Below are 114362 nucleotides of genomic sequence, written 5' to 3' on the forward strand. Positions count from 1 at the left end.
CGCCCGGTTACATTCCGAACCCGGAAGCTAAGCCTTTCAGCGCCGATGGTACTGCAGGGGGGACCCTGTGGGAGAGTAGGACGCCGCCGAACAATATTTCAGGACCCCTGGTCCCAGCGTTCACGCTGGACCAGGGGTCCTTTTGTTTTTCGCTTGATTTTCCCGATGCGCGGCTGAGTGCCGGCTGCGCGAGAATGACTGCAGTACCCGAAGACAGGAGTCACCCACATGTCCACCAACTCTCCCGACGGCCGTCCGGAGCGCGAGCCGCGTCGCAACGACGGCGGCGGTGGCGACCGGGGCGGCTTCCGCGGGCCGCGCCGTGACGACAACCGGGGCGGCGGCGGTGGCGGCTTCCGTCGCGACGACCGACCCTCCCACCAGCGCGATGACCGTCGTGGCGACCGCCGTGACGACAACCGTGGTGGCGGTACCGGTGGTGGCTTCCGTCGCGATGACCGTCGGGACGACAACCGTGGCGGTGGCTCTGGCGGCGGTTTCCGTCGCGATGACAACCGTGGCGGTGGCACCGGTGGTGGCTTCCGCCGTGATGACAACCGTGGCGGTGGCACCGGTGGTGGCTTCCGCCGGGATGACAACCGTGGTGGTGGCGGTACCGGTGGCGGGTTCCGCCGTGACGACAACCGTGGTGGTGGCGGTACCGGTGGCGGGTTCCGCCGTGACGACAACCGCGGTGGTGGCTCTGGCGGCGGTTTCCGTCGCGATGACAACCGCGGTGGTGGCACCGGTGGTGGGTTCCGCCGTGACGACAACCGTGGCGGTGGCACCGGTGGTGGGTTCCGTCGCGATGACAACCGCGGTGGTGGCACCGGTGGTGGGTTCCGCCGTGACGACAACCGCGGTGGTGGCTCTGGCGGTGGGTTCCGTCGCGATGACAGCCGTGGTGGCGGTTCCGGTGGTGGCTTCCGTCGCGATGACAACCGTGGCGAGCGTCCTCCCTTCCGTCGGGACGACAACCGTGGTGGCAGCACCGGTGGTGGGTTCCGTCGTGACGAGCGGCCTTCCTTCCAGCGTGACGACCGTCGCGATGACAACCGCGGTGGCGGTTCCGGTGGTGGGTTCCGTCGGGATGACAGCCGTGGCGAGCGTCCTCCCTTCCGCCGCGATGACAACCGTGGCGGCGGTACCGGCGGTGGCTTCCGTCGTGACGACAGCCGTGGTGGCGGTTCCGGTGGTGGCTTCCGTCGTGACGACAGCCGTGGCGAGCGTCCTCCCTTCCGTCGGGACGACAACCGTGGTGGCAGCACCGGTGGTGGGTTCCGTCGTGACGAGCGGCCTTCCTTCCAGCGTGACGACCGCCGTGACGACAACCGCGGTGGCGGTTCCGGTGGTGGGTTCCGTCGCGACGACCGTCGTGACGAGCGTCCCTCCTTCCGCCGCGACGACAACCGTGGCGGTGGCACCGGTGGTGGTTTCCGCCGCGACGACAACCGTGGCGGTGGCACCGGTGGTGGTTTCCGCCGCGATGACAACCGTGGCGAGCGTCCTCCCTTCCGTCGGGACGACCGTCGCGATGACAACCGCGGTGGCGGTACCGGCGGTGGCTTCCGTCGTGACGACAACCGTGGCGAGCGGCCTTCCTACCAGCGTGACGACCGTCGGGACGACAACCGCGGTGGCGGTACCGGTGGTGGCTTCCGTCGGGATGACAGCCGTGGCGAGCGTCCTGCCTTCCGTCGCGACGAGCGTCGGGACGAGCGGACTCCCTTCCGTCGTGACGACCGTCGGGACGACAGCCGTGGCGGCGGTTTCCGCCGCGACGACCGGGGTGACGGCGACCGCGGTGGGTTCCGCGGGCGCGACGACCGGGGTGGCTACGGGGCGCGTGACGACCGTGACCGGGACCGTGGCGACCGTGCGCCGATCAAGCGGCTGCCGATCCCGCCGGAGGTCACCGGTGAAGAGATCGACCCGGACGTGCGCCAGGAGCTGATGAGCCTGCCCAAGGGTCTGGCCGAGGAGGTCGCCCGTAACCTCGTCATGGTCGCCCAGCTGATCGACGAGGAGCCGGACAAGGCGTACGAGTACTCCCGTATCGCCCTGCGGCTCGCGTCGCGTGTCGCGGCCGTGCGCGAGGCGGCCGGCTTCGCCGCGTACGCCACGCAGAAGTACTCCGAGGCGCTGGCCGAGTTCCGCGCCGCGCGTCGCATGAGCGGTGGCGTCGAGCTGTGGCCCGTCATGGCCGACTGCGAGCGCGGCATGGGCCGTCCCGAGCGTGCGCTGGCCATGGCCGGCGAGCCCGAGGTGCAGAAGCTGGACAAGGCCGGGCAGGTCGAGATGCGGCTCGTGGCCGCCGGCGCCCGTCGTGACATGGACCAGCTGGACGCCGCCATCGTGACGCTGCAGAGCCCCGAGCTCGCGTCCGGCGCCGTTCACCCGTGGACCGCGCGCCTGCGGTACGCCTACGCCGACGCGCTGCTCGCCGCCGGGCGTGAGAGCGAGGCGCGGGACTGGTTCGCCAAGGCGCTGGAGGCCGACAAGGACGGTGTCACTGACGCCTCCGACCGGCTCGCCGAGCTGGACGGCGTCGAGTTCGTGGACGCCTTCGACGACTCCGACGACGAACTCGTCGAGGGTGCCGTCGACGATGTCGAGGATGACGTCGACGGTGACGTCGATGTCCGTGACGGCGACATCGGCGACGAGATCGATGAGATCGACGAGATCGACGAGATGGATGAGGTCGACGGCGGCGACGCTCGTTGATCCGGTGGTGATGTGAGAAGGGCGGTACCCCTTGGGGTGCCGCCCTTCTTCGTTTTCCCGGCCGATTCAGTCCAGCGCGAGGCTTCTCAGGACCAGGCCGGTCGCGGGCTTCGGGCCGAACGAGGTCGACTTGCGGGGCATCGTCACGCCCTGCCGCGCGAGGTCCCGTACGACCTCTTCCCGTACCGGATGCATGAGCACCGCCGTACCGTCGCGGCGTTCCGCCTGGGCGACCGCGGCCTCCGTGTCGTGGATGTAGGCGATGTCCTCGGGCGCGTCCGGGATGTGCCAGACGTGCTCCAGGAGGGTGGAGTGCAGGACGGTCGCGTCCAGGGTGCGCCAGGCCTCGGGGCGGTCCGTGCGGATCGTGCGGTCGAGGAGGGCGGGGTCCGGGGAGTCGAGGAGATGGAACGCGCCGTCACCCGCGAGGAGGAACGCGTTGCCTTCGGCCGCGGCGGTCGCCAGGGCCTCCAGGGCCGTCGGCAGGGGGCGCTCGATCCGGCGTACCCGGAAGGAGTCGCCGAGGGCCGCCAGGGCGTCGGAGACCGGCAGGCGGTTGAGGAGCCGGTGGATGGCGCGGACCCGCAGGGGATAGCGGGCGGTGTCGATGAGGAGGACCAGGCCGTAGTTCCAGGGGCCGGGAGCGGCGTGCTCCTCGCGCAGGCGCAGGTAGGTCGCCCAGCGGTGGTGGCCGTCGGCGATGAGGGCCTGGTGGCGGCGGAGGTCGGCGGCGACGGTCGCCTGTTCGGCGGGGTCGGTGACCGCCCAGAGGCGGTGGTGGAAGCCGTCCTCCGTGGTGGTGGAGAGCAGCGGCTCGCGGTGGACCGCGCGCTCGATGACGGCGTCGGCGCCGCCGTCCGCCTCTCCGACGTAGGTGAGGAGGAGGGGCTCCAGATTGGCGGCCGTCGTCCGCATCAGGGCGGCGCGGTCCTCGACCACGTGCGGCATGACGTCCTCGTGGGGGAGGACCACGCCCTCGTCCGGGGTGGAGAGCTCCAGGGCGCCGATGATGCCCCGCTGGAGGATGCCGTCGCCGTTCTGCTCGTACACGTAGAGCGCGGGCTCCGGGTCCGGGGCGAGGACGCCGTCGGCGAGCCAGCGGTCGAGGGTGACGGCGGCCTTGCGGTGGCGGGTGCCGGCGGTGATCGCCTGGGGGAGGATCAGCCGGACGATGTTGTGCGGGTCGGCCGATTCGAGATGGAGAAGTCCGTCAGGTCGTACGACGACGTCGTAGGGCGGAGACGTCACGGCGGCGAGGCTGCCGACCCGTTCGGGGACGTATCGGAGTCCGCGGAACGGGGCCAGACGCAGCCCAGCGGTGTCGTCGCGGACAGCGTCGGCCGCGTGACCTGAGGTGTTCATCTCGACATCGTATGTGTGCGCGGGCATGAGCGATGATCGGGGGAGCGGGGGAATTCCACCCGGCGAGGCGAGGAGAGTGTGCGGTGACGGTGCGGATCGGGCACGAGCGGCAGGGCGAGGGCGGCAGGACGCTTCCGGGGAGCAGCGCGGTGCCGTTGAGCGCGGCGTACGACACGGCTCTCCTCGACCTGGACGGTGTCGTCTACGCGGGCGGGGAGGCCATCCCGCACGCCGTCGAGGCGCTCGGGGTCGCGCGGGGCGGCGGCATGCACCTCGCGTACGTCACCAACAACGCGCTGCGGACGCCGGAGGAGGTCGCGACGCACCTCACCGAGCTGGGGGTGCCGGCGGTTGCCGGGGACGTGGTCACCTCGGCGCAGGCGGTCGCGCGGCTGATCGCCGACGAAGTGCCGCCGGGGTCGCGGGTGTTGGTCATCGGCGGCGAAGGGCTGCGGGTGGCGCTGCGCGAGCGGGGCCTCGTGCCGGTGGAGTCGGCGGACTTCGAGCCGGCGGCGGTCGTCCAGGGGTACGGAGGGCCGGACCTGCCGTGGGGGCGGTTCGCGGAGGCGGCGTACGCGGTGCAGCGGGGAGTGCCGTGGTACGCCTCGAACACCGACCTGACGATTCCGGGGGTGCGGGGGATCGGGCCCGGGAACGGGGCGGCGGTGGAGGTCGTACGGATCGCGGCGGGGGGTCGTGCGGAGCCGAAGGTCGCGGGGAAGCCGCTGCCGCCGATGCACCGGGAGACGGTGCTGCGGACGGGGGCCGAGCGGCCGCTGGTGGTGGGGGACCGGCTGGACACGGACATCGAGGGCGCGTTCAACGGCGGGGTGGACTCGCTGCTCGTCTTCACCGGGGTGACGGATGTGGCGCAGCTGCTCGTGGCGCCGCCGGAGCATCGGCCGACGTATGTGGCGGCGGATCTGCGGGGGCTGCTGGTCGGGCAGCCCGAGGTCGTCGCGGAGGCCGGGGGAGCCGTGCTGTGCGGGGGGTGGCGGGCGTCGGTGAGCGGGGGCGAGTTGGTGCTTGAGGTGGTTGAGGGGGCGGATGTGATGGACGGGGTGCGGGCGTTGTGCGGGGCCGCGTGGTCGGCCGCGGGGGACGGGGTGTGTGAGGCGGACGCGGGGAAGGCGTTGGCGTTGTTGGGGTGGTGAGGATTCCCCTCCCCGTCCTCCGGTGGGGCGTGTGGGGAGTGAGGTCGTCGACGCTCGGGCGCGGGTAAGAAAATTGGGTAGGCTAACCTAACTCCGTGTTGGTTGAGAGTCCTTCCCGAGCGAGCGCGGAGCCGACGTCCGCCGCCCAGCCTCCGAAGCGCCGCAACTCCGTGCGCGCCGTCGGGTTGGTGGTGGCCGTCGCGGTCCTGCTGCTGGTCTGTGTCCTGAGCATCATGATCGGCGCCAAGCCGGTGCCGCTCGGGGACGTGTGGCACGGCCTGTTCCGGAACAGCGGTGTCGGCAACGACGTCGTCATTCACGACGTACGTGTCCCCCGCACCCTCCTCGGGCTGCTCGTCGGGCTCGCGCTCGGGCTCTCCGGGGCCGTGATGCAGGGGCTGACCCGTAATCCGCTCGCCGAGCCCGGACTGCTCGGCGTCAACGCGGGGGCCGCGGCCGCCGTCGTCTCGGCCATCGCGTTCCTCGGGGTGTCCGACGTCAAGGACTACGTCTGGTTCGCCTTCGTGGGAGCCGCCGTCGTCGCCGTGGCCGTCTATCTGCTCGGCGGCAGCCGCAGCGCCACCCCCGTGCGCCTGGCGCTCGCCGGGACCGCCGCCACCGCCGCGCTCTACGGGTACGTCAACGCCGTCCAGTTGCTGAACTCCGCCGCCCTCGACCGGCTGCGGTTCTGGACCGTCGGGTCGCTGGCCTCCGCCGACATGGCGACCATCCGGCAGGTCGCCCCCTTCATCCTGGGGGGCGCCGTCCTCGCGCTGCTCATCGCGCGGCCCCTGAACGCCATGGAGATGGGCGACGACACCGCCCGGGCGCTCGGCGCGAACATCAACCGGACCCGGGTCGTCGCCATGGTCTCCGTCACCCTGATGTGCGGGGCCGCCACCGCGGCCTGCGGGCCCATCGTGTTCCTCGGGCTGATGGTCCCCTACATGGTGCGGGCGATCACCGGGCCCGACATGCGCTGGATCCTGCCGTACGCGGCCGTCCTCGCGCCGGTCCTGCTGCTCGGCTCCGACATCGTCGGGCGGCTCGTGGCCCGGCCCTCCGAACTCCAGGTCGGCATCGTGACCGCCCTCATCGGCGGGCCCGTCTTCATCCGACTCGTACGCCGCAAGAGGATGGCCCAGCTGTGACCACCAAGACCCTGCGGGCCGGCGGCGGGCTCTCCGTACGGTACGAGCCGCGGGCCGCGCTCTCCGTCCTCGGCCTACTCGTGCTGACCGTCGCCGTCGCCGTCGTCCTCATCGGCACCGGGGACTTCCCCATGTCACCCGGCGAGGTCGTCGACACGCTCCTCGGCAAGGGCACCGCCGTCCAGGAGTTCGCCGTCATGGACCTGCGGCTGCCGCGGATCCTCGTCGCCGTCCTCGTCGGCGCCGCGCTCGCCGTCGGCGGAGCCGTCTTCCAGTCGGTGTCCCGCAACCCCCTCGGCAGCCCCGACGTCATCGGCTTCGGCCAGGGCGCCACCGTCGGCGCGCTCGCCGTCATCGTCCTCTTCCAGGGCAGCGCCGCCGCCGCGGCCGGCGGGGCCGTCGTCGGCGGGCTCGTCACCGGGGTGACGATCTACCTGCTGGCGTGGAAGAAGGGCGTGCACGGCTACCGGCTCGTCCTCGTCGGCATCGGCGCCGCCGCCATGCTCACCTCCGTCATCCACTACCTGATCACCAAGGCCAACCTGGCGGACGCCACCCGCGCCACCGTGTGGATGACCGGCTCCCTCGACGGGCGCGACTGGTCCCAGTTCTGGCCGCTGCTCGCCGTCTGCTGCGTCCTGCTGCCGCTCGTCCTCGGCCACGGCCGCGCCCTGCGCATGCTGGAGATGGGCGACGACGCCGCGTACGCCCTCGGGGTGAAGGTCGAGCGGACCCGGATCGTCCTCATGGCCTCCGCGGTGCTGCTCGTCGCCGTCGCCACATCGGCCGCCGGGCCGATCGTCTTCGTGTCGCTGAGCGCGCCGCAGCTGGCCCGCCGGCTGACGCGGGCGCCCGGCCCCAACCTCGCCGCCTCCGCCCTCATGGGCTCGGCGCTGCTGCTCAGCGCCGACTGGATCGCCACCAACGCCTTCGGCGAGCGGCAGCTCCCGGTCGGCGTCGTCACCGGCATCCTCGGTGGCTGCTATCTGCTCTGGCTGCTCGTCACCGAACGCAAGGCGGGCCGGATATGACCACCGCGAACAAGGACAACAGGAGTACGGGTATGACCGGTCGGCAGAAGCAGCGTCTGAGCGCGGAATCGGTCACCCTCGCGTACGAGCAGCGGGTCATCGCCCGCGACCTGTCCGTCGAGATCCCAGACAACTCCTTCACCGTCATCGTCGGACCCAACGCCTGCGGCAAGTCGACCCTGCTGCGCGCCCTCTCCCGGATGCTGAAGCCCTCCGAGGGGCGGGTCCTGCTCGACGGGGCGTCGATCCACTCCCTGCCCGCCAAGAAGGTCGCCAAGACCCTCGGCCTGCTGCCCCAGTCCTCCATCGCCCCCGACGGCATCACCGTCGCCGACCTCGTCGCCCGCGGCCGGTACCCGCACCAGGGACTGCTGCGCCAGTGGTCGCCGGAGGACGAGCGGATCGTCCAGGAGTCGATGGCCTCGACCGGCGTCGCCGAACTGGCCGAACGGTACGTCGACGAGCTGTCCGGCGGGCAGCGGCAGCGCGTCTGGATCGCCATGGCGCTCGCCCAGCAGACGCCGCTGCTGCTCCTCGACGAGCCGACGACCTTCCTCGACATCCAGCACCAGATCGACGTCCTCGACCTCTGCGCCGAGCTGCACGAGACGCAGGGCCGCACGCTCGTCGCCGTCCTGCACGACCTCAACCACGCGGCCCGGTACGCGACCCACCTCATCGCCGTCCGCGACGGCGAGGTCGTCGCCGAGGGCCCACCGGCCGAGGTCGTCACGGCCGAGCTCGTCGAGCGGGTCTTCGGGCTGCGATGCCAGATCATCGAGGACCCGGAGACCGGCACGCCGCTGGTCGTACCGGCCGGGCGCAAGGCCCGCACGAAGCAGCGGGCCGAGCAGGTGCCCGTCCTACTGAAGTAGGGCCTTCGGAGCGGCGCTACAGGAGTGTGCGCAGCTTCAGCAGGTCGCGGAAGCCGGCCTCCAGCCTGACCCGGCCGGAGGCCCAGGCCTTCGCGAAGTTCAGCTCGCCGCCCACCATCGCCACCAGGTCGTCGCCGGTCATCGCGAGCCGGATCTGCGCCTTCGCCGGCGGCGGGCCCGGCACCGTGTCCACGACCTCGATCCGGCCGTCGGCGAGACGGCCCGTGAAGGTGGTGTCGAGGTCCGTGACGTGGCAGCTCAGGGTGCGGTCGAGCGCGGTCGCACCCCGCACGTCGCCGTCGGCCCGCGAGAGATTGTCCGAAAGTCTGTCCAGTGCGCCACGGCACTCAGTGATCGTCGCCATCGCGGTCGACCGTACCCCAGGGCTTCGCGATAGCGTCGGGGGATGAGCGATACGACGACCGGGCCGGGCCCCTTCGAGGGCGATGTGACGGGGGCCGCGGAGGACCACGAGCCCGCCGCGCCCGCGCCGCTCGGCGTCGACCGGGAGCTCACCGGCCACGCCGCCGTCGACGCCCACCTGGCGCGTCTCGCCGAAGTGGACCACCTCCCGGCGGACGGACACCTGGAGGTGTACGAGGATGTACACCGTGGACTGCGCGCCGAGCTGACCTCGCTCGACGCACACCCCGCACCCCGTCCGCACGACAACAGGAGCTGAACCGAACGTGGCAGGAGTGGCACGCCGCCGTCTCGACGCCGAGCTGGTACGGCGCAAGCTCGCGCGCTCGCGCGAGCACGCCAGCCAGCTGATCGCCGCGGGCCGGGTGACCGTCGGCAAGACCGTCGCCACCAAGCCCGCCACCCAGGTCGAGACCGCCGCGGCCATCGTCGTCGTCCAGGACGACTCCGACCCCGACTACGTCTCGCGCGGCGGCCACAAGCTCGCCGGGGCCTTCGAGGCCTTCGTACCGCAGGGCCTGCTCGTCGAGGGCCGGCGCGCCCTGGACGCCGGGGCCTCCACCGGCGGCTTCACCGATGTGCTGCTGCGCACCGGCGCCGCCCATGTCGTCGCCGTCGACGTCGGCTACGGGCAGCTCGCCTGGTCGCTCCAGAGCGACGAGCGCGTCACCGTGAAGGACCGGACGAACGTACGCGAGTTGACGCTCGACGCGATCGACGGCGTCCCGGTCGACCTCGTCGTCGGCGACCTGTCCTTCATCCCGCTCGGCCTCGTCCTGCCCGCCTTGGTGGCGTGCACGGCACCCGACGCCGACCTCGTCCTGATGGTGAAGCCGCAGTTCGAGGTGGGCAAGGAGCGGCTCGGTACGGGCGGGGTCGTGCGGAGCACCGAACTCCGGGCCGACGCCGTGAAGAACGTGGCCCGGCGGGCCGCCGAGCTCGGACTCGGTGTCCTCGGCGTCACCGCCAGCCCGCTGCCCGGCCCCTCGGGAAACGTCGAGTACTTTCTGTGGCTGCGGGCAGGCGCACCCGCGCTCGATCCGGCGGACGTCGACCGCGCCGTGGCGGAGGGACCTCGTTGAGCTCAACGGCAGCAGCACCATCGGGAACATCACGCACCGTCTTCCTGCTCGCGCACACCGGCAGGCCCGCCGCCGTGCGCAGCGCCGAACTCGTCGTCCTGGGGCTGCTGCGCTGCGGCATCGGCGTCCGCGTCCTGGAGGCCGAGGCCTCCGACCTGCCGCTGCCGCCGTCCGTCGAGAAGGTGCCGGAGGCCTGCTCCGACGCCCTCGACGGCTGTGAACTCCTCGTCGTCCTCGGCGGGGACGGCACGCTCCTGCGCGGCGCCGAGTTCTCCCGGGCCTCCGGGGTGCCGATGCTCGGGGTCAACCTGGGCCGGGTCGGCTTCCTCGCGGAGGCCGAGCGGGACGACCTCGACAAGGTCGTCGACCGGGTCGTGACGAAGGCGTACGAGGTCGAGGAGCGCATGACGCTCGACGTCGTCGTGTACGAGAACGGCGACGTCCTGCACCGCGACTGGGCCCTCAACGAGGCGGCCGTCCAGAAGGTGTCGCCGGAGCGGATGCTGGAGGTCGTCCTCGCGATCGACGGCCGCCCGGTGACCGGCTTCGGCTGCGACGGGGTGATCTGCGCGACACCCACGGGCTCCACCGCGTACGCCTTCTCGGCGGGCGGACCGGTCGTCTGGCCGGAGGTCGAGGCGCTGCTGATGGTCCCCATCGGGGCGCACGCGCTGTTCGCGAAGCCGCTCATCACCACCCCCGAGTCGGTGCTCGCCGTCGAGGTCGAGCCGCACACCCCGCACGGCGTGCTGTGGTGCGACGGGCGGCGGACCGTGGAGCTTCCGGCGGGCGCGCGGGTCGAGGTGCGGCGGGGTGCCGTGCCCGTCCGGCTGGCCCGGCTGCACCACGCCTCCTTCACGGACCGGCTGGTCGCCAAGTTCGCCCTGCCGGTGTCCGGGTGGCGGGGCGCTCCGCACTGACGTGCGCCGTTCCCCCGTTCCCCTCATCGAGGCGCTCGAACGATCGGCGCGCCGGAGAGTTACGCCCGGGGCGATGTCGCATCGGACCAGGGAAACCTCGTATGGTCTGGGGCGTGCTGGAGGAGATGCGGATACGGTCGCTCGGGGTCATCGACGACGCGGTGGTCGAGCTGTCGCCCGGCTTCACCGCGGTGACCGGTGAGACCGGTGCGGGCAAGACCATGGTCGTGACCAGTCTGGGCTTGCTGCTCGGTGGACGGGCCGACCCGGCCCTGGTGCGGATCGGCGCGGCCTCGGCCGTCGTCGAAGGACGGATCAGCGTGCCCGCGGGCGGGCCCGCCGCCGTCCGCGCGGAGGAGGCGGGGGCGGAGCTCGACGAGGGCGTGCTCCTCGTCAGTCGCACCATCTCGGCCGAGGGGCGCTCGCGGGCCCACCTCGGCGGGCGCTCCGTGCCCGTCGGGCTGCTCGCCGAGCTCGCCGACGAGCTCGTCGCCGTCCACGGCCAGACCGATCAGCAGGGCCTCCTCAAGCCCGCCCGGCAGCGCGGCGCGCTCGACCGGTACGCGGGCGAGGCCGTCGCCGTCCCGCTCGCCGCCTACAGCGAGGCCTACAAGCGGCTCCGTGCCGTCACGGGCGAGCTGGAGGAGATCACCACCCGGGCCCGGGAACGGGCCCAGGAGGCCGATCTGCTGCGCTTCGGGCTCACCGAGATCGAGGCCGTCGCCCCGCGCGCCGGGGAGGACGTCGAGCTGGCCGCCGAGGCGGAGCGGCTCGGGCACGCCGAGGCACTCGCCTCCGCCGCCGCGCTCGCGCACGGCGCGCTGGCCGGCAATCCCGAGGACCCCGAGGCCGTCGACGCGACGACCCTCGTCGCGGGCGCGGGCCGGGCCCTGGAGGCCGTACGGTCCCACGACGCGGCGCTCGCCTCGCTCGCCGACCGGATGGGGGAGATCTCCATCCTGCTCGGCGACGTGGCCGGGGAGCTCGCCGGATACGCCGACGACCTGGACGCCGACCCGCTGCGGCTCGCCGCCGTCGAGGAGCGGCGCGCGGCCCTCACCCAGCTCACCCGGAAGTACGGCCAGGACATCGCCGCCGTCCTCGCCTGGGCGGAGGAGAGCGCGGCCCGGCTCGGCGAGCTGGACGGCGACGACGACCGCGTCGAGGAGCTGACCACCGAGCGGGACCGGCTGCGCGACGAACTGTCCGTCCTCGCCCAGGGGCTCACCGACGCCCGCACGGAGACGGCCGACCGGTTCGCCGGGGCGGTCACCGCCGAGCTCGCCTCACTCGCCATGCCGCACGCCCGCGTGTCGTTCGCGATCAGCCAGACCGAGGACCCGGAAGGCGTCGAGGTCGGCGGCCGGCGGGTCGCGTACGGACCGTCCGGGGCCGACGAGGTCGAGCTGCTGCTCGCCCCGCACCCCGGCGCGCCGCCGCGGCCGATCGCCAAGGGCGCGTCCGGTGGTGAGCTGTCGCGGGTGATGCTCGCGGTGGAGGTCGTCTTCGCGGGGACCGACCCCGTGCCGACGTACCTCTTCGACGAGGTCGACGCGGGTGTCGGCGGCAAGGCGGCCGTGGAGATCGGGCGGCGGCTCGCCAAGCTCGCCAAGACCGCGCAGGTCGTGGTCGTCACCCACCTTCCGCAGGTCGCCGCCTTCGCCGACCGGCAGCTGCTCGTCGAGAAGACCAACGACGGCTCAGTGACCCGGTCCGGCGTCACCGTCCTGGAGGGCGAGGAGCGGGTGCGGGAGCTGTCCCGGATGCTCGCCGGCCAGGAGGACTCCGAGACGGCAAGGGCGCACGCAGAGGAACTGCTCGCTACGGCTCGGGCGGACGCGTGAGGGTCGCCTGGGGCGTGGGTTGGGGCGTGGCTTGGGGTGGGTGGGCGCGTGAGGCGTGACCTTGGGTGGGACCTGGGGCGGGTGGGCGCGTGAGGCGTGAGCTGGGGTGCGATCCGGGGTCGGTGGGCGCGTGAGGCGTGAGCTGGGGCGGGTCGGTACGTTCGCCGCTGCTTTCGGTGCGACCCGGCTCGCCTACGGGCAGCTGAGGCGGCGACCGCCGGGGAACCCGGGCAGCTGGGAGCGGGTCAACCACGCGGGCCGGCCCGTCACCCTCCACGCCGGTGCCGCCGCCGCGTTCGGCTCGGCGGTCGCTGCGGCGCCCCTCGCGCCGGGCGCCGCCCTGGCCGTCGCCGCCTCGGCCGTCTGCGGGCGGTACGACGACCTGCGCGGGGACCACCGGCGCGGCTTCCGGGCGCATCTGACGGCGCTTCGGGACGGCGAGGTGACCAGCGGGGCCGTCAAGCTCATCGGCATCGGCGCGGCCTCGCTCGTGGCCGGGGCGATGCTCAAGGAACGGCCCGTCGACAAGGTCCTGGCCGGGGTCGTCATCGCCGGCAGCGCCCACCTGGTGAACCTCGTGGACGTACGGCCGGGCCGGGCGGGCCTGACCGTGCTCGCCCTCGGCGCGCCCGGGCTGCTGCGCGGCTCGCTCGCCGCCGCCCCGATGGGGGCAGCGGCGGCGGTCCTCGGCGAGGACCTCGGGGAGCGCACGATGCTCGGCGACATGGGGGCGCACGCGCTCGGCGCGGCCGTCGGCGGCGCGATCGCCGCGGGGAACGGGCGGTTTGGGCTCGTCGCGCACGCGGTGGGTCTTGCGGCCGCCGCGGCGTGGGGGGAGCGCGGCGCCGCCTCGTGCGCTCACCCGGGTGGGTGAACCCTGGGGCGGGCCGGGACGGTGGACGCCCTCCGTGCAAGGGAACGACGCCGTTTCGGTGCCGGAACGTGCGTACGGTCGGCGGCACGGGCTGGCATCCTTGGGCGCGTGACACAGCTCCGTACGGTCCAAGTGCTGGGCGGCGGCAGCGCGGGCAGCAGCTCCCACGTCCGATCACTCGCCTCGGGGCTGGTGGCGAGGGGCGTGCGGGTGACCGTGTGCGCCCCGGCAGAACTCGACCGTCTCTACGACTACCTCGGCGCGGGCGCGCACTTCGTGCCCCTGCCGCGCCTCGGCGACCCCGCGACCGTCACCGCGCTCCGTAACGCCTGCATCGGTGCGGACGTGGTCCACGCGCACGGGCTCCAGGCCTCCGTGCGGGCGGCGCTCGCGCTGTCGGTGCCGTGCGGTGGAGGGTCCTTCGGTGAGGGCTCGTCCGGTGGGGGCGCCTCCGGTGGGGGTGCCTTCGGTCGGGGGCCCTCCGGTGGGGGGCGCACGCCGCTCGTCACCACCTGGCACAGCCGGAACCACCTGGACGGGGCGCGGGGCGGGGTGCAGCGGCTCCTGGAGCGGCGGACCGTGCGGGCCGCGTCCGTCGTCCTCGGCACGTCGTCCGAACTCGTCGACCGGGCGCGGCGGCGCGGGGCGCGGGACGCCCGGCTCGCCCCCGTCACCGTGCCGGCCGCGCGAGGGCCCGTCTGCCTGCACGACGGCAAGGCCCGTGCCGAACTGGGCGCGGTCGACCGGCCGCTGCTGATGGCGGTCGGGGCGCTCGAACGGGGGCGGGGGTACGGGACCCTGCTCGACGCGGCACGGCTGTGGCGGGACCTCGACCCGCAGCCGCTGCTCGTCATCGCGGGCGAAGGGCGCGAACGGGCCGCGCTCCAGCGGCGGATCACCGCGGAGGGGCTCGCGGTGCGGCTGATCGGGCGGCGCGACGACGTCGCGGAGCTGCTGGCGGCGGCGGACGTCGCGGTCCTCCCGTCGCGCCGGGAGGCCCGCTCCCTGCTCGCGCAGGAGGCGCTGCGGCTCGGCGTGCCGCTGGTCGCGACGGCGGTCGGCGGGGTGCCGGAACTGGTCGGGGACGCGGCGGAGCTGGTGCCGTACGGGGACGCGGCGGCCCTCGCGGGGGCGGTGCGGGGGCTGTTGGAGGACGCCGAACGGCGGATGGACCTGGCGGCGGCGGGGCGGGTGCAGGCGGGGACGTGGCCGACGGAGGACGAGACGGTGGCGCACGTGCTGAGCGTGTACGACGAGTTGGCGGGGCGCTGACGCGGTGCCGGTTCGGGGCGGGGTTGTTTCCCCCACCCCGCCCCTTCCCGAAACTCTGACGAGACCGGGGGCTCCGCCCCCGAACCCCCCAGGCGGCAGCTTCGCGCCGCGGGGCGGGTGGCGGGGGCGCCGGCCCCTTGCCCGTGCGGCAGCTTCGCGCCGCCGGGCGAGACCCGGGACCTCGCCGCCCCGCGGTGCCTTCCGGCAGCAGTCGAGGCCCGGGTCGTGCCCCCCGCGGTGCCTTCGCGCCGGCAGCAGTCAAGGCCCGGGGCGTGCCCCCCCCACGTGCCTTCGGCTCGGCAGGCGAGCTCAGGGGGCCCTCCGGGGTGCTACGTCGTGTGGCGGCGGGCTCTCAGGGCCAGGGAGAGGGCCAGGACCGTTTGGGGGTCGTCCAGGTCCGTGCCGAGGAGTTCGGAGATGCGGGCCAGGCGGTTGTAGAGGGTCTGGCGGTTGAGGTGGAGTTCTCGGGCCGTTTCCGCCTTGCGGCCCGCGTGGGCCAGGTACGTCTCCAGGGTGGGGAGCAGCGGCGGGCGGGAGGTGCGGTCGTGGTCGCGGAGGGGGCCGATCGCGCGGTCCACGAAGGCCGCCAGGTCGGGGTGGTCCCGTAGGCGCCACAGGAGGAGGTCGATGTCCAGGCGGCGGGCGTCGTACCAGGGGAGGTCCGAGAGGCCCTGCGCGGCCGTCGCCGTCTCCGCCGCGTGCCGCAGGCCTGCGGAGGCCGCGGCCCAGCTTCCGGCGACGCCCACGACGACCACCGGCGGGTGGACGCCCGCGCGCTCCAGGCCGGCCCGCTCCACGCCCGCGCGGAGCGCCGCCGCGACCCGGTCCGCGACGGCCGTGCGCTCCGACTCCGAGCGCAGGCCCAGGAGGAGGGGGACCCGGCCTTCGACCGGGCGGACGCCGAGGAGTACGGGGACGCCGACCGAGGAGAGTTCTTCCAGGACCGCCCGGGCGAGGAGGGCCCAGTTGCCCGACGGGGAGAGTTCCGAGGCCAGGCGCATGACCACCGGGAGGAGGGGGCCGTCGCCGGGCTTGAAGCCGAGGACGCGGGCCTGGGCGGGCGCGGCCTCCGCGGTGATCCGGCCCTCCGCCAGGTCCGTCAGGAAGTCGCCCCGGCCGCGTGCGGCCAGCTCCTCCTCCTGGCGGGCCTGCATGAGGACGACCGCGAGGATGCCCGCCGCCCGCTCGGCGGCCATCCGGTGGACGGGGGAGAGGGCGCCGGAGACCGAGAGGAGGACCAGGCGGGCCCGCACCGAGCCCGTACCGGGGCCGCCGCCCGGCACGTCGACGAGGACCGTGCCGGTGGGCGGGCCCGACTCGCGGGCCGCCCGCTGGCCGCGCAGCCCGTCCCAGACCTGGAGCGGGTCGGCGGGCCCGGACTCGGTGCCCGCCGCGTACAGCAGCTGGCCGTCGGGGGTCTCCAGGAAGACCGGGTTCGCGGCGAAGTCGGAGAGGATGCGCAGGACCTGCGGGATCCCACCGCCGCCGAGCAGCGCCTCCGTGCACTGCCGGTGGACCTCCTCGGCCTGCCGGAGGAGCGCGTAGTGGCCGTTGACGATCTCGGTGTGGATCTCCTCCGTGACGGCCACGAAGGGCACCTCGCGGTGGAGCTGGACGAGGGGCAGGCCGGCCGCCCGGGCGGTCTCCACTATCGTCGCGGGCAGCCGGGCGAAGCGCGGACCCAGTTCGACGACGAGCGCGGCGATGCCCCGGTCGGCGAGGCGGCGGACGAAGGCCCGTTGTTCGGCCGGGCGGGTGCCCAGGCCGAGACCCGTCGTGAGGAGCAGCTCGCCGCCCTTGAGCAGCGACGCGATGTTCGGCACCTCGCCCGCGTGCACCCAGCGCACCGTGCGGTGCAGCCGGTCCGCGCCGGCGACGACCTCCGGGAGCCCGCTGCGCAGCCCCGGGAGTTCGAGTGCCCGCTGCACGGTGATCCCGCCCTGATTGTCCATGGGGCCGGACGCTACCCGCGTCCGTGTTCCGGTGACATCACCCCACGGTTACGGGACCGGACACTTCGTCCATCGGGGCGACAACTCGTCGCCCTCTGGCGGGAATTGTGCGACCGCATGTCGATTGTGGCCTGCGTCACACGCGAGGATGCTCTCGCGCCATGGCAAAGAACTCCACCCCAGAGGTCCACCGGCTGAAGGCGAACTCCGTCGGTCTGGTCGGTGTCGTCTTCATGGCCGTGGCCACCGCGGCCCCGATCACGGCGATGACCGGCAACCTCCCCATCGCCGTCGGCTTCGGCAACGGCACCGGCGCACCCGCCGGATATCTCTTCGCGACCCTCGTCCTGACCGTCTTCTCCGTCGGCTATGTCGCCATGGCCAAGCGGATCACGGCCGCGGGCGCCTTCTACGGCTACATCTCGCACGGCCTCGGCCGGATCGCCGGCATGGCCTCCGGCATGCTCGCGGTCCTCGCGTACATCGTCTTCGAGGCCTCGATCGTCGGCGTCTTCGCGTACTTCGCCCGGACGACGGTCGCCGATCAGCTCGGCGTCGACATTCCGTGGATCCTGTACGCGGCGGTCATGCTGGCCGTGACGGCCCTCCTCTCGTACTTCGACATCAACCTGACCGCCAAGGCGCTCGGCGTGATGCTCATCGCCGAGATCGCGGTCCTCTTCGCGGTCGCCACCGCCGTGCTCATCGCCGGCGGCGGCCCCGACGGCATCCCGGTCGAGCCGATCAACCCCATGAACGCCTTCACCGGCACCTCCGCGGGGCTCGGCCTCTTCTTCGCCTTCTGGTCCTGGGTCGGCTTCGAGTCGACCGCGATGTACGGGGAGGAGTCGCGCAACCCGAAGAAGGTCATCCCGCGCGCCACCCTGATATCCGTCATCGGCGTCGGCCTCTTCTACATCTACGTCTCCTGGATGACGATCGCCGGAAACGGCCTCACCGAGTCCGTGAAGCTGTCGGCCTCCTCCAGCCCGCTCGACCTGTTCTTCGCCCCCACCCAGTCCTTCATCGGCGCCTGGGCCGTCGACGCCTTCCAGTGGCTGCTGCTGACCGGCTCCTTCGCCTGCGGCATGGCCTTCCACCAGTGCGCCTCGCGCTACCTGTACGCCATCGGCCGCGAGGGCTTCCTCCACCCGGCGCTCGGCCGCACCCACGCGCGGCACGGCTCGCCGTACATCGCCTCCTACGTGCAGAGCGCGATCGCCGTCGGTCTCGTCCTCGCCTTCTGGCTCACCGGCCAGGACCCCTACATCCACCTCTACACGCTGCTCGCGATCCTCGGCACGATGGCGATCCTCATCGTCCAGACCCTCTGCTCCTTCGCCGTCATCGGCTACTTCCGCAAGAACCACCCCGAGGACCGGCACTGGTTCAAGACCCTCGTCGCCCCGCTCCTCGGCGGCCTCGGCATGATCGCCGTCGTCGTCCTGCTGGTCGTCAACATGGAGACCGCGGCCGGTCTCGCCGCCGACTCCCTCTTCTTCAAGGCGATCCCCTGGATCGTCGGCGCGGTCTTCTTCGGCGGCCTCGGCCTCGGCTTCTACCTCAAGGCCAAGCGGCCCGAGCGGTACGAGATCATCGGCCGGATCGTCCTGGAGGACGCGGCCGAGCGGCCCGCCGCGGAGGCCCCCGCCCCCGCTGCCGTACCTCAGGGCTGACCCTCGCTGCCATACCCCAGGGCTGCCCCCGCTGCTGTACCTCAGAGCTGCCCCCCATCGCCGTACCTCAGAGCTGATTCCCCCTTCTTCCAGGAGCGCTCCATGGCACGCACCAACCCGATGCACCTCCTGAAGCGTCTCGCCGCCGAGCACGCCGACGCCCGACGGCTGGACATCCCCGTCGACGAGCTCAGAGGCATGCGAGCCGACGCCCTCGGGCGCCGCTCCCTGCTCACGTACGCCGCCGCTGCCGGTGTCGCCGTCGGCGTCGGCGCCGCCGGTCTGGGCGGGGCCGTCCCCGCCCGCGCCGCCACCCCGTCCCCGCCCGTCAAGAGCACCGCCAGGATCGCCGTCGTCGGGGCCGGGATATCCGGCCTCACCGCCGCACTCACCCTCCAGGACGCCGGCCTGAGCCCCGTGCTCTACGAGGCCAACCCCTCCCGGGTCGGCGGCCGCATGTGGACCCAGCGCGCCCACTGGGCGTACGGCCAGACCTCCGAGATCGGAGGCGAGCTGATCGACACCAGCCACAAGAAGATCCTGGAGCTCTGCCGCCGCTTCGACCTCGCCGTCGAGGACTTCCTCGGCGGCGGGCCCAACGGGGCCGAGGAGGTCCTCTGGTTCGGCGGCGCCTACTACCCGCGCCACCAGGCCGACGAGGACTTCAACGCGGTCTACCAGGCGCTGCGCCGCGACATCTCCGAGGCGGGCGAGGTCCGCTGGAACCAGACCACGCCCACCGGCACCGCCCTCGACAACATGTCCGTGTACGAGTGGATCGAGAGCCGGATCCCCGGCGGTCACTCCTCACCGCTCGGCAAGTTCATCGACGTCGCCTACAACGTCGAGTACGGCGCCGACACCACCGAACAGTCCTCGCTCGCCCTCGTCCTCCTCATGGGCTACCAGACCAATCCGGGCAACTTCAACGTCTGGGGCCTGTCCAACGAGCGGTACCACATCGTCGGCGGCAACGATCAGCTCCCGAACGCCGTCGCCGGGGCCCTCACCGCCGGCACCCTGCGCCAGGGCTGGTCCCTGACCGCCGTACGGGCCAACGCCGACGGCACCCAGACGCTGACCTTCAGCGAGGCCGGCGCGACCCGGACCGTCACCGCCGACCACACGATCCTCTGTCTCCCGCTGCCGATCCTCCAGCAGCTGGACCTCTCCCAGGCCGGCTTCGACCCGCTCATGCGGAACCTCCTGCGGGACGCCCGCATGGGTTACTGCACCAAGCTCAACATGCAGTTCGGCACCCGTCCCTGGCGCGGCACCGGCCCCTGGCCCGGGGTCTCCGCCGGCGACTGCTTCACCGACGGCGAGGTCCAGCAGACCTGGGACACCACCAAGATCCAGGGCGGCACCGGCGGCATCCTCCTCCAGTACGGCGGCGGCAGCCTGGCCAGGAACCTGAACCCGGCCGGGCCGTTCTCCACCGAGTCCGACCCGTACGTGCGCGGCCTCGTCACCCGCTACCTCGCGGGCATCGACGCCTTCTTCCCCGGCACGTCCAGGGCGTACACCGGCCGTGCCCAGCTCTCCGCCTGGCACAAGAACCCGTACGCGCTCGGCGCGTACTCCTGCTGGCCCGTGGGCTACCTCCACCAGTACGCGGGGTACGAGGGCAAGGCCCAGGGCAACGTCCACATCGGCGGCGAGCACTGCAGCTACGACTTCCAGGGCTTCATGGAGGGCGGGGCCACGGAGGGCGAGCGCGCCGCCAAGGAGGTGATCGACGCGCTGCGCTGAGCCGGCTCAGCCGGCCGGCGCGATGTTCTGGTTGAAGCGGAACACGTTGTCGGGGTCGTACGCGTTCTTCACGGCGGCGAGCCGGCGGTAGTTGTCCTCACCGTAGGAGGAGACGATCCGCTGCTCGCCCTCGGCCCCGATGAAGTTCAGGTACGTCGCCTCCAGGGCCCACGGCCGCGCGTCGGCCCGCACGTCGTGGACCCACTGCTTCGCCTGCTCGTCGTACGCGGGGTCCTCCCAGGTCGCGAACGGGTGCACCGCCCAGGGCGCGGTGCGCCACGGCTGCGGGTATCCGGAGGGCCCCGCGGCCACGGCCCCGCCCATCAGGAACAGCACGTGCTGGGTGGCGGTCGAGGCCGGGATCCGCGCGCCGCGGTCGCAGAAGACGTCCACGGCCTCGTCGGGGAGTTCTCGCAGGTACTCGGCCGACCAGTAGTTCCGCAGCCCCGGCGGGTCGTCCAGCATCGTCTGGAGGTCCACGTACGGGATGTCCGTGACGACTTCGACCACGGGCTTCAGCGCGAACAGCGGCGCCGCGAACTCGCGGAGCTCGGCGACCGGACCGGTGTACGTGAACAGTGCCCCGCAGACCAGCTTGCCGACCAGGTCCTCGGGCACGAACGGCTCCGGGGGCGCGGGCATGTAGATGGCGCCGCCGCCCATCTCGTCCGGCGCGCGGGCGCCGAGATCGCGGAAGGTGCGCACCACCTCGGGCGCGTCGGCGGGCAGGAACAGCAGCATCGCGACGCTCATCTCGGGCAGCGGGTGCAGCCGCATCGTCAGCGAGGTCGCCACCCCGAAGTTGCCGCCGCCGCCGTGCAGCGCCCAGAACAGCTCCGGGTTCTCCTCCGCGTCCGTGTGGACGTGCTTGCCCTCGGCGGTGATCAGGTCGGCGGCGAGCAGATTGTCGCTGGCGAGACCGAACTTCCGCTCCAGCCAGCCGGAGCCGCCGCCCAGCGTGAAGCCGCCGACGCCCGTGGTGGACACCCGCCCGCCGGTGGTCGCCACCTGGAACGGCTGGCAGGCGTGGTCCAGGTGGGACATCGTCGCCCCGCCCTCGACCCTGACCGTCATGTCCTCCGGGTCCACGACGACGCCGTGCATCCTGCGGAGGTCGACGACCAGCGCGCCGTCGATCATGGAACTCCCGGCGACGCTGTGGCCGCCGCCGCGCACCGCGATCGGCAGCTCGGTCCGGCGGCCGAACAGGATCGCGTTGGACACGTCGGCCTGGCCGGCGCACTGGGCGATCACCGAAGGGCGCCGGTCGATCATGCCGTTGTGCAGGGCGCGTGCCTCGTCGTAGCCCGGATCGCCGGGGGTGATCACCTCACCGGCCAGGTCCTCGACCAGTCCGGCCAGAGCGCTTTCGGAGACATGGGGAGCCATGGGGAGCCCCCCTTTCGTGCGGGGGGACGGGACCTTCTCATCGTAGGTCCGGGCGCCGTCCCCCGCGCGGGCCGCCCAGGCCTTGTCCGGCGTATCAGGGCCGGACAAGCCCTGGTGACAGTCCCTAGCCGCCGTACGCCCCGCTGGCCGTCAGGCGCAGGGCGGTGTCGATCAGCGGGACGTGGCTGAACGCCTGCGGGAAGTTCCCCACCTGGCGCTGGAGCCGCGGGTCCCACTCCTCGGCGAGCAGCCCGAGGTCGTTGCGGAGCGAGAGCAGCTTCTCGAAGAGGGTGCGGGCCTCGTCCACGCGGCCGATCATCGCCAGGTCGTCGGCGAGCCAGAAGGAGCAGGCGAGGAACGCGCCCTCGTCGCCCTCCAGGCCGTCGACACCGGCCTCCTCGCCGGCCGTCGGGTAGCGCAGCACGAAGCCGTCCTCCGTGGACAGCTCCCGCTGGATCGCCTCGATCGTGCCGATGACCCGCTTGTCGTCCGGCGGGAGGAAACCCATCTGCGGGATCAGCAGCAGCGAGGCGTCCAGCTCCTTGGAGCCGTACGACTGCGTGAACGTGTTCCGCTCCGGGTCGTAGCCCTTCTCGCAGACGTCCCGGTGGATCTCGTCGCGGAGGTCGCGCCAGCGCTCCAGAGGGCCGTCGGCGTCCCCGGACTCGATGAGCTTGATCGTGCGGTCGACGGCCACCCAGGCCATCACCTTGGAGTGGGTGAAGTGGCGGCGCGGGCCGCGGACCTCCCAGATGCCCTCGTCGGGCTGGTCCCAGTGGGTCTCCAGGTACTTGATCAGCCTCAGCTGGAGGGTCGAGGCGTAGTCGTTGCGGGAGAGCCCCGTCATGTGCGCGAGGTGGAGGGCCTCGGTGACCTCGCCGTAGACGTCGAGCTGGAGCTGGTTCGCGGCGCCGTTGCCGACCCGGACCGGGCCGGAGTTCTCGTACCCCGGGAGCCAGTCGAGCTCGGCCTCGCCGAGCTCCCGCTCGCCCGCGATGCCGTACATGATCTGGAGGTTCTCCGGGTCGCCCGCGACCGCGCGGAGCAGCCAGTCCCGCCAGGCGCGGGCCTCCTCGCGGTAGCCGGTGCGCAGCATCGAGGAGAGGGTGATCGCCGCGTCCCGCAGCCACGTGTAGCGGTAGTCCCAGTTGCGGACGCCGCCGATCTCCTCGGGCAGCGAGGTGGTCGGCGCGGCCACGATCCCGCCGGTCGGCGCGTACGTCAGCGCCTTCAGCGTGATCAGGGAGCGGACCACCGCCTCCCGGTAGGGGCCGTGGTACGTGCAGTGCGCGACCCACTCGCGCCAGAAGTCGGCGGTCGCCTCCAGCGAGCCCTCCGGGTCCGGGAGGGCGGGCGGCTCCTTGTGGGAGGGCTGCCAGGAGAGCGTGAAGGTGATCCGGTCACCGGGGGAGACGGTGAACTCGGAGTACGTGGTGAGGTCCTCGCCGTGCGTCTCCGCGTCCGTGTCCAGCCACACCGAGTCGGGCCCGGCGACGGCGACGGTGCGGTCGCCGACCTTGTGGACCCAGGGCACGATCCGGCCGTAGCTGAAGCGCATCCGCAGCGCGGAACTCATCGGCACCCGGCCGGAGACGCCCTCCACGATCCGGATGATCTGCGGGGCGCCGTCGCGCGGCGGCATGAAGTCCGTCACCCGGACCGTGCCGCGCGGGGTGTCCCACTCGGATTCCAGGATCAGCGAGTCGCCCTGATAGCGGCGCCGGTCCGCCGGGGGCGGTTCGGCGTCCTCGGACACGGCGGGTCCCACCCGCCAGAATCCGTGTTCCTCGGTGCCGAGCAGCCCCGCGAAGACGGCGTGCGAGTCGAAGCGGGGGAGACACAGCCAGTCCACGCTGCCGTCCCGGCAGACCAGGGCGGCGGTCTGCATGTCTCCGATGAGTGCGTAATCCTCGATGCGCCCGGCCACGTGCTTCACTCCAGTCGAACGGCCATGTCCGCCCCGCGGGGCGCTTGCTCCAGATGCGCCGGCTGGGTGTCAGCCGGGTCTGTGTGTGTCAGCGGTCAAGGGATCGTCGACGAGCTTCGGTCCGGTTGTGCTGGCGGGGTGGTGCCGCTGGCCGGCCTGCTCGGCGGGCTATGTCCGAGCAGAATACGTCGCACCCTAGTGACCCGGTGATCACGCGGGTAACGTCGCTGCTCCGATCGGGTGAACACGTCCGTGACCTCGCCGATCACCCCGCCGGACGGATCCCGCCCCACCCCTTTCGTAGCCGTCCGTGTACACCCGACTGCCGCGTGTGGCCGGAAGCGGTCTCCCGATGTCGCTGATACCCTGGTACCCCGTGGACCGGTGGGAAACGGCGACAGCCGAGGACCCCGAAACCGCAGCGACGGCACCCCCCGATTCTTCCGGAGGGGACGCCGGTACGCACCTCCAGAACGCGACCACGGGAGCCCCCTCTTGGCGATGCCGCCCAACACCACGACGACCAAGCACATCTTCGTCACCGGGGGTGTCGCCTCCAGCCTCGGCAAGGGCCTGACCGCCTCCAGCCTGGGTGCGCTCCTCAAGGCCCGGGGCCTGCGGGTCACGATGCAGAAGCTCGACCCGTACCTCAACGTCGACCCGGGCACGATGAACCCCTTCCAGCACGGTGAGGTGTTCGTCACCAACGACGGCGCCGAGACCGACCTGGACATCGGCCACTACGAGCGCTTCCTCGACGTCGACCTCGACGGCTCGGCCAACGTCACCACCGGCCAGGTCTACTCGCAGGTCATCGCCAAGGAGCGGCGCGGCGAGTACCTCGGCGACACCGTGCAGGTCATCCCGCACATCACGAACGAGATCAAGTCCCGGATCCGCCGCATGGCGACGGACGACGTGGACGTCGTCATCACCGAGGTCGGCGGCACCGTCGGCGACATCGAGTCCCTGCCGTTCCTGGAGACCGTCCGCCAGGTCCGCCACGAGGTCGGCCGCGACAACGTCTTCGTCGTGCACATCTCGCTGCTGCCCTACATTGGCCCCTCCGGCGAGCTGAAGACCAAGCCGACCCAGCACTCGGTCGCCGCCCTGCGCAACATCGGTATCCAGCCGGACGCGATCGTCCTGCGCGCCGACCGCGAGGTCCCGACCGCCATCAAGCGCAAGATCTCGCTGATGTGCGACGTCGACGAGGCCGCGGTCGTCGCCGCGATCGACGCCAAGTCGATCTACGACATCCCGAAGGTCCTGCACACCGAGGGCCTGGACGCCTACGTCGTCCGCAAGCTCGACCTGCCCTTCCGCGACGTGGACTGGTCCACCTGGGACGACCTGCTGGACCGCGTCCACAACCCCGACCACGAGGTCACGGTCGCGCTCGTCGGCAAGTACATCGACCTGCCCGACGCCTACCTCTCGATCACCGAGGCCATGCGCGCCGGCGGCTTCGCCAACAAGGCGCGGGTCAAGGTCAAGTGGGTCACCTCCGACGAGTGCAAGACGCCGGCCGGCGCCAAGAAGCAGCTCGGCGACGTCGACGCGATCCTCATCCCCGGCGGCTTCGGCGACCGCGGTGTGAACGGCAAGATCGGCGCGATCCAGTACGCCCGTGAGAACAAGGTGCCGCTGCTCGGCATCTGCCTCGGCCTGCAGTGCATCGTCATCGAGGCCGCGCGGAACCTGGCGGACATCCCGGACGCCAACTCCACCGAGTTCGACCCGGCCACCGCGCACCCCGTCGTCTCCACGATGGAGGAGCAGCTCGCGTACGTCGAGGGCGCCGGCGACCTGGGCGGAACGATGCGCCTGGGCCTGTACCCGGCGAAGCTCGCCGAGGGCTCGATCGTCCGCGAGGTCTACGGCGACCAGCCGTACGTGGACGAGCGCCACCGTCACCGCTACGAGGTGAACAACTCCTACCGCGCGGAGCTGGAGAAGAAGGCCGGCCTGGTCTTCTCCGGCACCTCCCCGGACAACAAGCTCGTCGAGTACGTCGAGTACCCGCGCGAGATCCACCCGTACCTGGTCGCCACCCAGGCGCACCCGGAGCTCCGCTCCCGCCCGACCCGCCCGCACCCGCTCTTCGCGGGCCTGGTCAAGGCGGCGGTCGAGCGCAAGACGGGCAAGCCGGCCAAGTAACCGCCGGGCGTTAACGTTGCCGGGGTACGGGTCCTCACGGACGCGTACCCCGGCTTTCGTGTGTGCGCGTACGTGGGAGGACCCAGATGGAGCTGCAGGACACCCCGGAGGAGTGGCGGGTCGTCGCGACGACGACCCCCTTCCAGGGAAAGAAGACCAGTGTCCGCACGGACGAGGTGGTCATGCCGGACGGCACGGTCGTGAGCCGCGACTACCAGGTCCACCCCGGCTCGGTGGCCGTCCTGGCCCTGGACGAGCAGGACCGGGTCCTGCTGCTCAAGCAGTACCGGCACCCGGTGCGGCAGAAGCTCTGGGAGATCCCGGCGGGGCTCCTCGACGTACCCGGTGAGAACCCGCTGCACGCCGCCCAGCGCGAGCTGTACGAGGAGGCCCACGTCAAGGCGGGCGACTGGCGGGTCCTGACCGACGTCTACACGACCCCCGGCGGCTGCGACGAGGCCGTACGGATCTTCCTCGCCCAGGACCTCGCGGAGGCGGAGGGCGAGCGCTACGAGGTCTCCGACGAGGAGGCCGACATGGAGCTGGCGCGGGTGCCGCTCGCGGAGCTCGTGAAGGGGGTCCTCGCGGGCGAGCTGCACAACAACTGCCTGGTCGTGGGCGTCCTGTCGCTGGCCGCCGCGCGCGCCGGCGAAGGGGTGGAGGCGCTGCGCCCGGCGGAGGCGCCCTGGCCGGCCCGCCCGTTCGACGCGTAACGGGCCCGCGTCGCGGCCCGTAGCGGGACGTCGCGGTCCGCCGCGGTCCGGACGTGCGTTGCCGCATTGGGCGCCCGCTCACGACCCGGCGGTGTGACCATCGGCTGATCCGATCGGGGGATGTGTCCGCCGCGCTCCACCGGGTCCGTGCCGCGCCCTGAACTACGCTCGGAATCACCCGTGCGGAGACCCCCGCGGGATCGGCTCGTGCGCAGGTGGACGGGAGCGTGGCCCGTGACGGATCAGGCGGTGGCGGCGGCCGTGGGCCGGCGGTTCTTCGGCCGGCAGCGGGAGTTGAAGGCCCTGCGCGCCGACATCGAACGGACCGGCCTCGACACCCTCACGGGCCGCAAGGCACCCCGCGCCCGGGTCCTGCTCGTCGCCGGCAAGCCGGGCTCCGGGCGTACCGCCCTCGCCGAGGAGCTGGCCGGCGGGCTCGCCGACCGCTACCCCGACGGGGTGTTCCGCGCCCGGCTCACCGAGCCCGGCGGCGACCCCGTCCCCACCGCCCGCGTCGCCCAGGAACTCCTGGCCGCGCTCGGCGTGGCCGAGCCGCCCGGCGCCGGCGAGGACGAGCTGACCGAACTGGTCCGGCACGCCCTCGCCGGGCGCCGGGCCGTCCTGATCCTCGACGACGCCGTCGACGCCGAGCAGGCCGACCCGCTGATCCCCGACAACCCCGACACCCTGGTCGTCGGCGTCTCGCGCGGACCGCTCACCGGCATCCCCGACGTACGGCCCTGCACCCTCGGCGGGCTCGACCCCAAGTCGGCCATCGAGCTGCTCACGGCCTTCACCGGCTCCGTGCGCATCACCGTCGACCCGCAGGCCGCCGAGACCCTCGTCGAGACGTGCGGGGGGATGCCCGCCGCCGTCGTCCTCGCCGGGGGCTGGCTCGCCACCCGCCCCAAGGCCTCCGTCGCCGACCTCGCGAAGCAGCTGCGCGGGCTGAGCGGCGACCCGCTCACCCGGACCTTCCTGCTCGCCCACGAGGCGCTGCCCGCGACCGCCGCCCGGATACTGCGATTCCTCTCCCTGGCCCCGCTCGGCCGGGCCGACGCCCACACCGCCTCCGCCCTGGCCGGCTGCTCGGTCTCCGCGGCCGACACCACCCTCGCCGACTTCGCCGCCCTGGGGCTCGTCTCCGGCGGCGACGACGGCCAGTACGAGGTCCCCGCCCATCTCGTCCCCCTCCTTCGCGCTCAGCTGGAGGAGCGCGACCGGCCCGCCGAGGTGCAGCTCGCCCGGGCCCGGATGCTGGAGCGGACCGTACGGCTCCTCCAGTCGTGCCGTGCGGTCACCGAACCCGAGGGCTCGCCCGCCCGGCGGAAACTGGCCGGTCTGCCGCGCGCCCTGCGGTTCCCGACCCGGGAGGCCGGGGCCGACTGGCTCCGCTCCCGGCAGCCCGTCCTGCTGGCCTCCGCCCGCCTCGCCGTCGCCGACGGGGAGCTCGACACCCTGGCCCGCCGCCTGATCGCCTCCCTGGTCAGGGCGCTGGCCGCGCACCGCGGCGCCGAGGCCGCGGCGCCCCAGCTGTACGGCCTCCACCAGCTCGTCCTGGACGTGGCCGAGCGGCGCGGACTGCACCGCGAGCGGGCGGCGGCCCTGCTGAACCTGGCCGATCTCGATGCCAGGACCGGACGCACGAAAGACGCACTGCTGCGATATCGGTTGGCATTGGATGCCGGAAGGGCAGCAAATGATCCGTACGCCACCGGTCGCGCAATGGAATCCGTAGGTGGCTCGTATCAGGAGCTGGGTGACTGGCAGCGGGCCGGCGACTGGTACGGGCGGGCGCTCGCCCAGCGCCTCGCCCGCGACGAGCGCCCCGACCAGGCCCGGCTGTACGGCCGCCTCGGCGCCGTACAGACCTATGCCGGACGGTACGGCGAGGCCCTGCGGAACTGGCGGGCCGCCGCGGCCGGCTACCGCAGGCTCGCCGATCTCCCGGGCCACGCACGGGCGTTGAGCGAGGCGGCCCGCGTCCAGGAGTACGCGGGACGGCCCGAGGAGTCGCTGCGGACCTGCGAGGAGGCGGTGGAGTGGGCCCGGCGGGCGCAGGACACCCGGCTCCAGGCGGCGCTCCAGCTGCGGCTCGCCGACACCCTCGACCGGCTCGGTGACCCGGCTGCCGCCAGGCTCCACAGGGCCGCAGCCGAGCGATTGCTGGAAACGGATCCCCCAGCCTACGAAATCCGCAGTGGGTTCGAGAAAGATTAGTACTTTGAAAGGCTAGACACCGGGAACTCCTTCATTAGACTGGGTCCGCCGCGTTCGAACGTGGTCTGCCCCGGTGCGCCGCAGTGCATCCGGGTATGTATCGCAGTGCCCCAGTTGTCCCCCCAGATTCAAGGACCGTGATCGACGATGAAGGTCGGCATCCCCCGCGAGGTCAAGAACAACGAGTTCCGCGTGGCCATCACCCCTGCGGGTGTCCACGAGCTCGTCCGCAACGGCCACCAGGTCTTCGTCGAGCAGAACGCCGGTGTCGGCTCCTCGATCACGGACGAGGAGTACGTCGGCGCCGGCGCCGAGATCCTCGCGACGGCCGACGAGGTCTGGGCCACCGCCGACCTGCTGCTCAAGGTCAAGGAGCCCATCGCGGAGGAGTACCACCGCCTCCGCAAGGACCAGACCCTCTTCACGTACCTCCACCTCGCCGCCTCCCGCGAGTGCACGGACGCGCTGCTGGAGTCCGGCACCACGGCCATCGCCTACGAGACCGTCGAGACCGCGAACCGCGCCCTGCCGCTGCTCGCCCCGATGTCCGAGGTCGCGGGCCGTCTGGCCCCGCAGGTCGGCGCCTACCACCTGATGCGCTCGGTCGGCGGCCGCGGCGTCCTCCCCGGCGGCGTCCCCGGCACCCACGCCGGCGAGTGCGTCGTCATCGGCGGCGGCGTCTCCGGCTGGAACGCCACGCAGATCGCCGTCGGCATGGGCTTCCACGTGACCCTGCTCGACCGCGACATCAACAAGCTCCGCGAGGCCGACAAGATCTTCGGCACCAAGGTGAAGACGATCGTCTCCAACGCCTACGAGCTGGAGAAGGCCGTCGTCGAGGCCGACCTCGTCATCGGCGCCGTCCTCATCCCGGGCGCCAAGGCCCCGAAGCTGGTCACCAACGAGCTCGTCGCCAAGATGAAGCCCGGAAGTGTCCTTGTCGACATTGCGATCGACCAGGGCGGCTGCTTCGAGGACTCCCACGCGACCACCCACGCCGAGCCGACCTTCCAGGTCCACAACTCGGTCTTCTACTGCGTCGCCAACATGCCGGGCGCGGTCCCGAACACCTCCACCTACGCGCTCACCAACGCCACGCTGCCCTACATCGTGTCGCTGGCGAACAACGGCTGGGCCGAGGCCCTGCGCCGCGACTCCGCGCTCGCCCTGGGTCTCAACACCCATGACGGCAAGGTGGTTTACAAGGAGGTCGCGGAGGCGCACGGTCTCGACCACGTCGAGCTGAGCGCCCTCCTGGGCTGACCCCCGAGGCATCGCCGTCAACGCGTGCCGTCAATGCCACACACCCGGCCGGACCTTGTTCGACAAGGTCCGGCCGGCTGTGTGTCCGGCCACGTCCGGGGCCCGCGCAACTCGCCTCGAACGTAACCCTTTAACCGTTTCGCGCACCCCTGAAACGTGTGGATGCATGCCTGCGCACCCTTGACAGAGACGTGTTCGGTTGCCGACACATCGGGCCGGGTCCGGCGGATTGTGTTGCTGCGGAGCGGTGACACGCCATAGAGTCGCCAACCGTCGGCATGGTGCCACGCTGACCTATCGATAAATGTTCCTGGTGACATCCAAGGAGGTAAGACGACTTGTGAATGAGTCGACAATTACTCCCGGGAGCGGTGCGCCAGGTGCCCCGATCGGCTCCGTCGCGGTGCGGACCTTCGCGACGCACCAGCCCATGACGACAGCCCACACGATGAAGACGATGGACGGCCTACACGTGAACGCCACGGCCGGCAACGAGATGGGCCGAGAGTCCACCCACTTCGCCGCCTTTGACGAGGTGCCCGAGGGGCACTTCTACGACCCCGACGCCGAGTACGAGCCCGACCCGGAGTACGCGGCCACCCTCGCACCCGACGCTGCCCGTCAGCGCCGCGAGCGGATCGGCCCCACCGGACGGCCCCTGCCGTACTTCCCGATCCCGGGTCCCCTGACCGACCACGGACCCGCGAAGATCATCGCGATGTGCAACCAGAAGGGCGGCGTCGGCAAGACCACGTCGACCATCAACCTGGGTGCCGCGCTCGCCGAGTACGGCCGACGGGTGCTGCTCGTCGACTTCGACCCGCAGGGAGCCCTGTCGGTCGGCCTCGGCGTGAACCCGATGGAGCTCGACCTCACCGTCTACAACCTGCTCATGGAGCGGGGCATGTCGGCGGACGAGGTCCTCCTGAAGACCGCCGTTCCCAACATGGACCTGCTGCCGAGCAACATCGACCTCTCGGCCGCCGAAGTCCAGTTGGTCAGCGAGGTCGCGCGCGAGTCCACGCTCCAGCGCGCCCTGAAGCCGCTGATGAACGACTACGACTACATCGTGATCGACTGTCAGCCCTCGCTCGGCCTGCTGACCGTGAACGCCCTGACGGCGGCTCACAAGGTCATCGTGCCGCTGGAATGCGAGTTCTTCGCCCTGCGCGGAGTGGCGCTGCTGACCGAGACGATCGAGAAGGTCCAGGAGCGGCTCAACCCCGACCTGGAGCTCGACGGCATCCTCGCCACGATGTACGACTCGCGGACCGTGCACAGCCGTGAGGTCCTCGCGCGCGTCGTCGAGGCCTTCGACGACCACGTCTACCACACGGTCATCGGGCGGACGGTGCGCTTCCCGGAGACCACGGTCGCCGGCGAGCCCATCACCACCTACGCCTCCAACTCCGTGGGCGCCGCCGCCTACCGTCAGCTCGCCAGGGAGGTGCTCGCCCGGTGTCACGCCGAGTGAGTCTGCCCGGCGCCGACGAACTCTTCCGTACGACCGGGGGGACGGCGCTCCAGTCGTCCTCACCCCGCCGGGCCGTCCCGGCTCCGGCGGGCGAGAGCGACACGACGGCGGCCGAGCGCTCCGCGGAGCATACGGCGGCGGACTCCGAGGCGGCCGAACCGCGCGCCCGGACGGCGGAGCCCGAGAGCGCCGCTCCAAAGTCCGCGCCCTCCGCCGCGGTGCCCGCCCCGGCGGCGGCACGGCGGCGCGGCGGCCGGGCCCCGAACCGGCGGCCCAGCGGCCGGGAGCGCCACGACGAGAAGATCACGGTCTACGTCTCCGCCGAGGAGCTCATGGACCTGGAGCACGCCCGGCTCGTCCTCAGGGGCGAGCACGGTCTCGCCGTCGACCGGGGCAGGATCGTCCGTGAGGCGGTCGCCGTCGTCCTGGCGGACCTGGAGTCCCGCGGCGACGCGAGCATCCTCGTACGCCGCCTGCGCGGCCGCTGACGGTAGCCTGCGGGCTGCCGAGCTCCCCGTTCCCCCTGGACCCCCATGCGCCACGCCTCTGACGAAACGTCCCGCCCGCCGGGCCGCCGCCCCCTGGGCCGCGGCCCGGGCGAGACGCAGGGGCCGGCGCCGGCGGAGCCTTTGGAGGTCGTGGCTGCGGAGGCCGGCGAGGCCGCCGGGGTGGTCGAGCCCGTCGAGCACGGCGAGCCCGCCAAGGTCGTCGAGCCGGCCGAGGCCACCGAGCCGGCCGAGTCCGGCGATGCCGTCGAGCCCGCCAAGGCCACCGAGGTGGTCGAGCCCGCCAAGGTCGCCAAGGTCGCCAAGGCCGCCAAGGTCACCGAGGTCGTCGAGCCCGGCGAGGTCGGCGACGGGCGGTTCACCGTGCGGCTCGCGAACTTCGAGGGGCCCTTCGACCTCCTCCTCCAGCTGATCACCAAGCACAAGCTGGACGTCACCGAGGTCGCCCTCTCCCAGGTCACCGACGAGTTCATGGCGCACCTGCGCGCCCTGGGCCCCGACGGCGACCTCGACCAGACCACCGAGTTCCTCGTCGTCGCCGCCACCCTCCTCGACCTCAAGGCCGCCCGGCTCCTCCCCGCGGCCGAGGTGGAGGACGAGGCCGACCTCGCCCTCCTGGAGGCCCGCGACCTGCTCTTCGCCCGCCTCCTCCAGTACCGCGCGTACAAACGGATCGCGGAGATCTTCCAGGACCGCTGGGAGGCCGAGGGTCGCCGCCACCCCCGTACCGTCGGGCTCGAACCGCACCACGCCGAGCTGCTTCCCGAGGTCGTCATCTCCATCGGGGCCGAGGGCTTCGCCAGGCTGGCGGTCAAGGCCATGCAGCCCAAGGCCGAGCCCCAGGTGTACGTCGACCACATCCACGCCCCGCTCGTCAGCGTCCGCGAGCAGGCCGCCGTGGTCGTCGCGCTGCTGCGCGAGCGCGGGACGGCGGCCTTCCGCGAGCTGATCGAGGACGCCGGGGACACCCTCACCGTCGTCGCCCGCTTCCTCGCCCTCCTCGAGCTCTACCGGGAGAAGGCCGTCGGCCTCGACCAGGAGACGGCTCTGGGGGAGCTCACCGTCACCTGGGCGGGCGGAGACGGCGAGACCCGCGTCACCGACGAGTTCGACCGGGAACCCGACCCGGACCGGGACTCCGACCCGGACCCGGACCCAGACCAGGAATCCGCCCCAGAAACGGAGGCCCAGGAGTGAGCGACCTCAAGCCCTCCCTCGAAGCCGTCCTGATGGTCGTCGACGAGCCCGCCACCGAGCAGCACCTCGCCAAGGTCCTGGACCGCGCCCCCCGCGAGGTGGCCGACGCCCTGCACGAGCTGGCCGACGAGTACACCGCCCAGGGCCGCGGCTTCGAGCTGCGGCGGGTGGCCGGCGGCTGGCGCTACTACACCCGCGCCGCCCATGCCGCGGCCGTCGAGGCCTTCGTGCTCGACGGGCAGCAGGCCCGGCTCACCCAGGCGGCCCTGGAGACCCTCGCGGTCGTCGCGTACCGCCAGCCGGTCAGCCGTTCCCGGGTCTCCGCGGTCCGCGGGGTCAACTGCGACGGGGTCATGAGGACCCTCCTCCAGCGCGGTCTGGTGGAGGAGGCGGGCGCGGAACCCGAAACAAGTGCGATCCTGTACAGGACGACGAACTACTTTCTGGAGCGGATGGGCCTGCGCGGCCTGGACGAACTCCCCGAGCTCGCGCCCTTCCTCCCCGAGGCGGAGGCGGTCGAGCCGGATTCACTGGAAGGCGTCCCGTCGTTCGATCCGGACGCAGACGTAGACGACAAGACGGAAATTTGATGCGAAGCAGCAGCGGCAGGAACAGCAGCGGAAACAACGGCGGGAGCCGTGGTGGCAACAGCGGCGGCCGCGGCGGCAGCGGCGGTGGCCGCGGCGGCAGCAGCAGCGGTGGCGGTGGCTACCGCGGCGGCAGCAGCGGCGGCGGCGCCGGTCGTGGTGGCAGCGGCGGCGGTGGCGGTGGCGCCGGTCGCGGCGGCAGCAGCGGCGGTGGCGGCGGTTACCGCGGCGCCGGCGGCGGCCGCGACGACAGGCAGGGCGGCGGCAGCAGCAGCAGGCCGCGCAACCCGCGTCCCGAAGAGCGCCAGTACGACGTACCCGGCCTCGGCGGCTCCGCCGGCGGCCCCAAGAGCGGCCGCGGCGCGTCCGCACGCGGTGGCGCCAAGGGTGGCCCCCGGCAGTCCCCGCAGCGCGGTGGCGGCCGTACCGAGCCGTCCCGCTCGCGCGAGTACGACGCCCGTACGGAGGAGCGCAACCGGGAGCGGTACGCCGGCAAGCCGGAGATCAAGACCCCGAAGACCTTCCCCGGCGCCGAGCAGGAGGGCGAGCGTCTGCAGAAGGTCCTCGCCCGTGCCGGCATGGGCTCGCGGCGTGCCTGCGAGGAGCTCATCGAGCAGTCCCGCGTCGAGGTCAACGGCCAGATCGTGATCGAGCAGGGCATGCGCGTCGACCCGGAGAAGGACGAGATCAAGGTGGACGGCCTGACCGTCGCCACCCAGTCCCACCTCTTCTTCGCGCTGAACAAGCCCGCCGGCGTCGTCTCCACCATGGAGGACCCGGAAGGCCGCCAGTGCCTCGGCGACTACGTCAACAACCGTGAGACCCGGCTCTTCCACGTCGGCCGGCTCGACACGGAGACCGAGGGCATCATCCTGCTCACCAACCACGGCGAGCTGGCCCACCGCCTCACGCACCCGAAGTACGGCGTGAAGAAGACCTACCTCGCCGCCATCACCGGCCCGCTGCCCCGCGAGGTCGGCCGGATGCTCAAGGACGGCATCGAGCTGGAGGACGGGTACGCCCGCGCCGACCACTTCCGTGTCGTCGAGCAGACCGGCAAGAACTACCTCGTCGAGGTCACGCTGCACGAGGGCCGCAAGCACATCGTGCGCCGGATGCTGGCCGAGGCCGGCTTCCCCGTCGACAAGCTGGTCCGTACGGCCTTCGGCCCGATCTCGCTGGGCGACCAGAAGTCGGGCTGGCTGCGCCGTCTGACCAACACCGAGGTCGGCATGCTGATGAAGGAAGTCGGGATGTAATCCCCCCTCCTCGCCGTGAGAGGCCCGTGACCGCCGGTCGGTCACGGGCCTTTCCCGTGCCCGCTCGTGCTTGTGGCAGAAGCACCCCTCCATTTATAGTCAGAGTGACTCTTAAGGAGGGAGGCGGCATGCGGCGCCACGACCACGACCACGATCACGGCCGCGACTACGGCCACGGCCTCGTCATTGGCGGCTTCTCCCCGCCGCACGCCGGCCACCACCACCTCGTCCGCACCGCGCGCGAGCGGTGCGAGCGCCTCACGGTGCTCGTCCGCGCCTCCACGGACGAGAGCCTGCCCCTGGCGGACCGCGTCGCCTGGATGCGCGAGATCCACCCCGAGGCCTTTGTCGTCGGAGCCGCCGACGGCAGCCCCGACGGCCTGCTGGCCGCCGTGCCCGAGCGCGTCGACGCCGTCTTCACCTCGGAGCCGTACGGGGAGCCGGCGGACGCGGAGCCGTACGCGGAGTCGTACGGGCAGGAGCTCGGCCGACTCTTCGGGGCGGAGGCCGTACGCGTCGACCTCGGTCCCGACCCCGACCGCACCCGCTTCCCCGTCTCCGACGCCGCCGTCCGCGCCGACCTCGCCGGCTGCTGGGACTTCCTGGAGCCGCCGGTACGCTCCGCGCTCACCCGCCGCGTCGTCGTCCTCGGCGCCGAGTCCACCGGCACCACCACCATGGCCCTCGCCCTCGCCGACCACTACCGGCGGCGCGGCGGCGTCTGGGCCCGCACGCGGTGCGTACCGGCGTACGGGCGCGAGTTCGGCGCACTCAAGCTCGCCGAGCTCCGCGCCGACCGCCCCGGCGCCACCCGGGCCGACGTCACCTTCCGCTCCTCCGACTTCCCCGTCGTCGCGCAGCGCCAGGCCGAACGGGAGGAGGAGGCGGCCCGGGACGGCTCGCCCGTGCTCTTCTGCGACACCGACGCCTTCGCCACCACCATCTGGCACGAGCGGTACCTGGGCATCGCGAGCGCCGAGACCGGGGAGATCGCCGCCCGCGGCCGGCAGCACCTGTGGCTGCTCACCGACCACCGGGGCGTCCCCTTCACGGACGACGGGCCGGGCGACGGGGAGCGCCTGCGGCCCTGGATGACCGCGCGCTTCCTCACCCAGCTCGCCCACTCCGGCCGCCGGACGGCCGTCCTCAGCGGCCCGCACGAGGAGCGGCTCGCGGCGGCCGTCGCCGCCGTCGACGCGCTCCTCGCCGAGGGCACGCGCCCCGCCGATTCCCACCCGGAGCACCGATGAGCACCCCACGGGCGCCCGAGGGCTACGACCCGCACGCCTTCGAGCCCTTCGCCGTCACCGTCGACCTCGCCGTCCTCACCGTCCGCGAGGACCGCCTGCACGTCCTCCTCGTCCAGCGCGGCCAGGAGCCGTACGCGGGGGAGTGGGCGCTGCCCGGCGGCTTCGTCCTGCCCCGCGAGTCCGCCGAGACGGCCGCCCGCCGCGAACTCGCCGAGGAGACCGGACTGCCCGAGGCCACCGTCGCGGGACTCCACCTCGAACAGCTCCGCACCTACAGCGACCCGGACCGGGACCCCCGGATGCGGATCGTCTCCGTCGCCTTCACCGCGCTCGTCCCCGGCCTGCCCGAGCCGCGCGGCGGCGGCGACGCGGCCGAGGCCCGGTGGCTGCCCTACGGCTCGTACGGGCCCCTGGCCTTCGACCACGACCGGATCCTCGCCGACGCCCGCGAGCGCGTCGGCGCCAAGCTCGAGTACACCTGCCTCGCCACCGCCTTCTGCCCGCCCGATTTCACGCTCGGCGAGCTGCGGCAGGTGTACGAGACGGTCTGGGGCGTCGAACTCGACCGCCCCAACTTCCGGCGCAAGGTCCTCACCACGCCCGGCTTCGTCCGGGCCGTGGAAGGACCGCCGCGCCGCACCGGCGGACGGGGGAAACCGGCCGCTCTCTACCGGGCGGGCGAGGCCACGGCCCTCCACCCGCCCCTCCTGCGACCGGAAGGACGACCCTCATGACCCCGAACCCGACCCGTACCGCGGTGAAGCAGGCCGCGACCGGCTCCCTCGTCGGCCTCGCGCTCGGCGACGCACTGGGCTTCCCGACCGAGTTCAAGGACGTGCCGGCGATCCTCGCCGCGTTCGGCCCCTGGCGGGAGCTGCCGCTCCCGCTCGCCCGGGGGACGGCGTACGTCACCGACGACACGCAGATGACCCTCGCCCTCGCCAGGGGCGTCCGCACGGCCATGGACCGGGGCGTCCTCGCCCCGCTGCGCCTCGTCCGGCCGGTCCGGGACGAGTTCGTCGACTGGTACCACTCCCCGGAGAACAACCGGGCCCCCGGCAACACCTGCCTGCGCGCCTGCCAGCTCCTCGACGGCGACCGGCCCTGGCAGGACGCCAGCCAGCTCGGCTCCAAGGGCTGCGGCGCCAACATGCGGGTCGCGCCGATCGGCCTCGTCCCCGGGCTGAGCGAGGAGCAGCGCGCGGGCGCCGCCCAGCTCCAGGCGGCCCTCACCCACGGCCACCCCACGGCGCTCGCCGCCTCCGACCTCACCGCCCGTGCCGTGTACCTCCTCGCCCAGGGCGTGGACCCGGCCGGCCTGGTCGGACAGCTGCGCTCGTACGCGTACGAGAACCGCGACCGCTACCACGAGCACTGGCTCGGCGACCTCTGGACCCGCTCCCAGGACCCCTCCGCGCTCTCCTTCGTCCGGCGCGGCTGGGACGAGTGCCTGGCCGTCCTGGAGCGCCTGGACGCCGTCCAGCGCACGGCCGACCCCGAGCTCGACCCCTGCGAGTACACCGGCGACGGCTGGATCGCCGAGGAGGCCTTCGCGACCGGCCTGCTCTGCTTCCTCCTCTTCCCCGACGAGCCCCTCACCGCCCTGCGCAGGGCGGCCTGCACCCGCGGCGACTCCGACTCGATCGCCGCCCTCGCGGGCGCCTTCGCCGGCGCGCACCTGGGCGCGGACGCCTGGCCGAAGGAGTGGGCGGAGCGCGTCGAGTACCGGAGCGACCTGCTGACCTTCGGGGCGCTCTGGGACGTCTGAGCCGGGCGCCCGGCGGAGTGACGAGCCGGGAGCGGCGTCAGAGCGACGCGCGGCGGGCGCGGATCAGGAAGTCCTCGACGCGGGCGTGGTCCGGGGCCGCGGGGAGCGGGCTCGTGCCGTGAGCCTGGTCAGCCTCGTCCTGGAGGCGGTTCATCCAGGACTCGACCTCCTGCCACGGCACCTCGCCCCGCTTGACCGCGAGGAGGCGGTCGCGCTCCTCGCCGACGTCGACGCGGAGCTCGCCCGTGCGCAGCAGGTCGCGGCAGCTCGTCAGCAGCCGCAGCAGGTGCATGGCGTGCTTCCAGCGCGGGTGCCCGTACTGGCGGACGTCCGCGTCGAGCTTGCGGCGCTGGCCGGCGGCGTAGCGGACGAAGGTCTGGTGGGCCTGCCGGGAGAGGAAGGCCCCGCGCAGCGAGAGGAGTTCGCGGCCCAGGTCGTCGACGTGCTCGACGACGGGGGAGTGCAGGCACTCCAGGACGTTCGGGTTGTTGCGCAGGGCCAGCTCGCAGAAGCGCTCCAGCTCCCAGCTGAACTGGTCCTCGCCCGGGCCCTCCACATGGGCCGGGGGCTTGTCGAAGCGCCAGAACAGCGGCGCCGGGGCGAGATAGACGCCCCGCACGTCGGTGTCGCTGTCCTCGGTCGCCAGACCGAAGGCGCGCGAGCCCATGACGCAGGAGTAGATCGTGTGATCGCGCACCAGCGCTTCCGGGGTCATGCGGGTGAGGTTACGCGAGGGTGATCGATTCCCCCGAGACATTGATCTGCTCGGCCGGGAGGGGGCGGGGAGCCGGTCCCGCCGCCACCGAGCCGTCGGCGATGCGGTACTTGGAGCCGTGGCAGGGGCAGTCGATGGTGCCGTCCGCGACCTTGTTCACCAGGCAGCCCTGGTGGGTGCAGATCGCGGAGAAGGCCTTGAACTCCCCGGCAGTGGGCTGGGTGACGACCACCTTCTGCTCGGTGAAGACCGTGCCGCCGCCGACCGGGACATCGGTCGTCTTCGCCAGGGGAGCGGCACCGCTCGGGGCGGGCGACGCCGCGGACCCCGTGGGGGTGCCCGCCGTGGCCGACCCGTCGGCGTTGACCGGGGCGCTGGAGGTGGCCGTACCGCCGTCACCCCCGCCGTCCGAGCCGCAGCCCGTCGTCAGGGCCGCGGCGGCGAACAGGACGGCCCGGCGGTTCGTGGCGCGTGAAGTCATGGCGCCAGCTTGGCCGGGCCCCGGCCCGAGGTCCCGCAACACGCCTACGGGCGGGGCGTCAGCTCCCTCGCACGGCCGTCCGCGTCCCGGCGGACCTCCAGGACCGCCGTCACCGCGGCGCGCTCGATCGCTCCGTACACGTGCGGGAAGAGCCGGCCCTCCGAGCCCTCCCAGCGGACCTCGCCGCTCAGCCGGGACTCGTCGATCACGAGGACGAGGAGCGGGCCGGCCACGGACCGGTAGGGGCCGTCGGCGATCGCCAGGGCCGCCGGCCCGTCGGGCGAGCAGTGGACGAAGCCCTCGGCGGCGAGCGACGCCGGGGCGTAGGGGGCGGCGGGATCGGCGGGGTCTTCGGACCAGTCGGCCAGCGGTACGACGTGCAGCAGCATGCCGACAGTTCTACCGGGTCCGGTGTGTACGCCGAGTGGCGGAGCGTACCGGTATGGGTGAGATTGGGCCTGTTCCGTACCGGACGAAAGGCAGAACGATGGCGGGAAACGACCTCGGCAGTCTCCTCGGAAGCCTCCTCGGAGGCGGCGGCCAGGGCGGTAGCGGCGGCGCCGGCGGCATCCTCGGCTCCCTGCTCGGCGCCCTCGCGGGCGGCAAGAGCGCCGGCGGCGGCGGCGCCGACGGCGCGAACCCGCTCGGCGGACTCCTCGACATGCTCACGAAGTCGGGGCTCGTCGACCAGGCCCAGTCCTGGGTCGGCACCGGCGACAACCAGCCCGTCAGCGGCGCCCAGATCGCCGAAGCCCTCCCGGACGACACCCTCCAGAAGGTCGCCGCCGACGCCGGCGTCAGCCCGCAGGAGGCCGCCGACCAGATCGCCCGGTCCCTGCCGCAGGCCGTCGACAAGCTGACCCCGAACGGCTCGGTGCCCCAGGGCTCACTGGAGGACCTCATCCGCGAGCAGCGGCTGTAGGCGGTGCCCCAGGGCCTGTCCGGCCGTGGGGCCGGCCGGGCCCCCGGCGCCCGTCCTCCGTCTCGGAAGGCGGGCGCCGCGACGCGCCGCCCCCACCGCTGACTAGGCTGAACGGAGCACTTGACGCAGGCGAAGGAGCACGACGTGGCGGTACGAGCGGTCCGAGGAGCCGTCCAGCTGGAGCGGGACGAGGCCGGACACATGCGCGAGCAGGTCCAGGAGCTGCTCACCGCCGTCCTCGCGCGCAACGACCTCACCGCCGACGACCTGATCAGCATCTGGTTCACGGCCACGCCCGACCTGCACAGCGACTTCCCCGCCGCCGCGGCCCGGGGGATCGGCATCGGCATCGACGACGTGCCCCTCATCTGCGCCCAGGAGCTCGACATAGAGGGCGCGATGCCGAGGGTCGTCCGGCTCCTCGCCCACGTCGAGACCGATCTGCCCAAGTCCCGGATCGCGCACGTCTACCTCGGTGCCGCGGCCGCCCTGCGCAAGGACATCGCCCAGTGAGAACAGCGCTCGTCATCGGCACCGGACTGATCGGCACCTCCGCCGCGATCGCCCTCGCGGGCCGGGGCGTCACCGTCCACCTCCGCGACCACGACCCAGTGCGCGCCCGGACGGCCGCCGCGCTCGGCGCGGGCACCGACGAGGCGCCCGAGGGGCGCGTGGACCTCGCGATCGTCGCCGTACCCCCGGCGCACGTCGCCGCGACCCTCGCCGAGGCGATGTCGGCCGGTCTCGCGCGCGGCTACCTGGACGTGGCGAGCGTCAAGGGCGGGCCGAAGCGCGAGCTGGAGGCGCTGGGCCTCGACCTCACCTCGTACATCGGTTCGCACCCGATGTCCGGCAAGGAGCGCTCGGGCCCCCTCGCGGCGACCGCGGACCTCTTCGAGGGGCGGCCGTGGGTCCTCACGCCGACCCGGGACACCGACACCGAGGTCCTGAACCTCGCCCTGGAGCTCGTCGCCCTCTGCCGGGCCGTCCCCGTCGTCATGGACGCCGACGCCCACGACCGGGCCGTCGCCCTCGTCTCCCACACCCCGCAGCTGGTGTCGTCGATGGTCGCCGCCCGCCTGGAGGAGGCCGACGAGTCGGCCGTACGCCTCTGCGGCCAGGGCATCCGCGACGTCACCCGGATCGCCGCCTCCGACCCGCGCATGTGGGTCGAGATCCTCTCCGCCAACCCGGGCCCCGTCGCCGACGTCCTCTCCGGCGTCGCCGCCGACCTCGACGAGACGGTCCGCGCCCTGCGCTCCCTGCAGTCCGCCGACGCGGACAAGCGCCGGTACGGCGCCGCGGGCGTCGAGGACGTCCTGCGCCGCGGGAACGCCGGCCGCGCCCGCGTCCCCGGCAAGCACGGCGCCGCCCCCACGGCCTACGAGACCGTCGCCGTCCTCATCAGCGACCAGCCGGGCGAGCTGGCCCGGATCTTCGCCGACGCGGGCCGCGCGGGCGTCAACATCGAGGACGTCCGCATCGAGCACGCGACCGGCCAGCAGGCGGGCCTGGTCCAGCTCATGGTCGACCCCGCGGCCGCCCCGGCCCTCGGCACGGCCCTCCAGGAACGCGGCTGGGCCCTGCGGACGAGCTGACGGGCGGGCCCGCACGACCCACCTCCTGCGGGGCCTCATCGGGGCCCCGCAGGAGGGCCGGACAGCGGCCGGACAAGCGGCCGGACAGCGGCCGGACGGCGGCCGGACGTGGGCTGGGCCGAACGGGTGCGTGGGACTCGGTAACCTTGTGGAGGCCCCCTGCATCTCCGCCGAGGCCCTAGAGCTCCCCCAGGAAGGTGTTCCCACCGTGGAATCCGTGATCGTCGCCATCGACGGGCCGTCCGGCACGGGCAAGTCGAGCACCTCGAAGGCGGTCGCCGCCAAGCTGGGGCTGAGCTACCTCGACACCGGCGCCCAGTACCGGGCGATCACCTGGTGGATGATCAGCAACGGCATCGACGTGACCGACGCCGAGGCCGTCGCCAACGCCGCCTCCAAGCCGGTCATCGTCTCCGGCACGGACCCCGGCCGCCCCACGATCACCGTCGACGGTGCCGACGCGGCCGGTCCCATCCGTACCGAAGAGGTCACCTCCAAGGTCAGCGCCGTCAGCGCCGTCCCCGAGGTGCGGGCGCTCATCACCGAGCTCCAGCGGTCCATCGCGAAGGGCGCCGAGCACGGCATCGTCGTCGAGGGCCGGGACATCGGCACCACCGTCCTGCCGGACGCCGACCTGAAGATCTTCCTCACCGCCTCGCCCGAGGCCCGTGCCGCCCGCCGCTCCGGCGAGCTCAAGGGCGCCGACGTGCACGCGACGAAGGAAGCCCTGATCAAGCGGGACGCGGCCGACTCCAGCCGCAAGACCTCCCCGCTCGCGAAGGCCGGCGACGCCGTCGAGGTCGACACCACCGACCTCACCCTGGACCAGGTCATCGAGTGCGTCGTCACCCTGGTGGACGAGAAGCGGACGGCCGCCAAGTGACCCTGCCCTCCGCGAAGGGCGCCGTCGTCGGCCGACGCATCGGCATCGGCCTGATGTACGGCTTCTGGAAGCCGCGCGTCCTCGGCGCCTGGCGGGTGCCGGCCTCCGGCCCCGTCATCCTCGCCGTCAACCACGCGCACAACATCGACGGCCCCATGCTCATGGGCACCGCACCGCGCCCCGTGCACTTCCTCATCAAGAAGGAAGCCTTCGTCGGGCCCCTCGGGCCCTTCCTGGAGGGCATCGGGCAGGTCAAGGTCGACCGCGACAGCACCGACCGGAACGCGATAGGCAACGCCCTGGGCGTCCTGGAGCAGGGCGGCGTCCTCGGGATCTTCCCCGAGGGCACCCGCGGCGAGGGCGACTTCGCCTCGCTGCGCGCCGGCCTCGCCTACTTCGCCGTTCGCAGCGGCGCGCCGATCGTCCCCGTCGCCGTCCTGGGAAGCACCGAGCGCCGCGGACGGTTGGTCAAGGCACTGCCTCCGCTGCGCGGCCGGGTCGACGTCGTCTTCGGCGACGCCTTCGCGGCGGGCGACGGCTCCGGCCGCCGTACCCGCAAGGCGCTCGACGAGGCCACCGTACGGATCCAGGGACAGCTCACCGCTCACCTGGAAAACGCCAGGCGCCTCACCGGGCGCTGAGCGAGACTTTCAGTAGTGGGCCCCGCGGCTCGGGGACCCACCGACCACGAATGATCAAGGAACGGACTTCATGAACGACCAGCACGACCACGGGGCACTTGGCGACGCCGAGTACGCGGAGTTCATGGAGCTCGCCTCGGAAGAAGGTTTCGAAGCCGAAGAGATCGAGGGCGCGATCGAGGAGGCCGGGCACGGCCCCCTCCCCGTCCTCGCCGTCGTCGGCCGTCCGAACGTCGGCAAGTCGACCCTGGTGAACCGCATCATCGGCCGCCGCGAGGCCGTCGTCGAGGACAAGCCGGGCGTCACCCGCGACCGCGTCACCTACGAGGCCGAATGGGCCGGGCGCCGCTTCAAGGTCGTCGACACCGGCGGCTGGGAGCAGGACGTCCTCGGCATCGACGCCTCCGTCGCCGCCCAGGCCGAGTTCGCCATCGAGGCCGCCGACGCCTGTCTCTTCGTCGTGGACGCCACCGTCGGCGCCACCGACACCGACGAGGCCGTCGTCAAGCTGCTCCGCCGCGCCGGCAAGCCGGTCGTCCTCGCCGCCAACAAGGTCGACGGCCAGTCCGGCGAGGCCGATGCCACCACGCTCTGGTCCCTGGGCCTCGGCGAGCCGTTCCCCGTCTCCTCGCTGCACGGCCGCGGCACCGGCGACCTCCTCGACGAGGTCCTGAAGAAGCTGCCCGAGGCCCCCGAGCAGCGCTTCGGCAACGCCGTCGGCGGCCCGCGCCGCATCGCCCTCATCGGCCGCCCGAACGTCGGCAAGTCCTCGCTGCTCAACAAGGTGGCGAACGAGGAGCGGGTCGTCGTCAACGAGCTGGCCGGCACCACCCGCGACCCGGTCGACGAGCTCATCGAGCTCGGCGGCGTGACGTGGAAGTTCGTCGACACGGCGGGCATCCGCAAGAAGGTCCACCTCCAGTCGGGCGCGGACTACTACGCCTCCCTGCGGACCGCCGCCGCCATCGAGAAGGCGGAGGTGGCCGTCATCCTCATCGACACCACCGACAAGATCTCGGTCCAGGACCAGCGCATCATCACGATGGCGGTCGAGTCGGGCCGCGCCATCGTCATCGCCTACAACAAGTGGGACGAGCTCGACGAGGAGCGCCGCTACTACCTCGAGCGCGAGATCGAGACCGAGATGCAGCAGGTCGTCTGGGCGCCCCGGGTCAACGTCTCCGCCAAGACCGGCCGCCACATGGAGAAGCTGGTCCCGGCCATCGAGACCGCCCTCGCCGGCTGGGAGACCCGTGTCCCCACCGGCCGGCTGAACGCCTTCCTCGGCGAGATCGTCGCGGCCAACCCGCACCCGATCCGCGGCGGCAAGCAGCCCCGCATCCTCTTCGGCACGCAGGCGGGCACCAAGCCGCCGCGGTTCGTCCTCTTCGCCTCGGGCTTCCTGGAGGCCGGCTACCGGCGCTTCATCGAGCGCCGTCTGCGCGAGGAGTTCGGCTTCGAGGGCACCCCGATCCACATCTCGGTGCGCGTGCGCGAGAAGCGCGGCCGCAAGAAGTAGTCGGCGGCGCGGTACGACACGGCTGAGGGCCGGGGCGACGAGCCCCGGCCCTCAGCCGTGTCACAGGTGTCCGCCGCGGTGTCCGCCGTCGTCAGAAGCCCCGGCGGGGACCCGGCGGGAGTGCCGCCGGGGTGTGGTGCTGCTGCGCGGTCCACACCGGGGGATACGCGGCGGCGTGCCGCTGCCCGCTGCCGTATCCCTGCCCGGTTCCGTACCCCTGCCCGGTGCCGTAGAGACCTGTGCTCGCGGTCGTGCCGAAGGCCCGGAAGGTCACCTCCTCCTCGCCGCTGCGGTCACCCGGCAGCGTGCGGAACGACCGGCGGTACTCCGAGAACAGGGCGTCGTAGATCGGCGTGGCCGACTGGCCCGCCGTGACGTCCTGCGCCGGGCGCATGGAGGGGATCTGGCTCGGATACGGCTGGAGGAAAGGGTCGTATGGGTGCACGTATGTGCCAACGACCCCGCCGCCGGTCGGATGCGGGCGGCTCTCCGAAAGAGACGCCCGCCGGGGGCGCGGCACGGTCGGAGCCCCCGGCACCGCCGAGCCGCCCGCGGCCCGCGCGGCGGCCGCCCCCGCAGAGGCGCCCGCCGGCACCGGTCCGACGGACGCCGCTGGTGCGACGGATGACGCCGGTCCGACGGATGTCGCTGGTGCGACGGATGACGCCGGTCCAGCGGAGGCCGCCGGTCCGACGTGTCCTGCCGGTCCGCTCGGCCTGCCCGGCTCTCCCAGCCCTGCGGGAGCCGGCGGTCCCGCCCGCCCCCCTGGGAACCGCGCGGGCCCTATGCCGGGCCGGCCGTCGTCCATCAGGTGCCGGCCAGCGGCATCGCGGCCGCCACCAGGCGTCCGTTCACCGCGGCCTTCTCCAGGGCGTCCCGCAGCAGGTCCTCGCGCGGCTGCTGGCCGATGGAGCCCACCGGCGCGGCGAAGACCAGCACCGTGTGCGACTTGTTGGCCGCCGCACGCCAGCCCTCGGTGACCTGGAGCGGCTGGTGCGCCTGCCACCAGGCGGCCTGACCGGCGCCGCTCGGCCCCGGCTGGAGGACGGAGTGCAGCTGGCCCATGGCGACCAGGACCGACCAGCCCGGCAGCACCGCCGGCTTCTCGTTGAGGTCGACGACGGGCCGGAAGCCCTGCTCCGCGAGGAGCGGCAGGAACTCGTCGACGAGGCCGTCCGTGCCCGGGCGGGCCACGGGGGCGGTCGGCTCCACGACCAGCGCCGGGTGCAGCTCGCCCTCGATCAGGACGAGACCGCTGGTGACGCCGAGCACGGCCTGCTCGGGGTGGGCGGCGGACAGCGCGTCGGCGGCGTCCGACGCCGTGATCGAGGCGACGGCGCCCTGGAGCTGCGCCTCCGCGACCTTGACGACCTGCGACGGGATGCAGCTGGCGTGGGCGAACGCGAGGACCGCGGTCTCCTCACCGACGAACAGCACCGTGCTGGTGCGCTCCTGCTCGGAGTCCCCCGGCGTGCGGCAGGAGGTGCAGTCGTAGCTGCCCGGGGCGTTGTCGCCGGCAAGCAGCCGGTCGGCTTCTTCGTCGCCGATCTCGGCGCGTACGTCCTCGCTGACGTCGAGCATGCGCGGCACGGGGGGCTCCCTGGACTCGGTACGGGGGGACGCCGGGCCGATCCCGGGCGTCTCATGCCGAGTTCAACGGGTCAGGATCGGCCGGGGTCACGCGTGGAAGCGAGGCAACTTGCCGGTGGCGTGTGCGGCGGGGCCCGTGACTCCGACCGGGTGGGGTGTGAACAGTGTTCCGCGCGGCACGGGCCGGGGGTGCCGCGCGGCTGCCTAGCCTGCCCCGATGTCGAAGATCCGATTTTGGACGGCCGGCTCCGTGGCGGCCGCGGCGGCGCTGATCACCCTGACGCCCGTGTCCGCACAGGCCCGGGACGCGGCCGAGGGACCGTGGGACACCGCCGTCGCGCCGGCGGCGGCCGGGGCGGTTCCAGGGGCGGCTTCAGAGGTGGTCTCGGGGGCGGTCTCAGGCGCGGCTTCCGGGGCTGTCTCCGGGGCGCTCTCGGCCTCCGCCGACGCCCTGCGCGCGGCGGCCGCGGTACCCGGCTACGCCTGTGCCGCCGACCAGTGGCCGTGGGGATGCGTCGCCGAGTGCGAGAGCAGCGGCCGCTGGCACATCAACACCGGCAACGGTTTCTACGGCGGGCTCCAGTTCTGGCAGCCGACCTGGGTCGAGCACGGCGGACCGAAATACGCCCCGCGCGCGGACCTCGCCACCCGCCCGCAGCAGATCAGGATCGCGGAGGAGGTCCTCCGCACCCAGGGCTGGGGAGCCTGGCCCGTCTGCTCCAAGCGGTACGGGCTGAGCGGCCGTGTCCACACCGTCCAGGCGGGGGACTCGCTCGGCTCGATCGCCCGCCGCTTCGCCGTCAAGGGCGGCTGGCAGGCGCTCTACGCGGCGAACCGGAGCCTCATCGGGCCCGACCCGAACCGGATCGTCGTCGGCACGATGCTGCGGATCGCGCCGCTCTGACCTCACTCCACGGGGCCCGGGGCGAACTCGGACGGCTCCCCGCTGGACGCGCGGGAGCCGCGCCGCAGCTCGTGGACGAGCGAGCCGCGCGGCAGCCCCTCCGGTACGCGCTGCTCGGCGAGGACCACCGCCGCCCCGCGCTCCACGGCGAGCGCCGCGAGGAGCCCGTACGTACGGGCCGCGACCGGCGGGGCCAGGCCGAGCGACGGCTCGTCGACCAGCACCACCCGCGCGGGCCTCAGCAGGGCGCGGGACAGGGCCAGCATCCGGCGCTCCCCGCCGGAGAGGGTCCCGGCGGCCCGGGACAGCAGGGGGACGAGCTCGGGGTACGGGGCGGGGGCGTCCGGGGCGGGGGCGTCCGGCGCGGTGAGCGCGAGGTTCTCGGCGACGGTCAGCCCCTCGTACACCGCCCGCAGATCCGGTACGAAGCACAGGCCGCGGCGGGCCCGCTCGTGCGGCGGCAGCCGGGTCACGTCGGCGCCGCGCCACAGCACCCGGCCGGAGGAGAGCCGTACGGTGCCGGCGAGGGCCCGCAGGGCCGTGGTGCGGCCCGCGCCGTTCCGCCCCAGGAGCACGGTGACGGTGCCGGCGGGCACGGGCAGGTCGAGGCCGTGCAGGGCCTCCAGTGGGCCGTAGCGGACCCGGGCCGCGCGCAGCTCGATCTCGACGCTCATGACAGGATCCGGCCGCCCTCCATGGTGTGCACGGTGTGGGCGATCCCGGCGACGAGGTCCGGGTCGTGCTCGACGACGAGCACCGTCAGGCCGTCGGCGGCGAGCGCGGCGAGGATCCGGGCGAGGGCGGCGGTCTCGCCGGCGTCGAGGCCGGCGGCGGGTTCGTCGAGGAGCAGTGTGTGCGGCTGCCCCGCGAGCGCGCGGGCCAGCTCGACGCGGCGGAGCGTCCCGGTGGGGAGGTCGGCGGCGGCGCGGTGGCGTACGGGGCCGTCGAGGCCGAGCAGCCGCAGGCTCCGCTCGACGGCGGCGGGGTCTCCTCGGACACGGCCCCGCTCCGCGCCGAGGCGGACGTTCTCCTCGACGGAGAGCGACGGGAAGACGGCGAGCCGCTGGAAGGTCCGGGCGATCCCGAGCCGCGTCCGGGCGTGCGCCGTGCGGGAGGTGATGTCGACGCCGTCGAGCGTGATCAGGCCCTGGTGGCGCCGGGGGCGGAGGGTCCCGGCGAGACAGTCGAAGAGGGTGCTCTTGCCGGCGCCGTTGGGGCCGACGAGGGCGGTGACGCGGGAAGGGGCGAGGGTGAGGGTGACGTGGGAGAGGGCGGTGATCCCTCCGGGGTAGGTGAGGGTGAGGTCGAGCGCGCGGAGTTCCGGGGCGGGGGCGGCGGGGGCGTTGGTGGGTGCGGGTGCGGGTGCGTGGCCCGGTGCGGGCCGGTGGGGGTGCGCCCGACCTGCGGTCGGGCTGGGGTTCCCACCCGCACCGCCCGTGCGGGTCGTCGACTGAGGTGCGGGTCTTCCCGTGGGGGGTGGGGCGGCGTCGGCGGCCGGCGGGTCGTGGGGGTGCGTTCGGCCTTCGGCCGTACCTGGGTTCCTGCCTCCACCGACCGTGCGGGTGGCGGTGGCCTTGGGGTGGAGCAGGGTCGTCAGTGGCGGGAGGCGGCCTGTTTGGGTGGCCAGGAGGCCTATGAGGGCTGCTGCCGCGCCCGCTTGGGGGCCCGCGTCCAGGGTGACCAGGAGCGCGGCCGCCGCCAGGGGCGTGAGGAGGCTGTCGGCGCCCAGGACCAGGACGGCCGCGAACCAGAGCAGGCCGCGTACCGGGTCGTACGCCTCCGGGTCGAAGGCGCGCAGGCCCATGCCCAGGAGGCCGCCGCCGAGGGCCGCCAGGGCCGCGCCAAGGACGAAGGCGAGGAGCTTGAGGGCGGGGACCGGGACGCCCGCCGCCTCCGCGCCCGGTTCGTGGTCCCGCAGCGCGGCCAGCGCGCGGCCCGTGCGGCCCCGGCGCAGCGCCGCCACCAGGGCCAGACAGCCGGCCAGGAGCAGCAGTTCCAGGGCGTAGAAGGCGCGGTCGTCGGCGAAGCCCGCCGGGCGGCCGAGCGAGAGGCCGGCCGTCGCGTACGGCTGGACGAAGACGAAGCGGCTCACCGCCACCCCGGTCGCCAGCGTGACGAGGGCGAGCGCCAGGCCGTGGCGTCGGATCGCCGGCCAGGCCGTCGCCAGGCCCACCACGGCCACCATCGGCACCGCGAGCCCCAGCGCCAGGAGGGCGGGAACGCCCGCCGTCGACAGGAGGGCCGTCAGGAGGGCGCCCAGGCCCGCGTACGCCGCCTGGCCCAGGGCGATCTGGCCTCCCCGGCCCGCCACCACGACCAGGGACAGGAGGATCACGGCGAGCGCCGGGACCTGCACGGCGGTGTGCAGGTCGGAGCCCGCGAAGCCGAGGGGGAGGAGGAGCAGGATGCCGACGGCCGGCCAGACGGGGGCGGGGACCTGCGGGGTGCGGGCCGGTGGGGGCAGGGCGTCCCGGCCCTTGCCGCCCACGCCCGGCAGGACCAGCGCCGCCACCAGGAGCGCCACCACGAACAGGTTCGTGCCGAGGGCCTGGACCAGCGGCCCCGCCCACCCCTCCGGGTGCAGCCGCGTCATCTGCGCCTGCGCCACCCCGATCGCGACCGCGGACGCCACCGCGACCGGCAGCGAGCGCATCCGGGCGATCACCGCGACCGCGATCACCTCCATGACGAGCAGCGGCATCCCGTACGGGTCGAGCCGGACGTACGGGGCGAGGAGCACACCCGTCAGCCCGGCGGTGAACGAACCGAACGCCCACCCCGCCGACGCCACCCGGTCCGCGTCCACCCCCGACAGGACGGCCAGCGGACGGTTGTCCACCACCGCCCTCAGCTCCCGGCCGAAGCGGGTCCAGCGGGTCACCGCCGCCACCAGGCAGGCCAGCGCCACCACCGCCGCCAGCTGCGCCCACGGGTCGTCACCGAGCAGCACCGGCGCGTCGTCCCGCGCCCCGCCGCCCCACAGCAGCGCCGCCCCGCCGACGAGCAGCACGAAGACGCCGATGGAGGCCACCAGGGTCTGCGCCGGGTTCGAGCCGAGGAGGGCGAGCGGGCGGAACACGCCGCGGTCGAGGACCAGACCGATGCCGGGGGCCACCACCAGGAGCGTGACCAGGGCGCCCAGCGGCAGCGGCCAGCCCCACACGACGACCAGCTGGCGCAGCACGTACGCGCAGATCATGGCGACGGCGCCGTGCGCCAGGTTCAGCACCCCCGTCGCCCGGTAGGTGACGACCAGGCCGATCCCGGTGAGCGCGGCGGCGCTGCCGACCGCGAGGCCGGCGAGCGTCAGCTCGTACGTCAGGGAGGCCATGGTTCACATACCGGGCAGGGGTCCAGGGCCGCGTCGCCCACCTCCGTCGCCTCCGCCTTCCCCGCGACCAGCGGGCAGTCCGGGCGGTGGGCCAGGGTCCCGCCGGGGACCCGGAGGCGCGGGCCGTCCGAGGACGGCGGGGGCGTCTCCTCCCGCTCCGGCGGGTGCGGCTCCGGAGGGCGTACGGGCAGCAGCAGCGCCGCCGCGACGAGCACCGCGCCCGCCACGATCAGCGCCGCCCCCGGCACCGTGCACGAGGCCAGATAGGGCAGTTGCCGCTCGGCGAAGCGCTCGCCGGAGATCCCGTACCAGCCGAGGACGCACAGCACCGCGCCCGCGGCGGCCGCCGTGACACCGCCCCACAGCAGGATCCGGGATCTCGGCACCGGGCCTCCCTCGTCGTCTTGCTCTCGTCCCTTCCCTTGCTCCACCTCTTTCCTTTCCTTGCACTATGCCCCGGTTCGCCCCACCCTGGAAGCAGCAGACCGTACGGTCCGGAGAGACACCCGGTGGTGAGGCAGATGGCCCTCGCACGACTCGGCGGACGCCCCCGGCTCGCGGCCCTCGCGGCCGTCGCCGTCCTGGCCCTCGCCCCCGCCATGGCGGGCTGCTCCGACGACGGGAGCGGCAGCACGGGAAGCGACAGCGCGTCGCCGTCCGCGACGGCCGGCGAGCCCGCCGACCCCGCCGCCGCCGAGGCGGAGATCACCGAGAACTGGACGGCGTTCTTCGACCCGAACACCACCGCGGCCGAGAAGGTGAAGCTCCTGGAGAACGGCGCCGCGATGGAGCCGGTCCTCGCCGCCTTCGCCGGCAACGAGAACGCCGCCACGACCGCGGCGAAGGTCACCGGCGTCGAGTTCACCTCGGCCGAGGAGGCCAACGTCACCTACGACCTGCTCGTCGGCGGGGCACCCGCCCTGCCCGACTCCCAGGGCACCTCGATCCTCCAGGACGGCACCTGGAAGGTCTCCGTGAAGACCCTCTGCGGCCTGGTCGAGCTGAGCGGTGTCACCGTTCCGGGCTGCTGAACCGGGCGCGGCGCTGCTCCTCGCCGTGCTGCTCGCGCTTCTGGCCGTGCTCACGGCCTGCGGCAGCCGGCTCCCGGAGCGCGCCTTCGAGACGCGGCCCACCGCCACCCCCTCCGGCGGTGAGCCGCTCCGCGTCGGGATCATCACCAGCGCCACGAGCCCGGTCGGCGGGAAGGCCTTCACCGGACCGCGCGACGGCGCCCGCGCCTACTTCGACGCCCTCAACGCCCGCGGCGGCCTCGACGGGCGCAGGATCGAGGTCGAGACCTGCGACGACGGCGGCAGCGGCGTCGGCAACAACGCGTGCGTGCACCGGCTGATCGACGAGCGCCACGTCTTCGCGCTCGTCGCGACCACCGCCCTGAACTACGCGGGCGCGCCCCTCGTCGCCAAGGCCGGTGTCCCCGACATCGGCGGCCAGCCCCTCACCCCCGCCTACGACACCTATCCGCACCTCTACGGCATCTACGGCAGCTCCGCCCCGCGCACCGGCGGCAAGCCCGGCTGGAACGGGACGCTGTACGGCGGGACCGAGGTCTACCGCTGGTTCGCGCGGGAGAAGGGGGCGCGGACCGCCGCCGTCGTCTCGTACAACCAGGCCGCGTCCGCCGCGTACGCCCGGCTGGTCTCCGACGGGCTGCGCGCCGAGGGCTACCGGGTCGTCGACGAGCAGGTCGACTTCGCCCTGCCCAACTTCCGCGCGGTCGCGGCCGATCTGCGGGACCAGGGCGTCGACCTCCTCTTCGACGCGATGGACACCCACGGGAACGTGCGGCTGTGCGAGGCGATGGAGGCGCTCGGGGTCCGCGTCGACGCCAAGGTCACCAACGTGCAGAACTGGTCCTCGTCCGTCGCCCGCGACTACGCCCGTGCTCCCGGCTGCCTGAGCTCCCTGTGGGTGACCGGAGCCAGCCGCAACCACCAGGACACCGGCGATCCCGCCGTCCGGGAGTTCCGGGCGGCCATGGGGCAACGGGAGCTTTCCCAATGGCAGTTGGAGGGATGGGCGGCGGCGATGTGGTTCACCGACGCGGCCCGCTCCTGCCTGGCGGGGGGCGGGACCGGGGCCGGGGACGGAGCCGGGTCCGGGTCCGCGGACGGAGCCGGGGACGCGACCGGAGACGGAGCCGGGGCCGGGCTCACCCGTGGGTGCGTCGAGGAGTTCCTGAACCGTCCGGAGCCGTACACCGCGCGCGGACTGCTGCTGCCCGTCCGCTTCGAGCACCTCGCGCGACCGCCCGAGACCCGTCACACCTGTCTGTCCGTGGCCCGCTGGGAGGACGGCCGGGGCTGGGTGAGCCAGGGCGACATGACGGAGAACTGCGCGACCGTGCCCCAACTCGGCTATCGCCCGTGACCGTCACCCGCCCGACCTCACCCGCGAACCGTCGCCCGTGCGGCCCCGCCCGTGTGACTTCGCCCGTGAAACGGGGGTTCGTCCCGGCAGTACAGTCGGCCCGACCGACCGACAGCCTGACTGACCGGGGGGAACCGGCAGCCCGATGCGCATCTCCTTTCTGCTTCACGACGGTTACGGCCACGGCGGCACGATCCGGACCACGTTCACCCTCGCCGAGGAGCTGGCCAGGCGCCACGAGGTCGAGATCGTCTCGGTGTTCCGCCACCGCGACCGGCCGGCCCTCGGACTCCCCTCGGACGTGACGCTGCGTCATCTCGTCGACCTGCGCGAGGACAGCCCCGGGTACGACGGTGACCACCCCGACTTCCACCGGTCCGCCGAGGTCTTCCCACGCGGCGACGACCGCTGGAAGCAGTACAGCGCGCTCACCGACGCCCGGATCGGCGCGTACCTGCGGGGCGTCGAGGCCGACGTCCTCGTCGCCACCCGCCCGGGGCTCACCGTGCACCTCGCCCGGCAGGCCCGGCGGGGGCCGGTCCTCGTCGGCCAGGAGCACCTGGCCCCCGCCGGTCACGGCATCCGGCTCCGCCGGGACATCGGCCACGAGTACCGGCTCCTCGACGCCGTGACGACGGCCACCGAGGCAGACGCCCGCGCCTACCGCAGGATGGGGCTGCCCGGCGTACGGATCGAGGCCGTGCCCGACGGCGCGCCCGTGCCCGCCCGGCTCGCCGCCCGCCACGAGGCGCTCTGGACGGAACTCGTCGACCGGGGCGCGAGCCGGCGCGTCCACGCGGCGGGGCGCGCGAGGCGGCACCACGAGATCGGCCGGGCCGTCGACGCGGTCTACGCCCTGACGGCGAGGGCCGCCCGGCTGGTCCGGGGCCGTCCGCTCCGCTGAATCCGCCGGGTTCCCGCGGTCGCATCGAGGACCGTAGGTGTCCGCGACGGCTGGCAGACTCGGGGCATGTTGGAGACCTCCGCACGGCTGCTGCGCCTGCTCTCGCTGCTCCAGGCCCACCGGGAGTGGTCCGGTGCCGATCTCGCCGACCGGCTCGGGGTGACCTCGCGCACGGTACGGCGCGACGTCGACCGGCTGCGCGAGCTCGGCTATCCCGTGCACGCCAGCCCCGGCACCGGCGGCGGCTATCAGCTCGGGGCCGGGGCCGAGCTGCCGCCGCTGCTCCTCGACGACGAGGAGGCCGTGGCGGTCGCGGTCGGCCTGCGCACGGCGGCGGGTCAGGGTGTCGAGGGCATCGGCGAGACGTCCGTACGCGCCCTCGCCAAGCTGGAGCAGGTGCTGCCGGCGCGGCTGCGGCGGCGGGTCGGCGCGCTCACCGAGTTCACCGTGCCCATGCTCCGTACGCCTCGGGACATGGTGGATCCGGGGGTGCTCACGGAGCTGGCCAACGCCTGCCGGGACAGCGAGCGGCTCCGCTTCGCCTACCGCGACCACGGCGGCAACGCCACCCGCAGGACCGTCGAACCGCACCGGCTGGTCTGCACCGAGCGGCGCTGGTACCTGGTGGCCTGGGACGTGGACCGCGGCGACTGGCGGACGTTCCGGGCCGACCGCATCGAGCCCAGGCCGCCGCACGGGCCGCGCTTCCCGCCCCGCGAACCGCCCGCCGAGGACCTCGCCGCGTACGTGTCGAAGGGCGTGTCCGGTGCGGCGTACGCGACGGAGGTCACCGTCCGGCTGTTCGTCCCGCTCGCCGAGGCCGCCGCGATCGTCGGCCCGATGGACGGGGTCCTGGAGCCCGAGGGCGAAGGGAGCTGTCTGCTGCGGGCGGGGGCGCACAACCTCCACGTCGCGGTGGTGCACGTGGTGCTCATGGGGCTCGAGTTCGAGGTGGTCGACCCGCCGGAGCTGACGGAACGGGTCCGCGACCTCAGGGACCGGCTGTCCCGCGCTCTCGACCGGGCGGAGGGGGAGAGTCCGGGGGCGAGGACGAGGGCGTAGACGGGGGAGAGGTCGGGGGAGACACCGGGGGAGACGCCGGCGGGCTCGTGATCCGCATGCGTTCGTAGGCCGCGAACTCCGGGTGGTGCAGGTCGAAGGCGGGCGCCTCGGAGCGGATCCGCGGCACGGCGTCGAAGTTGTGCCGGGGCGGCGGGCACGTCGTCGCCCACTCCAGCGAGCGTCCGAAGCCCCAGGGGTCGTCCACGTCGACCTTCGCGCCGTACCGGTGGGTCCACCACACGTTGTAGAGGAACGGCAGGGTCGACGCGCCGAGCAGGAAGGCGCCGATCGTCGACACCGTGTTGAGGGCGGTGAAGCCGTCCGCGGCCAGGTAGTCGGCGTACCGCCGTGGCATGCCCTCCGCGCCGAGCCAGTGCTGCACCAGGAAGGTCAGGTGGAAGCCGACGAACAGCGTCCAGAAGTGGGCCTTCCCGAGCCGCTCGTCGAGCATCCGGCCGGTGAACTTGGGCCACCAGAAGTAGAAGCCGGCGAAGGTCGCGAAGACGACCGTGCCGAAGACCGTGTAGTGGAAGTGGGCCACGACGAAGTACGAGTCGGTGACCTGGAAGTCCATCGGCGGCGAGGCGAGGATCACCCCGGTGAGCCCGCCGAAGAGGAACGACACGAGGAAGCCGACCGACCACAGCATGGGCGTCTCGAAGGAGAGCGAGCCCCGCAGCATCGTCCCGGTCCAGTTGAAGAACTTCACCCCGGTCGGCACCGCGATCAGGAACGACAGGAGCGAGAAGAACGGGAGCAGCACCGCGCCCGTCGCGAACATGTGGTGGGCCCAGACCACCACCGACAGGCCGGTGATCGTCATGGTGGCCCCGACGAGCGTCGCGTAGCCGAAGATCGGCTTGCGGGCGAAGACCGGGATGATCTCGCTGACGATCCCGAAGAACGGCAGCGCGATGATGTAGACCTCGGGGTGGCCGAAGAACCAGAAGAGGTGCTGCCACAGCAGCGCCCCGCCGTTCTCGGGCTGGAAGACCACGGAGCCGAGGCGCCGGTCCGCCTCCAGGACGAGCAGCGCCGCCGCGAGGACGGGGAAGGCGACGATCACCAGGACCGCGGTGAAGAGGATGTTCCAGGTGAAGATCGGCATCCGGAACATGGTCATGCCGGGGGCCCGCATCCCGATGATGGTGGCGAGGAAGTTCACCGAGGTGAGGATCGTGCCGAAGCCCGAGAGCGCGAGTCCCATGATCCACAGGTCGACGCCCACGCTCGGCGACCGCTCCAGGCTGTTGAGCGGGGCGTAGGCGGTCCAGCCGAAGGCGGCGGGGCCGCTCGGGGTGAGCAGCGAGGCGATCACCATCAGGCCGCCGAAGAGGAACAGCCAGTACGAGAACATGTTCAGCCGCGGGAAGGCGACGTCGGGGGCGCCGATCTGCAGCGGCACCAGTTCGTTGGCGAAGCCGGCGAAGGTGGGCGTCGCGAAGAGCAGCAGCATGATCGTGCCGTGCAGCGTGAAGGCCTGGTTGAACTCCATGTTCGACACGAGCTGGAGCCCCGGGCGGGCCAGCTCGGCGCGCATGAGCATGGCCATGAGCCCGGCCAGCAGGAAGAAGACGAACGAGGTGACCAGGTAGAGGTGGCCGATCTTCTTGTGGTCGGTCGTGGTGGCCCAGTCGATCAGGACGCGGCCCTGTCGCTGCCGGGCCGATTCGACGGTCGCGGTCGCCGTCTCGGTGTCCATCGCTGCGCCCCCTAGTGCCGGTCCGCCGGGGCGTGTCCTGCTCGCCGGGCGTCCGGACATGATGCGCGCGGCGGGTCGGCGGGCGAGGGAGGCGGAGGGGGCGGCTGCTCCGGTCGGCCGACACCTCCTCCGCCGAGCCGGCCGCCGCGTACGCGTAAGCATTGTGTAAGGGAAGCGTGAGGGCGCCGCGTGTGCGAACGGGGTAATTCGGCGTGTGACGTGCGGAGAAGAGGGAATTCCCCGGGACTTGTCGATGCGGGGAGTCTCTTCGTGCGAACTGCTGGAAGCTCTTCGGAATTGCTGGAGAATCGACCCGAAACTGTCCCATCGGGTGACGGGCGGCGTGTCAAACATATGTCGAGAACTTGTGACACAAGCGTGACCGCAAAGAGGCTAACGTGAGGCCCATGTCACCCACATCGCGCACTCCCGAACCGCCCCGCGACGCTCCCGAGTCCTATGTGGGACTCGACGGGGACGGCGCCGAGCGGCTTGCCAGGGCACGGGGCTGGAAGGTCGTCAGATCTCTGCCGCCGGGCTCGATCATCACCATGGAATACCTGTCGGGACGCATCAACTTCGAGGTCGAGGACGGCACCGTCAGCCGCTGCTGGCTCGGCTGACGGCGTACGCGCCCGCATGCGGAAGGGCCCCGGCCGGGGACGGCCGGGGCCCTTCCGTGACGCGGGGTGCGGTCAGCCGCGTGTCGCGGGGGCGCGGCCGCGGGCCACTCCCACCGTCTCGCGGACGGGCTCCTCGGCGCCGGCCGGACGCTGCGGGAAGAATCCCGGGCGCGGTCCGCCAGAGGCCACGGGCAGGGAGGGCACCAGCCGGCGGCGGTCGCGCAGCCGGTCCCGGAGCCGGTCGCGTGCCGCGAGGATCCAGGACTCCGCCACCGCGAGGACCGGCTCGCACCAGGGCAGGGCGAGCAGGACCAGGAGCCCGGCGGCCCAGCCGAGCAGGACGTCGCTCAGCCAGTGCGTGCCCAGATAGACGGTGGTGAGGCCGACGCCGAGCGCGACCACTGCCGAGAGGGCCGACAGATAGCGCCTGGCCCGCGGGGTGGTCGCCAGATAGGCGAGGATGCCCCAGGTCACGACCGCGTTGGCGGTGTGTCCCGACGGAAATATATCGCCGCCCCCGAAGAGCTCGGCGGAGCCGACCTGCGTCGCGTAGTGGGGGCCGAGACGGCCGAGCCCGAGCTTGACCGCGCCGACCGAGACGTTGAGCAGCAGCAGCGCCGCGCCGAGGCACAGGAGCGGCCGCAGGGTGTGCTGTCGCCAGGAGCGCCAGCCCAGCCACGCGGCCACCATGACGGCCGTGGGGCCGCGCTGGCCGAGGACGACGTAGTAGTCGAGGAAGCCGTGGATCTCCGGCCACTGCTGATAGGGCCGGAACAGCATGATCTTCCAGTCGAGGGTCACCAGCCAGCTCGACAGGAGGACCGCGACGACAATGGCCAGATAGAACGCCGACGTCCCGCCGAAGAGCGCGAGACGCGTGCGGGTCATCCCCGGGACCTCTATCTTCGGCGGTTCCGGCTCCCGGTCCAGCCGGGCAAAGATGTCGGTACGCACCCAATCGACGTTACAGGGAGTGAGAAGCCGTCCCGGTCGATCCGGTGTCTTCGTGATGACCATGTGATGTGGAGTAGGTCTCAGCCGCCGGATCATTCCCGACGTCCGTCGGTAAATCCGATGACCTTCTGCCCTATTGCCGGCGTGGCGCTTTCCGGAAGAGTGTTTGAACGCAAGGGAATTGCTTCAAACAGATATACGTACGGAATTCCATGCGACGCGCGGGCCCCGCCGAGTGGCGTACGCCACACGCGGAGGCCCGCCGGGGTGAGAGCTGCACCACGCGCTCGGGGCTTGAACTCGCGTACGCTGACGGCTCACTCGCCCGTCGATGTCGGGCCGCCCCAGGGGCATACGCCCTGGTCGGCGCCTGCCGAGCGCGAGAGCTTCACTGGGAGGTACGTACATGTCGCGGACGATCACGGCCCGAGCACGAGAGCGTGCCGCCGACGGCGGAGCCAACCGCTGGGTCGTCCTGGTCGTCCTCTGCGTCAGCCTTCTCCTGGTCGCCCTCGACGCGACCATCCTCCACGTCGCCGTCCCCTCGCTCACCGAGGATCTGCGCCCCAGCTCCACCGCGCTGCTCTGGATCGTCGACGCCTACCCGCTGATCTGTGCCTCGCTGCTGATCCTCTTCGGCACCCTCGGGGACCGGGTCGGCAGACGGCGGGTCCTCCTCCTCGGCTACGCGCTGTTCGGCGTCGCCTCGGCGATCGCCGCCCTCGCCACCGAGCCGGGGGTCCTCATCGCGGCCCGCGCGCTGCTCGGCGTCGGCGGCGCCATGATCATGCCCGCGACGCTCTCCATCCTCCGGGCGGTCTTCCCCGACCGCCGGGAACGCGCCACCGCCATCGGCATCTGGACCGCGGTCGCCGCGGTCGGGGCCGCCACCGGACCGGTGCTCGGCGGCTTCCTCGTCGAGAACTACTGGTGGGGCTCCGTCTTCCTCATCAACATCCCGCTGATGGCGCTGATACTGCCGCTGGGCCGCCGTCTCCTCCCCGAGTCCCGGGGAGACTCCGACGGCCCCTGGGACGTCCTCGGCGCCCTCATGGCCGCCGCCGGAGTCCTCGGCTGCGTCCTCGGGGTCAAGCGCGCCGGGGCCGGCGAACCGCTGCTCGCCCTGCCGACCGCGGGACCGCTGCTCGTCGGCGCCGCGCTCCTCGTCCTCTTCGTCCGCCGGCAGAAGCGGCGCCCGCACCCGCTGATCGACATGCGGCTCTTCTCCCGGGCGGCCTTCACCACCTCGGTCGGCTGCATCGTCCTCGCCATGCTGGCCCTGGTCGGCCTGGAGCTCATCGCCGTCCAGTACCTCCAGCTCGTCCTCGGACTGAGCCCCCTGGAGACCGGGCTCCGGCTCCTCCCGCTCACCTTCGCCGCCATGGCGGCCGGCGCCACCGGCTCGTACACCCTGCGCAGGATCGGCCCGCGCCGGATGGTCGGCTGGGGCTTCGTGCTCACCGCCGCCGCGGTTCTCCTGCTGACCTTCATGGGGCAGGACGACCGGCCGCTGCTGCTCACGGTGGGCTTCGTGCTGCTCGGCTTCGGCCTGCAGACCACGCTCTTCTCGGCGTACGAGTCGATGCTCAGCGAGGCGCCGCAGCGGAGCGCGGGCGGCGCCGCCGCGATCGGCGAGACCTCGTACCAGCTCGGCGCCGGCATGGGCATCGCACTGCTCGGCAGCGTGATGAACGCCGCGTACGCCCCCGGGCTCGCCTCGGTCCCCGGAGTGCCGGCGGAGGCGAGCAGCGCCGCGTCGAACTCCCTCGGTGAGGCCTACCAGGTCGCCGACCAGCTCGGCGGCGCGGCGGGCACGGCCCTGCACCAGGCGGCCCGGCACGCCTTCGTGGACGGTCTGCACATCACGCTCTGCGTGAGCGCCGTCCTGCTGCTCGCCGGCGCGGTGATGGCCCGGCGACTGCCCCGGGTCATGGAGTGCCCGGCGGAACCGGACGCGTCCTGCGAGCCGGCCGAGTCGTGTACGTCGGCCGAGTCGTGTGAGTCGCTCGCGGGGTGCGAGCCGGTCGAGCCGGTCGGGCGGGGTGAGTCGGTTGTGACGGGTGAGCCCGTCGAGGCGCGAGAGCCGGCCGAGCCGCGGGTGCCCGCGACCCGGGAAGCGATCGAGCCCGCCGGCTCGGGACGTCCGGTGCACTGACCCGATCCCTCGGGTGGTGCCCGGTCGGGCCGGCGGACCCGCTCAGCTCTGGTTGAAGAAACCGTCCTGCGGACGCCGACGGGACTCGCCGCCGACGATCTGGGTGTCGGCGGGAGTGAGCAGGAAGACCCGCGTCGCCACGCGCTCGATCGAGCCGCGCAGACCGAAGGCGAGGCCGGCGGCGAAGTCGACCACGCGCTTGGCGTCGTGCGGCTCCATCCCGGTCAGGTTCACGATCACCGGAACACCGTCCCGGAAGAGCTCTCCGATGCCCCGGGCGTCCCGGAAGCCGTCGGGGGAGACGGTGGCGATCCGGCGGCCCTGATCCTGGGCGGTGTCCGTGGCCACCCGGACCCGGGGGTCCGTCACCCAGGCGTCGCCGTTCTCGGCACCGTCGGCGTACTCGTCGTCGTAGTAACGCTCGTCGTTGTCCTCGACGAGTCCCAGCCAGGCACTTGCCTTGCGCACCGATCCCATGGACGCCTCCTTTCAGCGCGGTCACTTGTGGTTCCGCAATCCCTATCGTCGTCCATGATGCGGATCGCGCGCCAAGTGGATACACGGCGCGCAGGGGATTCGTGACGGTACTGGTGCAGAACGTGAGCGTCGATTTCTGGCGATACGTCAGGAAACTTGCGGTATGCGGGGCCTGACGGAGGGGCGCGCAACTTAAAATATGAAAGTCGGGCCAGAAGGGTGACGGTGGGCGCGTACGGGTGAACGACCCGGCTCGCTACGATGCCGCGATGCCGCTCGACGGCACTTCGCACGGCTCACGGGGGCACCTCATGTTCGGAATCGTCAGACCCTGCACGCACCGGCTCACCGACGGACTCAAAGTCGACTGGATGGCCCACCTCTGCGGCCTCTGCCTGGCACTTCGCGCGGACCACGGACAGTTCGCGCGGGTCGTCACCAACTACGACGGGCTCATCGTCTCGGTCCTGACGGAGGCTCAGACCGGCACGATGGCGAGCGGGCGGCGCACCGCCGGGCCCTGCCCGCTGCGCGGGATGCGCACCGCGCCCGTGGCCCAGGGGGAGGGCGCGCGCCTCGCCGCCGCCGTCTCGCTCGTCCTCGCCTCGGCGAAGGTACGGGACCACGTCGCCGACCGGGACGGCCTGTTGGCGCGCAAGCCCGTCGCCGCCGCGGCCCGCCGGGTCGCCCGCTCCTGGGACCGGGCCGGCGCCAGGACCGGCCGCGCCCTCGGCTTCGACACCGCCGTCCTCGTCGACGCCGTCGACCGGCAGACCGGGCTCGAAACCCTCGCCGGCCTCGGGACGCCGCTGCTCGCCGTCACCGAGCCGACCGAGACCGCGACCGCGGCCGCCTTCGCGCACACCGCCGTCCTCGCCGGGCGCCCGGACAACGCCGCGCCGCTCGCCGAGGCGGGCCGGCTCTTCGGCCGCCTCGCCCACCTCCTCGACGCCGTCGAGGACCAGCAGGCCGACGCGGCGGCGGGCGCGTGGAACCCGCTCACCGCGACCGGCACCTCCCGTGAGGAGGCCCGCCGGCTCGCCGACGACGCCCTGCACGGCATCCGCCTCGCCCTGAAGGACGCCGAGTTCGCCGACGGCAAGCTCGTCCACGTCCTCCTCGCCCATGAGCTCCGGACATCGGTGGACCGGGCCTTCGGTACGACGAGCTGCTCGCACGGGACGCCGGGGGCGGGGCCGGTGCACGGACAGGGCCCGGTGCCGGGGAACCCGTACGCGCCCCAGGGGCCCGGACCCGTCCCCGGCAACCCGTACGCCCCCGGCCCGGGGGGCCCCGGCGGGCCCTACAGCCCCGGTCCCGGTGGCCCCGGAGGCCCCGGCGGGCCGTTCCCGCCCGGGCCGCCGAACCGGCGCGGCCTGATAGCAGGGTGCGCCCTCTGGGTCGGTCTGGCCTGCACCTGCCAGATGTGCTGCGGGACCTTCGAGGACCCCTGGAGCCGGCAGCGTCGCGAGGGGCTCTGCCAGCAGTGTGACCCCGGCAGTTGCTGCGACTGCTGTGACTGCTGCAGCAACTGCTCCTCCTGCTGCGAGGGAGACGGCTGCTGCGGGGACTGCAGCTGCGGCTGCGACTGCTGACACCCCGTCTGCCACCGCCCCGCCGGAGGCACCCCGCCGGGCGGGTGGCACCCCGCCGGGCGGGTGGCACCCCGCCGGGCCGACGGCTCCGCTACTTCGTCGGCGCCGGGATCTCCGGCGGGGTGATCTGCGACTGCTCGATCCCCGACCCCGCCACCCCCCACTTCTTCACGATCCGGTCGTACGTCCCGTCGGCCTTCAGGCCGTTCACCGCCGCCTGGAAGGCCGGTGCGAGCGGGGTGCCCTTCTTGAAGGCGAAGCCGACGTCGAGCCGCCGGTACTCGTTGAGGAACTTCACGTTCTTCTGCTGCGTCACCGCGTACCGCACGCCGTTGATCGTGTTCATCACGACATCGCTGCGGCCCTGCTGGAGCGACATCCAGACCGCGCCCGTCTCGTTGAAGACGTTCACCTCGTACGCCGGCTTCCCGGCCTCCGCGCACCGGCCCTTGTTCTTCTCCAGGGTCTGCTCGAAGGTGGTGCCCGCGCCCGTCGCGACCTTCAGGCCGCACAGCTGCGTGAGGTCGGTGACCGCCTTCAGCGGGCTGTCGGACCGGGTGGCGAAGCCCTGGCCGTCGTTGATGTAGGTGACGAAGTCGATGGTCTTGCGCCGCTCCTCGGTCACCCCGAAGTTCCCGGTGCCGACGTCGTACTTGCCGCTGGTCAGCGCCGGCAGGATCGCCTCGAAGCCGACGGCCTCGCGCTTCAGCTCCAGGCCGAGGGCCTTCGCCACGGCGTCCGCGAAGTCGGCGTCCACCCCGACCACGGTCCTGCCGTCGGGCAGGTAGGCCGAGCTGGGCGGGGTCCCGACCGAGGCGGCGACCGTGAAGCTGCCCCGCTGCCGGACGTCGGCGGGAAGCAGCTTCGCCGCGGCCTCGTTCTTCTTCACCGCCGACACCACGTCCTCGCTGGGGAGCGTGCCCTTCGCGGCGCCCGGTGCTCCCGAGGCCCCGGCCGGCGCCGTCGTGGGTTCGCCTCCGGAGCAGGCGGTGAGGGTGAGTGCGGCGGCGGTGATCAGCGCGAAGCCGAGGGTCGTGCGGGCAGTGCCGGAACTCGTACGCGTGCTCATGGTTTCGGGTTCTCCAGGAGTTTCTCGAACGGCAGGGGGCCGAGCGACTCAAGATCGGCGGACACGTCGAAGAGCGGCCGGTAGCCGGTCGCCAGGTAGAGGCCCCTGGCCTCCGGCTGGCGCGGCCCGGTCGTCAGGTAGATGCGGGTGTAGCCGCGGGCGGCGGCGTCGCGTTCGAGCACGGTGAGGACGCGGCGGGCGAGCCCGCGCCTGCGGTGCGCCGAGTGGGTCCAGATCCGCTTCAGCTCGGCGGTGTGGTCGTCGTAGCGGCGGTACGCGCCTCCGGCCACGGGCCGGCCGTGCTCCATGAGGAGCAGGAAGGCGCCGTGGGGAGGAGCGAACTCGGTGGCCGGATAGAGGCTCAGATCGTGCGCGGAGCCGTACCGGGTCGTGTACTCGTAGGCCAGCTCGTCGAGGAGCGGGCGCGCCAAGGGGTCGGTGGTCGTGGTCCGGTACACGGACAACGCGAAGGGCATGACGGTCCTTCAGGGCGAAGGAGGACAGCGAGGCGGAGCGAGGGGAGGGGAGGGCTCAGGCACTCACGAGGGGCCTGTGTGTGAAGGCGCCGCGGAAAACAGCACGCGGGCGGGGCACAGCAGAGGGTCAGCTCAACAGGAAGAGGACCACACGCGACCGAAGTCGATGTGGGAGCGCGTGACCAGCTGCTGCGGATGCATGGCCCCAGTTGAACAGGCATCCGTTTCCGCGTCAACCATGATGAGACGCACAGCTCACCCTGTGGACACCCTTGACAGCAGGGCATGTTGACCGCATAGCCTCGAAGGGCGGATCGGGCTGAGGGGCCCATGTCCGTGCTCTCCGCGTGTGAAGGCGCACCCCCGTGTTCGATCCGCCCTCTGGCATCCACGGAGCCTTCGCATGTCCGCGACCCTCGTCAAGACTCCCTCCACGGCCCCGCCGGCCGAGCCGCCTCCCCGCGTCGTTCCCGCCCGCCGGGCCGGCCAGTGGGCCGCCGCGGCCGCCGTCCTCGTCCTCCTCGCCCTCGGACTGCTCTCGGTCATCCGCAACAAGGCCTTCCAGTGGGACGTCGTCGCCGAGTACTTCACCTCCGCGTCCGTCCTGCGCGGCCTCGGCCTCACCCTGTGGCTGACCGCCCTCGTCATGGTCCTGGGCTTCGTCCTCGGCACCCTGCTCGCGGTCTTCCGGTTGTCCGCCAACCCCGTTCTGCGCGGGGTCAGTTGGGGGTACGTCTGGTTCTTCCGGTCCACCCCGATCCTGGTCCAGCTGCTCTTCTGGTTCAACATCGGCGCGCTCTACCCGACCGTCCTCGGCATCCACACGGTCAACCTCCTCGGCCCCGTCGCCGTCGCCGTCATCGGCCTCACCCTGCACGAGGCCGCCTACGCCGCCGAGGTCGTGCGCGGCGGCATCCTCTCCGTCGACCGCGGCCAGATCGAGGCCGCCCAGTCCCTCGGCCTCGGCCGCTGGCGCCGGCTCACCCGGATCGTGCTGCCCCAGGCGATGCGCTCGATCGTCCCGCCCGCCGGAAACATGCTGATCGGCACCCTCAAGGGCACCTCGATCGTCTCCGTCATCGCCGTCCAGGACCTGCTCTACTCGACCCAGCTCGTCTACCACCGCACGTACGAGGTCATCCCGATGCTCCTCGTCGCCACCCTCTGGTACGTGGCGGTGACCTCGGTCCTCAGCCTCGGCCAGCACTACGTCGAGCGGTACTACGCCCGCGGCACGGGCGGTGCCCGATGAGCCCCGCCCCCTCGACGCCCTCGATCGTCATCGTCGGCGCGGGGCCGCGCGGCACCGGCTTCCTCGAACGGCTCGCCGCCAACCTGCCCGAGCTGTACGGCGACGGCCGCCTCGACCTCCACCTCGTCGACCCGCACCCGCCGGGCCCCGGCCGGATCTGGCGCACCGAACAGTCCCCGCTGCTCTGGATGAACTCCCAGGCCGAGGACGTCACCATGTTCACCGACGAGACCGTGGAGCTCGACGGGCCCGTCCTGCCGGGACCCACCCTCGCCGACTGGGCCGGCATCGAGGGCCGCGTCTTCCCCACCCGCCCCCAGCAGGGCGCCTACCTGCGCTGGGTGTACGAGCGGGTCCTCGCCGACCTGCCCGCCTCGGTCAGCGTCCACGAGCACCGCACCACCGCGCTGCGGCTCGGCGGCCCCCGCGACGGACGCCAGCGGGTCTGGCTGGAGGCCGGCGCCGAGCCGCTCCTCGCCGACCTCGTCGTCCTCACCGTCGGCCACCTCGACGCCGAACCCGACCCGGAGCAGCGGGAGCTCGCCGACTTCGCCGCCCGCCACCGGCTCGTCCACCTCCCGCCCGACTTCACCGCCGACAGCGACCTCTCCGCGCTGCCCGCCGGCGCGCCCGTCCTGGTCCGCGGCTTCGGCCTCGCCTTCGTCGACCTGATGGTGCTCCTCACCGAGGGCCGCGGCGGACGGTACGAGGGCGAGGGCGACGACCTCGTCTACGTACCCTCCGGCCGGGAGCCCGTGCTGCACGTCGGATCGCGGCGGGGCGTCCCGTACCACTCGAAGATCGGATACGTCCTCGACGGCGAACGGCCCCCGCTTCCCCGGTTCTTCGGGGCCGAGCAGACCGAGGCCCTCCTGAAGCGGGACGAGCCGCTCGACTTCCGGCGCGACGTGTGGCCGCTCATCGACAAGGAACTCGGCTGGGCCCACTACCACCGGCTCTTCTCCACCCACCCCGAGCGGACCTCCCTCGACTGGAGCGACTTCGAGGAGGCGTACGCACAGGCGCCGCCGCGCGGGGCGGAGATCGCCGCGCTCGTCGCCGCGGCCGTCCCCGACCCCGCGGACCGGCTCGACCTGGACGCCCTCGACCACCCCCTCGACGGGGTCCGCTTCGTCTCCGCCGAGGCGCTCCAGCACGGCCTGCGCGACTACGTCACCGACGATCTGACCCGCCGCCACGACCCCGCCCACAGCCCCGACGCCGCCGTCTTCGCGGCCCTGCTCTCCGTCTACGCCCAGCTTCTGAGCCTCGGCGGCCGCGTCGACCTGGGCGGCTGGTGGCACGGCTTCTTCAGCTACATCGCCTCCGGCCCGCCGGGGCCCCGGCTGCGTCAGCTCCTCGCGCTCTCCCGCGCCGGCGTGGTCCGGTTCCTCGGGCCGCAGGTCACCGTCGAGACCGACGAGGAACGCGGGGTCTTCCGCGCCGCGTCCGCCGCCGTGCCGGGGGAGTGGACCGAGGCGCGCGCCCTCGTCGAGGCCCGGCTGCCCGACCCCACCCTGGAGCTCACCGGCAGCCCGCTGCTGCGCGCCCTGTACGAGGACGGGGCCCGGGCCACCGCCAGCGGCCTCCTCGTCGTCGACCCCGCCGACGCCCGGATCCTGGAGCGCGACGGGCGCCCGCACCCGCGCCGCTTCGCGCTCGGCCCGCACACCACCGCCCGGGCGGGCGGGGCCTTCACCCGGCCCCGTACCGGCGGGATCGCCTTCGGACAGAACGACGTCGCCGCACGGGCCGCGCTGACCTTCCTGAGCGACGGGAGTGAGGGGAGCGACCGGGGCGACCGGGGTGCCCTGAGCGACTTGAGCGACCGGGGTGACCTGGGCGATCGGGGTGCCCTGAGCGACTTGAGCGACCGAGGTGACCAGGGCGCCCAGGGCGACCTGAGCGACCAGGGTGACCAGGGCGATCGCAGTGACCAGGGCGTCCGGAGCGGCCAGGCCGACCGCGCCGACCGGAGCTGTCGCCTTCCGGCCCCGCTGAGCGCCTGATCCGCGCTCCCCCTTCTGCCTCGCCTCCCGACCCGTTTCCGAGGAACCGCCATGGCTCTCACCAGCGATCCGCCCTCCACCGCCCCCCTCACGAACACCCCGGTCACGAAGGACCCGGAAGCCGCCGCCACCCCGCCGGCGCCCGTCGAACTCGTCGTCGTCCCCGTCCGTCACCCCTGGCGCTGGGTGGCCGTCGCCGCCACCGCCGTCCTGCTCGTGCAGTTCGCCCACGGGCTCGTCACCAACCCCGGCTGGGAGTGGGACGTCTTCGCCGCGTTCTTCACCACCGAGACGATCCTCCAGGCCGTCTGGGTCACCCTCCAGCTCACCTTCTACGGCACGGTCCTCGGCTTCGCGATCGGCATCGTGCTGGCCTTCATGCGCCTGTCGGCCAACCCGTTCCTGCGCTCGGTCGCCTTCGGCTACATCTGGGCGTTCCGCTCCATCCCGCTCATCGTCCAGCTGCTCTTCTGGTTCAACCTCGCCTATCTCTACAAGGAGTTGAGCATCGGCATCCCCTTCGGGCCGAGCTTCCTCTCCTTCGACACGATGGGTCTCGTCGGGGAGATGAGCGCCGCCGTCCTCGGCCTCGCCCTCCACCAGGCGGCCTACGCGGCGGAGATCGTCCGGGGCGGCGTAGTCGCCGTGGACGAGGGCCAGTCGGAGGCTGCGGCCTCCCTCGGCATCCCGAAGTTCCGGCAGCTGCGGCGCATCGTGCTGCCGCAGGCGATGCGCTCGATCCTGCCCAACGCCGCCAACGAGATCATCTCGCTCTTCAAGGGCACCTCGATCGTCTCGGTCATGGCGATCGGCGAACTCTTCTACCAGGTGCAGGTCGTCTACGGCCGCAACGGACGGGTCGTCCCGCTCCTGATGGTCGCCACCGCCTGGTACGTCCTGCTCACCACCGCGCTCTCCGTCGTCCAGCACTACGTCGAACGCCACTACGCGAAGGGGAGCGCCCGATGAGCTCCGCCACCACCACCGTCCCCGAGTCCACCACGGCCAAGGTCGAGATCCGCTCCGTCCACAAGAACTTCGGCCCGCTCCACGTCCTGCGCGGCATCGACCTCGACGTCCGGGCGGGGGAGGTCACCGTCGTCCTCGGCCCCTCGGGCTCCGGCAAGTCCACGCTCCTGCGGACCATCAACCACCTGGAGAAGGTCGACAGCGGCACGGTCAGCGTCGACGGCACCCTCGTCGGCTACCGCCGCTCCGGGAACAAGCTCTACGAGCTGCGGGAGCGCGACATCCTCAAGCAGCGCACCCGGATCGGCTTCGTCTTCCAGAACTTCCACCTCTTCCCGCACCTGACCGTCCTGGAGAACATCGTCGAGGCCCCCGTCTCGGCCCTGAAGCGCCCCCGGAAGGAGGCCGAGGCCGCGGCCCGGAAGCTCCTCGACCGCGTCGGACTGGCCGACAAGGCGGAGGCGTACCCCAAGCAGCTCTCCGGCGGCCAGCAGCAGCGCGTCGCCATCGCCCGCGCGCTCGCCCTGGAACCGGGGCTGCTCCTCTTCGACGAGCCGACCTCCGCGCTCGACCCCGAACTGGTCGGCGAGGTCCTCGACGTCATCAAGGACCTGGCCGCCTCCGGCACCACCATGATCGTCGTCACGCACGAGATCGGCTTCGCCCGCGAGGTCGCCGACACCGTGGTCTTCATGGACGAGGGCCGGATCGTCGAACAGGGCCCGCCGGCCGAGGTGCTCGACAGCCCCCGCCACGAGCGCACCCGCGCCTTCCTCTCCAAGGTCCTCTGACCGCCCGTACCCCCCGTTCTCCCATCCCCCCCGTCCCACATCCCCCCTGCCCCACATCCCCCCACCGCTCCTCGCTCTTCCCGTACGACCGCTCGTCACCCTTCCCGCACCAGGAGTCCCGTCATGAAGTCCCGCCGCACCGTCCTCGCCGCCCTCGCCTCGCTCACCGCCCTCGGGGTCCTCACCGCCTGCGGCTCGGGGGATGCCGCCACCTCCGAGATCAAGCCCGAGGGGCAGAAGGGGAACGGCATCAACGTGGGCCCGGACCAGAAGCGCATCCACACCGCCAAGGTCGACGCCATCGCCGCGCAGGTGCCCGAGGCCGTCCGCAAGAGAGGCACGCTCGTCATCGGCGTCGCCGCGAACACCAGTCCGCCGCTCTCCTTCCGCGCCACCGACGACAAGACGCTGATCGGCACCGAGCTCGACATCGCGACCCTGGTGGCCGACACCCTCGGACTGGAGCCGAAGTTCGAGGCGGTCTCCTGGGAGAACCTCTTCGTCGGCCTCGACAGTGCCAAGTTCGACGCCGTCTTCTCCAACGTCACCGTGACCGAGGAGCGCAAGGACAAGTACGACTTCGCCACCTACCGCCTCGACGACCTCGCCTTCGAGGCGAAGAAGGGCTCCGGCTGGACGGTGAAGGGCCCCGAGGACGTGGCGGGGAAGAAGATCGCCGTCGGCTCCGGAACCAACCAGGAGAAGATCCTCGTCGACTGGTCCGCGCAGAACGAGAAGGCGGGCCGCAAGGGCGTCGAGATCTCGTACTTCCAGAACAACAGCGACTACTACCTGGCCCTCCAGTCCGGCCGGATCGACGGCTACCTCGGCCCCAACCCCGTCGTCGCGTACCACGTGGCCTCGGCCGGGCAGACCGAGGTCGCCGGGAAGTTCTCCGGCGCGGGCGCCGGGCTCCAGGGCAAGATCGCGGCCACCACGAAGAAGGACAGCGGCCTCGTCGCCGCCTATGCGGCCGCGATCGACCACATCGTCGGGAACGGCACCTACGGCGAGGTGCTCAAGCGGTGGGGTCTGGGCAGCGAGGCCGTGGAGAAGTCGGAGATCAACCCGCCCGGCCTGCCCCGCACCAAGAACTGACCCACGGCGCGCCCCGGGCTTTCGAAGCCCGTATGAAAAGGTGGAACACCATGAGCACGGATCCGCAGCAGGACTGGCAGCACTGGCACGAGCAGCGTGAGGCGGCGGTCGCCTCCTCGTACGGCCCGCTCTCCCTCACGGGCACGCACTGGCTCTCGGATCACCCGGAGGGTCGAATTCCGGCCGTTCCCGGCGAGTGGCGGGAGGACGGTGACGAGGTGGTCCTGACGGCGGACGCCGAGGACGCGATCACCGTCGACGGGAAGCCCTTCACCGGCACCGTACGGCTCACCGCCGACCACGCCCCGATCCACGAGTCCAGGGTCGAGGCGGCGGGCCGGCGGCTGGTGGTCCTGCGGCGGGAAGGGCTCTGGGCCGTACGGGACTTCGACCCCGGCTCGGCGGCGCGCAGCGCCTTCGCGGGCATCGAGGCCACCCCGTACGACGAGCGCTGGGTGGTGTCCGGCGTCTTCCGTCCGTACGAGGAGGCGCGCAGCGTACGGGTCGAGAACGCCGACGGCCGGGAGCGCGGCCTCGGGCTCGCCGGCGAGCTGGCCTTCGACCTGCACGGCGGCGAGCACACCCTCCAGGTGGCCGTCGAGGACGACGGCTCGCTGTGGGCGGTCTTCGCGGACGCTACCAGCGGCCGGGACAGCTACCGCTTCCGCTTCCTGCGGCCCGAGGCCCCGGCGGCGGACGGCTCGGTGACGGTGGACTTCAACCGTGCGCTGCTGCCGCCGTGCGCGTTCGCCGACCACTTCATCTGCCCGTTCCCGCCGCCGGGCAACACGCTCGACACCGCGGTACCGGCGGGGGAGCGGCAGCTGAACGCCTCCTGACGCGTTCCGGCCCACCTGACCTGGGCTCTCCGCAAGGTGTACGGATATCGGGCACCCCCGGCCGCGACGGCCGGGGGTGCCCGTGCGTCCGGCGGTCTTGTGCGCCCGCTCCACGGGGGTCACTATCGCTCACGGTGCATGTCAGGGACACGTCACCTGACGGCGCCTCACGGGCCCGCCACCCACGGGCCCCTCCGCTTTTCCCAGAAGGAGAACAGTGAGGAGCACAGTGAGGATCACCAGCACCCGACTGCTCGCGATCGCCGCGGGACTCGCCGCAGTGACGGCCCTCGGCCTCCCCGGTGCCCAGGCCGCCCCCGACCCCGGCCCGGCGGGAGCGGCACGGCTCGCCCGCGCCGATGCCGCCGTCGACGCCGCCCAGGTCGGCGGCACCGCCTGGTACGTGGACAGAACGGCCGGCAGAGTCGTCGTCACCGCCGACTCCACCGTCACCGACGCGGGGCTCGCGAAGATCCGCGCGGCGGCCGGCGCCGACGCCGGAGCCCTCCGCGTCCAGCGCACCTCCGGCGTCTTCACCCCCCTGCTCGGCGCCGGCGACGCCATCTACGGCGGCGGCTACCGCTGCTCGCTCGGCTTCAACGTCCGCAGCGGCAGCACGTACTACTTCCTCACCGCCGGCCACTGCGGCAACGTCGCCAACACCTGGTACGCCAACTCGGCACAGTCCACCCTGATCGGTGCCACCGTGGGCTCCAGCTTCCCCGGCAACGACTACGCGCTCGTCCGCTACGACAACACCTCGCTCAGCCACACCGGCGGCTTCACCGCCGCCGACGCCTACGTCGGCGAGTCGGTCAAGCGCTCCGGCTCCACCACGGGCACCCGCGGCGGCACGGTGACAGGCCTCGACGCCACCGTCCACTACTCCGGTGGCGGCACCGTCCGCGGCATGATCCAGACCAACGTCTGCGCCGAGCCCGGCGACTCCGGGGGCGCGCTCTACGACGGCACCAAGGCGCTCGGGATCACCTCCGGAGGCAGCGGCAACTGCTCCACCGGCGGCACGACCTTCTACCAGCCGGTGCCGGAGGCCCTCGCCAAGTACAAGGTCAGCCTCTACTGATTCTCTCCAACTAGCCTGAAAGCAAGGCCTGTTGAGGGCCGTGCGGCCGAAAGGCGCCCTTGCGTCCGGAAGTCGTGCGGCCCGAGACTCCCCCACAGCGCAGGCCTCGGGCCGCGCCTCACGGGCCCGGCACCCCACGGCGGGCCCCCGATTCCCCTCTGGAGGAACGAGAAGTGAGGACCACGCGCACCACCCCCACGAGAACCGTCCGGATGTTCGCCGTCGCCGTCGGTCTCGCCGCCGCCGCGGCGCTCGCCGTCCCCACCGCGAGCGCCGACTCCGCGCAGACCTTCGGCGCCGAGCGGCTCTCGGCGGCGAGCGACGCCGTGCTCGCCGCCGACGTGGCCGGCACCGCCTGGCACATCGACACCGCCACCGGCGCGGTCGTCGTCACCGCCGACTCCACCGTCACCCCCGCCGAGATCGCGAAGATCAAGCGGCAGGCCGGTCCCGACGCCGGCGCGATCCGCATCGAGCGGACGCCCGGCAGGTTCACCAAGCTGATCTCCGGCGGCGACGCGATCTACGCCGACGCCGGCTGGCGCTGCTCCCTGGGCTTCAACGTCCGGGACAGCGCGGGCGCCTACTACTTCCTCACCGCCGGTCACTGCACCGACGGCGCGGGCACCTGGTACTCCAACTCCTCGCAGTCGACCGTCCTCGGCACCACGGCCGGGTCGAGCTTCCCGACCAACGACTACGGCATCGTCCGCTACACCAACAGCACGGTCACCAAGTCCGGCACCGTCGGCAGCGTGGACATCACCAGCGCCGCCAACGCGACCGTCGGCATGTCGGTCACCCGCCGGGGCTCCACCACCGGCATCCACAGCGGCTCGGTGACCGGCCTCAACGCCACCGTGAACTACGGCGGCGGGGACATCGTCTACGGCATGATCCGCACGAACGTCTGCGCCGAGCCGGGCGACTCCGGCGGCCCGCTGTACTCCGGCAGCCGGGCCATCGGCCTCACCTCGGGCGGCAGCGGCAACTGCTCCTCGGGCGGCACGACCTTCTTCCAGCCGGTGACGGAGGCGCTGAGCGCGTACGGCGTGAGCGTCTTCTAGGAACGACGGCAGGCGCGGACCGGAGTCCTCTTGTGAATCCGTTCACAAGAGGACTTCCGGCCCCTCCCTCCGGGTCTTTCTCCGGACCTTCTCGCAGGTCATCGGGTGTCGAATGGAGACATCAGAGAGAAAAAGGGACCCGAAGAAGGAGTACCTGCCATGGAGGCCAAGGAGATGGTGGACGGACTGGTCCAGGGAGCCCTCGCGGCGCTCGACCGGTTCGAGACCTTCGACCAGGAGCAGGTCGACCACATCGTGAAGAAGGCTTCGCTCGCCGCGCTGAGCGCGCACGGCGAACTGGCGAAGCTCGCCGTCGAGGAGACCGGGCGCGGCCTCTTCGAGGACAAGGCGGTCAAGAACCTCTTCGCCTGCGAGCACGTCACCCACTCGATGGCCGGTCTGAAGACCGCCGGAGTCATCCGCCGCGACGAGCTGAACGGCATCACCGAGATCGCCGAGCCCGTCGGCGTCGTCTGCGCGATGACCCCCGTCACCAACCCCACCTCGACGACGGTCTTCAAGGCGCTCATCGCCCTCAAGACCCGCAACCCCATCGTCTTCGCCTTCCACCCCTCCGCGCAGAAGTGCTCGGCCGAGGCCGCCAGGATCGTCCGCGACGCCGCCGTCGCCGCAGGCGCCCCCGAGGACTGCGTGCAGTGGGTCGACGAGCCCTCCATGGAGGCCACCCGCCTCCTCATGAACCACGAAGGCGTCTCCACCATCCTCGCCACCGGTGGAAACGCGATGGTCAGGGCCGCCTACTCGTGCGGCAAGCCCGCCCTCGGCGTCGGCGCCGGAAACGTCCCCGCGTACGTCACGAAGAGCGGAAAGCTCCCGCGGGCGATCCACGACATCGTGCTCTCCAAGGCCTTCGACAACGGCATGATCTGCGCCTCCGAACAGGCCGTGATCCTCGACGAGGAGGTGTACGAGGAGGGCATCGCCGAGTTCGAGCGGCTCGGCGCCCACGTCGTCACCGCCGCCGAGAAGACCAAACTGGAGGAGTACGTCTTCGGCACCACCGCCTACGCCACCAACTGCGGCGGCGCCAAGCTCAACGCGGCCGTCGTCGGCAGGTCCCCGCACTGGATCGCCGAACAGGCCGGCTTCGAGGTCCCCGAAGGCACCTCGATCCTCGTCGCCGAATGCGCCGAGGTCGGCGAGGCCGAGCCGCTCACCCGCGAGAAGCTCTCCCCGGTCCTGGCCGCCCTCAAGGCCGACTCCACCGAGCACGGCCTCGAACTCTCCGCCCGCATGGTCGAGTTCCACGGCCTCGGCCACAGCGCCGCGATCCACACCGAGGACGAGGCGCTCGCCGAGGAGTTCGGCAAGCGCGTCAAGGCGATCCGCGTCATCGTCAACGCCCCCTCCACCTTCGGCGGCATCGGCGACGTCTACAACTCCTTCCTCCCCTCGCTCACGCTCGGCTGCGGCTCGTACGGGCACAACTCCGTCTCGAACAACGTCACCGCGGTCAACCTGATCAACGTCAAGCGGATCGGACGGCGCAACACCAACATGCAGTGGTACAAGGTCCCGCCGAAGATCTACTTCGAGCGCAACGCCATCCGCTACCTCGGCGAGATGGAGGGCCTGAAGAGGGTCACCATCGTCACCGACCGGACCATGGGCGAGATCGGCTTCGTCCGGAAGATCACCGACATCCTCAACGGCCGCGAGGAGCCGGTCACCCTCCAGGTCATCGACTCCGTCGAGCCCAACCCGGAGCTCGCCACCGTCCAGGCCGGCGCCGCCGCCATGCGGGACTTCCGCCCGGACACCATCATCGCCCTCGGCGGCGGCTCCCCGATGGACGCGGCGAAGATCATGTGGCTGATGTACGAGCGGCCCGAGGTCGAGTTCGCGGACACCAAGGAGAAGTTCTTCGACATCCGCAAGCGCGCCTACCGCTTCCCGAAGCTCGGCCAGAAGGCCCGGCTCGTCGCGATCCCGACCACCTCGGGGACGGGCAGCGAGGTCACCCCCTTCGCGGTCATCTCCGACCCCGAGGCCGCGCAGAAGTACCCGCTCGCCGACTACGCGCTCACCCCGGACATCGCCATCGTCGACCCGGTCCTTCCGCTGCACCTCCCGGCCACCGTCACCGCCGACTCCGGCTTCGACGCCCTGACCCACGCCACCGAGGCGTACGTCTCCGCCTACGCCAACGACTTCACCGACGGCCAGTGCCTCCAGGCCGTCAAGCTGATCTTCGAGAACCTGGAGACCTGTGTGACGGAGGGCGCCAGGGCGCCCGAGGCCCGCGAGAAGATGCACAACGCGTCCACCATCGCCGGCATGGCCTTCGCCAACGCCTTCCTCGGCCTGGTCCACGCCATGGCCCACACCCTCGGCAACACCTTCCACGTCGCCCACGGCCGCACCAACGCGCTGCTGCTCCCGCACGTGATCCGCCACAACGGCACCGTCACCCACAAGGCCGTGCCGTGGCCGAAGGCCGAGGTCTACCGGGCCCCGGAGCGGTTCCAGGAGATCGCGCGGATGCTCGGCCTGCCGGCCGCGACACCGGAGGAGGGCGTGGAGTCGTACGCCCGCGCGGTGGAGGAGCTGCGCGACCGGTGCGGCATCCCGGCCTCCTTCCAGGAGGAGGGCGTCGACGAGGCGGCCTTCCTGGCGGCCCTGCCGCAGCAGGCGATGAACGCGTACGCCGACCAGTGCGCGCCGGCCAACCCGCGGATGCCGATGATCGACGACATGAAGGAACTGATGACCCGGGCGTACTACGGGAAGTAGACCCCGGTACTCGGTACCCGGTACCCGGTACGGCGAAGGGCCCCCGGCGGAGCGATCCGCCGGGGGCCCTTCGCGTGCGGTGGTCAGGGACGGGCCTCGCCCAGCTCCTCCGCGATCGGCTCGGACTCGGGCTTCCGCTTCAGCGAGGACATCACCAGGGTGACGACGGAGCCGACGACCGCCCAGGCCGAGAGGACCAGCATCGAGGAGGTCATGTCGTTGCCCTTGAAGTACGCGATCGAGCGCGCCGCCCAGGTGCCGGCGCCCGGCGGCAGGGCGGGACCGATCGCCTTCCAGAACGGGGGCAGCATCGGCAGCGGGAAGGCGCCGCCGGCGCTCGGGTTGCCCGCGACCACGATGAGGAGGATCGCCAGGCCGATGCCGACGATCCCGAAGACCGACTGCAGGGCGAGGGTGGCGGCGCCGACGGCGAAGACGACCAGGGTGCCCAGGCCCCACAGGGCCGCGATGCTGCCGGGCAGGGCGCCCAGGATCGGCCCGACGATGATCGCGCCGCCGAGGCCGCCGAGGATCGCGTAGAGCGCCAGGACGCCGAGGCGGATGATCGCGCGCTCGCGGTTCGCGGGCCGGGAGCCCGCGCTGATCGCCAGGATCGCGGCGCAGATGTAGCCGCCGACGCACCAGCCGACGACGAGGTAGAAGGCGGAGAGTCCGTCGAAGTCCTCCGGCGACGCGGGGGCCACGTCGACCGTCCTCAGGGTGCGCTGCTGGGTCGCCTCCACCTTGGTGAAGATCGTCTCCAGGGCGGAGGAGAGCACGGTGCCGCCGCCGGAGGCGACGAGCAGGGTGTCGGTGCGGCCGGTGGGGTCGACGAGGAGGGCCCCGTCGATGTCCCGGTTCAGGATCTGCTGCCGCGCCTCGGCCTCGTCGGTGACGGCCCGGGGGTCGAGCGGCTCGCCGGGGAGCTTCTCCAGCTGCCCCACGAGCTGCGCGGAGACCTGTGGGGGTGCGACGACGCCGAAGGGGACGTCCGTCGGCTTCGGGTGGTGCAGGGCCCCGACGTACGAGGTGATGAACAGGAGCTGGAGGGCGAAGACGCCGACGACGAGCAGGGCGGCTCGGGGGGTGACGGCGCTTTTCAGTTCATCGACGAGACTCATGCCCCCCAGGCTCCGGGGAGGGCGGTGTTTCCGCAGGTGGGAGGGGGCCGAATGGCTGACTCGGGGAGCGGTGGGGTGTCGTCCGTACGGGTTATCGTACGCACGTTCGAAATGGGCTAGGGTGGGAACGAGGGGGTGGGAACGTACGTACGAATTCGATGCGGGAGTGCGGGAGGTGCGCCATGCCGGGATTCACGCACCTGCACACCGCGTCGGGCTACTCCCTGCGCTACGGGGCCTCGCACCCCGAACGGCTGGCCCGCCGCGCCGCCGAGCGGGGCATGGACGCACTCGCCCTGACCGACCGCGACACCCTCTCCGGCGCGGTCCGCTTCGCGAAGGCGTGCGCGAAGGAGGGCATCCGCCCCCTGTTCGGCGTGGACCTGGCCTGCGAGGTCCCCGCCACCCCCGAACCCGGCTCCGCCGGCCGGGGCTCCGCCGGTCGGGCTTCCGCCGGTCCGGGCTCCGCGGCCTGGGGCTCCGCCGGTCGGGGCTCTGCCGGTCCGGGTTCCGCGGCCTGGGGCTCTGCCGGTCGGGCTTCCGCCGGTCGGGGCTCCGTCGACCCGGGCTCCGCCCGCCGGGTGCCCGTGCGCGGCGGCGCCTTCGTCGACGAGTCCGCGCCCCGCGCCCTCTTCCTCGCCCGCTCCCGCGCCGGGTGGGCCTCCCTCTGCGCCATGATCACCGCCGCCCACGCCGGGACGGGTGGGGGAGGTGCGGCCGGGGGAGGTGCGGCTGGGGGAGGTGCGGGCGAGCAGCCCCTGCTGCCCTGGGCCGCCGGCCACGACGAGGGCCTGGCCGTGCTGCTCGGCCCCGCGTCCGACGTCGGCCGCGCCCTCGCCGCGGGCCGCCCCGACCGGGCCGCCCGGCTGCTCGCCCCCTGGCGCGAGCGGTACGGCGACGCGCTGCGCCTGGAGGCCGTCCACCACGGCCGTACCGGCACAGGACCCGGCTCCCTGCGGCTCGCCGCCCGTACCGTCGGCTTCGCCGCCGAGCAGGGCGTCCGGCCCGTCCTCACCAACGCCGTCCGCTACGCCGACCCCGGCCAGGGGCCCGTCGCCGACGTCCTCGACTCCGCCCGCCGCCTCGTCCCGATCGACCCCCGCAAGGAGCTCGACAGCGGAGAGGCCTGGCTCAAGGGCGCCGAAGGGCTCGACGGCATGCTGGCCGCCGCCGAGCTGATCGTCGAGGCCGCGGGCTTCCGCCGGGACGCCGCCCACCGGCTGCTCGACCAGACCGCGGCGGTCGCCGCCGCCTGCCTGGTCGACCCCGAGGACGACCTCGGCATCGGCTCCGCGCACTTCCCGGAGCCGTACCTCGTCGGCGCCGAGCACCGCACCGCCCAGCGCGTCCTCACCTCCCGGGCCGCCGCCGGCATGGTCCTCAAGGGGTACGGGAACCGGCGCGCCTACTGGGACCGGATGCACCGCGAGCTGGACGTCATCGCCCACCACGGCTTCGCCACCTACTTCCTGACGGTCGCCCAGGTCGTCGACGACGTCCGGGGCATGGGGATCCGGGTCGCCGCCCGGGGCTCCGGCGCCGGCTCCCTCGTCAACCACCTCCTCGGCATCGCCCACGCCGACCCGGTCGAGCACGGCCTGCTGATGGAGCGCTTCCTGTCCAAGCGCCGCACCGCCCTGCCCGACATCGACGTCGACGTGGAGTCCGCCCGCCGCCTGGAGGTGTACCGGGCGATCATCGGCCGCTTCGGCGCCGAACGGGTCGCCACCGTCTCCATGCCCGAGACCTACCGGGTCCGCCATGCCGTACGGGACGTGGGCGCGGCCCTCTCCCTGGACCCGGCCGAGACCGACCGGATCGCCAAGGCCTTCCCGCACATCCGCGCCCGGGACGCGCTCGCCGCCCTCGACGAACTGCCCGAACTGCGCGAACTCGCGGGGGAGCGGGAGAAGTACGGCCGGCTCTGGGAGCTGGTCGAGGCGCTCGACGCCCTCCCGCGCGGCATCGCCATGCACCCCTGCGGGGTCCTGCTCTCGGACGCCTCGCTGCTCACCCGTACCCCCGTGGTCCCCACCAGCGGCGAGGGCTTCCCCATGTCGCAGTTCGACAAGGAGGACGTGGAGGACCTCGGGCTGCTCAAGCTCGACGTCCTCGGCGTGCGCATGCAGTCCGCGATGGCCCACGCCGTCGCCGAGGTCGCCCGCGCCACCGGCACCCGGCCGGACATCGACGCGATCCCGGAGGGCGACCCCGAGACGTACCGGCTCATCCGCTCCACCGAGACCCTCGGCTGCTTCCAGATCGAGTCCCCGGGCCAGCGCGACCTCGTCGGCCGGCTCCAGCCCGCGACCTTCCACGACCTCGTCGTCGACATCTCGCTCTTCCGGCCGGGACCGGTCGCCGCCGACATGGTCCGCCCCTTCATCGAGGCCCGGCACGGCCGCGCCCCCGTCCGCTACCCGCACCCCGACCTGGAGGGCCCGCTGAAGGAGACGTACGGCGTGGTCGTCTTCCACGAGCAGATCATCGAGATCGTCCGGATCGTGACCGGCTGCGGTCGCGACGAGGCCGACCAGGTGCGGCGCGGGCTCTCGGACCCCGAGTCGCAGGGCCGGATCAAGGTCTGGTTCGGGCGCCAGGCCGCGGCGCGCGGATACGACGCCGAGGTCGTCGCCCGCACCTGGGAGATCGTGGAGGCCTTCGGCTCGTACGGCTTCTGCAAGGCGCACGCGGTGGCCTTCGCCGTGCCGACGTACCAGTCGGCCTGGCTCAAGGCGCACCACCCGGCGGCCTTCTACGCGGGGCTGCTCACCCACGACCCCGGCATGTACCCCAAGCGGCTGCTGCTCGCGGACGCGCGGCGGCGCGGGGTGCCGGTGCTGCCGCTGGACGTGAACCGCTCGGCGGTCGCCCACCGTATCGAACTGGTGTCCGATCGCCCGGTGCTGTGGGGCCTCCGGCTCGGCCTCGCCGACGTCCACGGCATCGCCGGGACCGAGAGCGCCCGCATCGAGGCCGGACAGCCCTACGCCTCCCTGCTCGACTTCTGGGAGCGGGCCCGCCCGCGCACCCCCGTCGCCGAACGCCTCGCCCAGGTCGGCGCGTTGGACGCCTTCGGCGCCAACCGCCGCGACCTCCTGCTCCACCTCACCGAACTCCGGCGCATCCACCGGGGAGCCGCCTCCCACGGCGGCCAACTCCCGCTCGCCCAGGGTGGGAAGACCGCCCCCGTCGGCCTGCCCGACCTCGACGACACGGAACGCCTCAGCGCCGAGCTCGGCATCCTCGGCATGGACGCCTCCCGCCACCTCATGGACGACCACCACGCCTTCCTCCGCGAACTCGGCGTCGTCTCCGCCCAGCGGCTGCGCGACACCCCCCACGGCCGGACCGTCCTGGTCGCGGGCGCCAAGGCCGCCACCCAGACCCCGCCGATCCGCTCCGGGAAACGGGTCATCTTCAGCACGCTCGACGACGGCACGGGCCTGGTCGACCTCGCCTTCTTCGACGACGCCCACGAGCGCTGCGCCCACACCGTCTTCCACTCCTGGCTGCTCCTCGTCCGGGGCGTGGTGCAGCGGCGCGGCCCGCGCAGCCTCAGCGTGGTCGGCTCGGCCGCCTGGAACCTCGCCGAACTGGTCGAACTGCGGGCCTCCGGCGGCCTGGAAGCGGTGGGGGCGCGGCTCGCGGAGCCCGCGCCGACCGGCGGGGACGGCGATTCCGGCCGCCGCATCGCGATGTCCACCGGCTACGAGATGAACCCCTGGGCGGACCTCAAGCCGGCCGGCGAAGGCGCGACGACGCCGCCGAGGAAGCTCTGGCACAGCAGCCCGGGGAGCGCGGGATGATCCTCTGCGTACGCTTCCGCCTCGCACCGGAGCGGGAAGCCCTGCTTCCCCGACTGGTGGAACTCCTGGGCGAGTTCACCCCGACCGTCGAGGCCGCCCCGCCCTCCGAGGCGCTCGCCGACGTGCGCGGCGCGCTGCGCTACTTCGACTGGAGCCCCGTCGAACTCGCCTCGGTGATCCGGGTCCGGGCGCTCGCCCTGTACGGCGTCGACTGTGTCATCGGCGCCGGGCCCAACCCCATGCTGGCCCGGATGGCGGCCCGTGAGGCCCGGCCCGGCGTCACCCTCGTCGTCGAGGACCCGGCCGCCTTCCTGCGCGACCGGCCGGTCGTCGCGCTCGACGGCGTCGGTCGCGCCACCGCCCGTACCCTCTGCGGCTACGGACTCGACTCCGTCGGCCGCGTCGCGGACGCGCCGCTCGCCGTGCTCCAGCGGCTCGTCGGCGCGAGGGCCGGCCGTGAGGTGTGGGAGCGGGCGCGGGGCGTCGACCGCACCCCCGTCGTCCCGAACGCGGTCTCCCGGTCGGCGGCGGCCGAACGCTCCTTCCCGTACGACGAGGTCGACCGGACCGAGCACCGCAGGGCCCTCCTCTCGCTCGCCGTCGAACTCGGCGCCCGGCTGCGGACGGAGGGGCAGGTGTGCCGCTCGCTCGCGCTCACCGTGCGGTACGCGGACCGGACCACGACGACCCGGAGCCGTACGCTGCCCGAACCGACCGCCCACTCGGCGGCCCTCGGCGCCCTCGCGTACGCGCTCCACGACGCCCTCGGCCTCCAGCGGGCCCGGGTACGGGGGATCACGCTGCGCGCCGAGGGCCTGACGGGTGCCGAAGGGGCCGCGCACCAGCTGTCCCTGGACCCGGCGGACGAGAAGGCGCGGCGGATCGAGGCGGTGGCGGACCGGGCGCGGGCGAAGTTCGGTCCGAGGGCGGTGCTGCCGGGGTCGCTGGCGGCCTGAAAGGGCCCCCGATTACTCCGTTGTGACGAGGCGGCACTTTTTACCGACGCGTAACTTCCCAGCCGAGGCTACCCGTGCGTAGCTTGGCTGAAGCGCATCCCCACCGCGCATCCCCACTTGTGGTCCGGGCCGCAGGGCACAGCACCCCCACCATCCCCTTGAGCCGCAAGGAGATCGCCCGATGCTGCCCCCGAAGTCCCGGAAGCCCGGGAAGTCCTGGAAGCGTGCCGTCAGAGCGCTGTCCGTCCTGCTGCTGACCGCCGCCGCCACGCTCGCCCCCACCGTCACCGCCTCGGCCCAGACGGAGACCGCCACCGCCGGTCGTGGCTGGAACGACTTCTCCTGCAAGCCCTCCGCCGCGCACCCCCGCCCGGTCGTCCTCGTCCACGGCACCTTCGGGAACGCCGTCGACAACTGGCTCGTTCTCGCGCCGTACCTCGTCAACCGCGGCTACTGCGTCTTCTCGCTCGACTACGGCCAGTTGCCGAACGTGCCCCTGTTCCACGGCCTCGGCCCCATCGCGAAGTCCGCCGAGCAGCTCGACGCGTACGTCGACCGGGTCCTCGCCGCGACCGGCGCCCCCGAGGCGGACCTCGTCGGGCACTCGCAGGGTGGCATGATGCCCCGCTGGTACCTCAAGTTCCTCGGCGGGGCCGAGAAGGTGAACACGCTCGTCGGGATCGCCCCCGACAACCACGGCACCACCCTCCTCGGCCTCACCAAGCTCCTGCCGTACTTCCCCGGGGCCGAGGACCTGATCAGCTCCACGACGCCGGGCCTGGCCGACCAGATCGCCGGCTCGCCGTTCATCACCAAGCTCAACGAGGGCGGCGACACGGTCCCCGGTGTCCGCTACCACGTCATCGCGTCCCAGTACGACGAGGTGGTCACCCCGTACCGCTCGCAGTTCCTGTCAGGCCCGAACGTCACCAACGTCCTCATCCAGGACAAGTGCGCGCTCGACCTCTCCGAGCACGTGGCGATCGGCACGGTGGACCGGGTCACCTTCCACGAGGTGGCCAACGCCCTCGACCCGGCCCACGCGACCCCGACCACCTGCCTGTCGGTGATCGGCTAGAGCCGGTACCGCCATTGGGCCGACAAATGACGCTCGTCAGGCGTGGTTGACGCGCGTCGACGCGCCGGTCAGTCTCGGGGGTGGCCCGGCCACGGGTCGCCCCCGGTCTTGTGAGGCAATGGAGGCTCGATGCCCCGAGGTACCGCACATTCCAAGCCCGTCCGCCTTCTTCTCTCGATTGTCATGCTCATGGCTTCCGTGGTGGGCGGGGTGGTGGTCACCGCCGGCACCGCTCACGCCGACGGCTGCTACACCTGGTCGCGCACCCTCTCCGAGGGAGCCTCCGGCTCCGATGTGACGGAACTGCAGATCCGGGTGGCCGGCTATCCCGGCTACGGCGGCGTCCTCGCGATCGACGGCGCCTTCGGCCCCGGTACCGCCGCGGCCGTCAAGCGCTTCCAGGCCGCCTACGGACTGGCCGCCGACGGGGTCGCGGGCCCGGCGACCTTCAGCAAGATCTACAGCCTTCAGGACGACGACTGCACACCGGTCCACTTCACCTACGCCGAGCTGAACACCTGCAACAGCACCTGGGCGGGCGGCGCGGTGAGCGCCGCCACCGCCAAGTCCAACGCGCTGCGCACCATGTGGAAGCTGGAGGCCCTCCGGCACGCGCTCGGCGACCAGTCCATCCGGGTCACCAGCGGCTTCCGCAGCCAGGCCTGCAACGACGCGGTCGGCGGGGCCGCGTCGAGCCGTCACCTGTACGGCGACGCGGCCGACCTCGGCTCCGGCCCCCACTCGCTGTGCCTCCTCGCCCAGCAGGCCCGCAACCACGGCTTCAACGGCATCCTCGGCCCCGGATACCCCGGCCACAGCGACCACACCCACGTCGACCACCGCCCCAGCCGCTTCTGGTCCGCCTCCGGCTGCGGCATCTGACCCGGCCGGCGCCTACTGCTGGGTACGCCGCCGCCGGGCCGTCCCGAAGAGCACGGCCGCGCCGAGCGCGAGCACGGCGGCGCCACCGACCGCGAGGTACGGGGTGCCGGCGTCGCCCCCGGTCTCGGCGAGGAGCTCATCCGAGCCGGCACCGGAACCGGCGGCGGGAGCGGGCGCGTTGGGCACCTGAGTGGCCTCCGCGCCCGCGGTCTCGGCGGCGTCCGGGCTCTCGCCCCCGGCGTCGCCCCCGGTCCCGGCGGTGGTCGGCGCCGGAGCGGCCGCCGTCTCCTCCGCCCCGGTCGACGGGTCGGCGTCCCCGTGCCCGCCGTGCTCGACGGAGGACTCGTCCTTCCCGTCCTCGATCTGCTCCTCGCTCGGCGCGGAGGCGGTCGGCGCCGGAGCGGCACCGCCGGTCTCCTCCCCGAACACCACGTCGGAGCAGGTGTAGAACGCCTCGGGGGAGTCGGAGCGCTGCCAGATCGAGTAGATCAGGTGCCGCCCGGACTTCTTCGGCACGGTGCCCTGGAAGACGTAGTCGCCGCTCTCCATCCGCGGATCGGTCACCGTCGCGAACGGCTTCGCCTCCAGGTCCGACCACGTCAGCGGCTTCGTCGGGTCGTACCCGTCCTTCGTCACGTACAGCTCGAACGAACCCCGGTGCGGAGCGGTCCCCTTGTAACGGAAGGTGTGCGCCCCGGAGTCCAGCCGGCTCGCGGGCCAGTCGGCCCGCGCCAGGTCGAGCCCCCGGTACTTGTCGTTGCCCGCGCTGCACAGCTTGCCGTCCGGGATCAGGTCCCGGTGCTTCCCGGCGGCGTTGGCGATGTTCACCGCGTTCCAGTCGTAGAACGCCTGGGCGCCACTCGCCGCCACCGCGGCCTTGCACGCCGCCGACCGCGGCGCCTCGGGCCCCTCCGCGTAACAGGCCGAGACCCGGCTCACCGGATCCGTCATCGACCCGTGCGCGAACGCGGGCGCCGACGCGAGCCCGGAAAGACCCAACAGGGCGGTGACGGTGACGGCCGCGGCCGTACGGCGAGAAGTCATGGGGGGACAGCTCCTTCACGAGGGTGGGGCGTGGGGGGTTGGCAAGGAAGCTAGCCGCCCGGAAGCGTGAAAAAGCCGGTGAAGAAGGGGAGATGGCGATCCTTAGGACCGCTTTAAGGCAGGCGTAAGAGGCGGCTGAGGAACCGCCTCCCCCCGCTGTGCGCCGGGGCTCAGAGGGCTCCTGCCACGTCGCAGCTCGTCCAGTCGCCGGACTGGCTCGGGGGCACGTAGCACTGCGCGGCCCGGGTCACGTACGTGTGGCTGGACGGTACCGGGGCTGGTCCCGCGACCGGCAGTCGAAACCCTAGGGATGGTGTCCGCCGCCCGGCCGTCCCAGCCCTCCCAGGGACGTCCCGTCCGTACCCCTAGCCCAGGCGCCGGTACCGCCGCTCCGGGCGGCCCGTCCCCCCGTACCGCAGCGTGATCTCCGCGCGGCCCGTCTGGGCGAAGTACTCCAGGTAGCGGCGGGCGCTCACGCGGGAGAGGGAGCCGGCTTCCGCGCATTCCGTGGCCGAGAGGCCTTCCGGGTGGGCGCGGAGGATCGAGTCGACCAGGTCGGCCGTGTGGGCGGCGAGGCCCTTCGGGAGTTCGCGGGAGCCGCGCGGGCGGGTGCCGAAGATCTGGTCCACGTCCTCCTGGCGGGCCTCGCCGAGGTCGTCGAGGCGGCTGCGCAGCGAGGCCACGTGGCGCAGCTGCTCGTGCAGCGCCGCCTGGCTGAACGGCTTGATCAGGTAGTGCAGCGCCCCGGCCCGTAGGGCTTCGCGGATCGTGCTCACGTCCCGCGCCGCCGTGATGAACAGCGCGTCCATGCCCATGCCCGCGGCGCGCAGCTCCCGCAGCACCTGGATGCCGTCCATGTCCGGCAGGAAGACGTCGAGCAGCACCAGGTCGGGCCGGAGCCGCTCGGCCGCGCGCAGCGCCTCGGCGCCGCTGTGCGCGACCCCGGACACGGTGAAGCCCTCCACCGCCGACACATAGCGGCAGTGCAGCTTGGCGACCATGAAGTCGTCGTCCACCACCAGCACATTCGTCACGCCGACACGCTAGGTCGCGACCACAACGACCACAACGTCCATTGATTGCGGAAGAGAGACAGCTTCTTCACGTACCGGCAACATGTGGGCCACCTCACACCCCCATTTCTCTCCTTCCTGAGAGGCGGCACACGTGCGTCTGCGCACTCCCCTCGCTCTCCTCGGGTCGGCGTTGCTGGTCCTTGTCGGTCCGCCGCTGCTCACCAGCGGCAGCGACACCGACACCGGCACGCAGATACCCGGACTGCGCTTCATGGTCCCCAACACCCCCGGCGGCGGATACGACATCACCGCCCGTACCGCCGCCAAGAACGCCGAGGAGGCGGGCCTCACCGGCGACATCGAGGTGTTCAACCTGCCCGGCGCGGGCGGCACCGTCGGCCTCACCCGGCTCGTCGGCGAACGCGGCAACGGCCGCCTCGCCATGTCCATGGGCCTCGGCGTCGTCGGCGCCGTCCACACCAACAAGACCCCCAGGACCCTCGCCGACACCACCCCGATCGCCCGGCTCACCGAGGAGCAGGACATCGTCGTGGTCGGCAAGGACTCCCCGTACAAGACGATCCAGGAGCTGCTGGCCGTCTGGAAGAAGGACCCCGGCAAGCTGCCCGTCGGCGGCGGCTCCTCGCCCGGCGGGCCCGACCACCTCGCCCCGATGCTGATGGCCCAGGCCGCCGGCATCGCCCCCAAGGACGTCAACTACGTCCCCTTCGACGGCGGCGGCGAACTCCTCGCCTCCATCCTCGGCAACAAGGTCGGCTTCGGTGTCTCCGGCGTCGGCGAGTACCTCGACCAGATCAAGGCGGGCGAGCTCCGCCTCCTCGCGGTCACCGGTCCGAAGCGCGTCCCCGGCCTCGACGCCCCCACCCTCCGCGAGGCCGGTCTCGACACCGAGTTCACCAACTGGCGCGGCATCGTCGCCCCGCCCGGCCTGTCCGACGCCGAACGCGAGAAGCTCGTCGGCCTCGCCACCGAGCTGCACGCCTCGCCGCAGTGGCGGGAGTCCCTGAAGACCCACGGCTGGAACGACGCCTTCCTGCCCGGCGAGGAGTTCGGCGAGTTCCTCACGGCACAGGACCGACGTGTCGCCTCCGTCCTCAAGGAGCTCGGACTGTGACCACCACGAACACCACCGAGAAGACCGAGGAGACCGGGAAGACCGGGAAGGCCGGGAAGAACTGGCTGCGCGAGCGGTCCGAGCTCGGCGTCGGCGTCCTCCTCTTCCTCCTCGGCGTCCTCGTCCTCACCGACGCCCTCACCCTCGACACCGACGTCACCGGCCGCGGCCCCGTAGGCCCCGCCACCGTCCCCCTCGTCGTCGGCTGCGGCCTCCTCGTCGTCGCCGTCCTCCTCACCGTCGACGTCCTGCGCGGCGGCCGCGGCGAGGCCGAGGGCGGCGAGGACGTCGACCTGACCGAGCCCGCCGACTGGCGCACCGTCCTGCTCCTCGCCGGCGTCTTCCTCGCCTTCGCCGTCCTCATCGGCCCCCTCGGCTTCCCCGTCGCCGGCGCCCTCCTCTTCTGGGGAGCGGCCTACGCCCTCGGCAGCCGCCACCTCCACCGCGACCCGCTGATCGCGGCCGCCCTCTCCCTCCTCACCTACGGCGTCTTCGACAAGCTGCTCGGCGTCCCGCTGCCCGGCGGCCCGCTGATGGGAGTGATCTGATCCATGGATTCCCTGTACTCCCTCATCGACGGCTTCGGGACCGCCCTCACCCCGATCAACCTGCTGTGGGCCGCCGTCGGCGTGCTCCTCGGCACCGCCATCGGCGTCCTGCCCGGCATCGGCCCCGCCATGGCCGTCGCCCTGCTGCTCCCGGTGACGTACGGACTCGAACCGACCGGCGCGTTCATCATGTTCGCCGGCATCTACTACGGCGCCATGTTCGGCGGCTCCACCACCTCGATCCTGCTCAACACCCCCGGCGAGAGCGCCGCCGTCGTCGCCGCCATCGAGGGCAACCCGATGGCCAAGGCCGGCCGCGGCGCGCAGGCACTCGCCGCCGCCGCGATCGGCCACTTCGCCGGCGGCATGATCGGCACGATCCTGCTCGTCGTCCTCGCCCCGACCGTCGCCGCGCTCGCCGTCGACATCGGCGCCCCGGACTACTTCGCGCTCATGGTCCTCGCCTTCATCGCGGTGACCTCCGTCCTCGGCTCCTCCCGCATCCGCGGCCTCGCCTCCCTCCTCATCGGCCTCACGATCGGTCTGGTCGGCCTCGACCAGATGACCGGCCAGCAGCGCCTCACCTTCGGCTCCCTCCAGCTCGCCGACGGCGTCGACGTCGTCATCGTCGCGGTCGGCCTCTTCGCGATCGGCGAGGCCCTGTGGGTCGCCGCGCACCTGCGCCGCACGACGGGCGAGGCCATCCCCGTCGGCCGGCCGTGGCTCGGCAGGGACGACGTGAAGCGGACCTGGAAGTCCTGGCTGCGCGGGCCCCTCATCGGCTTCCCGTTCGGCGCGATCCCGGCCGGCGGCGCCGAGATCCCCACCTTCCTGTCGTACGTCACGGAGAAGCGGCTCTCGAAGAACAAGGACCAGTTCGGCAAGGGCGCCATCGAGGGCGTCGCCGGACCCGAGTCGGCGGCCTCGGCCTCCGCGGCCGGCACCCTCGTCTCGATGCTCACCCTCGGCCTGCCCACGACCGCCGTGGCCGCCGTGATGCTCGCCGCCTTCCAGCAGTACGGCATCCAGCCCGGCCCGCTGCTCTTCGAGCGGGAACCCGACCTGGTGTGGGGCCTGATCGCCTCGCTCTTCGTCGGCATGGTGCTGCTGCTCGCCCTCAACCTGCCGCTCGCGCCCGTCTGGGCCAAGCTCCTTCGCATCCCGCGCCCGTACCTCTACGCCGGCATCCTCTTCTTCGCCGCCGTCGGCGCGTACGCGGTGGGCGGCGAGGCGCTCGACCTGGTCATCCTGCTCGTCATCGGGCTCATCGGCCTCGGGATGCGGCGGTACGGCCTTCCGGTGCTGCCCGCCGTCATCGGCGTCATCCTCGGCCCGGCCGCCGAACAGCAGCTCCGCCGCGCCCTCCAGATCAGCGACGGCTCCGTGACGGGCCTGGTGAACACCCCGTTCTCGGTCACCGTGTACGCCGTCGTCGTGATCCTGCTCGCCTGGCCGCTGCTGAGGAAGGTGATCCTCCGCCGTCGTAATGTGACGGTATGACAGATGGCGTGACAGATGACGACGTGATCCGCCCGGCGGGCACCGCCGACGTGCCCGCCGTGAAGGCCGTGATCGACGCGGCCTTCCACCCCTACATCGAACGGATCGGTCTCGTACCGGCCCCGATGGAGGCGGACCACGCGGCGAACGTGGCCGCCGGGCTCGTCTTCGTGACCGGTGCCCCCGTGCGGGGGCTCGTGGTCGTCGTCCCCGAGACCGATCACCTCTACCTCGACGCGATCGCCGTCCACCCCGACGCCCGGGGCACCGGCCTGGGCCGCACCCTCCTGCGGTGGGTGGAGGCGCGGGCGCGACAGCTCGGCCTCCCCGAGGTGCGGCTGCTCACCAACGCGATGATGTGGGAGAACCAGAAGCTGTACGAGCGGTACGGCTACGAGGTCGTCGAGCGGCGCGCGGACGGACCGTACGATCGTATCCACTACCGAAAATTCCTCAACTCGCCCCCGATGGGGTGAGTTTCGGACACCGAGCGGCTTGATCCGGTATCCCTGGCGGGCAGCACCATCCCCCCACGCCCCGAAGGGACCCCGCTCATGCGCGTCCGTACCACCCTCGCCGCACTCGCCGCAGGCCTCCTGCTCGCCGCCGCCGTCGCCCCTCTCGCCCAGGCAGGAGAGGCCGACGGCCTCTCCGTCCACGGACACGGAACCGTCGGCGCCGACAGCACCGTCACCCTCTCCGGCACGTACCGCTGTGTCGACGACAGCGCGGGTCCCGTCTTCGTCAGCTCCACCCTCGTTCAGGGGAACCGTTCCTCCGGCATCGGCGGCACCCAGGCCGTGTGCGACGGGGAGACCCACGAGTGGGTCAACACCTCCGTCGTGAAGGACCCCGCCTACCGGCCGGGCGCCGCCCGGGTCGAGGCCCATCTCATGCAGCTCACGGCCGGCGGGACGGGCCTCCCGACGCCCGGCTTCCTCGCGACGGAGAAGGCGGACGTCGAGCTGCACTGACCGAGGGCGGCGAGCTGCACTGACCGAGGGTGGCGAGCGGTACCGGCCGACGACGTCGAGCCGTACCGGCCGGCCGCGTCGCACTGTCCTCCTGGCCTCTACCGACCCAGCAGGTCGATCAGGCCCTCGCGGCCGAGCACTTCGAGCTCGTCGAGGGCCACGACGGCGCGGGCCGCCGCCTCCGGGTCGGAGGCGGCGAGGCCGCTCGCCTCGAACTCGTCCTCGTCGAGCCGCAGCACCTCGCTGCCGTCCGCCGACACCCACAGGTCCAGGTCCAGGTCCTCGACCACCACCTCCGAGCCGCCGATCGCGGCCGGCCGGGTGATGTCGCAGTACCAGCCCTTGAGGGTGCCGTCGGCGGACCACACCTCCTTGACCGTGTACCAGCGGTCGCCCCAGTAGTGCTCCACGAAGACGTCGCCCGGTTCGAACCGTACGAAGCCGAAGTCCCGTACCCCCTCGGCGGCCCACGGGGCGCGGACCGAGAGACGGCCGCCCTCCTCCGTGAGGACCTCCGCCGGGTAGCGGATCTTCGTCCGCCCCGCCTTCACCAGGGTGATGTCAACCGATCGTCCGGACATGCCGTACCTCCACCGCGCCGATCTCGTAGCCGAACCACTTGTTGATCGCCAGCATCGGTTCGTTGCCGGCGTCGTTGCTGGTGAACGCCTCCACGCAACCCGCCGCGCGGGCACGGTGCAGGGACGCGTTCTTGGCGAGCTTCGCGAGCCCGCGGCCGCGGAAGGCGGGGGCCGTGCCCGTCATCCCCGAGTTGTACCGGCCCAGGCCGTCCGTCTGCGCCGCGCTGAACGCGGCGGGCACCCCGTCCACCACCGCGATCGTCGTCAGCGCCCGGTCGTGGAGGGGATGGTTCCAGGTGGTCTCCCGCCAGTGCGCGTAGTCGTCCAGCGAGGCCCCCACGTCACTCGGCTCGTCGGCGGTCGTCACCGCGTCCAGCTCGAAGATCGGCCGCGGATCGGCCGCGAAGTACTCGGCCGGCAGCAGTTCGACACCGGCCGGCGGCTCCTGGAGCGGCGGCAGTTCGGCCGTCGTCAGGTCGAGGCGGAGGAAGTGCGCGGAACGGCTCGGCGCGTAGCCCCGCCGCTCGGCCCACGCGCGGTCCTCCGGCGTGTCCATGACCCAGCTGTACAGGGTCCGCGCGCCCTGCTCCGCGAGGTGCTCCTCGGCGGCGCGCAGCAGTGCCGTCCCGGCGCCGAGCCGCTGGCGCGCGGGGTCCACGTACACGTTGACGGAGCCGATCCCCGGCTCCGGCGCGTCGTGCGCGATCCGCTGCTGGACGGTCCCGATGATCTCGCCGTCCTCGGTCACCGCGACGAGCGGCCGCTCGTGGCTGTCGGGGTGGGCGCGCGCCCAGTCGAACACGAGCTGCTCGGCGGTCGCGAGCATGAAGGGCACCGAGGCGCGGCGGACGCGGGCGAAACCCTCGGCGTCCTCGGCCCGTACATCACGGACGATCACAGTCATGTGGCCGCACGCTACGTGCGGAGGGTGTGCCGCCGCCTCCCATTTTCCGGTGGGGTGGGGGCAGAATCGGAGGGGTGACACTCACCATCGCCGTGGACCACGAATCCACCACCGCTCCGTACGAACAGCTGCGTGCCCAGATCTCGGAGCGGGCCCGCTCGGGCAGACTGCCGGTCGGGTACAAGCTGCCGACGGTACGCGGGCTCGCGGAGCAGCTGGGCCTCGCCGCGAACACGGTCGCCAAGGCGTACAAGGCACTGGAGTCGGACGGGGTGATCGAGACCCGCGGCCGCCACGGGACCTTCGTCGCGGCGGCCGGCGACGCGGCGACCCGCCGGGCCGCCACCGCCGCCGCCCAGTACGCCGAGGAGGCCCATCGCCTCGGCCTCAGCCGCGCGGCCGCGGAAGCGGCGGTGAGCGAGGCCCTGCGCGCGGCGTACGACGCCTGACAGACCGTCTCCACCGCTCTACAGGTAGAGCCCCGCCCCCGCCGTGCGGGGCTCCGGGAGTTCCGTCGAGGGCGTGCCGCGGCGCAGCGCGAACAGCTCCGCCAGCGTCGCGCCCTCGCGCGGCACGCCCTCCTCGCGCCCGAGCCACGACACCGACTCCGCCCTGGTCAGCGGCCCGACCTCGACGCGGGCCAGACAGCGGCCGGGGCGGACGACGGCCGGGTGGAGCCGCTCCAGGTCCTCGTTGGTGGTGACCCCGACCAGGACGTTGCGCCCCTGCCCGAGCAGCCCGTCCGTCAGGTTGAGCAGCCGTGACAGGGCCTGCCCCGCCGTGTGCTTCGCCTCGCCCCGGATCAGCTCGTCGCAGTCCTCCAGGAGCAGCAGCCGCCAGCGGCCCTTCGCCGTGCCCTCGTCCTCCCCGATGGCGATGTCCATCAGATAGCCGACGTCGTTGAACAGCCGCTCGGGGTCCAGGACGCAGTCCACCTGACACCAGTCGCGCCAGGACCTGGCCAGGGTCCGCAGCGCGGACGTCTTGCCCGTCCCCGGCGGCCCGTGCAGCAGCAGGAGCCGGCCCGCGATCGACTCGGGCGTCACCTTCATCAGCCGGTCCATGGACTCGGCCACCGGCGCCGAGTAGTTGGGCCGGACCTCGTCCCACGTCCCGGCGCTGATCTGCCGGGTGGTGCGGTGCGGACCGCGCCGGGGCGACACGTACCAGAACCCCATCGTCACGTTCTCCGGCTGCGGTTCCGGCTCGTCCTTCGCGCCGTCGGTCGCCTCCTTGAGGACCCGCTCCGCGAGCTCCGGGTCCGAGGCCGTGACGGTGACGTCGGCGCCCCGGTTCCAGCGGGAGATCAGCAGCGTCCACCCCTCGCCCTCGGCGAGTACGGCGCTGCGGTCGTCGTCCTTCGCGGCCCGCAGCACCGTGGCGTCCGCGGGGAGCAGCGTCGCCTCGGGCTTGACCCGGTCCAGGGTGGTGCTGTGCGAGTGGGGCTGCTCCCCGGTCGCGAAGCGGCCGAGGAAGAGCGCGTCGACGACGTCCGACGGCGAGTCGCTGTCGTCGAGGTTGAGCCTGATCGGCAGCGACCGCTGCGGCTCGGACGGTACCGGTGAGGTGTCAGCCATGGCGCCCATGATCCGGCAACCGGGCATTCCGCGCACCGTGTTTTGAACGGGACGTTCCCCCCTGGGCGCGGGTCGGCGGTCGGCGCTCGCAGGTCCGGCGGTACGTCAGATCCCGTGGCCCCGCGCGGCTCCCCGGGCGCGCCGTACGAGCGCGTACCCCTTCGTCGCGACCCGGTCGGCCGCGAAGTTCCACGCGATCGCCCGGCCCTCCACGAGCCGGGTGAACTCCTTGATCCCCGTCGACCGGCGCACGGTGACCCGCTCCAGGGCGTACGGCCCCTGGCCGCGGCAGGCCAGGGCGTTGCCGACGGCGAGCGCCTGCGCGAACCCGGCCTCCCGGACCGTCCGCCGGACCCGCCGGCTGGAGTAGCCGTACGGGTACGCGAAGGAGACCGGGGCGCTTCCGAGCTCCTCGCCGACGATCTCCCGGCAGCGCAGCGTCTCGAAGCGCAGCCGCCGTGCGTCGAGCTGGTCGAGCTGGGGGTGGGTGTGGCTGTGGCCGCCGATCTCCGTGCCCGCGTCGGCCAGTTCGCGCACCTGCTCCCAGTCGAGCATGGTGTCGAGCGCGCCGCCCTCGTCGTGCTTGCCGCGCAGCCAGCCGGTGGAGACGAAGACGGTGCTCGCGAACGCGTGCGCGGCGAGCACCGGGAGGGCGTGCCGGTGCACGCCCTCGTAGCCGTCGTCGAAGGTGATGAGGAGCGGCCGGGCGGGCAGCGGGACACCGTTGCGCCAGGCGGCGCCGAGCGCCGCGGTCGTCAGCGGGGTGAAGCCGCGCTCGGCGACCACCGCCATCTGCGCGGCGAAGGCCTCGGGGGTGACGGAGAGCCCCAGGGTGGCGGGGGCCGGATCCCGGTCGACGGCGTGGTACATGAGGACGGGCACGCCCCGGGCGGGTACGGCTCGGGTGGCGCCGGCCCGGTTGGCGCCGGCTCCGGCGGGTACGGCTCGGGTCTCGGCGCTCACGAGGCGACAGCTCCCTCGGTGGCACTGTCCTCGGCCCGTTCGATCGGTCCCCAGGAGAAGGCCGGCCCGCCCCGCCGGGCCCGCAGCGTGCCCAGCGCGTAGCCGCCGGCGGCGACCGTCACGCCGGTCACGATCGCCCCGGCCCGCCCCGCGCCGCCGGCCCGGCCGCGCAGTGCGTCGCGCACCCCGCGCAGGACGCCCGAGGGCAACACCCTTGTCGTGTAGCGCCGTTCGGACTCCAGGCCCTTCTGCGCGCCGACGCTCTGCGCGACGAGCGCCTTGGACAGCCCCTCGGCGTACACCCGGGTACGGAAGTAGCCGAAGCGCTCGCGGACGGCGGGCACCTTGTGGTGGATGACCGCCCGGTCGTCGATGAGCAGGATCGCCCCGGGCAGCGCCTTGGCGAGCCGGATGCACAGCTCGGTCTCCTCGCAGCCGAGGGGCCGCCGGTCGCCGTCCCGGCCGATGCCGGTGGCGAAGCCGCCCGCCGCGTCGAAGGCCGTACGGCGGAAGGAGGCGTTGCCGCCGAGGACGTTGCGCACCCGGACCCGGCCCGGGGGCAGGCCCCGGTACGTACAGCCGACGACCCAGTCGAACTCCTCGGGGAACCAGGCCGGGCGGCGGCCGGAGGCCCAGGCGGGCAGGGTCCGGCCGCCGACGGCCATGACTTCGGGTCCCTCGTAGGCGGCGGCGAGGTGGTGGAGCCAGTCGGACTCGGCGACGGCGTCGTCGTCGAGGAAGGCCACGAACTCGCCGCGGGCGATGGCGATCCCGGTGTTGCGGCCGGAGGAGAGGCCGCGGGGGCCCGCGTTGGCGAGCACCCGCACCTCCTCGCGGCGCCGCTCGTCCGCGTACTCCTCGGTGAGCCGTGCCAGGAGCCGCTCGTTGTGGTCGACCACGAGCAGGGTCTCCAGCGCCGGCAGCGACTGCTTCCGTACGGAGTCGACGGCGGCGAGGATGTCCTCCCACCGCTCCTCCGTGTACACGCAGATCACCACCGAGAAGCCGTGCGGGGACGTGCCGTCGCTCAAGACGCCTCTCCCCGGGGGACGTTGACCGAGAACGCGGCGGGCCGGCGGCGCGCCGCCTTCCGGACGCCCTTCTCCTTCAGGATGACCTTGAGGACCCGGATCCCGTCGCGCACGGCGTTGAGGTTGCTGACGCCGTGGATGCGCAGGTACTCGTGGCTGGGCACTTCCTGGACCTTGAGGCCCGCCTTGACGACCCGGATGTTGATCAGGGTCTCGATCTCGAATCCGGTGCAGTCGAGCGTGACCTTGTCGAGGCAGTGACGCCAGAAGGCGTTGTAGCCGTAGCAGAGGTCGGTGTAGCGGGCGCCGAACTTGCGGTTGACGAGCGTGCAGAGCGCCCAGTTGCCGAGGCGGCGAATGGTCGTCATGTCGTCCGTGCCGCCGCCGTTGGCGAATCGGGAGCCCTTGGCGAAGTCGGCGCCGCCGACGAGGGCGGAGACGTAGGAGACGATCTCCTGGCCGTCGGCCGAGCCGTCCGCGTCGACCATGACGATGATGTCGCCCGTGCAGGCGGCGAAGCCGCTGATCAGGGCGTCGCCCTTGCCCTTGCCGACCTGCTTGACGACCTTGACGTCCGGCCGGAGTTCGCGGGCGACGTTCACGGTGTCGTCGGTGGAATTTCCGTCGACGAGGACGACTTCGTGGATCCATTCCGGCAACGTCTTGAAGACGTACGGAAGATTTTCTGCCTCATTCATCGCGGGAATGACGACACTCACCGGGGGAGTGATCGCCAAATGCGAAGTGATCGCCCGGTACTGGGCCGCTATTCGACTCGGCTCGGCCATTTCTTGGCCCGTAGTGGACGGGCGCAGGAACGAGCTCATGGGTCTGGATTCCCTCTCGTCCGGTGGGCCGCCCACCCCTTGGGCGGTCCGATGGTGTGTCCGGTTCGAAAGGGGGGTGCTCCCCGCCCGCACAGGAACGATCTCCTTGCGGGAACGGCGAGTTGGCATGACTGGCCGCGCGGTACCCGCGACTCGGCGCACGTGCGCACACCGAGCACGGCACCCCCCTACCGCGCCCCGCACGGGAGCCATCGCGACGCTGGAGCCCTCCCCTGAGCCTTGTGCCTGATGGATCTGTGCGGGTGAGATGTACGACGGTATTGATGAATGGGACTGTATGGCAAGTCCCGGATCGGTGGCCCGCTTTTCCGCACTTTGGCGAAGCTTCGCCGCTCAGATGCGCAACTGTCCCGGTCGGATTCGGTCAATCCGTTTGCATGCAGGGAACAGTGATACGGGATCACACTTCTGTGTTTTGTTGTGGGAATGTGTCGCGATCTCGTTCGATCGTCCATCGGGAGCGGAAGTTCCGCTTCCTGTCATGGCCGGATCTCGATGGTCGTCACTGGAGGATCGCCTGAGGGGAGCTGGAGTTCATCCCCAGTTTTGACATGAACACTTCCGGCGCGGCGGATCCGATGCTACTACCTGGTAACGCAGAGATCCTGCTACAGGGAGGTTCCATGAGACTGTCCCGCTTCGCGGCCCTTTCGTCCTCGCTCCTGCTCGGCGCCGTCCTCACCCTCACCGGGGCGAGCGCGGCTCAGGCGGCCGAAACCGCCGCCCTCGACTATGTGGCGCTGGGAGACTCGTACTCCTCCGGCGTCGGCGCCGGCAGCTATGACAGCGCCAGTGGCGACTGCAAGCGCTCCACGAAGGCGTATCCGGTGCTCTGGAAGAACGCCAACGCCCCGTCGTCCTTCGCGTTCACGGCTTGCTCGGGCGCCCGAACGGGTGATGTGACCGCCAATCAGCTCGGCCCCCTGTCCGCCGCCACCGACCTGGTCTCCCTCACGATCGGGGGAAATGACGCCGGTTTCGCCGACGTCATGACGACCTGTGTGCTTCAGTCCGAGGCCACCTGCATCAACCGCGTGAATCAAGCCAAGGCGTACGTGGACTCCACGCTGCCCGGCAAGCTCGACTCCGTCTACACGGCCATCAGGAACAAGGCACCCGCCGCCCGGGTCGTCGTCCTCGGCTACCCGCGCTTCTACAAGCTGGGCGGCGGCTGCATCGCCGGCCTGAGCGAGAACGAGCGCAGCGCCATCAACGGCGCCTCGGACTACCTCAACGCGGCCGTCGCCAAGCGCGCGGCCGACCACGGCTACGCCTTCGCCAGCGTCGTCGCCCCCTTCACCGGCCATGAGATCTGCTCCGGCTCCGAATGGCTGCACAGCGTCAACTGGCTCAACATCGGGGAGTCCTACCACCCGACCGCCGCCGGCCAGTCGGGCGGCTACCTGCCGTCCTTCAACGGGGCGGCGTAGCCGACCCGTCCCCCGGACCCGTGGAGCCGGGCCCGGCCGGAGCGGTGCTCGTGACCCCGCCCGGACCGGGACCGGCGCCCGGTTCCCCGTCCCGCACGAGGTGATACGTCAACGCCCCCGTGATCAGCAGGATCCCGACGAGCCCGGCCGCCAGGACCGGGCCCCGGCGGGGCCGTGAGGATCGCCGGGGCGGTGGTGTCCCGGCGGCACGGGCCGGACTCCCGCCGCGCGGCCCGTCGTCGCGGCTCCCCTTCCTCGGGGCGGAGGAATCCGACCTCAGGGGCCCCGCTGCCCGCGGTGCGCCCCCCGGGGCGATCCGCCGCAGCTCCCGCTCGGCCTGATCCGCCGTCAGGACCGACTCCGGGTCCTCGCCCAGGAATCGGTCGATCACCGGGGCCAGCGGTCCCGGCCGGCCCCCGGTGGCCGCGTCGAGGAGCGCCCCGAGAGACCGCGGCCCCGCCGCCGTGTCCGGCTCGTCCGCCGGCGGGACGGCGGTGGATCGCGTACCGAATCCGGTGACGACGACCCGTCCGTCGTTGGCGAGCAGGACGTGCCCCGGGTTCACGCCCGTGTGGTGGACGCCCGCCTCCCGCGCCGCCCGGAGCGCGGCGACGACCTCGGCGCCCACGCGCGCCGCCTCCGGTGGCGGCAGCGGGCCGCCGGCCTCCAGCGTCTCGGCGAGGGTGAGGCCGCGGACCAGTTCCATCACGACCCACGGCCGGCCGTCCTCGGTGGCCACGCCGTGCACCGTCACCACCGAGGGGTGGGAGATCCGGGCGGCCGCCCGCGCCCCGCGCTCCAGGCGCGCGTACCAGAGGGGGACGTCGTCGGCCGGCAGTCCGGCCGGGGCGCGGAACTCCTTGACGGCCACCTCGCGGACGAGCGTCTCGTCGAGGGCGCGCCAGACGGGGCCCGTCGCCCCTTCCGCGAGGACGTCCAGCAGTCGGTAACGACCCGCGATCACCGTCATGGCTCCACGGTAACCGAGCGGTGTCCCTCCGACTCCGGTCCGTACGGGAACGAACGGCGGGGCGATCTTGGTGTCGGAGATCACACCCGTCTGCGTGTCCGGAGGTCACGGCCTCGGGTGCAGGATGGTTCGTGACGGTTCGACAGGTGTTCGAGGCCTGTCCAACTCACCCTGGAATCAGATGGATTCGCACGGTGACCGTCAACCCTCGTACGGGTGCGGTGAATCCCGTCGGCGGGATACACGGGTGTGACAGTGGAGCGATAGGGTTAGCCTGCCCGGGCCGGGTGCCCTTGTACGGGTGGGGAGTGACATGGAACAGATAGCAATGCGCAGCAGGCCGCGAGTGCCTGCCATCACCTGCGGGAGCAGCGCGACGAGTTCGCGGCTGGACCGCCATCTCGCGGTGCTCGGCGGTCCCGCCGTGCCGCAGCGCGAGGTGGCCGAGGCGACGCTGCTGATGCGGGAACTGACGTCGCGTATGCCCGAGGCGCCGGTGCACAGCCACCGCGGCCGCAGCGCACGCGTCTCGCTCTTCGCCCCGCTCCGCCGCCTGCGTCGCTCGCTCTTCGGCGCGCGCCGCTAGCAGGCCGGGGGGCCGGCCGCGTACCCCGAGGTACCCGCCCGCTTCCGCCCGGCCTCCCGTACGTACGACTCCGCTCGCGACAACGCCGGACGTGTCCCCACCCGTCCGGCGTTTCGTCGTACCCGCGTCCGCCGGCCGTCCCGCCGGCCGTCCCGGTGCGGCGGGTGACCGTCAGACGATCACGCCCGCGCTCCTGAGCTCCTTCACCTCCGCCTCGGGCACCCCGAGCTCCCCGAGCACCTCGTCCGTGTCCTGTCCGAGGGCCGGGATCCGGTCCATCCGCGGCTCCGGGCCGTCCGGGAAGACGATCGGCGGCAGCAGTGAACGCAGCGGCCCGACCGGGGAGTCCACCGGCCTCCAGCGGTCCCGGGCCGTCAGCTGCGGGTGGTCCGCGAGCTCCGCGACCGAGTTGAGCCGGGCGCAGGCGACGCCCGCCGCGTCGAGGCGCGCCAGCGCCTCCGGGGCCGTGAGCGGGGCCAGCGCCTCCGCTACCGCCGCGTCCGTCGCCGCACGCCCGGCGACCCGGGCCGTGTTCGTCGCGAAGGCCGGGTCGTCGGCCAGCTCGGGGCGGCCGAGGACCTGTTCGGCGAGCCGCCGCCACTCGCGGTCGTTCTGCACGGAGAGCAGCACCAGGCCGCCGTCGGCCGTCGGATAGGCGTCGTACGGGGCGATCACCGCGTGCGCGAGCCCCGTTCGCGCCGGGGCCGTGCCCCCGTGCGACCCGTGGTGCAGCGGATGCCCCATCCACTCGGCCAGCGAGTCGAGCAGCGAGACCTCCACGGGGCCGCCGCGCCCGGTCGTGCCGCGCCGTACGAGTGCGGCGAGGACACCCGAGAAGGCGTACATCCCGGCGGCGATGTCGGCCGCCGGGATCCCCGACTTGACCGGCTGCTCCGGGGTGCCGGTCACCGAGACGAGGCCCGCCTCGCACTGGACGAGCATGTCGTACGCCCGCTTGTGCGCGTACGGCCCGGCGGCCCCGTACCCCGAGACGTCCACGGCGATCAGCCGCGGGTGCGCGGCGCACAGCGTGGCGGCGTCGAGACCGAGCCGGGCCGCGGCGCCCTGCGCCAGGTTCTGGACGAAGACGTCGGCGCCGGCCACCAGGCGCCGGACGAGTGCCAGGCCCCGGGGGTCCTTGAGGTCGACCGCCACCGACTCCTTGCCGCGGTTGCACCACACGAAGTGCGAGGCGAGGCCGCGGGCCGCGGTGTCGTACCCCCGGGCGAAGTCCCCGCCGTCGGGGCGCTCGATCTTGACGACGCGGGCGCCGAGGTCCGCGAGCTGCCGGGTGGCGAAGGGGGCGGCGACGGCCTGCTCGACGGCGACGACCGTGACCCCTTCGAGGGGGAGTGGCTGAGTGCTCATGACAGCCCTGCCTACCCTGCCGGGCCGCCCCTGTCATCAGGGGATCCGTCACCCCGGGCGGCCGTGCGCGAGCCCGGTGCGGGCAGCGGCGGGCGTAGCGGGGTCAGCGGCGGGCGTAGCGGCGGACCGCGAGCGGTGCGAAGAGCGCGATCAGGGCGAGCGACCAGAGCAGCGCCCCCGCCACCGGGTGGGCCACCGGCCAGGCCGCGTCCGCCGGTACGGGCGCGTTGCCGAAGAGCAACCGCACGGCCGTCGTGACCGCCGAGATCGGGTTCCACTCCGCGACCGTGCGCAGCCACCCCGGCATGCCGTCCGTCGGGATGTACGCGTTGGAGAGCAGCGGCAGCATGAACGTCGCGCTGCCCAGCTGGCCCGCGGCCTCCTCGCTCTGCGAGGCCAGGCCGAGCAGGATGCCGACCCAGGTCGTCGCGAAGCGGAAGAGGAGCAGCAGGCCGAAGGCGCCCAGGGCCTCCAGGGCCGTGCCCTCGATCCGCCAGCCCATGGCGAGGCCGACGAGGATCAGCGGGACCGTGCCGACCGCGCTCGCCACGAGGTCCGCGAGCGCCTGCCCGAGGGGCACGGCGGACCGGCTCACGGGCAGGGTCCTGAAGCGGTCCATGACGCCCCGGTGCGAGTCCTGCGCCGCCTGGAACATGCCCGTCATCAGGCCGCCGGCGGCCGTCGCCACGAGCATGCCGGGGACCAGGTAGGCCCGGTACTCGGCGCCCGGCATGGCGAGCGCGCTGCCGAAGACGTACCCGAAGAAGAGGAGGAAGACGATCGGCATCGTCTGGGTCATGACGGTGATGGCGGGGGCGTGCCGGATCCGCTGGAGATGGCGGCCGAGGACGGCGGTCCCGTCGTGCACGAGGGCGCTCACGCGATGAGCTCCTTCCGGTCGGTGAGGCGCAGGAACACCTCGTCGAGGGTGGGCGGACGCAGGGACGCGTCGACGATGTGGACCCCGGCGGCGTCGATCTCGCGGACGATCCGGGGGAGGGTGAGCGTGGTGTCCACGGTCACCGCGCCGACCGTGCGCCGCTCGGCGTCCAGGACCGGGGCCGCGCCGGTGAGCCGGTCGAGGACGGCGGCGGCCGCCTCCAGGAGCGCGGGGTCGGCGACGACGACCTCGGCGTGGCTGCCGATGAGCGCCTTGAGTTCGGCCGGTGTGCCGCGCTGGGCGACGCGCCCCTCGTCGATCAGGACGATGTCGTCGGCGAGCTGGTCGGCCTCCTCCAGGTACTGCGTGGTCAGCAGGACGGTCGTGCCCTCGGACGCCAAGTCCCGTACGGCGTCCCAGATCCCGTTCCGGCTGTGCGGGTCGAGGCCGGTCGTCGGTTCGTCGAGGAAGAGGACGTCGGGCCGGACGAGCAGGCTGGCGGCCAGGTCGAGCCGGCGCCGCATGCCGCCCGAGTAGGTGCGCGCGGACCGGTCGGCCGCGGCGGTCAGGCCGAACCGTTCCAGGAGCTCGTCGGCGCGGGAGCGCGGTGCGCGCAGGAGCCGGGCGAAGAGCCGGAGGTTCTCGGCGCCGGTCAGGTCGCCGTCGACGGAGGCGTACTGGCCGGTGACCGCGATCTTGCGGCGGACGCCCGCCGGGTCGCGCACCACGTCGATCCCGGCGACCCGGGCGCTGCCCGCGTCGGGCGCCACGAGGGTCGTCAGGACCCGGACGGCGGTGGTCTTGCCGGCGCCGTTGGGGCCGAGGACGCCGCAGACCGTGCCTTTGGGGACGGCCAGGTCGAGCCCGCGCAGGGCGTGGACCTCCCCGTACCGCTTCTGCAGACCCTCACTAAGTACAGCGTACGTAGTAGTCATGGCGCGACCATACCCCACTGCGTACGGTGTACGTAACTACGATGGGGGGCGAGGTGATGATCCATGGCGGGCCGAGCGGCCGAACCTGAAGTGATCTGGGCGCGGCCCGAGCGCGCGGGCCGAGGCCCGAAGCCGGCGTACAGCAGGAGCGACATCGTGACCGCCGCGGTCCGCATCGCCGACGCCGACGGCATCGACGCGGTCTCGATGCGCCGCATCGCGGCCGACATCGGCTGCGGCACCATGTCGCTCTACAACTACGTCCCGCGCAAGGAGGACCTGTACGAGCTGATGGTCGACGCCGTCAGCGGCGAGTACGCGCTCTCCGACCCGCTCGGCACCTCCGGCGGCGACTGGCGCGCGGACATGCTCGACATGGGCCGGCAGGCGCGCGGGATCCTGCGGCGCCACCCCTGGGTGATCCGGCTGATGACCACCGGCTACGCCTACGGCCCGAACGCCCTGCGGTTCCTGGAGCACTGCCTCGGCTGCCTGGACGGCCTCGACCTGCCCGGCGGCACCAAGATGGAACTGATCGCCAGTGTCAACGGCACCGTGATGACGATCGTCGCCAACGAGATCGCCCTCGCCGAACGCGCCCGCTCCCTGCCCTGGTCCGGCGAACAGGAACAGGCCGTCCGCACCGCCTACCTGGTGCGGCAGATCTCCGGCGGCGGCTACCCCCGGCTGGCCGCCGTGCTCGCCGGGGCCGGGATCGAACCGCTCGACCCCGATGAGCTCTTCGAGCGCACCATGCGCAGGGTGCTCGACTCCTTCGTCCCGGCGCCCGCCTGAGGCGCGGCGACCAGGGCCTGTCCGGCAGATCAGGGTCGGACAGGCCCTAGAGCAGTGCGAACTGGCCCTCCGGGCCCTCCTCCTGATGGTCCAGTACGGACGCGGGGCGGCGGGCCCGGTCCGGCACCGGCAGCACCCCGGCCGCCCGCAGCTCCTCCCGCGACGCCGAGTCCGTCGCCGTGAAGGCGGTGCGCTCCGTGTCCCGCGCGCCGAGCAGCGCCAGGACCGTGACCAGGTCGAGCAGCTCCGAGGTCCACTCCTGGGGCCAGGCGGCCGGCCCGAGGGCCTCCAGGGAGCCCGGCTCGGCCGCCGCGGTCCGGTGCGCGAACCACTGCTCAAGGACGCGCACCCCGCCGACCCGGAACTCCCACGCCTCCTGCGGTACGGGGGAGATCCGGCCCTCGCCGAGACCGAGCACCTCGTCCCCGGCGTCGTACGTCACCCCCTCGGGCCGCGCCGGGACCGCCGCCCGCACATAGGGGCGGCGCCCGCCCGGCAGTCTCGGTTTCGACCCGCTCAGGGCGCCCCGCAGCTGCACGTCGGCGAGGTCCCGGCCGAGCGCCACGCCCGCCGCCCAGACCTCCGGGTCCCCGGGGAGCGGGACGCGGCATCCGGCGGGGGAGGGGGTCGCGGCCGCCAGGGTCCAGGCGAGCCACTCCCGGGCGTCGACCTCGTGCCCGTACCGCTCCGTGAGGAACGGCAGCAGGCCGGGCGCGAGATTGGGCTCCCGGCCGCCCGGGCGCCGGAACAGCGGGCGGATCCGGCCGGGGCGGCCCGCCGGGGAGCGGCCCTCGGGGAGCGCCGCCGTCACCACGAGCGCGGGCCCGGCCGCCCCGGGGACGTACCCCTGCTCGACGGCGAAGACCTGCGGCTCCCCGGCGACCCGCCACAGCTCGGGGCGCGCGGTGTCGATGAGCCGGTGGTCGGGGAGCAGCCACTGCTCGTCGAACGGCCCGTGGGCGACGCGCACCGGCTCCGGGCACGGGCCCGCCTCGCGGGCGAACCGCACGGTCCCGGTGCGCTGCCCGGGCAGGGCCGCCACCGCGCTCGACGGCGTCCGCGCCCGGCTCGGCCGGAAGAGCGCCTCGCGCTCGGCCCCCTCGGCGCCGGTCAGCCGGTCCCAGCGGACCCGCAGCGTCCGCACGTCCGGCGCCACGATCCAGGACCGCCCGAAGCGCAGCGGCGCGACGGACCACGGCATGAGGTCGTCGAGGAGGGGCAGGTCGTCGAGAGCGGGCACAGCATCGTCCGAGCCCTTGGCTTCCGTCACGCCCCGCATGCTAACCAGCGCTGTCAGTGCGCCTCCACCGTGACAGTGAAGGAGAAGCGGTCGCCGCGGTACCGGATGCGGGCCACGTCGACGACCCGGCCGTCCTCGTCGTAGGTCACGCCGGTGTAGTGGAGGATCGGCGAGAGCAGCGGGACCTGGAGCAGGCCCGCCGTCTCCGGGTCGGCGAGGCGGGCCTCGACCGTGTCCGTGATGCGGCTGATCCGCACCCCGACCACGTCCCGCAGCACCTTCGTCATCGGCCAGCGCTCCAGATCGGCCGGGTCGATCGCGGCGGCGAGCTCCGGCCGCACCGCGTTCTCCACCCAGTTCGTCGGCTCGCCGCTCTCCCCGTCACGGCGCAGCCGCCGGTAGGCGACGACCTCCGCCACGTCCGGGAAGTACTCGGCGAGCTCGCCCGGCACCGGCACGGCGCCGTGCCCGAGGACCGTCGTCCGCTCGCCCGACTGCTGGGCCACGATCGTGTCGATCGAGCCGAGCAGCCGGCGCGGGGTGGAGCGGCGGGCGCCCGGCTCGATGAAGGTGCCGCGCCGCCGGTGCCGGCTGATCAGGCCCTCCTCCTCCAGCTCCTTGAGGGCCTGGCGCATGGTCAGCACGCTCACGCCGTAGTGGGTGGCGAGCTGCTCCTCGGTGGGCAGCCGCAGCGAGGCGTCGGGCGTGCGGCCCAGTATCGAGGCGCGCAGCGACTGCGAGACCTGATACCAGAGCGGCAGCTTGCGGTTCAGGACCAGCGAGTCGGGAGCGAAGGCGGTCACGTGTTCTCCGTACGAAGGCTACGGGCTTACGGCCGAGACACTACGGCCGGAAGTGGCGCTCAAGACCCTGCCATACGTCGTCGTACCCCTTCTGCAGATGGTCGGCGTTCGCGGCCTGCGGGGTCGCGGTCACCGGCCAGCGGGTCTCGAACATGAAGGCGAGGCCGTCGTCGATCTTCTGCGGCTTCAGCTCCGCCGCGCTGGCCTTGTCGAAGGTCTCCCGGTCGGGGCCGTGCGCGGACATCATGTTGTGCAGCGAGCCGCCGCCCGGCACGAAGCCTTCCGCCTTGGCGTCGTACGCGCCCTCGATGAGGCCCATGTACTCGCTCATCACGTTGCGGTGGAAGTACGGCGGGCGGAAGGTGTCCTCGCCGACGAGCCAGCGCGGGGCGAAGACGACGAAGTCGACGCCCGCGAGCCCCGGGGTGTCGGACGGCGCGGTGAGGACCGTGAAGATCGACGGGTCGGGGTGGTCGTAGGAGATCGTCCCGATGACGTTGAAGCGGCGCAGGTCGTAGACGTACGGGGTGTGGTTGCCGTGCCAGGCGACGACGTCCAGCGGGGAGTGGCCGTAGGTCGCCGACCAGAGGTGGCCGCAGTACTTGTTGACCACCTCGACCGGTCCCTCGACGTCCTCGTAGGCGGCGACGGGGGCCCGGAAGTCGCGGGCGTTGGCGAGGCCGTTGGCGCCGATCGGGCCGAGGTCGGGGAGCTGGAAGGGCGCCCCGTAGTTCTCGCAGACGTAGCCGCGGGCCGTCTCGTCGAGGAGCTCGACGCGGAAACGGACGCCGCGGGGGATCAGCGCGACCTCGCCGGGGTGGGCGGCGAGCAGGCCCAGCTCCGTACGGAGCAGCAGACCGCCGCGCTCGGGGACGATCAGGAGCTCGCCGTCGGCGTCGCCGAAGACCCGCTCCATGGAGGCGTTCGCGTGGTAGAGGTGCACGGCCATGCCGGTGCGCTGGGTCGCGTCGCCGTTGCCGCCGAGGGTCCACAGGCCGGCGAGCCAGTCGGTGCCGGGGGCCGGCTCGGGCAGCGGGTTCCAGCGCAGCCGGTTGGGGTCGGGCACGGTCTCGGTGAAGGGGGCGCCGCGCAGCGTGCCGTCGTCGATCCGGGTGAACGGCGGGTGCGCGGCCGAGGGGCGGATCCGGTAGAGCCAGGAGCGGCGGTTGTGCGCCCGCGGCTCGGTGAAGGCGCTGCCGGAGAGCTGCTCGGCGTAGAGGCCGAGGGGTGCGCGCTGCGGCGAGTTGCGGCCGTGCGGCAGTGCGCCGGGGACCGCTTCCGAGCTGTGCTCGTTGCCGAAACCGGTGCTGTACTCGAGCGCCTCGGCCGTCTTCCTGGCCTGCTCCGTGGTCATCGCCCGCTCCTGTCCTGAGCCCACAAGGGAATCCTATGCATGACCGTAGGATTCCGCGACGCTTCCGTCAACGGGGGCGTGGCCGGAGGTGTTCCGGATTGGTACCGCGCGAGGGGGTCAGAAAAGATGAACAATGCTCTACTCTCACGCGCATGTCCTGGACCCGAAGATTCGTCCTCGCCCTCTCGGTCGTGCTCGCGGCCCTCGCCGGAGCCCTGCTCACCGCGCCCGGGGCCCAGGCCCACGAGGAGCGGCCCGTCACCTTCCCCGACGGCTCCGGCAGCGTGCCGACGCCCCGCTCCGGCGAACCCGACCTCCTCGTCTGCAAGACCGACCGCGCCGACTTCGCCCGCCGGATATCCGGCTTCCCGGCCCCGGTGAAGGCCCGCAACCTCGCCCTCCTCGACCGCTGCGCGCGCGACGGCTACCGCCACCTCCAGGAGGCAGTCGACGCCGTCGACCGGCCCGGAATGACGATCGCCGTCCTTCCCGGCCTCTACGAGGAGGAGCCCTCCCTGCCCAAACCCACCGGCGCCTGCGCCGCCCTCAAGGCCCCGAACTCCTCGCTCGGCTACCAGATCCTCAGCTACGAGCAGCAGCGCCAGTGCCCGCACAACCAGAACCTGGTCGCCATCCTCGGCAAGAAGAACCTCCAGATCGAGGGCACCGGCGCCTCCCGCCTCGACGTCGTCTTCGACGCCAAGTACCAGAAGCTCAACGGCATCCGCGCCGACCAGTCCGACGGCGTCTACTTCCGGAACTTCACCGCCCAGCGCACGACCTTCAACTCCCTGTACGTGCTCGCCGCCGACGGCTTCGTCATCGACGACGTCCTCACCCGCTGGAACGACGAGTACGGCTTCCTCACCTTCGCCTCCGACCACGGCCTCTACAAGAACTGCGAGTCGTACGGCAACGGCGACTCCGGCATCTACCCCGGCTCGGCCTCGAACATCAACAACGGCCGCGGCTACGACGTACCCCGCTACTCCATCGAGATCACCGGCTGCCGCAGCCACCACAACATGGTCGGCTACTCCGGCACCGCCGGAGACTCGGTCTGGGTCCACGACAACGAGTTCGACCACAACATGGGCGGCGCCTCCATGGACTCCGCCTTCCCCGGCCACCCCGGACTTCCCCAGAACCACGCCCGCTTCGAACGCAACCTGATCCACGACAACAACGAGAACTACTACCCGTACGTCGCCGACGGCACCTGCGCCAAGCCGCCCGTCGACCGCGGCTACGAACGCGGCGTCGTCTGCCCCCAGATCTCCATGCCCCCCGGCACCGGCATCATCACCGCCGGCGGCAACTGGAACCTCTACGAGAACAACTGGGTGTACGGCCACCAGCGCACCGCCTTCTACCTCAACGCCGTCCCCGCCTTCATCCGCGGCGAGTCCGCCTGGGGCAAGCAGACCGACACCTCCCACCACAACCGCTACGCCGACAACCACCTCGGCGTCGACAAGGCCGGCAACTCCCGCCCCAACCGCACCGACGTCTCCTGGGACGGCCAGGGCAGCGGCAACTGCTGGCAGACCGACGCCGGCGCCTCCAGCCCCGGCGCCCTGCCCGGCTGCGGGGCACGCCGCGGCGACGTCTCCGGGAACACCGACCGTCTCGTCGGCGAGCCCGTCAAGCTCGCCCAGCTCCTCGTCTGCGCCGACTACAGCGTCCAGGCGCGCCGCCTCCCGGCAGGCTGCGACTGGTACGGCGCCCGGGGCATCCAGCGCGTCGAGACCCAGCTCGCCCTCGGCAGCGCCCTCGTCCTCGCCCTGGCCGGCACCGCCCTGTGGTGGCGCCGCCTGCGCGGCCACCGGCTCGCCGCCGCGGCCACCCTCGTCGGCCTCGCGGGCCTGACCCTGGACGTCGCCGGCTCCACCCTCGCCCTCACCCCGACCTTCGTCCCGGCCCTCGCGCTGCTCCTCACCGGCGTCTGGTGGACCGTCATCGGCCTCGCCCTGCGGCCCACCCGCCCCGTCTTCGCCTGGACCACGGTGGCCCTCGGCGCCCTCACCCTGCTCGACGCCTTCGACAAGGCCGTCCTGATGGTCCCGGGCATCCCCCTCAGCCCCGCCTGGTTCCGCCTGCTGCTCGGCGTGATCTGGGTCCTCTGGGCGGTGATCGCGGCAGGCACCCGCACCCCGCGACCGGCCACCCCCGAGCCCGAGCACGAGGCGGAGCCCGTCCCCACCTCCGCCGCCGCGCCCCGCACCCCCGGCTCCGCCGCCACCCCCGGTTCCGCCGCCGCCGACCCGCGGCCCCGCGAGGAGGGAACGGCGTGACGCACCCCCGCGGGGCGGCGACGCCCCTCCTCTCCCTGGTGCTCGTCCTGACCGCCGCCCTGTCCCTCGCGGGCTGCGGCGGCCGGGCCACCACCCACCACAAGCCCGGCACCACCCATGAGCAGGCCGGCGGAAGCAGCGGCACCCTGCTCCCGGCCCGCGACGAATCCGGCCACCGGCTGCGGGAGGTCCCCGCGGCGACCGCGCCCACCGTCCGCGTCGAGGCCAGGCCCGACACCGAGGGCGGCTGGAACGTCCACCTCACGGTGGAGAGGTTCCGCTTCACCCCGGACAGCACCGGCGGCGCCGCCCTCCTCGGCCGGGGCCACGCCCGCCTCCTGGCCGACGGCAAGGAGACCGCCCGCCTGTACGGCGCCTGGGGGTACGTACCTCCCGGCGTCCGTACCCTGACCGTCCGCCTCCACGCGGACGACCACACGGTCTGGGCCGTCGCCGGCGCACCCGTCCAGGCCACCGTCCGCCTGGACGGCGCCCCCGCCGCCTCGGCCCCGCCCAGCCCCCGGCCGTCCGGCACCGCCACAGCCACAGCCACCGCCACCACCGCGCCGCCGAGCCCCCGGCCGTCCGCGACCGGCCGGACCGTCAGCCTCACCATCAACGGCAAGACCGTCCAGCCGCCCCCCTCCCGCATCGAGCTGAAGAAGGGCGAGCGCCTCACCCTCCAGGTCACCGGTGACCGCGCCGACACCCTCCACGTGCACGGCTACGACCGCGAACTCCCCCTCTCTCCCGGCGTCCCCGCCACTCTCACCCTCACCGCGGACCGCACCGGCCTCTTCGAGGTCGAGACCCACGAATCCGGACTCCTCCTGACCCAGCTCGTCGTCCGGTGACCGGCGTCCCCCTGGCCCACGGCGTCGGCTCCCGGCACGACCTCCCCCTCTCGCCCTTCTACGCCTACGCCGGCGCCTTCACCGCACTCCTCGTCTCCTTCCTCGCCCTCGGGCTGCTCTGGTCCTCCTCCCGCTTCCGCGGAGACCTGGCCGGGCGCCCCCTCCCCGTATCCGTCCAGCGGGTGGCCGACGCGCCGGCCACCCGTACCACCCTCCGGCTCCTGGGCGCCGCCGTCGCCCTGCTGTTCCTCCTCCACCTCCTCCTCGGCCCCGACGACCCGGACCGCAACCCCGCGCCCGGCGCCCTCTACGTCCTCCTCTGGGTCGGACTCGTCCCCGCCTCCCTCCTCCTCGGCCCCGTCTGGCGCCTCCTCAACCCGCTCCGCACCCTCCACTCCCTCCGCCCGCCACGGAACCCCCGCCCGCTGCCCGCCGCCCTCGGCATCCGCCCGGCCGCCGCGGGGCTCCTCCTCTTCACCTGGCTCGAACTCGTCGCCCCCGACAACGCCTCCGCCACCACCCTCCTCATCGCCCTCGCCGTCCACGCGGGCGTCCAGCTCCTCGGGGCCGCCCGCTACGGCGACCGCTGGTTCGCCCACGCCGACCCCTTCGAGGTCTACTCCTCCCTCCTCGCCCGGCTCTCCCCCCTCGGCCGCCGCGCCGACGGCCGCCTGGTCCTGCGCTCCCCCTTCCACGGCCTCGACTCCACCCCACAGACCCCCGGTCTCGTCGCCACCGTCTGCGTCCTCCTCGGCTCCACCGCCTACGACGGCCTCTCCGACAACCCCCGCTGGATCACCACCCTCCAGACCTCCTCCCTCGGCCCCACCGTCACCGCCACGCTCGGCCTGCTCGCCGTCGTCGCCCTCGCCGCCGCCTTCTACGGACTCTGCGCGGGCGCCCTCCGCCTCATGGACCGGTCCCTCACTACACCGCTCACCTCCTTCGCCCACTCACTCCTGCCCATCGCCCTCGGCTACCTCGTCGCCCACTACTTCTCGCTCTTCGTCACCGAAGGACCACGCACAGTCATCATGGCAGCGGGCACTGACAACGCCCTCTCGCCCGCCCCACCACTGGGCCCCGGCGGCCTCGCGACCCTCCAGGTCGCCGCGATCGTCACCGGTCACGTCCTCGGTGTCGTCGCCGCCCACGACCGGTCCGTCCGGCTCTTCCCGCCCGCCCGGGCCGTCGCCGGCCAACTGCCGCTGTTCCTGCTGATGATCGCGTACACCCTCGGAGGCATCGGCCTGCTCATCGCCTGACAACCACCGGAGCGGCATCATGGTCCCCGTGCCCCAGACCCGCCCCAAGCCCCCGCCCGCGCTCCGCCGCACTCCCGTCCAGCAGCGCAGCGCGGAGCGGCTCGCCCGGATCCTCGACGCCTGCGCCGTTCTCCTCGACGAGACCGGCTACGAGCAGCTGAGCACCCGCGCCGTCGCCGCCCGCGCGGGCGTCCCCATCGGCTCCGTCTACCGCTTCTTCGGCAACAAGCGGGCGATGGTCGCCGCCCTCGCCCACCGCAACCTCGACCAGTACGCCGAGCGGATCTCCACCCGCTTCGCCGCGACGCCCGTCCTCGACGCGTACGGCGCCATCGACGGGGTCCTCGACGAGTTCATCGCCATGAAGCGGACCGTCCCGGGCTTCGCGCTCGTCGACTTCGGCGCGCCGGGCGAGACGGGGGAGACGGGGGAGGAGTCGGGGGCGGACGAGGTGGGGGAGGGGGCGGAGGACTCCGCCGGACACCCCAACGACCTCGTCGCCGAGCGGCTCTGCGAGCTGCTCGCCGTCCACCTCGGCCGCGCCGCCGACGAGGCCCTGCGCCGGAAGGTCCTGGTCGGCGTCGAGACCGCCGACGCCCTCGTCCGGCTCGCCTTCCGCACGGACCCCGAGGGCGACCCGGCGCTGATCGACGAGACCCGCCAACTCCTGTACGCCTACCTGGCACCCTCGCTCTCCTAGAGGCTCCGCGGGCAGCCTCCGCACGAGGCTCCCGCACGCCTCTCCCGCACACCCCTCCCGCACGTGCCAACCGGTCGGTATGCTCGGCGCCACCCGACGCACCAGGGAGACGCCATGCCCACCGTCCTGCGCATCTGCCCCCTCTGCGAAGCGACCTGCGGACTGGCCCTGACCCTGACGCCCGACGGCTCCCGGGTCACGGCGGCCCGCGGCGACCGCGAGGACGTGTTCAGCCAGGGGTTCGTCTGCCCCAAGGGCGCCGCCTTCCCCGAGGTCGACGCCGACCCGGACCGGCTCCGCCGCCCGCTCGTCCGGAAGGACGGCCGGCTTCAGGAGGCGAGCTGGGCGGAGGCGTTCGACACCATCGCCGCCCGGATCCGCCCGCTGATCGAGGAGTACGGGCCGGACTCCGTGGGTATCGTCCTCGGCAACCCCAATGTGCACACGATCGCCGGCGCTCTCTACCCGCCCCTGCTCATCGGCGCCCTGCGCACGCGGAACCTCTTCACGGCGTCCACGCTCGACCAGATGCCCAAGCACGTCTCCAGCGGGCTGCTGTTCGGAGACCCCTTCGCCGTGCCCGTCCCGGACCTGGACCGCACCCACCACCTCCTGATCCTCGGCGCCAACCCGCTCGACTCCAACGGAAGCCTGTGCACCGCCCCCGACTTCCCCGGCAGGCTCAAGGCGCTCCGCCGCCGCGGCGGCACCCTCACCGTCGTCGATCCCCGGCGCACCCGCACCGCGCGCCTCGCCGACCGCCACGTCGCCATCCGCCCCGGCGCCGACGCGCTCCTCCTCGCCGCCCTCGTCCACACCCTCTTCGAGGAGGGCCTCACCGACCTCGGCCCGCTCGCCGCCCACGTCGAAGGGGTCGAGGAAGTGCGAGCGGCGGTGGGGGAGTTCAGCCCCGAGGCCGTCGCCCCCGCCTGCGACGTGGACGCCGCCACGATCCGTACCCTCGCCCGCGAACTGGCCGCCGCGCCCTCCGCCGCCGTCTACGGGCGGATGGGCAGCTCCACCGTGGAGTACGGCACCCTCGGCAACTGGCTCGTCGACGTCCTCAACGTCCTCACCGGCAACCTCGACCGGCCCGGGGGCGCCCTCTTCCCGCTCTCCGCCACCGCACCCGCCCCGCGCCCGGCCGGCCCCGGCAAGGGCTTCGCCCTCGGCCGCCGGCACAGCAGGGTCTCGCACCACCCCGAGGTCAAGGGGGAGTTGCCGCTGGTCGCGCTCGCCGAGGAGATCGAGACCCCGGGGGACGGACGCATCCGGGCGGTGATCACCGTCGCCGCCAATCCCGTGCTCTCCGCCCCCGACGGGAACCGGCTCGACGCGGCCCTCGACTCCCTCGACCTCATGGTCGCCGTCGACCCGTACCTCAACGAGACCACCCGCCACGCCGACGTCGTCCTGCCCCCGCCCCCGCCCTCCCGGAGCGCCCACTTCGACTTCGCCTTCAACGCCTTCGCCGTCCGCGACCAGGCCCGCTACACCCCGGCGGCGATCCCCCTCGAAGCGGACTCCATGGACGAGTGCGAGATCCACGCCCGCCTGATCCTCGCCGTCTCCGGCATGCACGGCGCCCCGCCGTCCGCCGTCGACGAGCTCGCGATCGACACCACCCTCGCCAAGGCCGTCACCCAGGAGCACTCCCCGGCGTACGGCGCGGATCCGAAGGAGTTCGCGGACCGGCTGACCGGCGCCACCGGACCCGAGCGCCGCCTCGACCTGATGCTGCGCCTCGGCCCGTACGGACTCACCCTCGACGAGCTGCGGAACCGGCCGCACGGCATCGACCTCGGCCCGCTCAAGCCGCGTGTCCAGCAGGTGCTCAAGACCCGCAGCGGCCGGATCGAACTCCTCCCCGCGCCCCTCGCCGCCGACCTGCCCCGCCTGCGCGCCGCGCTGCACGCCGTCCCGGCCCCGGGCACCCTCCAGCTCGTCGGGCGCAGGCACCTGCGCTCGAACAACAGCTGGCTGCACAACACCCCTGCCCTGGGCGGCGGTTCCAACCGCTGCACCCTCCAGGTGCATCCGGAGGACGCGGCCCGACTGCGACTGACCGACGGCGCACCCGCCCGGATCACCGGGGAAGGCGGCTCCCTGGAGGCTCCGGTGGAGATCACCGACGGGGTGCGCCCGGGCGTGGTGAGCCTCCCGCACGGGTGGGGCCACGACCGGCCCGGCACCCGGCTCTCCGTGGCCGCCACCCGCCCCGGCGTCAACGTCAACCAGCTCCTCGACGGCTCCCGGATCGACCCCCTCTCGGGCACCGCCGTCCTCAACGGCTTCCCCGTGCAGGTGGCACCCCTGCCGTGACCCCTGCCGTGACCCCCGCCGTGACTCCTGCCGTGCCCCCCCGCCATGACCCCAGCCATGACTCCTGCCGTCGACTCGGCTCTGACCTGGGGTTTTGCTCGTATTGCTCACGCGTCAACATCTTGTTAACGGCAGAAGAGGGCACCTACCGTCATCCGGACCGCCGCTCGGCGGCAGTTCAACGGTGAACGTGAGGTGTCCTCCATGCTGACCGTCCTCGGCTTCGCCATGATCGCGACTTTCCTGGTCCTGATCATGATGAAAAAGATGTCGCCGATCGCGGCGCTCGTATTGATCCCCGCGCTGTTCTGCGTCGCGGTCGGGCAGGGGGCCCAGCTCGGCGACTACGTCATCGAGGGGGTCGGCAAGCTGGCGCCGACCGCCGCGATGCTGATGTTCGCGATCGTCTACTTCGGCGTCATGATCGACGTCGGCCTCTTCGACCCGATCGTCCGGGGCATCCTGCGCTTCTGCAAGGCCGACCCGGTACGCGTCGTCGTGGGTACGGCGGTGCTCGCCGCGATCGTCTCCCTGGACGGCGACGGCTCCACCACCTTCATGATCACCGTCTCGGCGATGTATCCGCTCTACAAGCGGCTCGGTATGAGCCTGGTCGTCATGACGGGTGTCGCCGCCACCGCCAACGGCGTGATGAACACCCTGCCCTGGGGCGGTCCCACGGCCCGCGCCGCGACCGCGCTGAAGCTGGACGCCGCCGACATCTTCGTCCCGATGATCCCCGCGCTCGGCGTGGGCCTGCTCTTCGTCTTCGCCCTGGCGTACGTCCTCGGGCGCCGCGAGCGCAAGCGCATCGGCTACCTCACGCTCGACGAGGCCCTGGTGCCGGAGACCGAGACCGTCCTGGTCGCGGCGGGCGGCGGGGCGGGTACGGGGGCGGACACGCCGAAGAAGCAGGTCGGCGGATCCGGTGCCGAGGCG

At 72.8% G+C, this 114362-nt stretch carries 99 protein-coding genes, 1 rRNA gene and 3 pseudogenes (1 of these 103 running past the window's edge); 69 read left to right on the forward strand and 34 right to left on the reverse strand.

Going from position 1 to position 114362, the window contains the following annotated elements; all coding sequences use genetic code 11:
* The 3 genes and pseudogenes from rrf to ACFC0G_RS26005 form a co-directional block, all read left to right on the forward strand.
* A 5S ribosomal RNA gene (gene rrf, locus ACFC0G_RS25995) occupies positions 1-92 on the forward strand; the annotation flags it as partial.
* Positions 93-759: 667 nt separating this feature from the next.
* Positions 760-1854: pseudogene (locus tag ACFC0G_RS26000) on the forward strand (hypothetical protein); the annotation flags it as partial.
* A gap of 39 nt (positions 1855-1893) precedes the next feature.
* A complete protein-coding gene (locus tag ACFC0G_RS26005) occupies positions 1894-2727 on the forward strand; it encodes a hypothetical protein (RefSeq protein WP_376407611.1) in 834 nt (277 codons plus the stop codon).
* A gap of 66 nt (positions 2728-2793) precedes the next feature.
* Here the strand turns inward: ACFC0G_RS26005 and ACFC0G_RS26010 are convergent, their stop codons facing one another.
* Positions 2794-4089 (reverse strand): DUF1015 domain-containing protein, encoded by a 1296-nt coding sequence (locus tag ACFC0G_RS26010; RefSeq protein WP_376407230.1) that lies wholly within the window; start codon positions 4087-4089, stop codon positions 2794-2796.
* 83 nt (positions 4090-4172) lie between these two features.
* Between ACFC0G_RS26010 and ACFC0G_RS26015 the strand changes: the two genes are divergently transcribed.
* The 4 genes from ACFC0G_RS26015 to ACFC0G_RS26030 all read left to right on the forward strand — a co-directional run bounded on the left by ACFC0G_RS26015 (position 4173) and on the right by ACFC0G_RS26030 (position 8300).
* Positions 4173-5243 (forward strand): HAD hydrolase-like protein, encoded by a 1071-nt coding sequence (locus ACFC0G_RS26015; protein WP_376407232.1) that lies wholly within the window; start codon positions 4173-4175, stop codon positions 5241-5243.
* Between the two features lie 95 nt (positions 5244-5338).
* Positions 5339-6394, forward strand: coding sequence for an iron chelate uptake ABC transporter family permease subunit (locus tag ACFC0G_RS26020; protein ID WP_376407234.1), 1056 nt, complete (start codon positions 5339-5341; stop codon positions 6392-6394).
* Entirely contained in the window at positions 6391-7425 is a 1035-nt protein-coding gene (locus ACFC0G_RS26025) for a FecCD family ABC transporter permease (protein ID WP_376407236.1), read from the forward strand. The genes ACFC0G_RS26020 and ACFC0G_RS26025 overlap by 4 nt, the downstream gene beginning before the upstream one ends.
* 32 nt (positions 7426-7457) lie before the next feature.
* The gene (locus ACFC0G_RS26030; protein WP_376407238.1) at positions 7458-8300 is read left to right on the forward strand and encodes an ABC transporter ATP-binding protein; all 843 of its coding nucleotides are present in this window, start codon (positions 7458-7460) and stop codon (positions 8298-8300) included.
* A gap of 16 nt (positions 8301-8316) precedes the next feature.
* Here the strand turns inward: ACFC0G_RS26030 and ACFC0G_RS26035 are convergent, their stop codons facing one another.
* Positions 8317-8664, reverse strand: a complete 348-nt coding sequence (locus tag ACFC0G_RS26035) for an SCP2 sterol-binding domain-containing protein (protein ID WP_376407240.1) — start codon at positions 8662-8664, stop codon at positions 8317-8319.
* Between the two features lie 42 nt (positions 8665-8706).
* Between ACFC0G_RS26035 and ACFC0G_RS26040 the strand changes: the two genes are divergently transcribed.
* The 6 genes from ACFC0G_RS26040 (at position 8707) to ACFC0G_RS26065 (ending at position 14715) form a co-directional block, all read left to right on the forward strand.
* The gene (locus ACFC0G_RS26040; protein WP_376407242.1) at positions 8707-8982 is read left to right on the forward strand and encodes a hypothetical protein; all 276 of its coding nucleotides are present in this window, start codon (positions 8707-8709) and stop codon (positions 8980-8982) included.
* A gap of 7 nt (positions 8983-8989) precedes the next feature.
* Positions 8990-9805: a TlyA family RNA methyltransferase gene (locus tag ACFC0G_RS26045; protein WP_376407244.1), complete on the forward strand. Its 816-nt coding sequence runs from the start codon at positions 8990-8992 to the stop codon at positions 9803-9805.
* Positions 9802-10725 (forward strand): NAD kinase, encoded by a 924-nt coding sequence (locus ACFC0G_RS26050; protein WP_024757739.1) that lies wholly within the window; start codon positions 9802-9804, stop codon positions 10723-10725. Before ACFC0G_RS26045 ends, ACFC0G_RS26050 begins: the two co-directional genes overlap by 4 nt.
* A gap of 101 nt (positions 10726-10826) precedes the next feature.
* Positions 10827-12569 carry a DNA repair protein RecN gene (gene recN / locus ACFC0G_RS26055; RefSeq protein ID WP_376407246.1) on the forward strand — a complete coding sequence of 581 codons (1743 nt, stop codon included), beginning with the start codon at positions 10827-10829 and terminating at the stop codon, positions 12567-12569.
* 130 nt (positions 12570-12699) lie between these two features.
* Positions 12700-13443, forward strand: a complete 744-nt coding sequence (locus tag ACFC0G_RS26060; RefSeq protein ID WP_376407248.1) for a hypothetical protein — start codon at positions 12700-12702, stop codon at positions 13441-13443.
* Between the two features lie 108 nt (positions 13444-13551).
* Positions 13552-14715, forward strand: a complete 1164-nt coding sequence (locus ACFC0G_RS26065; protein WP_376407250.1) for a glycosyltransferase family 4 protein — start codon at positions 13552-13554, stop codon at positions 14713-14715.
* 329 nt (positions 14716-15044) lie between these two features.
* Here the strand turns inward: ACFC0G_RS26065 and ACFC0G_RS26070 are convergent, their stop codons facing one another.
* The gene (locus ACFC0G_RS26070) at positions 15045-16667 is read right to left on the reverse strand and encodes a PucR family transcriptional regulator (protein ID WP_376407252.1); all 1623 of its coding nucleotides are present in this window, start codon (positions 16665-16667) and stop codon (positions 15045-15047) included.
* 161 nt (positions 16668-16828) lie between these two features.
* Here ACFC0G_RS26070 and ACFC0G_RS26075 point away from each other — a divergent pair, with 161 nt between their 5' ends.
* Entirely contained in the window at positions 16829-18343 is a 1515-nt protein-coding gene (locus ACFC0G_RS26075) for an APC family permease (protein ID WP_376407254.1), read from the forward strand.
* 102 nt (positions 18344-18445) lie between these two features.
* Positions 18446-20095, forward strand: a complete 1650-nt coding sequence (locus ACFC0G_RS26080) for a flavin monoamine oxidase family protein (protein ID WP_376407256.1) — start codon at positions 18446-18448, stop codon at positions 20093-20095.
* Positions 20096-20101: 6 nt separating this feature from the next.
* Here the strand turns inward: ACFC0G_RS26080 and ACFC0G_RS26085 are convergent, their stop codons facing one another.
* Both ACFC0G_RS26085 and ACFC0G_RS26090 read right to left on the reverse strand, forming a co-directional pair.
* On the reverse strand, positions 20102-21484 hold the full coding sequence (locus ACFC0G_RS26085; protein WP_376407258.1) for an FAD-binding oxidoreductase: 1383 nt from the start codon (positions 21482-21484) through the stop codon (positions 20102-20104).
* Between the two features lie 124 nt (positions 21485-21608).
* Entirely contained in the window at positions 21609-23411 is a 1803-nt protein-coding gene (locus ACFC0G_RS26090) for a glycoside hydrolase family 15 protein (RefSeq protein WP_376407260.1), read from the reverse strand.
* Between the two features lie 501 nt (positions 23412-23912).
* Between ACFC0G_RS26090 and ACFC0G_RS26095 the strand changes: the two genes are divergently transcribed.
* The 12 genes from ACFC0G_RS26095 (at position 23913) to ACFC0G_RS26150 (ending at position 37808) form a co-directional block, all read left to right on the forward strand.
* A complete protein-coding gene (locus ACFC0G_RS26095) occupies positions 23913-25571 on the forward strand; it encodes a CTP synthase (RefSeq protein ID WP_376407262.1) in 1659 nt (552 codons plus the stop codon).
* 86 nt (positions 25572-25657) lie between these two features.
* Positions 25658-26284 carry an NUDIX domain-containing protein gene (locus tag ACFC0G_RS26100; protein ID WP_376407264.1) on the forward strand — a complete coding sequence of 209 codons (627 nt, stop codon included), beginning with the start codon at positions 25658-25660 and terminating at the stop codon, positions 26282-26284.
* Positions 26285-26518: 234 nt separating this feature from the next.
* Entirely contained in the window at positions 26519-28504 is a 1986-nt protein-coding gene (locus tag ACFC0G_RS26105; protein ID WP_376407266.1) for a tetratricopeptide repeat protein, read from the forward strand.
* Positions 28505-28651: 147 nt separating this feature from the next.
* Positions 28652-29767, forward strand: coding sequence for an alanine dehydrogenase (gene ald, locus ACFC0G_RS26110; RefSeq protein ID WP_376407268.1), 1116 nt, complete (start codon positions 28652-28654; stop codon positions 29765-29767).
* A 448-nt stretch (positions 29768-30215) separates the two neighbouring features.
* On the forward strand, positions 30216-31241 hold the full coding sequence (locus ACFC0G_RS26115; protein ID WP_037631020.1) for a ParA family protein: 1026 nt from the start codon (positions 30216-30218) through the stop codon (positions 31239-31241).
* Positions 31226-31729: a hypothetical protein gene (locus ACFC0G_RS26120; protein WP_376407270.1), complete on the forward strand. Its 504-nt coding sequence runs from the start codon at positions 31226-31228 to the stop codon at positions 31727-31729. Before ACFC0G_RS26115 ends, ACFC0G_RS26120 begins: the two co-directional genes overlap by 16 nt.
* A gap of 45 nt (positions 31730-31774) precedes the next feature.
* Positions 31775-32944, forward strand: a complete 1170-nt coding sequence (locus ACFC0G_RS26125; RefSeq protein WP_376407272.1) for a segregation and condensation protein A — start codon at positions 31775-31777, stop codon at positions 32942-32944.
* The gene (gene scpB, locus ACFC0G_RS26130; RefSeq protein WP_376407274.1) at positions 32941-33534 is read left to right on the forward strand and encodes an SMC-Scp complex subunit ScpB; all 594 of its coding nucleotides are present in this window, start codon (positions 32941-32943) and stop codon (positions 33532-33534) included. The genes ACFC0G_RS26125 and scpB overlap by 4 nt, the downstream gene beginning before the upstream one ends.
* On the forward strand, positions 33534-34790 hold the full coding sequence (locus ACFC0G_RS26135; RefSeq protein ID WP_376407276.1) for a pseudouridine synthase: 1257 nt from the start codon (positions 33534-33536) through the stop codon (positions 34788-34790). Before scpB ends, ACFC0G_RS26135 begins: the two co-directional genes overlap by 1 nt.
* A gap of 128 nt (positions 34791-34918) precedes the next feature.
* Positions 34919-36040 (forward strand): AAA family ATPase, encoded by a 1122-nt coding sequence (locus tag ACFC0G_RS26140; protein ID WP_376407278.1) that lies wholly within the window; start codon positions 34919-34921, stop codon positions 36038-36040.
* Positions 36037-36774 carry an NUDIX domain-containing protein gene (locus tag ACFC0G_RS26145; protein ID WP_376407280.1) on the forward strand — a complete coding sequence of 246 codons (738 nt, stop codon included), beginning with the start codon at positions 36037-36039 and terminating at the stop codon, positions 36772-36774. Before ACFC0G_RS26140 ends, ACFC0G_RS26145 begins: the two co-directional genes overlap by 4 nt.
* Entirely contained in the window at positions 36771-37808 is a 1038-nt protein-coding gene (locus ACFC0G_RS26150) for an ADP-ribosylglycohydrolase family protein (protein WP_376407282.1), read from the forward strand. The genes ACFC0G_RS26145 and ACFC0G_RS26150 overlap by 4 nt, the downstream gene beginning before the upstream one ends.
* 37 nt (positions 37809-37845) lie before the next feature.
* On the opposite strand, the gene ACFC0G_RS26155 is transcribed toward ACFC0G_RS26150, so the two are convergent.
* Genes ACFC0G_RS26155 through ACFC0G_RS26165 form a run of 3 tightly spaced genes read right to left on the reverse strand, consistent with a single transcriptional unit; the run spans position 37846 to position 39393 of the window.
* Positions 37846-38523, reverse strand: coding sequence for a DNA polymerase beta superfamily protein (locus tag ACFC0G_RS26155; protein ID WP_376407284.1), 678 nt, complete (start codon positions 38521-38523; stop codon positions 37846-37848).
* Between the two features lie 10 nt (positions 38524-38533).
* A complete protein-coding gene (locus ACFC0G_RS26160) occupies positions 38534-39004 on the reverse strand; it encodes a Rieske (2Fe-2S) protein (protein ID WP_376407286.1) in 471 nt (156 codons plus the stop codon).
* Between the two features lie 44 nt (positions 39005-39048).
* Complete coding sequence (locus tag ACFC0G_RS26165) at positions 39049-39393, reverse strand: DUF952 domain-containing protein (RefSeq protein ID WP_376407288.1); 345 nt, start codon at positions 39391-39393, stop codon at positions 39049-39051.
* Between the two features lie 98 nt (positions 39394-39491).
* Between ACFC0G_RS26165 and ACFC0G_RS26170 the strand changes: the two genes are divergently transcribed.
* The 6 genes from ACFC0G_RS26170 (at position 39492) to der (ending at position 44567) form a co-directional block, all read left to right on the forward strand.
* The gene (locus tag ACFC0G_RS26170; RefSeq protein WP_376407290.1) at positions 39492-39926 is read left to right on the forward strand and encodes a YidB family protein; all 435 of its coding nucleotides are present in this window, start codon (positions 39492-39494) and stop codon (positions 39924-39926) included.
* A 144-nt stretch (positions 39927-40070) separates the two neighbouring features.
* Entirely contained in the window at positions 40071-40439 is a 369-nt protein-coding gene (gene aroH / locus ACFC0G_RS26175; RefSeq protein WP_376407292.1) for a chorismate mutase, read from the forward strand.
* Positions 40436-41524, forward strand: coding sequence for a prephenate dehydrogenase (locus ACFC0G_RS26180; protein WP_376407294.1), 1089 nt, complete (start codon positions 40436-40438; stop codon positions 41522-41524). The genes aroH and ACFC0G_RS26180 overlap by 4 nt, the downstream gene beginning before the upstream one ends.
* 208 nt (positions 41525-41732) lie before the next feature.
* A complete protein-coding gene (cmk, locus tag ACFC0G_RS26185; protein ID WP_376407296.1) occupies positions 41733-42407 on the forward strand; it encodes a (d)CMP kinase in 675 nt (224 codons plus the stop codon).
* 53 nt (positions 42408-42460) lie between these two features.
* Positions 42461-43048, forward strand: a complete 588-nt coding sequence (locus tag ACFC0G_RS26190; RefSeq protein ID WP_376407613.1) for a lysophospholipid acyltransferase family protein — start codon at positions 42461-42463, stop codon at positions 43046-43048.
* Positions 43049-43118: 70 nt separating this feature from the next.
* Positions 43119-44567, forward strand: a complete 1449-nt coding sequence (gene der, locus ACFC0G_RS26195) for a ribosome biogenesis GTPase Der (protein WP_376407298.1) — start codon at positions 43119-43121, stop codon at positions 44565-44567.
* Positions 44568-44658: 91 nt separating this feature from the next.
* Here der and ACFC0G_RS26200 read toward each other — a convergent pair whose 3' ends face one another.
* Positions 44659-44961: a hypothetical protein gene (locus tag ACFC0G_RS26200; protein ID WP_376407300.1), complete on the reverse strand. Its 303-nt coding sequence runs from the start codon at positions 44959-44961 to the stop codon at positions 44659-44661.
* Between the two features lie 413 nt (positions 44962-45374).
* Positions 45375-46157, reverse strand: a complete 783-nt coding sequence (locus tag ACFC0G_RS26205; RefSeq protein WP_376407302.1) for a hypothetical protein — start codon at positions 46155-46157, stop codon at positions 45375-45377.
* 217 nt (positions 46158-46374) lie between these two features.
* Here ACFC0G_RS26205 and ACFC0G_RS26210 point away from each other — a divergent pair, with 217 nt between their 5' ends.
* Positions 46375-47061 (forward strand): transglycosylase family protein, encoded by a 687-nt coding sequence (locus ACFC0G_RS26210; protein WP_376407304.1) that lies wholly within the window; start codon positions 46375-46377, stop codon positions 47059-47061.
* A 2-nt stretch (positions 47062-47063) separates the two neighbouring features.
* Here the strand turns inward: ACFC0G_RS26210 and ACFC0G_RS26215 are convergent, their stop codons facing one another.
* The 3 genes from ACFC0G_RS26215 to ACFC0G_RS26225 are packed head-to-tail and all read right to left on the reverse strand — an operon-like array spanning position 47064 to position 50778.
* Positions 47064-47735, reverse strand: a complete 672-nt coding sequence (locus ACFC0G_RS26215; RefSeq protein ID WP_376407306.1) for an ATP-binding cassette domain-containing protein — start codon at positions 47733-47735, stop codon at positions 47064-47066.
* Positions 47732-50392: an ATP-binding cassette domain-containing protein gene (locus tag ACFC0G_RS26220; protein WP_376407308.1), complete on the reverse strand. Its 2661-nt coding sequence runs from the start codon at positions 50390-50392 to the stop codon at positions 47732-47734. Before ACFC0G_RS26220 ends, ACFC0G_RS26215 begins: the two co-directional genes overlap by 4 nt.
* Complete coding sequence (locus tag ACFC0G_RS26225; protein ID WP_376407310.1) at positions 50380-50778, reverse strand: hypothetical protein; 399 nt, start codon at positions 50776-50778, stop codon at positions 50380-50382. The genes ACFC0G_RS26220 and ACFC0G_RS26225 overlap by 13 nt, the downstream gene beginning before the upstream one ends.
* Positions 50779-50913: 135 nt before the next feature.
* On the opposite strand from ACFC0G_RS26225, the gene ACFC0G_RS26230 reads away from it, so the two are divergent.
* From ACFC0G_RS26230 to ACFC0G_RS26245, 4 genes and pseudogenes are all read left to right on the forward strand, one after another.
* A complete protein-coding gene (locus ACFC0G_RS26230; protein ID WP_376407312.1) occupies positions 50914-51423 on the forward strand; it encodes a hypothetical protein in 510 nt (169 codons plus the stop codon).
* Complete coding sequence (locus ACFC0G_RS26235) at positions 51401-52780, forward strand: ABC transporter substrate-binding protein (RefSeq protein WP_376407314.1); 1380 nt, start codon at positions 51401-51403, stop codon at positions 52778-52780. The genes ACFC0G_RS26230 and ACFC0G_RS26235 overlap by 23 nt, the downstream gene beginning before the upstream one ends.
* 145 nt (positions 52781-52925) lie before the next feature.
* Positions 52926-53645: pseudogene (locus ACFC0G_RS26240) on the forward strand (glycosyltransferase); the annotation flags it as partial.
* A 105-nt stretch (positions 53646-53750) separates the two neighbouring features.
* Complete coding sequence (locus ACFC0G_RS26245; protein ID WP_376407316.1) at positions 53751-54746, forward strand: helix-turn-helix transcriptional regulator; 996 nt, start codon at positions 53751-53753, stop codon at positions 54744-54746.
* Here ACFC0G_RS26245 and ctaD read toward each other — a convergent pair.
* Positions 54676-56448 (reverse strand): cytochrome c oxidase subunit I, encoded by a 1773-nt coding sequence (ctaD, locus tag ACFC0G_RS26250; RefSeq protein ID WP_376407318.1) that lies wholly within the window; start codon positions 56446-56448, stop codon positions 54676-54678. The two genes, ACFC0G_RS26245 and ctaD, sit on opposite strands and share 71 nt — an antisense overlap.
* A gap of 407 nt (positions 56449-56855) precedes the next feature.
* Between ctaD and ACFC0G_RS26255 the strand changes: the two genes are divergently transcribed.
* Entirely contained in the window at positions 56856-57071 is a 216-nt protein-coding gene (locus ACFC0G_RS26255) for an I78 family peptidase inhibitor (protein ID WP_376407320.1), read from the forward strand.
* 75 nt (positions 57072-57146) lie between these two features.
* Here ACFC0G_RS26255 and ACFC0G_RS26260 read toward each other — a convergent pair.
* Positions 57147-58025 (reverse strand): annotated as a pseudogene (locus tag ACFC0G_RS26260) (phosphatase PAP2 family protein); the annotation flags it as partial.
* Between the two features lie 406 nt (positions 58026-58431).
* Here ACFC0G_RS26260 and ACFC0G_RS26265 point away from each other — a divergent pair.
* Entirely contained in the window at positions 58432-60180 is a 1749-nt protein-coding gene (locus ACFC0G_RS26265) for an MFS transporter (RefSeq protein WP_376407322.1), read from the forward strand.
* 42 nt (positions 60181-60222) lie between these two features.
* On the opposite strand, the gene ACFC0G_RS26270 is transcribed toward ACFC0G_RS26265, so the two are convergent.
* Positions 60223-60657 carry a cell division protein SepF gene (locus ACFC0G_RS26270; RefSeq protein WP_024761734.1) on the reverse strand — a complete coding sequence of 145 codons (435 nt, stop codon included), beginning with the start codon at positions 60655-60657 and terminating at the stop codon, positions 60223-60225.
* 311 nt (positions 60658-60968) lie between these two features.
* Between ACFC0G_RS26270 and ACFC0G_RS26275 the strand changes: the two genes are divergently transcribed.
* Positions 60969-62252, forward strand: coding sequence for a DUF5685 family protein (locus tag ACFC0G_RS26275; RefSeq protein ID WP_376407324.1), 1284 nt, complete (start codon positions 60969-60971; stop codon positions 62250-62252).
* 91 nt (positions 62253-62343) lie between these two features.
* On the opposite strand, the gene ACFC0G_RS26280 is transcribed toward ACFC0G_RS26275, so the two are convergent.
* Both ACFC0G_RS26280 and ACFC0G_RS26285 read right to left on the reverse strand, forming a co-directional pair.
* Positions 62344-63321, reverse strand: a complete 978-nt coding sequence (locus ACFC0G_RS26280; RefSeq protein ID WP_376407326.1) for an ABC transporter substrate-binding protein — start codon at positions 63319-63321, stop codon at positions 62344-62346.
* On the reverse strand, positions 63318-63797 hold the full coding sequence (locus ACFC0G_RS26285) for a GNAT family N-acetyltransferase (protein ID WP_376407328.1): 480 nt from the start codon (positions 63795-63797) through the stop codon (positions 63318-63320). Before ACFC0G_RS26285 ends, ACFC0G_RS26280 begins: the two co-directional genes overlap by 4 nt.
* 403 nt (positions 63798-64200) lie before the next feature.
* Between ACFC0G_RS26285 and ACFC0G_RS26290 the strand changes: the two genes are divergently transcribed.
* From ACFC0G_RS26290 to adhE, 9 genes are all read left to right on the forward strand, one after another.
* The gene (locus tag ACFC0G_RS26290; RefSeq protein ID WP_376407330.1) at positions 64201-65049 is read left to right on the forward strand and encodes an amino acid ABC transporter permease; all 849 of its coding nucleotides are present in this window, start codon (positions 64201-64203) and stop codon (positions 65047-65049) included.
* Complete coding sequence (locus ACFC0G_RS26295) at positions 65046-67058, forward strand: FAD/NAD(P)-binding protein (RefSeq protein ID WP_376407332.1); 2013 nt, start codon at positions 65046-65048, stop codon at positions 67056-67058. The genes ACFC0G_RS26290 and ACFC0G_RS26295 overlap by 4 nt, the downstream gene beginning before the upstream one ends.
* 51 nt (positions 67059-67109) lie before the next feature.
* On the forward strand, positions 67110-68027 hold the full coding sequence (locus ACFC0G_RS26300; protein WP_376407334.1) for an amino acid ABC transporter permease: 918 nt from the start codon (positions 67110-67112) through the stop codon (positions 68025-68027).
* Positions 68024-68818 carry an amino acid ABC transporter ATP-binding protein gene (locus tag ACFC0G_RS26305; RefSeq protein WP_376407336.1) on the forward strand — a complete coding sequence of 265 codons (795 nt, stop codon included), beginning with the start codon at positions 68024-68026 and terminating at the stop codon, positions 68816-68818. The genes ACFC0G_RS26300 and ACFC0G_RS26305 overlap by 4 nt, the downstream gene beginning before the upstream one ends.
* Before the next feature lie 123 nt (positions 68819-68941).
* On the forward strand, positions 68942-69916 hold the full coding sequence (locus ACFC0G_RS26310) for an ABC transporter substrate-binding protein (RefSeq protein ID WP_376407338.1): 975 nt from the start codon (positions 68942-68944) through the stop codon (positions 69914-69916).
* A 50-nt stretch (positions 69917-69966) separates the two neighbouring features.
* Positions 69967-70755, forward strand: a complete 789-nt coding sequence (locus ACFC0G_RS26315) for a DUF1684 domain-containing protein (protein WP_376407340.1) — start codon at positions 69967-69969, stop codon at positions 70753-70755.
* A 229-nt stretch (positions 70756-70984) separates the two neighbouring features.
* The gene (locus tag ACFC0G_RS26320) at positions 70985-71839 is read left to right on the forward strand and encodes a S1 family peptidase (protein WP_376407342.1); all 855 of its coding nucleotides are present in this window, start codon (positions 70985-70987) and stop codon (positions 71837-71839) included.
* 212 nt (positions 71840-72051) lie between these two features.
* Positions 72052-72906, forward strand: a complete 855-nt coding sequence (locus ACFC0G_RS26325) for a S1 family peptidase (RefSeq protein ID WP_376407615.1) — start codon at positions 72052-72054, stop codon at positions 72904-72906.
* A gap of 159 nt (positions 72907-73065) precedes the next feature.
* Positions 73066-75660 carry a bifunctional acetaldehyde-CoA/alcohol dehydrogenase gene (gene adhE, locus ACFC0G_RS26330; RefSeq protein WP_376407344.1) on the forward strand — a complete coding sequence of 865 codons (2595 nt, stop codon included), beginning with the start codon at positions 73066-73068 and terminating at the stop codon, positions 75658-75660.
* A gap of 83 nt (positions 75661-75743) precedes the next feature.
* On the opposite strand, the gene ACFC0G_RS26335 is transcribed toward adhE, so the two are convergent.
* Positions 75744-76781, reverse strand: a complete 1038-nt coding sequence (locus ACFC0G_RS26335) for a DUF3533 domain-containing protein (RefSeq protein WP_376407346.1) — start codon at positions 76779-76781, stop codon at positions 75744-75746.
* Positions 76782-76963: 182 nt separating this feature from the next.
* Between ACFC0G_RS26335 and dnaE the strand changes: the two genes are divergently transcribed.
* The 4 genes from dnaE (at position 76964) to ACFC0G_RS26355 (ending at position 83506) form a co-directional block, all read left to right on the forward strand.
* Positions 76964-80590, forward strand: a complete 3627-nt coding sequence (gene dnaE, locus ACFC0G_RS26340) for a DNA polymerase III subunit alpha (protein WP_376407348.1) — start codon at positions 76964-76966, stop codon at positions 80588-80590.
* On the forward strand, positions 80587-81546 hold the full coding sequence (locus tag ACFC0G_RS26345) for a hypothetical protein (protein WP_376407350.1): 960 nt from the start codon (positions 80587-80589) through the stop codon (positions 81544-81546). Before dnaE ends, ACFC0G_RS26345 begins: the two co-directional genes overlap by 4 nt.
* Before the next feature lie 181 nt (positions 81547-81727).
* The gene (locus tag ACFC0G_RS26350; protein ID WP_376407352.1) at positions 81728-82624 is read left to right on the forward strand and encodes an esterase/lipase family protein; all 897 of its coding nucleotides are present in this window, start codon (positions 81728-81730) and stop codon (positions 82622-82624) included.
* Positions 82625-82753: 129 nt separating this feature from the next.
* A complete protein-coding gene (locus tag ACFC0G_RS26355) occupies positions 82754-83506 on the forward strand; it encodes a D-Ala-D-Ala carboxypeptidase family metallohydrolase (protein WP_376407354.1) in 753 nt (250 codons plus the stop codon).
* Between the two features lie 12 nt (positions 83507-83518).
* On the opposite strand, the gene ACFC0G_RS26360 is transcribed toward ACFC0G_RS26355, so the two are convergent.
* Together ACFC0G_RS26360 and ACFC0G_RS26365 are read right to left on the reverse strand one after the other, a co-directional pair.
* Positions 83519-84550 (reverse strand): lytic polysaccharide monooxygenase, encoded by a 1032-nt coding sequence (locus ACFC0G_RS26360; protein WP_376407356.1) that lies wholly within the window; start codon positions 84548-84550, stop codon positions 83519-83521.
* A 365-nt stretch (positions 84551-84915) separates the two neighbouring features.
* A complete protein-coding gene (locus ACFC0G_RS26365; RefSeq protein WP_376407358.1) occupies positions 84916-85584 on the reverse strand; it encodes a response regulator in 669 nt (222 codons plus the stop codon).
* Positions 85585-85717: 133 nt separating this feature from the next.
* On the opposite strand from ACFC0G_RS26365, the gene ACFC0G_RS26370 reads away from it, so the two are divergent.
* The 5 genes from ACFC0G_RS26370 (at position 85718) to ACFC0G_RS26390 (ending at position 89723) form a co-directional block, all read left to right on the forward strand.
* Positions 85718-86701, forward strand: coding sequence for a Bug family tripartite tricarboxylate transporter substrate binding protein (locus ACFC0G_RS26370; RefSeq protein WP_376407360.1), 984 nt, complete (start codon positions 85718-85720; stop codon positions 86699-86701).
* The gene (locus ACFC0G_RS26375) at positions 86698-87249 is read left to right on the forward strand and encodes a tripartite tricarboxylate transporter TctB family protein (protein ID WP_376407362.1); all 552 of its coding nucleotides are present in this window, start codon (positions 86698-86700) and stop codon (positions 87247-87249) included. Before ACFC0G_RS26370 ends, ACFC0G_RS26375 begins: the two co-directional genes overlap by 4 nt.
* A 3-nt stretch (positions 87250-87252) precedes the next feature.
* Positions 87253-88749: a tripartite tricarboxylate transporter permease gene (locus tag ACFC0G_RS26380; protein ID WP_376407364.1), complete on the forward strand. Its 1497-nt coding sequence runs from the start codon at positions 87253-87255 to the stop codon at positions 88747-88749.
* Positions 88746-89225 carry a GNAT family N-acetyltransferase gene (locus ACFC0G_RS26385; protein ID WP_376407366.1) on the forward strand — a complete coding sequence of 160 codons (480 nt, stop codon included), beginning with the start codon at positions 88746-88748 and terminating at the stop codon, positions 89223-89225. The genes ACFC0G_RS26380 and ACFC0G_RS26385 overlap by 4 nt, the downstream gene beginning before the upstream one ends.
* A gap of 78 nt (positions 89226-89303) precedes the next feature.
* Positions 89304-89723 (forward strand): DUF6299 family protein, encoded by a 420-nt coding sequence (locus tag ACFC0G_RS26390; protein WP_376407368.1) that lies wholly within the window; start codon positions 89304-89306, stop codon positions 89721-89723.
* A gap of 98 nt (positions 89724-89821) precedes the next feature.
* On the opposite strand, the gene ACFC0G_RS26395 is transcribed toward ACFC0G_RS26390, so the two are convergent.
* Positions 89822-90304 (reverse strand): DUF402 domain-containing protein, encoded by a 483-nt coding sequence (locus ACFC0G_RS26395; RefSeq protein WP_376407370.1) that lies wholly within the window; start codon positions 90302-90304, stop codon positions 89822-89824.
* On the reverse strand, positions 90285-91208 hold the full coding sequence (locus ACFC0G_RS26400; RefSeq protein ID WP_376407372.1) for a GNAT family N-acetyltransferase: 924 nt from the start codon (positions 91206-91208) through the stop codon (positions 90285-90287). Before ACFC0G_RS26400 ends, ACFC0G_RS26395 begins: the two co-directional genes overlap by 20 nt.
* 74 nt (positions 91209-91282) lie before the next feature.
* Between ACFC0G_RS26400 and ACFC0G_RS26405 the strand changes: the two genes are divergently transcribed.
* Positions 91283-91657 (forward strand): GntR family transcriptional regulator, encoded by a 375-nt coding sequence (locus ACFC0G_RS26405; protein ID WP_376407374.1) that lies wholly within the window; start codon positions 91283-91285, stop codon positions 91655-91657.
* 18 nt (positions 91658-91675) lie between these two features.
* Here ACFC0G_RS26405 and ACFC0G_RS26410 read toward each other — a convergent pair whose 3' ends face one another.
* From ACFC0G_RS26410 to ACFC0G_RS26425, 4 genes are all read right to left on the reverse strand, one after another.
* Positions 91676-92794 carry a DUF5925 domain-containing protein gene (locus ACFC0G_RS26410; protein ID WP_376407617.1) on the reverse strand — a complete coding sequence of 373 codons (1119 nt, stop codon included), beginning with the start codon at positions 92792-92794 and terminating at the stop codon, positions 91676-91678.
* A 96-nt stretch (positions 92795-92890) separates the two neighbouring features.
* Positions 92891-93655, reverse strand: a complete 765-nt coding sequence (locus ACFC0G_RS26415; protein ID WP_376407619.1) for a polysaccharide deacetylase family protein — start codon at positions 93653-93655, stop codon at positions 92891-92893.
* Between the two features lie 89 nt (positions 93656-93744).
* A complete protein-coding gene (locus ACFC0G_RS26420) occupies positions 93745-94779 on the reverse strand; it encodes a glycosyltransferase family 2 protein (protein ID WP_376407376.1) in 1035 nt (344 codons plus the stop codon).
* The gene (locus tag ACFC0G_RS26425) at positions 94776-95606 is read right to left on the reverse strand and encodes a glycosyltransferase family 2 protein (RefSeq protein WP_376407378.1); all 831 of its coding nucleotides are present in this window, start codon (positions 95604-95606) and stop codon (positions 94776-94778) included. The genes ACFC0G_RS26420 and ACFC0G_RS26425 overlap by 4 nt, the downstream gene beginning before the upstream one ends.
* Positions 95607-96250: 644 nt before the next feature.
* Here ACFC0G_RS26425 and ACFC0G_RS26430 point away from each other — a divergent pair.
* Positions 96251-97057, forward strand: a complete 807-nt coding sequence (locus tag ACFC0G_RS26430; protein WP_376407380.1) for an SGNH/GDSL hydrolase family protein — start codon at positions 96251-96253, stop codon at positions 97055-97057.
* Here the strand turns inward: ACFC0G_RS26430 and ACFC0G_RS26435 are convergent.
* Positions 97041-98027: a serine/threonine-protein kinase gene (locus tag ACFC0G_RS26435; protein ID WP_376407382.1), complete on the reverse strand. Its 987-nt coding sequence runs from the start codon at positions 98025-98027 to the stop codon at positions 97041-97043. The genes ACFC0G_RS26430 and ACFC0G_RS26435 overlap by 17 nt on opposite strands.
* 313 nt (positions 98028-98340) lie before the next feature.
* Here ACFC0G_RS26435 and ACFC0G_RS26440 point away from each other — a divergent pair, with 313 nt between their 5' ends.
* Positions 98341-98613 (forward strand): hypothetical protein, encoded by a 273-nt coding sequence (locus ACFC0G_RS26440; protein ID WP_125749544.1) that lies wholly within the window; start codon positions 98341-98343, stop codon positions 98611-98613.
* 171 nt (positions 98614-98784) lie between these two features.
* Here the strand turns inward: ACFC0G_RS26440 and ACFC0G_RS26445 are convergent, their stop codons facing one another.
* The 3 genes from ACFC0G_RS26445 to ACFC0G_RS26455 all read right to left on the reverse strand — a co-directional run bounded on the left by ACFC0G_RS26445 (position 98785) and on the right by ACFC0G_RS26455 (position 101796).
* On the reverse strand, positions 98785-99981 hold the full coding sequence (locus ACFC0G_RS26445; RefSeq protein ID WP_376407384.1) for a CaiB/BaiF CoA transferase family protein: 1197 nt from the start codon (positions 99979-99981) through the stop codon (positions 98785-98787).
* Between the two features lie 103 nt (positions 99982-100084).
* Entirely contained in the window at positions 100085-100861 is a 777-nt protein-coding gene (locus ACFC0G_RS26450; protein WP_376407386.1) for an ABC transporter permease, read from the reverse strand.
* A complete protein-coding gene (locus tag ACFC0G_RS26455; RefSeq protein WP_376407388.1) occupies positions 100858-101796 on the reverse strand; it encodes an ATP-binding cassette domain-containing protein in 939 nt (312 codons plus the stop codon). Before ACFC0G_RS26455 ends, ACFC0G_RS26450 begins: the two co-directional genes overlap by 4 nt.
* Before the next feature lie 63 nt (positions 101797-101859).
* On the opposite strand from ACFC0G_RS26455, the gene ACFC0G_RS26460 reads away from it, so the two are divergent.
* Positions 101860-102591 carry a TetR/AcrR family transcriptional regulator gene (locus tag ACFC0G_RS26460; RefSeq protein WP_376407390.1) on the forward strand — a complete coding sequence of 244 codons (732 nt, stop codon included), beginning with the start codon at positions 101860-101862 and terminating at the stop codon, positions 102589-102591.
* A 46-nt stretch (positions 102592-102637) separates the two neighbouring features.
* On the opposite strand, the gene ACFC0G_RS26465 is transcribed toward ACFC0G_RS26460, so the two are convergent.
* Genes ACFC0G_RS26465 through hmgA form a run of 3 tightly spaced genes read right to left on the reverse strand, consistent with a single transcriptional unit; the run spans position 102638 to position 105988 of the window.
* On the reverse strand, positions 102638-103870 hold the full coding sequence (locus ACFC0G_RS26465; protein WP_376407392.1) for a type ISP restriction/modification enzyme: 1233 nt from the start codon (positions 103868-103870) through the stop codon (positions 102638-102640).
* A gap of 14 nt (positions 103871-103884) precedes the next feature.
* Entirely contained in the window at positions 103885-104634 is a 750-nt protein-coding gene (locus ACFC0G_RS26470) for a GntR family transcriptional regulator (RefSeq protein WP_376407394.1), read from the reverse strand.
* Between the two features lie 40 nt (positions 104635-104674).
* Positions 104675-105988, reverse strand: coding sequence for a homogentisate 1,2-dioxygenase (gene hmgA, locus ACFC0G_RS26475; RefSeq protein WP_376407396.1), 1314 nt, complete (start codon positions 105986-105988; stop codon positions 104675-104677).
* Positions 105989-106140: 152 nt separating this feature from the next.
* On the opposite strand from hmgA, the gene ACFC0G_RS26480 reads away from it, so the two are divergent.
* The 6 genes from ACFC0G_RS26480 to ACFC0G_RS26505 form a co-directional block, all read left to right on the forward strand.
* The gene (locus ACFC0G_RS26480) at positions 106141-108282 is read left to right on the forward strand and encodes a right-handed parallel beta-helix repeat-containing protein (protein ID WP_376407398.1); all 2142 of its coding nucleotides are present in this window, start codon (positions 106141-106143) and stop codon (positions 108280-108282) included.
* On the forward strand, positions 108279-109136 hold the full coding sequence (locus ACFC0G_RS26485) for a hypothetical protein (protein ID WP_376407399.1): 858 nt from the start codon (positions 108279-108281) through the stop codon (positions 109134-109136). Before ACFC0G_RS26480 ends, ACFC0G_RS26485 begins: the two co-directional genes overlap by 4 nt.
* Complete coding sequence (locus tag ACFC0G_RS26490) at positions 109133-110401, forward strand: hypothetical protein (RefSeq protein ID WP_376407401.1); 1269 nt, start codon at positions 109133-109135, stop codon at positions 110399-110401. The genes ACFC0G_RS26485 and ACFC0G_RS26490 overlap by 4 nt, the downstream gene beginning before the upstream one ends.
* Positions 110402-110420: 19 nt before the next feature.
* Positions 110421-111101, forward strand: coding sequence for a TetR family transcriptional regulator (locus ACFC0G_RS26495; RefSeq protein WP_376407403.1), 681 nt, complete (start codon positions 110421-110423; stop codon positions 111099-111101).
* 114 nt (positions 111102-111215) lie between these two features.
* The gene (locus ACFC0G_RS26500) at positions 111216-113423 is read left to right on the forward strand and encodes a molybdopterin oxidoreductase family protein (RefSeq protein WP_376407405.1); all 2208 of its coding nucleotides are present in this window, start codon (positions 111216-111218) and stop codon (positions 113421-113423) included.
* Between the two features lie 204 nt (positions 113424-113627).
* Positions 113628-114362, forward strand: partial view of a CitMHS family transporter gene (locus ACFC0G_RS26505; protein WP_376407407.1) — the 5' portion only. The gene runs 675 nt beyond the window's last position; the window shows 735 of its 1410 coding nt (coding positions 1-735); it begins with the start codon at positions 113628-113630; the stop codon falls past the right edge of the window.

It is taken from the genome of Streptomyces sp. NPDC056169, from assembly GCF_042268445.1.
Classification (GTDB): domain Bacteria; phylum Actinomycetota; class Actinomycetes; order Streptomycetales; family Streptomycetaceae; genus Streptomyces.

Excerpts from the sequence above, each read along its gene's own strand:
- ACFC0G_RS26010 (WP_376407230.1), bottom strand. The coding sequence starts at position 4,089 with ATGAACACCTCAGGTCACGCGGCCGACGCTGTCCGCGACGACACCGCT.
- ACFC0G_RS26030 (WP_376407238.1), top strand. The coding sequence starts at position 7,458 with ATGACCGGTCGGCAGAAGCAGCGTCTGAGCGCGGAATCGGTCACCCTC.
- ACFC0G_RS26035 (WP_376407240.1), bottom strand. The coding sequence starts at position 8,664 with ATGGCGACGATCACTGAGTGCCGTGGCGCACTGGACAGACTTTCGGAC.
- ACFC0G_RS26040 (WP_376407242.1), top strand. The coding sequence starts at position 8,707 with ATGAGCGATACGACGACCGGGCCGGGCCCCTTCGAGGGCGATGTGACG.
- recN (WP_376407246.1), top strand. The coding sequence starts at position 10,827 with ATGGTCTGGGGCGTGCTGGAGGAGATGCGGATACGGTCGCTCGGGGTC.
- ACFC0G_RS26070 (WP_376407252.1), bottom strand. The coding sequence starts at position 16,667 with ATGGACAATCAGGGCGGGATCACCGTGCAGCGGGCACTCGAACTCCCG.
- ACFC0G_RS26075 (WP_376407254.1), top strand. The coding sequence starts at position 16,829 with ATGGCAAAGAACTCCACCCCAGAGGTCCACCGGCTGAAGGCGAACTCC.
- ACFC0G_RS26080 (WP_376407256.1), top strand. The coding sequence starts at position 18,446 with ATGGCACGCACCAACCCGATGCACCTCCTGAAGCGTCTCGCCGCCGAG.
- ACFC0G_RS26085 (WP_376407258.1), bottom strand. The coding sequence starts at position 21,484 with ATGGCTCCCCATGTCTCCGAAAGCGCTCTGGCCGGACTGGTCGAGGAC.
- ACFC0G_RS26095 (WP_376407262.1), top strand. The coding sequence starts at position 23,913 with ATGCCGCCCAACACCACGACGACCAAGCACATCTTCGTCACCGGGGGT.
- ACFC0G_RS26100 (WP_376407264.1), top strand. The coding sequence starts at position 25,658 with ATGGAGCTGCAGGACACCCCGGAGGAGTGGCGGGTCGTCGCGACGACG.
- ald (WP_376407268.1), top strand. The coding sequence starts at position 28,652 with ATGAAGGTCGGCATCCCCCGCGAGGTCAAGAACAACGAGTTCCGCGTG.
- ACFC0G_RS26115 (WP_037631020.1), top strand. The coding sequence starts at position 30,216 with ATGAAGACGATGGACGGCCTACACGTGAACGCCACGGCCGGCAACGAG.
- ACFC0G_RS26125 (WP_376407272.1), top strand. The coding sequence starts at position 31,775 with ATGCGCCACGCCTCTGACGAAACGTCCCGCCCGCCGGGCCGCCGCCCC.
- ACFC0G_RS26135 (WP_376407276.1), top strand. The coding sequence starts at position 33,534 with ATGCGAAGCAGCAGCGGCAGGAACAGCAGCGGAAACAACGGCGGGAGC.
- ACFC0G_RS26140 (WP_376407278.1), top strand. The coding sequence starts at position 34,919 with ATGCGGCGCCACGACCACGACCACGATCACGGCCGCGACTACGGCCAC.
- ACFC0G_RS26145 (WP_376407280.1), top strand. The coding sequence starts at position 36,037 with ATGAGCACCCCACGGGCGCCCGAGGGCTACGACCCGCACGCCTTCGAG.
- ACFC0G_RS26150 (WP_376407282.1), top strand. The coding sequence starts at position 36,771 with ATGACCCCGAACCCGACCCGTACCGCGGTGAAGCAGGCCGCGACCGGC.
- ACFC0G_RS26155 (WP_376407284.1), bottom strand. The coding sequence starts at position 38,523 with ATGACCCCGGAAGCGCTGGTGCGCGATCACACGATCTACTCCTGCGTC.
- ACFC0G_RS26160 (WP_376407286.1), bottom strand. The coding sequence starts at position 39,004 with ATGACTTCACGCGCCACGAACCGCCGGGCCGTCCTGTTCGCCGCCGCG.
- ACFC0G_RS26165 (WP_376407288.1), bottom strand. The coding sequence starts at position 39,393 with ATGCTGCTGCACGTCGTACCGCTGGCCGACTGGTCCGAAGACCCCGCC.
- ACFC0G_RS26170 (WP_376407290.1), top strand. The coding sequence starts at position 39,492 with ATGGCGGGAAACGACCTCGGCAGTCTCCTCGGAAGCCTCCTCGGAGGC.
- ACFC0G_RS26190 (WP_376407613.1), top strand. The coding sequence starts at position 42,461 with ATGTACGGCTTCTGGAAGCCGCGCGTCCTCGGCGCCTGGCGGGTGCCG.
- der (WP_376407298.1), top strand. The coding sequence starts at position 43,119 with ATGAACGACCAGCACGACCACGGGGCACTTGGCGACGCCGAGTACGCG.
- ACFC0G_RS26200 (WP_376407300.1), bottom strand. The coding sequence starts at position 44,961 with ATGCGCCCGGCGCAGGACGTCACGGCGGGCCAGTCGGCCACGCCGATC.
- ACFC0G_RS26210 (WP_376407304.1), top strand. The coding sequence starts at position 46,375 with ATGTCGAAGATCCGATTTTGGACGGCCGGCTCCGTGGCGGCCGCGGCG.
- ACFC0G_RS26215 (WP_376407306.1), bottom strand. The coding sequence starts at position 47,735 with ATGAGCGTCGAGATCGAGCTGCGCGCGGCCCGGGTCCGCTACGGCCCA.
- ACFC0G_RS26220 (WP_376407308.1), bottom strand. The coding sequence starts at position 50,392 with ATGGCCTCCCTGACGTACGAGCTGACGCTCGCCGGCCTCGCGGTCGGC.
- ACFC0G_RS26230 (WP_376407312.1), top strand. The coding sequence starts at position 50,914 with ATGGCCCTCGCACGACTCGGCGGACGCCCCCGGCTCGCGGCCCTCGCG.
- ACFC0G_RS26245 (WP_376407316.1), top strand. The coding sequence starts at position 53,751 with ATGTTGGAGACCTCCGCACGGCTGCTGCGCCTGCTCTCGCTGCTCCAG.
- ctaD (WP_376407318.1), bottom strand. The coding sequence starts at position 56,448 with ATGGACACCGAGACGGCGACCGCGACCGTCGAATCGGCCCGGCAGCGA.
- ACFC0G_RS26255 (WP_376407320.1), top strand. The coding sequence starts at position 56,856 with ATGTCACCCACATCGCGCACTCCCGAACCGCCCCGCGACGCTCCCGAG.
- ACFC0G_RS26265 (WP_376407322.1), top strand. The coding sequence starts at position 58,432 with ATGTCGCGGACGATCACGGCCCGAGCACGAGAGCGTGCCGCCGACGGC.
- ACFC0G_RS26270 (WP_024761734.1), bottom strand. The coding sequence starts at position 60,657 with ATGGGATCGGTGCGCAAGGCAAGTGCCTGGCTGGGACTCGTCGAGGAC.
- ACFC0G_RS26275 (WP_376407324.1), top strand. The coding sequence starts at position 60,969 with ATGTTCGGAATCGTCAGACCCTGCACGCACCGGCTCACCGACGGACTC.
- ACFC0G_RS26280 (WP_376407326.1), bottom strand. The coding sequence starts at position 63,321 with ATGAGCACGCGTACGAGTTCCGGCACTGCCCGCACGACCCTCGGCTTC.
- ACFC0G_RS26285 (WP_376407328.1), bottom strand. The coding sequence starts at position 63,797 with ATGCCCTTCGCGTTGTCCGTGTACCGGACCACGACCACCGACCCCTTG.
- ACFC0G_RS26290 (WP_376407330.1), top strand. The coding sequence starts at position 64,201 with ATGTCCGCGACCCTCGTCAAGACTCCCTCCACGGCCCCGCCGGCCGAG.
- ACFC0G_RS26295 (WP_376407332.1), top strand. The coding sequence starts at position 65,046 with ATGAGCCCCGCCCCCTCGACGCCCTCGATCGTCATCGTCGGCGCGGGG.
- ACFC0G_RS26300 (WP_376407334.1), top strand. The coding sequence starts at position 67,110 with ATGGCTCTCACCAGCGATCCGCCCTCCACCGCCCCCCTCACGAACACC.
- ACFC0G_RS26305 (WP_376407336.1), top strand. The coding sequence starts at position 68,024 with ATGAGCTCCGCCACCACCACCGTCCCCGAGTCCACCACGGCCAAGGTC.
- ACFC0G_RS26310 (WP_376407338.1), top strand. The coding sequence starts at position 68,942 with ATGAAGTCCCGCCGCACCGTCCTCGCCGCCCTCGCCTCGCTCACCGCC.
- ACFC0G_RS26315 (WP_376407340.1), top strand. The coding sequence starts at position 69,967 with ATGAGCACGGATCCGCAGCAGGACTGGCAGCACTGGCACGAGCAGCGT.
- ACFC0G_RS26325 (WP_376407615.1), top strand. The coding sequence starts at position 72,052 with ATGTTCGCCGTCGCCGTCGGTCTCGCCGCCGCCGCGGCGCTCGCCGTC.
- adhE (WP_376407344.1), top strand. The coding sequence starts at position 73,066 with ATGGAGGCCAAGGAGATGGTGGACGGACTGGTCCAGGGAGCCCTCGCG.
- ACFC0G_RS26335 (WP_376407346.1), bottom strand. The coding sequence starts at position 76,781 with ATGAGTCTCGTCGATGAACTGAAAAGCGCCGTCACCCCCCGAGCCGCC.
- dnaE (WP_376407348.1), top strand. The coding sequence starts at position 76,964 with ATGCCGGGATTCACGCACCTGCACACCGCGTCGGGCTACTCCCTGCGC.
- ACFC0G_RS26345 (WP_376407350.1), top strand. The coding sequence starts at position 80,587 with ATGATCCTCTGCGTACGCTTCCGCCTCGCACCGGAGCGGGAAGCCCTG.
- ACFC0G_RS26350 (WP_376407352.1), top strand. The coding sequence starts at position 81,728 with ATGCTGCCCCCGAAGTCCCGGAAGCCCGGGAAGTCCTGGAAGCGTGCC.
- ACFC0G_RS26355 (WP_376407354.1), top strand. The coding sequence starts at position 82,754 with ATGCCCCGAGGTACCGCACATTCCAAGCCCGTCCGCCTTCTTCTCTCG.
- ACFC0G_RS26360 (WP_376407356.1), bottom strand. The coding sequence starts at position 84,550 with ATGACTTCTCGCCGTACGGCCGCGGCCGTCACCGTCACCGCCCTGTTG.
- ACFC0G_RS26380 (WP_376407364.1), top strand. The coding sequence starts at position 87,253 with ATGGATTCCCTGTACTCCCTCATCGACGGCTTCGGGACCGCCCTCACC.
- ACFC0G_RS26385 (WP_376407366.1), top strand. The coding sequence starts at position 88,746 with ATGACAGATGGCGTGACAGATGACGACGTGATCCGCCCGGCGGGCACC.
- ACFC0G_RS26390 (WP_376407368.1), top strand. The coding sequence starts at position 89,304 with ATGCGCGTCCGTACCACCCTCGCCGCACTCGCCGCAGGCCTCCTGCTC.
- ACFC0G_RS26395 (WP_376407370.1), bottom strand. The coding sequence starts at position 90,304 with ATGTCCGGACGATCGGTTGACATCACCCTGGTGAAGGCGGGGCGGACG.
- ACFC0G_RS26400 (WP_376407372.1), bottom strand. The coding sequence starts at position 91,208 with ATGACTGTGATCGTCCGTGATGTACGGGCCGAGGACGCCGAGGGTTTC.
- ACFC0G_RS26410 (WP_376407617.1), bottom strand. The coding sequence starts at position 92,794 with ATGGGCGCCATGGCTGACACCTCACCGGTACCGTCCGAGCCGCAGCGG.
- ACFC0G_RS26415 (WP_376407619.1), bottom strand. The coding sequence starts at position 93,655 with ATGTACCACGCCGTCGACCGGGATCCGGCCCCCGCCACCCTGGGGCTC.
- ACFC0G_RS26425 (WP_376407378.1), bottom strand. The coding sequence starts at position 95,606 with ATGAGCTCGTTCCTGCGCCCGTCCACTACGGGCCAAGAAATGGCCGAG.
- ACFC0G_RS26430 (WP_376407380.1), top strand. The coding sequence starts at position 96,251 with ATGAGACTGTCCCGCTTCGCGGCCCTTTCGTCCTCGCTCCTGCTCGGC.
- ACFC0G_RS26435 (WP_376407382.1), bottom strand. The coding sequence starts at position 98,027 with ATGACGGTGATCGCGGGTCGTTACCGACTGCTGGACGTCCTCGCGGAA.
- ACFC0G_RS26440 (WP_125749544.1), top strand. The coding sequence starts at position 98,341 with ATGGAACAGATAGCAATGCGCAGCAGGCCGCGAGTGCCTGCCATCACC.
- ACFC0G_RS26445 (WP_376407384.1), bottom strand. The coding sequence starts at position 99,981 with ATGAGCACTCAGCCACTCCCCCTCGAAGGGGTCACGGTCGTCGCCGTC.
- ACFC0G_RS26455 (WP_376407388.1), bottom strand. The coding sequence starts at position 101,796 with ATGACTACTACGTACGCTGTACTTAGTGAGGGTCTGCAGAAGCGGTAC.
- ACFC0G_RS26460 (WP_376407390.1), top strand. The coding sequence starts at position 101,860 with ATGGCGGGCCGAGCGGCCGAACCTGAAGTGATCTGGGCGCGGCCCGAG.
- ACFC0G_RS26465 (WP_376407392.1), bottom strand. The coding sequence starts at position 103,870 with ATGCGGGGCGTGACGGAAGCCAAGGGCTCGGACGATGCTGTGCCCGCT.
- hmgA (WP_376407396.1), bottom strand. The coding sequence starts at position 105,988 with ATGACCACGGAGCAGGCCAGGAAGACGGCCGAGGCGCTCGAGTACAGC.
- ACFC0G_RS26480 (WP_376407398.1), top strand. The coding sequence starts at position 106,141 with ATGTCCTGGACCCGAAGATTCGTCCTCGCCCTCTCGGTCGTGCTCGCG.
- ACFC0G_RS26495 (WP_376407403.1), top strand. The coding sequence starts at position 110,421 with ATGGTCCCCGTGCCCCAGACCCGCCCCAAGCCCCCGCCCGCGCTCCGC.
- ACFC0G_RS26500 (WP_376407405.1), top strand. The coding sequence starts at position 111,216 with ATGCCCACCGTCCTGCGCATCTGCCCCCTCTGCGAAGCGACCTGCGGA.